The organism is Pseudomonas sp. F220 (genome assembly GCF_057813935.1).
Window position 1 is genome coordinate 1 of sequence record NZ_JBVASJ010000012.1, and the last position, 113303, is coordinate 113303.

Annotated in this window: 103 protein-coding genes, 4 tRNA genes and 4 pseudogenes (1 of these 111 running past the window's edge); 88 read left to right on the top strand and 23 right to left on the bottom strand. The window is 59.3% G+C overall.

Features of this window, described 5'->3' with window-relative positions:
• Positions 1-218: 218 nt before the first annotated feature.
• Positions 219-347 (top strand): annotated as a pseudogene (locus ACZYSM_RS12875) (paraquat-inducible protein A); the annotation flags it as partial.
• Here ACZYSM_RS12875 and ACZYSM_RS12880 read toward each other — a convergent pair.
• Positions 320-544 carry a hypothetical protein gene (locus ACZYSM_RS12880; protein ID WP_489072002.1) on the bottom strand — a complete coding sequence of 75 codons (225 nt, stop codon included), beginning with the start codon at positions 542-544 and terminating at the stop codon, positions 320-322. The pseudogene ACZYSM_RS12875 and the gene ACZYSM_RS12880 sit on opposite strands and share 28 nt — an antisense overlap.
• Before the next feature lie 305 nt (positions 545-849).
• On the opposite strand from ACZYSM_RS12880, the gene mrdA reads away from it, so the two are divergent.
• Entirely contained in the window at positions 850-2742 is a 1893-nt protein-coding gene (mrdA, locus tag ACZYSM_RS12885) for a penicillin-binding protein 2 (RefSeq protein WP_489071875.1), read from the top strand.
• Positions 2743-2768: 26 nt separating this feature from the next.
• On the opposite strand, the gene ACZYSM_RS12890 is transcribed toward mrdA, so the two are convergent.
• Entirely contained in the window at positions 2769-3737 is a 969-nt protein-coding gene (locus ACZYSM_RS12890) for a LysR family transcriptional regulator (RefSeq protein WP_489071876.1), read from the bottom strand.
• A 153-nt stretch (positions 3738-3890) separates the two neighbouring features.
• Here ACZYSM_RS12890 and ACZYSM_RS12895 point away from each other — a divergent pair, with 153 nt between their 5' ends.
• The 7 genes from ACZYSM_RS12895 to ACZYSM_RS12925 all read left to right on the top strand — a co-directional run bounded on the left by ACZYSM_RS12895 (position 3891) and on the right by ACZYSM_RS12925 (position 10827).
• Complete coding sequence (locus ACZYSM_RS12895; protein ID WP_489071877.1) at positions 3891-5192, top strand: MFS transporter; 1302 nt, start codon at positions 3891-3893, stop codon at positions 5190-5192.
• Positions 5189-5944, top strand: a complete 756-nt coding sequence (locus tag ACZYSM_RS12900; RefSeq protein WP_489071878.1) for a class II aldolase/adducin family protein — start codon at positions 5189-5191, stop codon at positions 5942-5944. The genes ACZYSM_RS12895 and ACZYSM_RS12900 overlap by 4 nt, the downstream gene beginning before the upstream one ends.
• Entirely contained in the window at positions 5941-6870 is a 930-nt protein-coding gene (locus tag ACZYSM_RS12905; RefSeq protein WP_489071879.1) for a 2-hydroxyacid dehydrogenase, read from the top strand. Before ACZYSM_RS12900 ends, ACZYSM_RS12905 begins: the two co-directional genes overlap by 4 nt.
• 185 nt (positions 6871-7055) lie before the next feature.
• Positions 7056-8429: an MFS transporter gene (locus ACZYSM_RS12910; protein WP_489071880.1), complete on the top strand. Its 1374-nt coding sequence runs from the start codon at positions 7056-7058 to the stop codon at positions 8427-8429.
• 21 nt (positions 8430-8450) lie between these two features.
• A complete protein-coding gene (locus tag ACZYSM_RS12915) occupies positions 8451-8843 on the top strand; it encodes a RidA family protein (RefSeq protein WP_489071881.1) in 393 nt (130 codons plus the stop codon).
• On the top strand, positions 8836-9468 hold the full coding sequence (locus ACZYSM_RS12920) for an RraA family protein (RefSeq protein ID WP_489071882.1): 633 nt from the start codon (positions 8836-8838) through the stop codon (positions 9466-9468). The genes ACZYSM_RS12915 and ACZYSM_RS12920 overlap by 8 nt, the downstream gene beginning before the upstream one ends.
• A gap of 48 nt (positions 9469-9516) precedes the next feature.
• Entirely contained in the window at positions 9517-10827 is a 1311-nt protein-coding gene (locus ACZYSM_RS12925) for an OprD family porin (RefSeq protein ID WP_489071883.1), read from the top strand.
• Positions 10828-10871: 44 nt separating this feature from the next.
• On the opposite strand, the gene ACZYSM_RS12930 is transcribed toward ACZYSM_RS12925, so the two are convergent.
• Positions 10872-11804, bottom strand: coding sequence for a LysR family transcriptional regulator (locus tag ACZYSM_RS12930; protein ID WP_489071884.1), 933 nt, complete (start codon positions 11802-11804; stop codon positions 10872-10874).
• A gap of 161 nt (positions 11805-11965) precedes the next feature.
• On the opposite strand from ACZYSM_RS12930, the gene ACZYSM_RS12935 reads away from it, so the two are divergent.
• The 7 genes from ACZYSM_RS12935 to qhpG all read left to right on the top strand — a co-directional run bounded on the left by ACZYSM_RS12935 (position 11966) and on the right by qhpG (position 21454).
• Positions 11966-13279 (top strand): MFS transporter, encoded by a 1314-nt coding sequence (locus tag ACZYSM_RS12935; RefSeq protein WP_489071885.1) that lies wholly within the window; start codon positions 11966-11968, stop codon positions 13277-13279.
• Positions 13280-13307: 28 nt separating this feature from the next.
• A complete protein-coding gene (locus ACZYSM_RS12940; protein WP_489071886.1) occupies positions 13308-14537 on the top strand; it encodes a Zn-dependent hydrolase in 1230 nt (409 codons plus the stop codon).
• A 10-nt stretch (positions 14538-14547) separates the two neighbouring features.
• Positions 14548-15573 (top strand): histone deacetylase family protein, encoded by a 1026-nt coding sequence (locus ACZYSM_RS12945; RefSeq protein WP_489071887.1) that lies wholly within the window; start codon positions 14548-14550, stop codon positions 15571-15573.
• Between the two features lie 299 nt (positions 15574-15872).
• On the top strand, positions 15873-17777 hold the full coding sequence (locus ACZYSM_RS12950) for a sigma-54-dependent Fis family transcriptional regulator (protein ID WP_489071888.1): 1905 nt from the start codon (positions 15873-15875) through the stop codon (positions 17775-17777).
• On the top strand, positions 17777-19495 hold the full coding sequence (locus ACZYSM_RS12955) for an ABC transporter ATP-binding protein (RefSeq protein WP_489071889.1): 1719 nt from the start codon (positions 17777-17779) through the stop codon (positions 19493-19495). The genes ACZYSM_RS12950 and ACZYSM_RS12955 overlap by 1 nt, the downstream gene beginning before the upstream one ends.
• Complete coding sequence (gene qhpE / locus ACZYSM_RS12960) at positions 19485-20162, top strand: subtilisin-like serine protease QhpE (protein ID WP_489071890.1); 678 nt, start codon at positions 19485-19487, stop codon at positions 20160-20162. The genes ACZYSM_RS12955 and qhpE overlap by 11 nt, the downstream gene beginning before the upstream one ends.
• Positions 20159-21454, top strand: coding sequence for a flavin-dependent monooxygenase QhpG (gene qhpG, locus ACZYSM_RS12965; RefSeq protein ID WP_489071891.1), 1296 nt, complete (start codon positions 20159-20161; stop codon positions 21452-21454). Before qhpE ends, qhpG begins: the two co-directional genes overlap by 4 nt.
• Positions 21455-21569: 115 nt before the next feature.
• Here the strand turns inward: qhpG and ACZYSM_RS12970 are convergent, their stop codons facing one another.
• A complete protein-coding gene (locus tag ACZYSM_RS12970; RefSeq protein ID WP_489071892.1) occupies positions 21570-23060 on the bottom strand; it encodes an aldehyde dehydrogenase family protein in 1491 nt (496 codons plus the stop codon).
• Between the two features lie 280 nt (positions 23061-23340).
• On the opposite strand from ACZYSM_RS12970, the gene ACZYSM_RS12975 reads away from it, so the two are divergent.
• The 5 genes from ACZYSM_RS12975 to peaD all read left to right on the top strand — a co-directional run bounded on the left by ACZYSM_RS12975 (position 23341) and on the right by peaD (position 29521).
• Complete coding sequence (locus ACZYSM_RS12975; protein WP_489071893.1) at positions 23341-24570, top strand: MFS transporter; 1230 nt, start codon at positions 23341-23343, stop codon at positions 24568-24570.
• A 365-nt stretch (positions 24571-24935) separates the two neighbouring features.
• Positions 24936-26516 carry a quinohemoprotein amine dehydrogenase subunit alpha gene (gene peaA / locus ACZYSM_RS12980; protein WP_489071894.1) on the top strand — a complete coding sequence of 527 codons (1581 nt, stop codon included), beginning with the start codon at positions 24936-24938 and terminating at the stop codon, positions 26514-26516.
• 92 nt (positions 26517-26608) lie between these two features.
• Positions 26609-28039, top strand: a complete 1431-nt coding sequence (gene peaB, locus ACZYSM_RS12985; RefSeq protein ID WP_489071895.1) for a quinohemoprotein amine dehydrogenase maturation protein — start codon at positions 26609-26611, stop codon at positions 28037-28039.
• Between the two features lies 1 nt (position 28040).
• Positions 28041-28364, top strand: coding sequence for a quinohemoprotein amine dehydrogenase subunit gamma (gene qhpC / locus ACZYSM_RS12990; protein ID WP_489071896.1), 324 nt, complete (start codon positions 28041-28043; stop codon positions 28362-28364).
• 38 nt (positions 28365-28402) lie between these two features.
• Positions 28403-29521, top strand: a complete 1119-nt coding sequence (peaD, locus tag ACZYSM_RS12995; protein WP_489071897.1) for a quinohemoprotein amine dehydrogenase subunit beta — start codon at positions 28403-28405, stop codon at positions 29519-29521.
• 157 nt (positions 29522-29678) lie between these two features.
• On the opposite strand, the gene ACZYSM_RS13000 is transcribed toward peaD, so the two are convergent.
• Positions 29679-30083, bottom strand: coding sequence for a GFA family protein (locus ACZYSM_RS13000; protein WP_489071898.1), 405 nt, complete (start codon positions 30081-30083; stop codon positions 29679-29681).
• Between the two features lie 129 nt (positions 30084-30212).
• Here ACZYSM_RS13000 and ACZYSM_RS13005 point away from each other — a divergent pair, with 129 nt between their 5' ends.
• The gene (locus ACZYSM_RS13005) at positions 30213-30674 is read left to right on the top strand and encodes an SRPBCC family protein (RefSeq protein ID WP_489071899.1); all 462 of its coding nucleotides are present in this window, start codon (positions 30213-30215) and stop codon (positions 30672-30674) included.
• A 283-nt stretch (positions 30675-30957) separates the two neighbouring features.
• On the opposite strand, the gene ACZYSM_RS13010 is transcribed toward ACZYSM_RS13005, so the two are convergent.
• On the bottom strand, positions 30958-32283 hold the full coding sequence (locus ACZYSM_RS13010; RefSeq protein WP_489071900.1) for an aminotransferase-like domain-containing protein: 1326 nt from the start codon (positions 32281-32283) through the stop codon (positions 30958-30960).
• A gap of 91 nt (positions 32284-32374) precedes the next feature.
• Here ACZYSM_RS13010 and ACZYSM_RS13015 point away from each other — a divergent pair, with 91 nt between their 5' ends.
• Positions 32375-33004, top strand: a complete 630-nt coding sequence (locus ACZYSM_RS13015; RefSeq protein WP_489071901.1) for a LysE family translocator — start codon at positions 32375-32377, stop codon at positions 33002-33004.
• Between the two features lie 24 nt (positions 33005-33028).
• A pseudogene (locus tag ACZYSM_RS13020) lies at positions 33029-33121 on the top strand (antibiotic biosynthesis monooxygenase); the annotation flags it as partial.
• Between the two features lie 76 nt (positions 33122-33197).
• Here the strand turns inward: ACZYSM_RS13020 and inhA are convergent.
• Positions 33198-33887, bottom strand: a complete 690-nt coding sequence (inhA, locus tag ACZYSM_RS13025) for an isonitrile hydratase (protein WP_489071902.1) — start codon at positions 33885-33887, stop codon at positions 33198-33200.
• 111 nt (positions 33888-33998) lie between these two features.
• Here inhA and ACZYSM_RS13030 point away from each other — a divergent pair, with 111 nt between their 5' ends.
• Together ACZYSM_RS13030 and ACZYSM_RS13035 are read left to right on the top strand one after the other, a co-directional pair.
• Positions 33999-34991 (top strand): GlxA family transcriptional regulator, encoded by a 993-nt coding sequence (locus ACZYSM_RS13030; protein ID WP_489071903.1) that lies wholly within the window; start codon positions 33999-34001, stop codon positions 34989-34991.
• Between the two features lie 286 nt (positions 34992-35277).
• On the top strand, positions 35278-35586 hold the full coding sequence (locus ACZYSM_RS13035; RefSeq protein ID WP_489071904.1) for a class I SAM-dependent methyltransferase: 309 nt from the start codon (positions 35278-35280) through the stop codon (positions 35584-35586).
• Between the two features lie 11 nt (positions 35587-35597).
• On the opposite strand, the gene ACZYSM_RS13040 is transcribed toward ACZYSM_RS13035, so the two are convergent.
• The 3 genes from ACZYSM_RS13040 to ACZYSM_RS13050 all read right to left on the bottom strand — a co-directional run bounded on the left by ACZYSM_RS13040 (position 35598) and on the right by ACZYSM_RS13050 (position 39114).
• On the bottom strand, positions 35598-36359 hold the full coding sequence (locus ACZYSM_RS13040) for an enoyl-CoA hydratase (protein WP_489071905.1): 762 nt from the start codon (positions 36357-36359) through the stop codon (positions 35598-35600).
• Positions 36360-36432: 73 nt separating this feature from the next.
• On the bottom strand, positions 36433-37032 hold the full coding sequence (locus ACZYSM_RS13045) for a cupin domain-containing protein (protein WP_489071999.1): 600 nt from the start codon (positions 37030-37032) through the stop codon (positions 36433-36435).
• Positions 37033-37152: 120 nt separating this feature from the next.
• Entirely contained in the window at positions 37153-39114 is a 1962-nt protein-coding gene (locus ACZYSM_RS13050) for an oxidoreductase (RefSeq protein WP_489071906.1), read from the bottom strand.
• A gap of 214 nt (positions 39115-39328) precedes the next feature.
• On the opposite strand from ACZYSM_RS13050, the gene ACZYSM_RS13055 reads away from it, so the two are divergent.
• From ACZYSM_RS13055 to ACZYSM_RS13115, 13 genes are all read left to right on the top strand, one after another.
• Positions 39329-40378 carry an ABC transporter substrate-binding protein gene (locus ACZYSM_RS13055; RefSeq protein WP_489071907.1) on the top strand — a complete coding sequence of 350 codons (1050 nt, stop codon included), beginning with the start codon at positions 39329-39331 and terminating at the stop codon, positions 40376-40378.
• A gap of 74 nt (positions 40379-40452) precedes the next feature.
• On the top strand, positions 40453-41247 hold the full coding sequence (locus tag ACZYSM_RS13060; protein ID WP_489071908.1) for a class II aldolase/adducin family protein: 795 nt from the start codon (positions 40453-40455) through the stop codon (positions 41245-41247).
• A 140-nt stretch (positions 41248-41387) separates the two neighbouring features.
• Positions 41388-42035: a TetR family transcriptional regulator C-terminal domain-containing protein gene (locus ACZYSM_RS13065; RefSeq protein WP_489071909.1), complete on the top strand. Its 648-nt coding sequence runs from the start codon at positions 41388-41390 to the stop codon at positions 42033-42035.
• A gap of 91 nt (positions 42036-42126) precedes the next feature.
• On the top strand, positions 42127-42846 hold the full coding sequence (locus tag ACZYSM_RS13070; RefSeq protein ID WP_489071910.1) for a response regulator: 720 nt from the start codon (positions 42127-42129) through the stop codon (positions 42844-42846).
• A 5-nt stretch (positions 42847-42851) separates the two neighbouring features.
• Positions 42852-43625: a substrate-binding periplasmic protein gene (locus ACZYSM_RS13075; protein WP_489071911.1), complete on the top strand. Its 774-nt coding sequence runs from the start codon at positions 42852-42854 to the stop codon at positions 43623-43625.
• On the top strand, positions 43622-45883 hold the full coding sequence (locus ACZYSM_RS13080; RefSeq protein ID WP_489071912.1) for an ATP-binding protein: 2262 nt from the start codon (positions 43622-43624) through the stop codon (positions 45881-45883). Before ACZYSM_RS13075 ends, ACZYSM_RS13080 begins: the two co-directional genes overlap by 4 nt.
• A 211-nt stretch (positions 45884-46094) precedes the next feature.
• The gene (locus tag ACZYSM_RS13085) at positions 46095-47507 is read left to right on the top strand and encodes an amino acid permease (RefSeq protein ID WP_489071913.1); all 1413 of its coding nucleotides are present in this window, start codon (positions 46095-46097) and stop codon (positions 47505-47507) included.
• A gap of 365 nt (positions 47508-47872) precedes the next feature.
• A complete protein-coding gene (locus ACZYSM_RS13090; RefSeq protein WP_489071914.1) occupies positions 47873-48664 on the top strand; it encodes an enoyl-CoA hydratase/isomerase family protein in 792 nt (263 codons plus the stop codon).
• 93 nt (positions 48665-48757) lie between these two features.
• Positions 48758-49918 (top strand): acyl-CoA dehydrogenase family protein, encoded by a 1161-nt coding sequence (locus ACZYSM_RS13095; RefSeq protein WP_489071915.1) that lies wholly within the window; start codon positions 48758-48760, stop codon positions 49916-49918.
• 18 nt (positions 49919-49936) lie between these two features.
• A complete protein-coding gene (locus tag ACZYSM_RS13100; RefSeq protein WP_489071916.1) occupies positions 49937-52036 on the top strand; it encodes an acetate--CoA ligase family protein in 2100 nt (699 codons plus the stop codon).
• Between the two features lie 10 nt (positions 52037-52046).
• Entirely contained in the window at positions 52047-53660 is a 1614-nt protein-coding gene (locus tag ACZYSM_RS13105) for a 5-guanidino-2-oxopentanoate decarboxylase (protein ID WP_489071917.1), read from the top strand.
• 24 nt (positions 53661-53684) lie between these two features.
• Complete coding sequence (locus ACZYSM_RS13110) at positions 53685-54875, top strand: pyridoxal phosphate-dependent aminotransferase (RefSeq protein ID WP_489071918.1); 1191 nt, start codon at positions 53685-53687, stop codon at positions 54873-54875.
• The gene (locus tag ACZYSM_RS13115; protein ID WP_489071919.1) at positions 54868-56283 is read left to right on the top strand and encodes an aldehyde dehydrogenase family protein; all 1416 of its coding nucleotides are present in this window, start codon (positions 54868-54870) and stop codon (positions 56281-56283) included. The genes ACZYSM_RS13110 and ACZYSM_RS13115 overlap by 8 nt, the downstream gene beginning before the upstream one ends.
• Before the next feature lie 205 nt (positions 56284-56488).
• Here the strand turns inward: ACZYSM_RS13115 and ACZYSM_RS13120 are convergent, their stop codons facing one another.
• A complete protein-coding gene (locus ACZYSM_RS13120; RefSeq protein ID WP_489071920.1) occupies positions 56489-56923 on the bottom strand; it encodes an Rrf2 family transcriptional regulator in 435 nt (144 codons plus the stop codon).
• Positions 56924-57100: 177 nt separating this feature from the next.
• On the opposite strand from ACZYSM_RS13120, the gene ACZYSM_RS13125 reads away from it, so the two are divergent.
• From ACZYSM_RS13125 to greB, 6 genes are all read left to right on the top strand, one after another.
• Positions 57101-58702, top strand: coding sequence for an ABC transporter substrate-binding protein (locus tag ACZYSM_RS13125; protein WP_489071921.1), 1602 nt, complete (start codon positions 57101-57103; stop codon positions 58700-58702).
• Between the two features lie 68 nt (positions 58703-58770).
• Positions 58771-59730 carry an ABC transporter permease gene (locus ACZYSM_RS13130; RefSeq protein ID WP_489071922.1) on the top strand — a complete coding sequence of 320 codons (960 nt, stop codon included), beginning with the start codon at positions 58771-58773 and terminating at the stop codon, positions 59728-59730.
• 3 nt (positions 59731-59733) lie between these two features.
• Entirely contained in the window at positions 59734-60561 is an 828-nt protein-coding gene (locus ACZYSM_RS13135) for an ABC transporter permease (protein ID WP_489071923.1), read from the top strand.
• A gap of 2 nt (positions 60562-60563) precedes the next feature.
• Positions 60564-62225, top strand: coding sequence for an ABC transporter ATP-binding protein (locus tag ACZYSM_RS13140; RefSeq protein WP_489071924.1), 1662 nt, complete (start codon positions 60564-60566; stop codon positions 62223-62225).
• Between the two features lie 9 nt (positions 62226-62234).
• Positions 62235-62945, top strand: coding sequence for an NAD(P)H-dependent oxidoreductase (locus ACZYSM_RS13145; protein WP_489071925.1), 711 nt, complete (start codon positions 62235-62237; stop codon positions 62943-62945).
• Between the two features lie 98 nt (positions 62946-63043).
• Positions 63044-63517, top strand: a complete 474-nt coding sequence (gene greB / locus ACZYSM_RS13150) for a transcription elongation factor GreB (RefSeq protein WP_489071926.1) — start codon at positions 63044-63046, stop codon at positions 63515-63517.
• A 43-nt stretch (positions 63518-63560) separates the two neighbouring features.
• Here greB and ACZYSM_RS13155 read toward each other — a convergent pair whose 3' ends face one another.
• Together ACZYSM_RS13155 and ACZYSM_RS13160 are read right to left on the bottom strand one after the other, a co-directional pair.
• On the bottom strand, positions 63561-66065 hold the full coding sequence (locus ACZYSM_RS13155; RefSeq protein ID WP_489071927.1) for an ABC transporter permease: 2505 nt from the start codon (positions 66063-66065) through the stop codon (positions 63561-63563).
• Positions 66065-66748, bottom strand: a complete 684-nt coding sequence (locus ACZYSM_RS13160) for an ABC transporter ATP-binding protein (protein WP_489071928.1) — start codon at positions 66746-66748, stop codon at positions 66065-66067. Before ACZYSM_RS13160 ends, ACZYSM_RS13155 begins: the two co-directional genes overlap by 1 nt.
• A gap of 10 nt (positions 66749-66758) precedes the next feature.
• On the opposite strand from ACZYSM_RS13160, the gene ACZYSM_RS13165 reads away from it, so the two are divergent.
• From ACZYSM_RS13165 to ACZYSM_RS13175, 3 genes are all read left to right on the top strand, one after another.
• Positions 66759-67364 (top strand): arylesterase, encoded by a 606-nt coding sequence (locus ACZYSM_RS13165; protein WP_489071929.1) that lies wholly within the window; start codon positions 66759-66761, stop codon positions 67362-67364.
• Positions 67365-67419: 55 nt separating this feature from the next.
• Complete coding sequence (locus ACZYSM_RS13170; RefSeq protein WP_019692935.1) at positions 67420-67713, top strand: hypothetical protein; 294 nt, start codon at positions 67420-67422, stop codon at positions 67711-67713.
• A gap of 109 nt (positions 67714-67822) precedes the next feature.
• A complete protein-coding gene (locus ACZYSM_RS13175; RefSeq protein WP_489071930.1) occupies positions 67823-68791 on the top strand; it encodes a L,D-transpeptidase family protein in 969 nt (322 codons plus the stop codon).
• Between the two features lie 121 nt (positions 68792-68912).
• Here ACZYSM_RS13175 and oprI read toward each other — a convergent pair whose 3' ends face one another.
• A complete protein-coding gene (gene oprI / locus ACZYSM_RS13180) occupies positions 68913-69164 on the bottom strand; it encodes an outer membrane lipoprotei OprI (protein ID WP_002553018.1) in 252 nt (83 codons plus the stop codon).
• A gap of 648 nt (positions 69165-69812) precedes the next feature.
• Here oprI and ACZYSM_RS13185 point away from each other — a divergent pair.
• The 3 genes and pseudogenes from ACZYSM_RS13185 (at position 69813) to ACZYSM_RS13195 (ending at position 72439) form a co-directional block, all read left to right on the top strand.
• Positions 69813-70094, top strand: a complete 282-nt coding sequence (locus tag ACZYSM_RS13185; RefSeq protein WP_093422070.1) for a GNAT family N-acetyltransferase — start codon at positions 69813-69815, stop codon at positions 70092-70094.
• A gap of 1286 nt (positions 70095-71380) precedes the next feature.
• Positions 71381-71578: pseudogene (locus tag ACZYSM_RS13190) on the top strand (HAMP domain-containing protein); the annotation flags it as partial.
• The gene (locus tag ACZYSM_RS13195) at positions 71576-72439 is read left to right on the top strand and encodes a methyl-accepting chemotaxis protein (protein ID WP_489072000.1); all 864 of its coding nucleotides are present in this window, start codon (positions 71576-71578) and stop codon (positions 72437-72439) included. The pseudogene ACZYSM_RS13190 and the gene ACZYSM_RS13195, both read left to right, overlap by 3 nt.
• A 256-nt stretch (positions 72440-72695) precedes the next feature.
• Here ACZYSM_RS13195 and ACZYSM_RS13200 read toward each other — a convergent pair whose 3' ends face one another.
• The gene (locus ACZYSM_RS13200; RefSeq protein ID WP_489071931.1) at positions 72696-73466 is read right to left on the bottom strand and encodes a hypothetical protein; all 771 of its coding nucleotides are present in this window, start codon (positions 73464-73466) and stop codon (positions 72696-72698) included.
• Positions 73467-73825: 359 nt separating this feature from the next.
• Here ACZYSM_RS13200 and ACZYSM_RS13205 point away from each other — a divergent pair.
• From ACZYSM_RS13205 to ACZYSM_RS13220, 4 genes are all read left to right on the top strand, one after another.
• Positions 73826-73901 (top strand) — tRNA-Glu (locus ACZYSM_RS13205).
• Positions 73902-73903: 2 nt separating this feature from the next.
• Positions 73904-73979 (top strand) — tRNA-Gly (locus ACZYSM_RS13210).
• Positions 73980-74083: 104 nt separating this feature from the next.
• Positions 74084-74159: transfer RNA gene (locus ACZYSM_RS13215), tRNA-Glu, on the top strand.
• Between the two features lie 3 nt (positions 74160-74162).
• Positions 74163-74238 (top strand) — tRNA-Gly (locus ACZYSM_RS13220).
• 127 nt (positions 74239-74365) lie between these two features.
• On the opposite strand, the gene ACZYSM_RS13225 is transcribed toward ACZYSM_RS13220, so the two are convergent.
• From ACZYSM_RS13225 to ACZYSM_RS13235, 3 genes are all read right to left on the bottom strand, one after another.
• The gene (locus tag ACZYSM_RS13225; protein WP_489071932.1) at positions 74366-75004 is read right to left on the bottom strand and encodes a LysE family translocator; all 639 of its coding nucleotides are present in this window, start codon (positions 75002-75004) and stop codon (positions 74366-74368) included.
• A 1-nt stretch (position 75005) separates the two neighbouring features.
• Positions 75006-75776, bottom strand: a complete 771-nt coding sequence (locus tag ACZYSM_RS13230; protein WP_489071933.1) for a 2OG-Fe(II) oxygenase — start codon at positions 75774-75776, stop codon at positions 75006-75008.
• 104 nt (positions 75777-75880) lie between these two features.
• A complete protein-coding gene (locus ACZYSM_RS13235) occupies positions 75881-76507 on the bottom strand; it encodes an alanyl-tRNA editing protein (protein ID WP_489071934.1) in 627 nt (208 codons plus the stop codon).
• Between the two features lie 91 nt (positions 76508-76598).
• Between ACZYSM_RS13235 and ACZYSM_RS13240 the strand changes: the two genes are divergently transcribed.
• Positions 76599-77597, top strand: a complete 999-nt coding sequence (locus ACZYSM_RS13240; protein ID WP_489071935.1) for a LysR family transcriptional regulator — start codon at positions 76599-76601, stop codon at positions 77595-77597.
• Between the two features lie 234 nt (positions 77598-77831).
• Here the strand turns inward: ACZYSM_RS13240 and ACZYSM_RS13245 are convergent, their stop codons facing one another.
• Both ACZYSM_RS13245 and ACZYSM_RS13250 read right to left on the bottom strand, forming a co-directional pair.
• A complete protein-coding gene (locus ACZYSM_RS13245; protein WP_489071936.1) occupies positions 77832-78230 on the bottom strand; it encodes a PA2817 family protein in 399 nt (132 codons plus the stop codon).
• Positions 78231-78322: 92 nt separating this feature from the next.
• The gene (locus ACZYSM_RS13250; protein ID WP_489071937.1) at positions 78323-80770 is read right to left on the bottom strand and encodes an acyl-CoA dehydrogenase; all 2448 of its coding nucleotides are present in this window, start codon (positions 80768-80770) and stop codon (positions 78323-78325) included.
• A gap of 248 nt (positions 80771-81018) precedes the next feature.
• Here ACZYSM_RS13250 and ACZYSM_RS13255 point away from each other — a divergent pair, with 248 nt between their 5' ends.
• The 4 genes from ACZYSM_RS13255 to ACZYSM_RS13270 all read left to right on the top strand — a co-directional run bounded on the left by ACZYSM_RS13255 (position 81019) and on the right by ACZYSM_RS13270 (position 84187).
• On the top strand, positions 81019-81678 hold the full coding sequence (locus tag ACZYSM_RS13255; protein ID WP_489071938.1) for a transglutaminase-like domain-containing protein: 660 nt from the start codon (positions 81019-81021) through the stop codon (positions 81676-81678).
• Positions 81679-81721: 43 nt separating this feature from the next.
• A complete protein-coding gene (locus ACZYSM_RS13260; RefSeq protein ID WP_489071939.1) occupies positions 81722-82345 on the top strand; it encodes a glutathione S-transferase family protein in 624 nt (207 codons plus the stop codon).
• 133 nt (positions 82346-82478) lie between these two features.
• Complete coding sequence (locus ACZYSM_RS13265; protein WP_489071940.1) at positions 82479-83411, top strand: ABC transporter ATP-binding protein; 933 nt, start codon at positions 82479-82481, stop codon at positions 83409-83411.
• The gene (locus ACZYSM_RS13270) at positions 83408-84187 is read left to right on the top strand and encodes an ABC transporter permease (RefSeq protein WP_489071941.1); all 780 of its coding nucleotides are present in this window, start codon (positions 83408-83410) and stop codon (positions 84185-84187) included. Before ACZYSM_RS13265 ends, ACZYSM_RS13270 begins: the two co-directional genes overlap by 4 nt.
• A gap of 143 nt (positions 84188-84330) precedes the next feature.
• Here the strand turns inward: ACZYSM_RS13270 and ACZYSM_RS13275 are convergent, their stop codons facing one another.
• Entirely contained in the window at positions 84331-84846 is a 516-nt protein-coding gene (locus ACZYSM_RS13275; RefSeq protein ID WP_489071942.1) for a DUF2062 domain-containing protein, read from the bottom strand.
• A gap of 135 nt (positions 84847-84981) precedes the next feature.
• Between ACZYSM_RS13275 and ACZYSM_RS13280 the strand changes: the two genes are divergently transcribed.
• The 12 genes from ACZYSM_RS13280 to ACZYSM_RS13335 all read left to right on the top strand — a co-directional run bounded on the left by ACZYSM_RS13280 (position 84982) and on the right by ACZYSM_RS13335 (position 96428).
• Positions 84982-87213 (top strand): DNA internalization-related competence protein ComEC/Rec2, encoded by a 2232-nt coding sequence (locus ACZYSM_RS13280; RefSeq protein ID WP_489071943.1) that lies wholly within the window; start codon positions 84982-84984, stop codon positions 87211-87213.
• A 98-nt stretch (positions 87214-87311) separates the two neighbouring features.
• On the top strand, positions 87312-87947 hold the full coding sequence (locus ACZYSM_RS13285) for a MotA/TolQ/ExbB proton channel family protein (RefSeq protein ID WP_419117992.1): 636 nt from the start codon (positions 87312-87314) through the stop codon (positions 87945-87947).
• The gene (locus ACZYSM_RS13290) at positions 87944-88369 is read left to right on the top strand and encodes an ExbD/TolR family protein (RefSeq protein ID WP_489071944.1); all 426 of its coding nucleotides are present in this window, start codon (positions 87944-87946) and stop codon (positions 88367-88369) included. Before ACZYSM_RS13285 ends, ACZYSM_RS13290 begins: the two co-directional genes overlap by 4 nt.
• Positions 88369-89379 carry a tetraacyldisaccharide 4'-kinase gene (gene lpxK, locus ACZYSM_RS13295; RefSeq protein ID WP_489071945.1) on the top strand — a complete coding sequence of 337 codons (1011 nt, stop codon included), beginning with the start codon at positions 88369-88371 and terminating at the stop codon, positions 89377-89379. Before ACZYSM_RS13290 ends, lpxK begins: the two co-directional genes overlap by 1 nt.
• Positions 89380-89403: 24 nt before the next feature.
• Positions 89404-89589: a Trm112 family protein gene (locus ACZYSM_RS13300; protein WP_007931663.1), complete on the top strand. Its 186-nt coding sequence runs from the start codon at positions 89404-89406 to the stop codon at positions 89587-89589.
• Positions 89586-90350: a 3-deoxy-manno-octulosonate cytidylyltransferase gene (gene kdsB, locus ACZYSM_RS13305; protein WP_489071946.1), complete on the top strand. Its 765-nt coding sequence runs from the start codon at positions 89586-89588 to the stop codon at positions 90348-90350. The genes ACZYSM_RS13300 and kdsB overlap by 4 nt, the downstream gene beginning before the upstream one ends.
• Positions 90350-90814: a low molecular weight protein-tyrosine-phosphatase gene (locus tag ACZYSM_RS13310; protein ID WP_489071947.1), complete on the top strand. Its 465-nt coding sequence runs from the start codon at positions 90350-90352 to the stop codon at positions 90812-90814. Before kdsB ends, ACZYSM_RS13310 begins: the two co-directional genes overlap by 1 nt.
• Positions 90811-91830 carry a UDP-N-acetylmuramate dehydrogenase gene (murB, locus tag ACZYSM_RS13315; RefSeq protein WP_489071948.1) on the top strand — a complete coding sequence of 340 codons (1020 nt, stop codon included), beginning with the start codon at positions 90811-90813 and terminating at the stop codon, positions 91828-91830. Before ACZYSM_RS13310 ends, murB begins: the two co-directional genes overlap by 4 nt.
• 242 nt (positions 91831-92072) lie before the next feature.
• On the top strand, positions 92073-92543 hold the full coding sequence (locus tag ACZYSM_RS13320; protein ID WP_489071949.1) for a (2Fe-2S)-binding protein: 471 nt from the start codon (positions 92073-92075) through the stop codon (positions 92541-92543).
• On the top strand, positions 92540-94855 hold the full coding sequence (locus ACZYSM_RS13325) for a xanthine dehydrogenase family protein molybdopterin-binding subunit (RefSeq protein ID WP_489071950.1): 2316 nt from the start codon (positions 92540-92542) through the stop codon (positions 94853-94855). The genes ACZYSM_RS13320 and ACZYSM_RS13325 overlap by 4 nt, the downstream gene beginning before the upstream one ends.
• Entirely contained in the window at positions 94855-95841 is a 987-nt protein-coding gene (locus ACZYSM_RS13330) for an XdhC family protein (RefSeq protein WP_489071951.1), read from the top strand. The genes ACZYSM_RS13325 and ACZYSM_RS13330 overlap by 1 nt, the downstream gene beginning before the upstream one ends.
• Positions 95838-96428 (top strand): nucleotidyltransferase family protein, encoded by a 591-nt coding sequence (locus ACZYSM_RS13335; protein ID WP_489071952.1) that lies wholly within the window; start codon positions 95838-95840, stop codon positions 96426-96428. The genes ACZYSM_RS13330 and ACZYSM_RS13335 overlap by 4 nt, the downstream gene beginning before the upstream one ends.
• Positions 96429-96661: 233 nt before the next feature.
• Here ACZYSM_RS13335 and rne read toward each other — a convergent pair whose 3' ends face one another.
• Positions 96662-99829: a ribonuclease E gene (rne, locus tag ACZYSM_RS13340; protein ID WP_489071953.1), complete on the bottom strand. Its 3168-nt coding sequence runs from the start codon at positions 99827-99829 to the stop codon at positions 96662-96664.
• A 703-nt stretch (positions 99830-100532) separates the two neighbouring features.
• Between rne and rluC the strand changes: the two genes are divergently transcribed.
• From rluC to sppA, 3 genes are read left to right on the top strand one after another with little or no spacing between them, the layout of a single operon-like run.
• Positions 100533-101489, top strand: coding sequence for a 23S rRNA pseudouridine(955/2504/2580) synthase RluC (gene rluC, locus ACZYSM_RS13345; RefSeq protein ID WP_489071954.1), 957 nt, complete (start codon positions 100533-100535; stop codon positions 101487-101489).
• Complete coding sequence (locus ACZYSM_RS13350; RefSeq protein WP_489071955.1) at positions 101479-102141, top strand: HAD-IA family hydrolase; 663 nt, start codon at positions 101479-101481, stop codon at positions 102139-102141. The genes rluC and ACZYSM_RS13350 overlap by 11 nt, the downstream gene beginning before the upstream one ends.
• A 21-nt stretch (positions 102142-102162) precedes the next feature.
• The gene (sppA, locus tag ACZYSM_RS13355) at positions 102163-103152 is read left to right on the top strand and encodes a signal peptide peptidase SppA (protein WP_489071956.1); all 990 of its coding nucleotides are present in this window, start codon (positions 102163-102165) and stop codon (positions 103150-103152) included.
• Positions 103153-103288: 136 nt separating this feature from the next.
• On the opposite strand, the gene ACZYSM_RS13360 is transcribed toward sppA, so the two are convergent.
• Positions 103289-103867: a Maf family protein gene (locus tag ACZYSM_RS13360; protein ID WP_489071957.1), complete on the bottom strand. Its 579-nt coding sequence runs from the start codon at positions 103865-103867 to the stop codon at positions 103289-103291.
• Between the two features lie 105 nt (positions 103868-103972).
• Between ACZYSM_RS13360 and ACZYSM_RS13365 the strand changes: the two genes are divergently transcribed.
• From ACZYSM_RS13365 to ACZYSM_RS13425, 13 genes and pseudogenes are all read left to right on the top strand, one after another.
• The gene (locus tag ACZYSM_RS13365) at positions 103973-104500 is read left to right on the top strand and encodes a YceD family protein (protein WP_489071958.1); all 528 of its coding nucleotides are present in this window, start codon (positions 103973-103975) and stop codon (positions 104498-104500) included.
• A 13-nt stretch (positions 104501-104513) separates the two neighbouring features.
• The gene (gene rpmF, locus ACZYSM_RS13370) at positions 104514-104696 is read left to right on the top strand and encodes a 50S ribosomal protein L32 (protein WP_150806424.1); all 183 of its coding nucleotides are present in this window, start codon (positions 104514-104516) and stop codon (positions 104694-104696) included.
• A gap of 3 nt (positions 104697-104699) precedes the next feature.
• Entirely contained in the window at positions 104700-105710 is a 1011-nt protein-coding gene (gene plsX / locus ACZYSM_RS13375) for a phosphate acyltransferase PlsX (RefSeq protein WP_489071959.1), read from the top strand.
• A 125-nt stretch (positions 105711-105835) separates the two neighbouring features.
• Positions 105836-106774 carry an ACP S-malonyltransferase gene (fabD, locus tag ACZYSM_RS13380; RefSeq protein WP_489071960.1) on the top strand — a complete coding sequence of 313 codons (939 nt, stop codon included), beginning with the start codon at positions 105836-105838 and terminating at the stop codon, positions 106772-106774.
• A gap of 16 nt (positions 106775-106790) precedes the next feature.
• Positions 106791-107534 (top strand): 3-oxoacyl-ACP reductase FabG, encoded by a 744-nt coding sequence (gene fabG, locus ACZYSM_RS13385; protein WP_489071961.1) that lies wholly within the window; start codon positions 106791-106793, stop codon positions 107532-107534.
• 192 nt (positions 107535-107726) lie between these two features.
• Positions 107727-107963: an acyl carrier protein gene (acpP, locus tag ACZYSM_RS13390; protein ID WP_004371293.1), complete on the top strand. Its 237-nt coding sequence runs from the start codon at positions 107727-107729 to the stop codon at positions 107961-107963.
• A 110-nt stretch (positions 107964-108073) separates the two neighbouring features.
• Positions 108074-109318: a beta-ketoacyl-ACP synthase II gene (gene fabF / locus ACZYSM_RS13395; protein ID WP_489071962.1), complete on the top strand. Its 1245-nt coding sequence runs from the start codon at positions 108074-108076 to the stop codon at positions 109316-109318.
• Positions 109318-110133 carry an aminodeoxychorismate lyase gene (gene pabC, locus ACZYSM_RS13400; RefSeq protein ID WP_489071963.1) on the top strand — a complete coding sequence of 272 codons (816 nt, stop codon included), beginning with the start codon at positions 109318-109320 and terminating at the stop codon, positions 110131-110133. The genes fabF and pabC overlap by 1 nt, the downstream gene beginning before the upstream one ends.
• Positions 110134-110136: 3 nt before the next feature.
• A complete protein-coding gene (mltG, locus tag ACZYSM_RS13405) occupies positions 110137-111318 on the top strand; it encodes an endolytic transglycosylase MltG (protein ID WP_489071964.1) in 1182 nt (393 codons plus the stop codon).
• A gap of 19 nt (positions 111319-111337) precedes the next feature.
• The gene (tmk, locus tag ACZYSM_RS13410) at positions 111338-111970 is read left to right on the top strand and encodes a dTMP kinase (RefSeq protein ID WP_489071965.1); all 633 of its coding nucleotides are present in this window, start codon (positions 111338-111340) and stop codon (positions 111968-111970) included.
• Complete coding sequence (locus ACZYSM_RS13415) at positions 111963-112949, top strand: DNA polymerase III subunit delta' (RefSeq protein WP_489071966.1); 987 nt, start codon at positions 111963-111965, stop codon at positions 112947-112949. The genes tmk and ACZYSM_RS13415 overlap by 8 nt, the downstream gene beginning before the upstream one ends.
• 27 nt (positions 112950-112976) lie before the next feature.
• Positions 112977-113087 (top strand): annotated as a pseudogene (locus tag ACZYSM_RS13420) (PilZ domain-containing protein); the annotation flags it as partial.
• A gap of 10 nt (positions 113088-113097) precedes the next feature.
• Positions 113098-113303, top strand: partial view of a TatD family hydrolase gene (locus ACZYSM_RS13425; protein WP_489071967.1) — the start only. The gene runs 610 nt beyond the window's last position; only the first 206 of its 816 coding nucleotides appear in the window; the start codon lies at positions 113098-113100; its stop codon lies beyond the right edge, outside the window.

Genomic DNA, 113303 nt, shown 5'->3' on the forward strand with positions numbered 1-113303 from the left:
CAGTGAAACGATGCATCGCCGATGGTAGTGTGGGGTTTCCCCATGTGAGAGTAGGTCATCGTCAAGATTAAATTCCGAAACCCCTATCTGCGTATGCAGGTAGGGGTTTTGTTTTGCCTGCAGGAAAAGTTGGCCTATTCGTCCAAACAATTTTGCACAGTTATTTTTAAGCCAGAACATTAGAATAAGCCCTACTTTTCCCCGAGCTAGAGCCTTTTATGTCAGATCCGGTTGACGCCTCTGGGGTGTCAGATTTACCGCTGGACGACTTGGTGGCGTGCCATGAGTGTGATTTGCTGATGCGCAAACCACAGCTCGCTCATGGCGAGAAAGCCCAATCGTCGCGAACCCACAGCGCGCGAAAACCGCTGGTATCGGCCAATCGCGCCAGTTCGGCAAGTTGTTTCAGGTCGGGAACGCCGAACGGACGGTCCTGTGCCACGCGCAAACGCTGGCCATCGCTGGACCAATCGTTGTCCAGTGGCAGTTCCAGGCCTATAGAAAAGTTGTTCTTGCCGAGCAGTTGTTGAAAGCGAGGGGGCATGAGAGGCTCCAGTGTCTTGCTTCAGCCAAGACGGTTAAGGACTGGCATACCCGGAGTATCGACTCGGCCCACCGCAAGAAAAATGCATGAATGGGAACAACAATCTTGATTAGAGCGCACGAGTCCGCACAGCGTGTAGGCAAAAGTAAAACTCCAACCGTCGCATTGGCCGCCAAGGACAGCCGTTCAGGGAAATCGCTCGATAATGGCCGGGGACTTTTTGGTATGGTGCAGCTCATTTTTCAAAAGGACTGATTTCACGCGCAGGGAGCGTCGTTTAACCCATTCAAAGAGTTGCTGTAGAAATGCCCGAACCGATAACGATCAAAGATCACGAAAAAGAAACACGCCTGGTCAATAAAAGGCTGATGGCCTGCGCGCTGTTTGTCGTCGCCATTTCCTGCACGCTGGTCGCCCGCATGTATTTTTTGCAGGTGGTCGAATTTGACTATCACTCGACGATCTCCGAAAACAATCGAGTGCATGTACTGCCGATCACGCCCACCAGGGGCCTGATCTACGACCGCAATGGCGTGTTACTGGCAGATAACCGCCCCAGCTTCAATTTGACCATCACCCGCGAGCGTGCAGCCGACTTGAAAGGCGAGCTGGACTCGATTGTCAGTTTGTTGCACTTGCCGCCTGAAGAGCGGGCTTTGTTCGACAAAGAGATGAAGCAGGCTCGGCATCCGTTTGTTCCCGTTACCCTGTTTTATGAGCTGACCGAAGAGCAGATCGCCGTGCTGGCGGTCAACGAGTTCCGCTTGCCAGGCATTGAGGTTCAGCCGCAGTTCGTTCGTCACTACCCGTTGGGTGTGCACTTTGCCCATTCGATCGGCTATGTCGGGCGGATCAACGAGAAAGAATCCAAGTCTCTCGATTCGGTGGAGTACCGCGGTACCCAGTCGATCGGCAAGACCGGCATCGAGCGTTTTTACGAATCCGAGCTGCATGGTCATGTGGGCTATGAAGAAGTCGAAACCAATGCTCAGGGCCGGGTGCTACGGGTGCTCAAGCACACCGACCCGATCCCGGGAAAAAGCATCGTGCTCAGTCTCGACGTTAAACTCCAGGAAGCGGCCGAGGACGCTCTTGGGGATCGACGCGGGTCGGTAGTCGCCCTCGATCCGTCGACCGGAGAGGTGCTGGCCATGGTCAGCAAGCCGAGCTTCGATCCGAATCTGTTCGTCACCGGGATCAGCTTCAAGGAGTACGCGGCACTCCACGATTCCATCGACCGGCCGCTGTTTAACCGGGTATTGCGTGGTTTGTATGCGCCGGGTTCGACCATCAAGCCGGAAGTGGCGATTGCCGGACTCGATGCTGGGGTGGTAACGCCCCAGACTCGGGTTTTCGATCCGGGCTATTACCAATTGCCGGACTTCGATCACAAATATCGCAACTGGAATCACAGCGGCGACGGCTGGGTCGACATGGACGCGGCGATCATGCGCTCCAACGACACCTATTTTTATGATCTGGCGCACAAGCTCGGTATCGACCGTCTGCACGATTATATGGCCATGTTCGGCCTTGGCGAGAAGGTCTCGCTGGACATGTTCGAAGAGTCGGCCGGTTTAATGCCCTCCCAGGCGTGGAAGCGCGCCACCCGGCGCCAGCCATGGTTCCCCGGCGAGACGGTGATCCTCGGTATTGGCCAGGGTTATATGCAAGTGACGCCGCTGCAGCTGGCCCAAGCCACCGCGCTGATTGCCAACAAAGGTGTGTGGAATCGCCCGCACCTGGCCAAGACGGTCGATGGTGTAGCACCGGTGGATGAGCATCCCATGCCGAATATTCTGCTCAAGAACCCGCGTGACTGGGAGCAAGTCAACCACGGCATGCAGATGGTCATGCACGACCCGCGCGGCATCGCTCGAGCGGCGGCTATTGGCGCGCAGTACCGAATTGCCGGCAAGAGTGGTACCGCGCAAGTGGTCGCGATCAAACAGGGCGAGCGTTACAACCGTCTGAAAACCCAGGAGCGCAATCGTGACAACGCCTTGTTCGTCGGCTTCGCCCCGGCGGAACACCCGCAGATTGTCATCGCGGTGATGATTGAAAACGGCGAGGCGGGTGGTCGCGTTGCAGGTCCCGTAGTGCGGCAGATCATGGACGCCTGGCTGCTGGATCAGGACGGTCACCTGAAGCCGCAATACGCCACGCCGAGCAAAGCCCCGGGCGATCCACACGTCTGAGGCTAGCCACACAGGCCACTAGTCCTTCACAGCACTTGCTCACGAATACTGAGCATGTGCTGGAAGCTCTCCAAAAACACGCTCTCGGCCTGACTCATTCGTTGATCGCGATTCCACAGAAGCTGAATATCGAAATCTACTACCCCGTCCTCAGGCGGTAGACGCCAGAGCAGACCCTGCTCGACATCTCGCCGCACCAGATGGATGGGCAAACAACCGATGCCGAATCCTGCGCAGATCAGGCGGTGAATTTCTTCGAAACTGGTGGAGGACGCGACGATCTTGCCAGTAAACCCATGTTGGTCGCGAAACAGCGTCAGGGGTGAAAGATTACCGCCCAGTTGATCGCTGGTGAAGCTGACGAAGTTCTCGGCGGCAAGCTGTTCCATTGTCAGATTTTCCTGTCCAAATAGCCGATGGCGTTGCCCACAAAAGTACGCATAACGCTCGCGAAACAGCACGCGCTGTTCCAGCCGTGGCTGTGCCAGGCGGCACAATCCTACGCCCACGGTCGCGGTTTTTTGCAGCAGCGAACTGATGATGTTCGAGCTGCCCATCACTTCGACTTCCAGCTCGACGTTCGGGTGGTTTACATGGAAGTCCGCCAGAAATTCATCGTAGTGCGACGACTGCACACCGCTGACAGTGAGCAGGCGAATCTTGCCCACCAGGTCGTCATGTCGACTCTCCACTACCGTGCCCAGTCGCGAAATATCTCCGTAAATATCCGCCGCAATGCGCAGCACTTCTTCCCCGGTTTCGGTCAGGTCGAAGCGTCTTCCGCTGCGCGCAATCAACACACAATCAAGTTGTTCTTCGAGACGTTTGAGCGCCTGACTCACGGCCGACTGGGTGATGTGCAAACGCGCAGCGGCGCGGCTCATGCTGCCTTCCTGACCGATCACCAGGTAGGTGCGCAAGAGGTTCCAGTCGAGGCGATCATTGAGAAACCGGCGGCCGACCCATGGGTTGGAGGTGGAGGTTGGTGAGGGCATGATTTTCTCAGTAGTAGCAGAGCTAATAGTAAAGATAAGAATATGAAAATTGACTAATCCTAGCCCGGCGGCGATAAAGCTCACAAGCGCCAAAGAGTGCAACCGGATTCAGCCTTCAGTACCTGCCCAACAATAAATACACAGGGTTCTTGCATGCACATCACCCCTCAGCCGCGACGAGCAGCGGCGGCTGCCTTTATTGGCACCACCATCGAGTTCTACGATTTCTATATTTATGCGACGGCGGCAGCGTTGGTGCTCGGGCAAGTATTCTTCCCCAGCAGCGACCCCGTGATGAGCACCCTCGCCGCGTTCGGCAGTTTTGCGGTTGGCTTCATTGCCCGGCCTATGGCCGGCATGGTGTTTGGCCATTTGGGTGATCGCCTCGGACGCAAGAAAATGCTTCTGGTGACCATGGCGCTGATGGGCCTGGCGACCGCCGGCATCGGTCTGCTGCCCAGCTATGCCAGTGCTGGAATCTGGGCTCCGATCGGTCTGATCGTGCTGCGGTTGATTCAGGGCATTTCGGTCGGTGGCGAATGGGGTGGGGCGGTGCTGATGGCCAGTGAACATGCACCGGCCAACCGCAAGACGTTCTACGCGTCCTTCGCTCAGCTCGGCAGCCCGGCGGGTTTGTTGTTGGCATTGATTGCTTTCCGCCTGGTGACGTCCCTTGATCAACAGGACTTCCTTGAGTGGGGCTGGCGTCTGCCATTTCTCGCCAGCGGTGTGCTGATGATGGTCGGCTTGATGATCCGTTCCGGGGTCCACGAGTCGCCGGAATTCGCTGCCGTACGGGACAACAACGAGACCGCCAAGTACCCGGTGATGGAAGTGATCCGCAGTTGCTGGCGGCAGATCCTGTTTGCTGCCGCGGCAGTGACTATCGGTTCGGCCGGGTTCTTCTTTACCAACACCTTCATGATTACCTACGTCACCCAGTATCAGGGCATCGCCCGCTCGACGATTCTCGACTGCCTGTTTCTGGTGACCATCATCCAGCTGTTGTCCCAACCGCTTTCGGCGTTGTTGGCCGAACGTATTGGCGAGGGCCGGTTTCTCAAACTCGTCGCTTTGCTGTGCATGGTCACGCCGTACCCGATGTTCCTGTTGGTCAGCACGCAAAACATTCTGCTGATGATCATCGGCATTGCTTTGGCGGTGGTGATCCTCTCGGCTTTGTACGCGGTCATCGCCGGTTACATGACTCAGGCATTCCCGGTGCACCTGCGCTACTCAGGCATTTCTATCGCCTACCAGTTGAGCTGCGCTCTGGCCGGCGGCACCACGCCGTTGATCGGCACGCTGTTGGCGAGCAAGTTTTCCGGACAATGGTTGCCGCTGGCGGTGTTCTTCACGCTGCTGTCGGCCGTGTCCTTGATCGGCGTTTGTGGCCTGGCTCGGTTGCGGGCTAACCCGGTCGTCATCCACGTTCCTAAAGAGGTGTATTCGTGAGCAAACCTGAACACATTAGCCCGGTTGAATGGCAGGCCCGTTGCGAACTGGCGGCGCTGTACCGGATGGTCGCGCACTTTCGCATGACCGACCTGATCGACACCCATATCACCCTGAGGGTTCCGGGGCCGGAACATCACTTTCTGATCAATCGTTACGGGGTGATTTTCGACCGTATGCGCGCCTCGGATCTGGTGCGTATCGACCAGCAGGGCCGGATTGTCGACCCGGCCTACGCCGACCATCGAGTCAACGCTGCAGGTTTCGTCATTCACTCGGCGATTCACATGGCTCGCCCGGACTTGAACTGCGTGATCCATACCCACACCGCTGCTGGCATGGCGGTCGCGGCCCAGCAGCAAGGGTTGTTGCCGATCAGCCAGCATGCGCTGAAGTTCTACGGCAAGCTGGCCTATCACACCTATGAAGGCATCGCCTTGTCGCTGGACGAGCGCGAGCGATTGATTGCCGATCTGGGGCCGCACAGAGCGATGATCCTGCGCAATCACGGGCTGTTGGTCGGCGGGTCCAGCGTAGCCCAAGCCTTCCAGGAAATTCACTTCCTGGAGCGCGCCTGCCAGGCGCAGGTCCAGGCGCTGGCCGGTGGTTCGGCGCTGCATTTCCCCTCCCCGGAAGTCTGCGCACACACGGCCGAGCAGTTCGATCGGGATGAGTCCGACAACATCATCGACCTGGCCTGGGAGGCCGCCCTGACCCTGATTGAATCCCAGCGCGAGTCTTACTGCTCATGAACACGGTGGTCCTGCTGTCTCGCGACAGCCTCTTGCTCGAGCAACTGCAAGCCGCTTTTGCCCGTTCAGCACCGCAGATAAACGCGGTGTTGATGGATGATCCGTCAGCGGCAGAGGCGCAGGTGGCGGCGTGCTGGTTTCCGCTGCCCGGCAGTCTGAGGGCGTTGAGTAATCTTCAAGTCATCCACTCCGTGGCCGCAGGTGTCGATCATCTTGAGCACGACCCGTCGTGCCCTGATCTGCCGGTGTGCCGAGTGGTCGACCCCGGCCATCGCCAAGGGATGACTGAGTATGTGCGTTGGGCGGTGATTCACTATCACCGCGGCTTTGACCAGGTGCTGCAACAGCAGCGCGAGCAGATCTGGCAACGTCCGCTACAGCGTTCGGCCAAGCAGTTCCAGGTTGGGGTCATGGGCCTTGGCTCGTTGGGTAGCGCGATTGCCAGCGATCTGGCCGCCGCCGGTTATGCGGTGCGGGGTTGGGCCCGTGGTGCCAAGGACTTGCCGGGTGTGCAGGCATTCGCCGGGGTTGAAGGCTTCGAGCCATTTCTCGATGGCGTGGAGTTGTTGATCAACTTGCTGCCGCTGACCCCTGAAACCCGCGGCATTCTTGGCAGTGCGACGTTTGCCCGACTTGCCCACGGCGCGTCGCTGGTCAACTGTGGTCGGGGCGCTCATCTGCGGATCGACGATCTTGAACAGGCGCTGGCCAGTGGTCAGTTGCGCGGCGCATTGCTTGATGTATTCGAGCGCGAACCGTTACCGCTGGCGCATAAGCTGTGGAGCATGCCGGGCGTGACGATCACCCCGCATATGGCTTCGGCGGCGTCCCATGACTGTATTGCCGAGCAAGTGGCGGAGAACGTTCGACGCCTGAATGTCGGTGAGCCGTTATTGAATACCGTGGATATGACGTTGGGCTATTGAGAAATATCGTAAGCTGAATAACTTCGCCAGCTGAGCGAAGTTGGAAGTGTGTTAACTATAAATATTGCCTTGCGAACCGGTTCGCTCTGACGAGCCGGCTATAACAACAATCCTCGCTTCAAACGTTTTACTGCCAGTTAGAACAATTAAATAACGAGTTCTGAAAGAACTCTCTGGAGACAGTTATGAGCGAAGTATCGTCTGTGGAAAAGTATTCCGCACCTCCCGAAGTTGAAATCAGTATGAAGAAAGTGGCGGTCGCCAGTGTGATCGGCACCACGGTGGAGTGGTATGACTTGTTTGTGTTCGCCACCGCTTCGGCGTTGGTGTTCAACAAAGTGTTCTTCCCGGATTTTGTCCCGCTGATCGGCACCTTGCTGGCTTTCGGCACCTTTGCTTCGGCCTACCTGGCGCGGATTGTGGGTGCGGCACTGTTCGGGCATTTCGGCGACCGTCTCGGACGCAAGTCGATGTTGCTGATTTCGCTGTTGACCATGGGCGCGGCGACCTTCGCCATTGGCCTGTTGCCCAATTACGCAGCCATCGGTATCTGGGCGCCCATTCTCTTGCTGCTGTTGCGGGTGATTCAAGGCCTGGCACTGGGCGGGGAGTGGGGGGGCGCGGTGTTAATGGCGGTGGAACATGCGCCGGCCAACAAGCGCGGTTTGTATGGTTCGTGGGTGCAAATCGGGGTTCCGGCCGGGACCATGATCGCCAACCTGGCATTCCTGGTGATTGCCGCCTGGTTGTCGCCTGAAGACCTGTTGGCCTGGGGTTGGAGGATTCCGTTCCTGGGTAGCGTGTTGTTGATCGCCGTGGGGCTGTATATCCGCCTGAACATTGCCGAAACCCCGGCCTTCAACAAGGTCAAGGAGGCCGACGTTCAGGTCAAAATGCCGGTCGCCGAAGTCTTTCGTAAATACTGGAAGCAAGTGGTGCTGGGCGGCATTGCAACCATGTCGACAGGCGCTTCGTTCAACATCATCGTCGCCTTCGGCCTGACCTATGGCACGCAGAACCTAGGGTTCAGCCGCAGCGTGATGCTCGGTGTGGTGCTGCTGTCCTGTGCGTATTGCATCGTCATGCTGCCGGTGTTCGGGGCACTGTCGGATCGGTACGGACGCAAGCCGATTATCGTCGCAGGGATCGTTGCTGAAGCCTTGGTGGCGTTTCCCTTGTTCTGGCTGATGGACACCAAGGAACTGCCGATGGTGATCGTTGGCTACCTGCTGTTGATGACCGCTTTCGCCGCCAACTACGGGCCGATTGCGACCTTCCTCGCCGAGCTGTTCGGCACTCGCGTTCGCTATTCGGGGTTGTCCATCAGCTACATGCTGTCCGGCCTGTTGGGTAGCGCGGCGACCCCGATTGTCACCACTGCGCTGCTCGCGGCCACCGGCAAAGGCTCGTCCGTGGCCTGGTACATGATCGGTGCGGCGCTGATCTCCTTGGTGGCGTTGTTGCTGTTGACCGAAACCTTCAAGAAAAACATCAGCGAAGTCCCGGCCCCGGCTGCCGACCAGCCCGCTGCCACCCCTCTGAAATCGGCTGCGGCCTGATCCCTACGGAGTTCATACAACATGCGCAGAATCCAGTCAGCACCCGGTTTCATCGGGCCGGTGGGGCCTTATTCACAAGCGGTGGTCAGCGGCCATTTGGTGTTTACTGCCGGGCAAATTCCGGCTCAGACCGGGCTCGACGACCAGCCTGCAAGCTTTGCCGAACAGGTGCGCCAGACCTTGCGCAACCTTGAGGCGATCCTGATCGAAGCCGGGTCCGGCTTCAGTCATCTGGTCAAGGTCAACGCTTACCTGACCGACCCCGCACAGTTGGAACCCTTCAACGAGGTTTACCGTGAGCTGCTCGGTCATGCACCACCGGCACGCACCACCGTGTGCGTCGCGCTGTGGGGCGTGTCGTTGGAAATCGACTGTGTGGCCGAACTGATCAAAGGAGCCCCGGAACATGGATAAGTCGCAACAGGCGCATTTGATCGAACAACTCAAAGCGGTGAGTTTCCCCACGCTTGGGCACTTTCTCGAAGACGGTTTTGCCGACTCACAGCTGCGCGCCATGGTGCCAGGTGTCAAATTGGTCGGTCGTGCCGTGACCCTGAGCCTGCGCGGTGCTGATGCCATAGCGGTGAACCAGGCGCTGGCGCTGTTGCAGCCGGGGGATGTGCTGGTCATTGAGACTGGCGGCGATCTGCGGCATGCCCCGGTTGGTGCGGTCACCAGTTGCGCGGCCCGCTGCGCCGGCGCCGTAGGGATTGTGGTGGACGGCGTGGTGACCGACTTGCTGGAGCTGCGTGAAGCCGGACTGCCGGTATTTGCTCGCGGCACCAGCCTGTTGACCACCAAGCTTCATGGTCGTGGCGATAGCCCGATCAATCAGCCTATCCACTGCGCGGGAATACAGGTGCGCCCCGGTGATCTGGTGTTGGCCGACGACAACGGCGTGCTGTTTCTCGATCTGCAAACCGCCGCGGGAGTTATCGAGCAAGCACTGGCTTCTGATCGTGCCGAACCGCAATTACTGGAACGGCTATGCGCTGGCGAATCGCTGACACACATACTAAGTGTCGCCATTCATCAGTAATAGAAAGTTGTCAGCCAAGATAATCGTTACTTTGTGGAACTCTATTTAATGAATAAGCAACCCTTGGCACTGGCCATGATTGGTAGTGCACTTTTCAGTCCGTTGAGCATGGCGGACTTTGTTAAAGACAGTAAAGCGACACTGGGTGTTCGTAACTTCTATTTCAATAACGATAATCGGGACGGGACGGCCGCTCCATCGAAAACCGAAGAGTGGGCCCAGGGCTTCATGCTCAATTATCAGTCGGGCTTTACCGACGGCCAGGTCGGTTTTGGTGTTGATGCTTTGGGGCTGCTGGGTATTCGACTCGACAGCGGTGACGGCCGGCATGTTGGCAGCTCGATGATCCCTGACAACGGTAAAGGTGCCGCTGAGCAATGGGCACGCCTGGGCGCAACGGCGAAGATGCGCTTTGCCAAGACTGAAGTGCGCTATGGCACATTGACACCGAAGCTGCCGATTCTGGTGGCCAACGATGGTCGTCTGTTGCCGCAGACCTTCGAAGGTGGGCAGATCGTGTCCAATGACTTCGAGCATCTGACTCTGACGGGTGGCCATATCGAACACGCGACCGGTCGTGGCTCCAGTGACAGCACCGGGTTGGCAGTGGCGGGCGGGACGCAGGAAAGCAATGCGTTCAATTTTGCCGGGGTCGATTACAAGGTCACCGACGCGCTGCTTGCGCAGTATTACTACGCCAATCTTGAAGACTATTACCAACAGCACTTTGGCGGTTTGGTACATGATTTGAAGTTGGGTGACTTTGGCTCGTTGAAAACCGACCTGCGCTACTTCAAGACCACCGCCGATGGGGCCAACGCATCCGCCGCCGGGCGTGGCGAAGGCTACCGGGCCAGCGGCTTCACCAAGGATGGCACTGGCAAGATCGATAACGATACCTGGAGCCTGGCCTTCACCTGGGGCATTGGCGCCCATGCGTTGATGGCGGGCTACCAGCAAGTCTCCAAGGACAGCAACTTCGTCCAGCTCAATCAGGGCGGTATACCGGACAAAGGCGCGTCGGGGTCCAGCGTGTATCTGCTGACCGATCGCTATATCCAGAACTTCACCCGTGCTGGGGAGCGAACCGGTTTCGCTCAATACACCTACGATTTCGCAGCCCTCGGCGTGCCGGGGCTCAAAGCCTCAGCCATGTACTTGTCTGGTACGGGGATTCAGACCGCAGCAGGTCCGGATCAAAAGGAGTGGGAGCGAGACTTCAGCCTCGATTACGTGATCCAGAGCGGTGCACTCAAAGGCGTGGCCCTGGGCTGGCGTAATGGCGCATCACGCAGCGAAGCCTCACGCGATCAGGACCAGAATCGTCTGGTGGTGAGCTACAGCTTGCCGTTGTTCTGAAGGCGCTGATTGCTCCTGTGTTTTGCGCGGGAGCAATCAACCGTTCATGGGGTCAGGCACAGCTGCAAGCTTTCAATAAAAATCGCCTCAGCGCGGCTCATGCGCTGCTCGCGGTTCCACAGCAGATGAATATCCACATCCGCAATGCCTTCGTGGGGCGGCAGGCGCCAGAGCAAACCGGCCTCGACATCGGCAGCCACCACATGTTCGGGCAGACAACCGATACCGAATCCGGCGATCACCAGTCGCCGGACTTCTTCCAGGCTCGGAGATGAGGCGACGATCCGTCCGCTGAAACCTTGCTGGTCACGGAAGATGGTCAGCGGCGAGAGCATGCCGCCGATCTGGTCGCTGGTGAAACTGACGAAATTCTCCTTCTGCAAATCGCCCTCGGCCACGCTTTCCTGGCCGAACATTGCGTGGTGCTTGCCGCAAAAAAACGCATAACGCTGGCGCAGGAACAGTCGCTGCTCCAGGCGTGGTTGCGGGCGGCGGTTGAGGCTCAGTCCCAGGGTTGCGGTTTTTTCCTGCAGGGCGCTGACGATGTCCGAGCTGCGCATGACGTCCACTTCCAGATCGACTCGCGGATGCTGGCGATGGAAGTCGGCGAGGAAGTCATCGAAACGTTCGGAGAAAATCCGGCTGATGATCAATAGTCTGACCTTGCCGATCACCTCATCGGCCGGTTGCTCCAGAGCGCTGCTGACTTGGGACATCTGACCGTAGATTTCTCCGGCGAGCTGGAAGATCTGCTCGCCGACCTCGGTCAAGGCGAAGCGTGGCCCGCGACGGGCGATCAATTGCCGGCCCAGTTGCTCTTCCAGCCGCTTCAGTGCCTGACTGATCGCCGGTTGAGTCAGGTGCAGGCGGGCGGCGGCGCGGCTGATGCTCAGTTCCTGGCCGATTACCCGAAAGGTGCGCAGCAGGTTCCAGTCCAGGCGGTCATTGAGCAGGCGGTGTACATCGCGGTCGGACATGACAAGGCTCTAATAATAAGCATGGCTAATAATTAGCATAATAAATAGAAAATTGACTAATTATCCCCTCAGGCCGATAAATCACCCCCAGACAGGCGCCGTCAGAGCGCCTCTATTTGCCGTTCTCTCCTGCCAAAAAAATAACCAAAGGAGCCTGACCCATGAAGCCTTCCGCTTCGCCCCAGCCTCGCCGGGCTGCGGCCGCTGCATTTATCGGCACAATGATCGAGTGGTACGACTTCTACATCTACGCCACGGCCGCGGCGCTGGTGTTTGGTGCGCTGTTCTTTCCTTCCGACGACAAACTGTTCAGCACCATGGCTGCATTTGGCACCTTCGCCGTGGGCTTTTTTGCCCGGCCGGTGGGGGGAATCATTTTCGGCCATATAGGCGACCGTATCGGCCGCAAGAAATCGCTGATCATCACGCTGCTGATGATGGGCGTGGTCACTGTCTGCATCGGCTTGCTGCCGACTTACGCGCAGATCGGCGCGGCCGCACCCGTGCTGTTGATTCTGCTGCGCATCGTCCAGGGCATCGCGGTCGGCGGTGAGTGGGGCGGGGCGGTATTGATGGCCGGCGAGCATGCACCCAAGGGCCGCCGTAACTTCTTTGCCTCCTTCGCGCAACTGGGCAGCCCGGCGGGTTTGATTTTGTCGCTGCTGGCCTTTAGCGCGGTCACCCGTTTGCCCGAAGAGGATTTGATGAACTGGGGCTGGCGTTTGCCGTTCCTGGCCAGCTCGCTGTTGCTGTTGGTGGGCCTGGCGATTCGCTTGGGCGTGAATGAGTCGCCGGAATTTCTCGCCAGCCGCGAGCAGGCCAGTAAGTCCAAACGCAAAGAGCAGGCGCCGGTGATGGAAGTCCTGCAAACCGCCTGGCGCCCGCTGTTGCTGTGCATCGGCGCCAACACGCTGGGGATCGCCGGGGTGTATTTCACCAACACTTTCATGATCGCTTACACCACCCAGCAACTGGAGTTGCCGCGCTCGCTGATTCTTGAGTGCCTATTCGTGGTGGCGATCATTCAGTTCTGCATCCAGCCGCTGGCGGCCTGGATCGCCGAGAAAGTTGGCGCGACCCGCTTCCTCTGCGCTATGGCCGTGTTGGCAATGGCCTCGCCGTACCCGATGTTTGTGCTGGTCAGCTCGGCCCAGGCGCCGCTGATCATTCTTGGTATCGCTTTGGCGGTGGTGTGCATGGCGTCGTTTTACGCGGTGATCGCCGGTTACGTCAGCGGCATGTTCGAGACCCGCGTGCGCTATACCGCGATCTCCCTTGCGTATCAGGTCTGCGGTGCGTTGGCCGGCGGCCTGACGCCGTTGATCGGTACGTTGCTGGCGCACAAATTTGCCGGCCAATGGTGGCCGATGGCGCTGTTCTACACCCTGATCGCCGCGATATCCCTGGTTTGCGTATTGATGTTGGCCCGTCGGCACGCCACGGCCCATCGCCTGGAAATGGCCCCTGGCGCTTGAGCGCCCCTCACTTTTGGAGAAATGACAGATGTTGAAAATCAACGGCGAGCGCCTGTGGGCGAGTTTGATGGCCATGGCCGAAATTGGCGCAACGGCGCGCGGCGGTAGCTGCCGTCTGGCCTTGAGCGAAGAAGACAAGGCTGGACGTGAATTGTTTGCCGGTTGGTGTCGCGAGGCCGGGATGACCTTGAGCGTGGACCCGATCGGCAATTTGTTCGCCCGCCGCGCCGGTACCGATCCAAACGCCGCCCCGGTGATGATGGGCAGCCACCTCGACACCCAGCCTGAAGGCGGGCGTTTCGACGGTGTGTATGGCGTGCTCGCCGGCCTGGAAGTGGTGCGCTGTCTCAACGACCTCGACATCAAAACCCGCAAGCCGCTGGAAGTGGCGGTGTGGACCAACGAAGAAGGCGCACGTTTCACCCCGGCGATGTTCGGCTCGGCGGTGTTTACCGGCAGTCTGGAACTGGAAGTGGCGCTGGCGGTGCGTGACGCTGACGGCATCAGCGTTGCCGAGGCCTTGCAACGCACCGGGTATGCCGGCGAGCGACCGCTGGGCGGGCCGGTGGATGCCTATTTTGAAGCCCATATCGAACAAGGTCCGATCCTTGAAGACAACGCCAAGAGCATCGGTGTGGTCAGTGGTGGTCAGGCGATTCGTTGGCTTGATGTGCGGGTCGATGGCATGGCCGCCCACGCGGGCACCACGCCGATGCCGCTGCGCAAAGATGCGCTCTACGGCGCCGCGCAGATGATTCTGGCGCTGGAAGCTCTGGCCAGCGATTTCGTCCCCGAAGGCCTGACCACCGTCGGGGAACTGAGCATTGCCAAGTCCTCGCGCAACACCATTCCCGGACTGGTGAACTTCACCGTGGACTTGCGTCATCATCGTGACGAAGCCATCGAGGCCATGGAGCAGCAAGTCCGTGCGCGTCTGCACGCCATCGCCGAAGGGCGTGGTTTGAAGGTGACCATTACCCCGCACTGGATCAGCCCGGCGACGCCGTTTGATGCCGAGTGTGTGGCGACGGTGCAGCAGGCAGTGGACGGTCTGGGCTACGCTCAGCAATCGATTGTCAGTGGCGCCGGCCATGATGCGATTCACCTGGCACGGTTCTGTCCGACGGCCATGGTGTTCATTCCCTGCGTCGGCGGCTTGAGCCATAACGAAGCCGAAGACGTATTGCCCGAAGACGTGCGTCAGGGTACTGATGTATTGCTCAACGCCGTGCTGGGTCGCGCTGGTCAGGCTGAATAAGGAGAAGATGATGCGCAGTTTTTTCCACCCCGAACAATTGCTTCACCACCCGCGCAGCTACTACTCACGCGGTCAGATGCGCACACCACAAGAAGTCCCCGAGCGGGCTCAACGTTTGGTGCAGGCGGCGCACTCTCTGGGTTTCGAGGTCGTGCAACCTGCGGATGCTGGCTTGCAACCTTTGCTGGCGGTGCATGGGGCGGCCTATCTGGAGTTTCTGCGGGAAGCCCATGAGCGCTGGAAGGAAATCCCCGAAGACTGGGGCGATGAGGTGATGTCGAACATCTTCGTCCGCGAACCCAATGCACTGCGCGGGATTCTCGCCCAGGCAGCCTGTTACCTGGCCGACGGCAGTTGCCCGGTGGGTGAACTGACCTGGCGTTCGGCCTATTGGTCGGCGCAAAGCGCAATCGCTGGGGCCCAGGCGTTGCTCGACGGCGAACCGGCAGCCTACGCTCTGTGCCGGCCACCGGGGCATCATGCGCGGGCTGAAGCGGCGGGTGGCTTTTGCTATCTCAACAATGCGGCGATTGCAGCTCAGGTATTGCGCGGCGGTTTTGAACGGGTCGCGGTGCTGGATACCGACATGCATCACGGTCAGGGCATTCAGGAAATTTTCTACGACCGCGATGATGTGCTGTATGTCTCGGTTCATGGCGATCCGACCAATTTCTATCCGGGGGTTGCCGGTTTTGCTGACGAGCGCGGCGCAGGCGCGGGGGAAGGTTTCAACCTCAACCTGCCGATGGCTCACGGCGCCAGTGAGGCGGATTTCCTGGGTCAGCTTGAGGTGGCGCTGGCGGCGGTGAAGGACTTCGACGCGCAGGTGCTGGTGTTGTCCCTGGGCTTCGACATTTATGAGCTGGACCCGCAAAGCAAAGTGGCAGTGACCCGCGAAGGTTTCGCCAAACTGGGCGAGCGCATTCGCAGCCTTGGCTTGCCGTGTTTGATCGTGCAGGAGGGCGGGTATCACCTTGAAAGCCTTGAGGACAATGCGCGGGCGTTTTTTGCGAATCCTGAGGCGTGGCAAATCTGATTCGAAGTCGTCTGACAGACCGCTTTCGTGTAGGAGCGAGCTTGCTCGCGATGGATTCAAGGGCGGCGCGTTTATTCAGAAAACACGCGTTATCGTTAACGTTCATCGCGAGCAAGCTCGCTCCTACAGTGCTCTTGTGGGAGCCGGGCTTGCCCGCGAAGAACGATGACGCCATCCGTTGATTGGAATACCGGCGCCATACGGCACTTGCCATCGTCTTGACGTTAACGTAAAGATTGCATCAGGCGCTGAAGTATCCAGGCGCAGGTTTTACTGGGCGGACCGATCCGGAGCGCTTGATGACTCTTATAAAAACAATAAACAGTGAACTGCAACATGAAGCCCGGCTCGCCCGGGAGAAACTTCACCTTGAAGGTGAAGTCCCCGATGGGGTGTTGCGGGCCGAAATCGATGCGTCATGGCGGCGCAGTCTCAGCCATGGCGTGCATTTCAATGGCAAGCATGAACTGGCCCTGGAATCGAGCGCCAGCCTTGAGCTGTTGCTGGCCAGCAATCGGCTGTTGATCGATGCCGCGATGCCGGCGATCGACTACCTGGCCGCTCGCCAAGGCAAAGAAGGGTTGATCATTCTGGCCAATTCCGACGCCACGATTCTGGCCGTCGAAGGCCGCGCCGACCGTCTCAAGGGCAGTGGACTGCAAGACATCACCCTCGGTGCCTGCTGGAGCGAAGCCGCTCGCGGCACCAATGCGCTCGGCACCGCACTGGTGGAAGCCCGGCCGACCCTGATCGACTGCGGCGAGCATTACCTCGATCGCTTGAGCGATTTCTCCTGTACCTCGGTACCGATTCATTGCCCGCAGGGCGACATACTCGGCGTGCTCGACCTGACCCGTGAAGGTCCGCTCGGGCGAGTCCATGACAGCACCGCGTTGCTGGCCATGGCGGTCAGCCAGATTGAGAGTCGGGTGTTCAACGCCAGCTATCCCGAACAAATCGTTTTGGCCTTTCACAGCCGTCGGCAGTACCTCGAATCGCCGTGGCAGGGCCTGCTGGCGGTCAGTCTGGGTGGGCAGATTCTGGCGGTCAGCGCTCAGGCTTGTCAGTTACTCAACGCCGAGCGCTCGGCATTGGTGGGGCACCGCTGCGAGGAGTTTCTTGGGGTCGACGGTCTGCAACTGTTGGCGCGCTTGCAACAGGGTGGCATTGGCAGTCTGCAAACCGCCAAGGGTGAATTTTTCTACAAAACCCTGCGTGCGCCACAGCGCTCGATCAACGTCGCCAGTACGGCACGCAGCGTCAGCAAAACTGCAAAAACTCAACCGGACTTCGACGCCCTGGCCGGCAGCAATACGCGCTATGCGCGAGCCTTGCGCATGGCCCGCCAAGGTTTGGCCAATGAACTGCCGGTGTTGTTGCTGGGCGAAACCGGCACCGGGAAAGAAGTCATCGCCCGGGCGCTACACCTGGCCGGCAGCCGCTGCGACAAACCCTTCATCGCAGTGAACTGCGCAGCGATTCCGGAAGGCCTGATCGAGTCGGAACTGTTCGGTTATCGCGAAGGAGCGTTCACCGGTTCTCGCCGTGGCGGGATGATCGGCCGTTTGCAACAGGCCCATGGCGGCACGTTGTTTCTCGATGAAATCGGCGATATGCCGTTGGCGTTGCAGGCGCGTTTGTTGCGCGTGTTGCAGGATCGAAAAGTCGCACCGCTGGGCGCTGGCGAAGAGCAGGACATTGATGTGGCGCTGATCTGCGCCACCCACCGTGACCTCAAACGACTGGTGGAGGACAAACATTTCCGCGAGGACCTGTTCTACCGCGTCAACGGCATCAGCGTGATGTTGCCGGCCCTGCGCGAACGCGAGGACTTCAGCACGTTGGTGAACAGCCTGTTGGGCAAATTGGGTGCGCCTGCGGTCAAGCTCCGCGAGGACTTGAACGCTTTGTTGGGCGGCTATCACTGGCCGGGCAACATCCGCCAATTGGAGATGGTGCTGCGTACTGCGCTGGCCATGCGCGAAGAAGGCGAGGTTGAGCTGAGCCTGGAACATCTGCCCGACAGCATGCTCGATGAGCTCAACACCAGCGACCGGCCGCAGACGGGCAGCATTCGTGAGAACGAACTGGAGCTGATCCGCCAATCCCTGGACAGCCACCAAGGCAACGTGTCGGCCGCCGCTGACGCGCTGGGTATCAGCCGCGCGACGCTGTATCGCAAACTCAAACAGTTGCGCAGCTGATGCAGCGCTTGATTGTCAGGCTGATCGACAGCCGAGACCCACAGGCGCTACAAGCTGCGCTGAAGTGGCTGTACGGTTTCGTCCGTCCCCATCGTCTGGCCATCGGCGGCCTGCTTGGGTTGTCGGTCTGCGCTTCGCTGCTGGTGCTGGTGCAACCCTGGTTGACCAAGTTGCTGATCGACGACGGCCTGCTGGCGCGCAATTTCCCCATGCTGGTGCTGATCGCCGGATTGATGATCGTCACCGGGCTGCTGGGCACGGCGCTGTCGGGGGTCAATCGATACCTGCACACGCGGCTGTCCGGGCGAATCCTGTTCGCCTTGCGCGATGACCTGTATCGGCATTTGCAGACGCTCTCGCCACGCTTTTACGGGCAGCGGCGGATCGGCGACCTGATGTCGCGCCTCGACGGCGACGTTGCGGAGATCCAGCGCTTCGCTGTCGACTCGCTGTTCTCGGCAGTTTCCAGCGTCATTGGGCTGGTCTGCTCGGTGGCGATGTTGCTGACCCTGTCCTGGAAGCTCTCGCTGCTGGCGTTGGTGCTGATCCCGCTGGACGTGCTCTGGTTGCGCTGGATGCGACGCAAGGTCGAGCGCGATGTGCGGCAGTTGCGTGAGCGCTCGGCGGACATGTCGTCGTTCATGGTCGAGACGCTGCCGGTGATGAAATTCATCCAGAGCGCCGGCCAGCAACAGCGCGAGGCGCGTCGATTGGAGACACTGGGCCAGGGTTACATGAGTCAGTTGTTGCGCCTGCAAGTGACCGAGTTTTTCACCCAGTCCGTACCCGGCACCTTGACCTCGTTGTCCCGTGCCTGTGCTTTTCTGATTGGCGGTTATTGGGTGGTGCAGGGCACCTGGCAGCTTGGCGCGTTGATTGCGTTTTCCACCTATCTGGGGATGGCGGTGGGGCCGGTGCAGAGTTTGCTCGGGCTGTACGTGGCCATTCAGCGCATGACCGTCAGTCTTGGCCGGGTCATGGAGTTGCGCGGTGAAGAACCGAGTGTCGTCACTCCGGTCGATCCGCAGCCGATGCCGACGTCTGGCGAGCTGTGTTTTCAGTCGGTTCATTTCAGTCATCCAGGGCGCCCGATGACCTTGCGCGGCATCGATGCGCGCATCCCTTATGGCTTGAAAGTCGCCCTGAGCGGCGGCTCCGGCGTCGGCAAGACGACGCTGATCGATCTGCTGCAACGCCACCACGATCCACAGTCCGGTCAGGTGTTGCTCGAGGGCATCGACTTGCGCGAGCTGGACCTGTTCGAGCTGCGACGGCGGATTGCGGTGGTCAGTCAGGACATCGTGCTGTTTCGCGGTAGCCTGGCGGACAATCTGTCTTACAGCGTGCCAGATGCCAGCCGTGAAGCAATTGCCGAAGTGGCACGTTTGGCGCAACTCGACAGCTTGATCGAATCCTTGCCCGAGGGCCTCGACAGCTCGTTGGGTGAGCGCGGTCAGCAGCTGTCGGGCGGGCAGAAACAGCGGATCGCCATCGCCCGCGCGCTGTTGCAGGATCCGTTGATTCTGGTGCTCGATGAAGCCACTTCGGCGGTTGATGAGGCCACAGAACGGGAGGTGATCGAGGCGATCGACCGACTGTTTGCCGGGCGTACGCGAATCCTGATCAGCCATCGACCGTCGACTCTGGCGGACGCTGACCTGCGCTTTGAATTGGTGGACGGTGTACTCACGTCATCGAAGGTGCTGCATGAGGCCTGAGCTACGGATCGGTGTTGTCGATAGCGGTCACTCGTTGGCGCAACGAGCGCAAGTGATCGCTGGACGGCGTTTCTATCTGTTGGACGAGGGCCTGGCTGAAGAATCATTGCGTGATGACCCACTGGGCCATGGCAGTGCGGTGATTGATGCCATCAGCCTGCGAGCACCGTTGGCGCTGTTTTGCGTCGCGCAGGTGTTCGATCAGCGCGGGGTGACCAGCGCCCTGCAGATCGCCACGGCGATTGACTGGTTGGTGGCGCAGGACGTGCGGCTGATCAACTTGAGCCTGGGTTTGCGTCAGGACCGCAGCTTGCTGCGCGAAGCCTGCGCGGTGGCGCTGGAACGCGGGGTGCTGCTGTGCGCGTCCAGCCCGGCCCAGGGTGCAGCGGTGTTTCCGGCGAGTTACCCGGGAGTATTGCGGGTCACCGGCGATGCGCGTTGCGGTGAACAGGAATGGTCATGGCTCAACAGCCAGCAGGCGGACTTCGCGGCCTGTGTTCGCGGCACTCATCCGGGGCAGTCTGGCGCGAGTCTGGGGTGTGGGGCATTGAGCGGGCATATCGCCCATTATCTGGCCGAACATGACGATGCGAGCAATCCGCAGATCATCGAATGGCTGCGCGAGAACGCCCGTTATCGTGGCCCTGAGCGGCGCGTCTGGGCATGAGCGCGATCCTCATTCTCGGCGCCGGGCCTGCCGGGGCCACAGTGGCCTTGGGTTTACGTCGGCTCGGCTATGAGGTGACGCTGGTCAGTGATTGGCGACGGTTTGCGGCGCTGGAAGGTGTTTCGGTGCGGGTTCTCGATGCTCTGCGTGGAGCGGGCCTTTCCCATGCTTTGGACGATGCGACGCTTCCTTCTCAGCGTCAGGTGTCGTGGAACGCTCAGCAGCACGCGCAAAATATCGAGTTTCTGCTGGATCGTCCGCGCTTTGATCGAGGCCTGCGCGAGGATTTGCGGCTGGCCGGTGTCGAGCTGGTCGAAGGTCGTGTGTTGTCGGTACATTCGCAGGCTTCGGGTCATCGAGTGGAAGTCGAAGGGCACGCGGAGATAGCGGCGGACTTTCTCGTGGAGTCGCGAGGGCGCCAGGCGCCGACGCTGGGTAAAGGCCTGCGTGGGCCGGAAACCGTCAGCCTGCTCAACCGTTGGCAAGGTGCGTCGGGCACCACGGCGAGCGCGGTCGAGAGTCTTGAAGATGGCTGGGCCTGGATGGCGCGACGGGCCGATGGTCAGTGTTATTGGCAGCTGACGATGGACGTGGCCAGTGCCGAGTTGCCGGGCAAAGCGCAGTTGCTCGATTACTGTCGGGGAAGGCGTCAGGCATCGGCGTTGGCGGTCGAGTTTTTCGGCCCAGCGCCGGAAATCGATCTGCAACTGCATGCCCGCAGCAGCACGGCGATCCTTTGTCCGCAGGTGTGCGGCGATAACTGGATTCGGGTTGGCGATGCGGCGATGGCGGTCGATCCGTTGTCGGGTAACGGGATCTTCCAGTCCTTGTCTTCGGCGCTGCAGGCACCGGTCGTCATCAACACTTTGCTCCAGGCACCTGAGCGTGCGGCGCTGGCGCAGCAGTTTCATCAGCAGCGAGTCGAGCAGCTGTTTCTACGTTTCGCCCGGATCGGTCGCGACTTCTATGCCGATGAGCAGCGCTGGCAGGAGCAGCCGTTCTGGCGTGCTCGTCGGCAGTGGCCCGACGCTGAGTTGGCGCACAAAGAGCCGGACTTCGCCTCGCTACGGATACAGCGCGCGTCGGTGTTGCGCGAGGGTTTGGTGGATGAGGCTGAGGTGGTAGTGACGGCGGATCAGCCGCTGGGGATCTGGCATGTGCAGGGTGTTGAACTGGCGCCGTTGCTGCGCCGTCTGCAAACCCAGCCAGCGGAACAGGCGCTGGCGGATTTGACGGCGGAGCAGGGGAGGATGGTGCGAGGGTGGTTGTTGGGGCAGGGGTATCGGCCCTAGCTGGATGTGTATTGGATGTTCTGGCCTCATCGCGGGCAAGCCTCGCTCCTACAGGATTGTGTTGTACCTGTAGGAGCGAGGCTTGCCCGCGATGGGTTCTAAAGGACGCAGCGTATTAAAGCTTGATCAACACCGACTTCAATTCGGTGTAATGCTCAATCGCCGCATAACCCATTTCTCGGCCCACGCCCGACATCTTGTAGCCGCCAAACGGCAGCGCCGGATCCAGGGCGCTGTGGCAGTTGACCCACACCGAGCCGGACTTGATTCGCGGAATCATCCGGTGCACGGCCGCCAAGTCATTGGACCAAATGCTCGCGCCCAAACCGTAGGGGCTGTCATTGGCCATGCGCAGGGCATCGGCTTCGTCGTCGAACGGAATCGCCACCAGCACCGGGCCGAAGATTTCTTCCTGCACCAGCGAGTGCTTCTGATCGACGTCGACGATCACCGTCGGCTTGACGAAAAACCCCGGTCCAAACTGCTCGCCGCCACAGGCGATGGTCGCACCGCTTTCGCGGCCCATTTCGATGTAGCGATAAACCCGTTCCTGCTGACGGGCCGAGATCAGCGGGCCCATCTGCACGCTAGGATCGAGGCCGTTGCCGAGCTTCATGGCGTTGGCGATGTCGGCGATGTCGGCCACGACATTGTCGAAGTGTTTGCGCTGCACATACAGCCGCGAACCGGCGCAGCAAACCTGACCCTGGTTGAAAAATATTGCGCTGGCGGCGCCTGCTGCGGCGCTGTTCAAGTCAGCGTCGGCCATGACGATGGTCGGTGATTTACCGCCCAACTCCAGGGTGACACGGGTCATGGAGTCCATGGCGATCTTGCCGATCTCTTTGCCCACGGCGGTGGAGCCGGTGAAGGTCAGTTTATCCACCAACGGGTTGTGGGTCAGGGCCGAGCCTGCGGTGATCCCCGTGCCGGTCACCACGTTGAACACACCTGTCGGATAGCCAGCTTCCAGCACCAGCTCCGCCAGTTTCAGCGCGGTCAGCGGTGTCTCGTCCGCCGGTTTGAGGACCACGGTGCAGCCGGTGGCCAGCGCCGGGCCAAGTTTCCAGCAGGCCAGTAGCAACGGAAAATTCCAGGCGACGATGGCCCCGACCACACCCACCGCTTCACGGCGGATAAAACTGTGAAACTGATCATCCGGCATCAGCGGCAATGAAACCTCGACGCTCGAACCTTCGATCTTGGTCGCCCAACCGGCCATGTAGCGCAGGAAATCGATGGACAGCTGCACATCCATGACCTGCGCGACCGCTGCGCTTTTGCCGTTGTTCAGGCATTCCAGCTGCGCCAGCACTTCGGCGTCGCGCTGCATCAGGTCGGCGAGTTTCCACAACAGATTCTGCCGCTCCCGAGGCCGGGTTCGGCTCCACGCTGAATCATCGAACGCCTGACGCGCCGCGAGCACCGCGCGATCAACATCGTCCGGCGTCGCCCGCGGCACCACGCACAGCACCTCGCCGCTGGCCGGATTGTGCAACGGCATGGTCTGACCGTCGGCGGCTTCGACCCATTCAGCGCCGATCAGCATGCGCGGCGCGCGTTGGATAAATGCAGTGGTTGCGGGGAGCAGGGAAGGGAGCTGCATGGCGTGACCTCTTGTTGTTCGAAAGGAAAGGTTCGACGTGAGGCAAGGTCTTTCGCAATGGCTGTGCCAATTGAGTGATGTCTTTATAACTGACTGATTTTATTGAGTTAGATTCTTTTTTCGTGGCATCGGTACACGTGAGTTCGTCGCAATATGCGACAGCGCTGAGACGCGCCTCAAGGTGGCTTTTGATGAACTCTCCACCGGCGATTTGAGTACTATGGCCTTCGTCCCGCCAGCCGGGATGTCAGGTGTCGAACACTCAACAGGGAATGTCGAAATGGGTTCGAAAAGCACGTCAGAGCAGGTCGCGATAGCCGCGCAGCCAGCAGATTCATCGGTCCGCACCTGGCTTGCGGTGATTGTTCTCGGCGTCGCCGCGTTCACCATGGTGACCACCGAGTTCGCCCCGATCGGGCTGCTGTCGCAAATCTCCCTTGATCTGGGAATCGAGCGTGCTGAAGTCGGGCTCGCGGTTTCGCTCTATGCCTGGATCGGTGCGGCCAGCGGCTTGTTGTCGGCCGTGCTGCTCAGTCGCCTTCCACGCAAGCCGTTGCTGATTGCCTTGATGTTGGTCCTCGCGGCGTCCAATGGCGCGGTAATGATGTCCGAGACCTTCCCGACGTTATTGCTGGCGCGAACCTTTGGGGCCGTGGTCCACGGTTTCTTTTGGGCAATGGTCGCGGCGACGGCAGCTCAGATCGCTCCGCCACAGCGTATGGGGCTGGCAACCTCGATTGTGTTTGGCGGGATCTCGATTGCGACCGTTCTGGGCGTGCCGCTGGTCAACCTCATCGGGCAGGCCAGTGGCTGGCGCACGGCGTTTGGAGTCATTGGGGCGCTGGGGCTGTTGACCTCGGTGCTGATGCTTGCGGTCATTTCCGACATCAAGAGCCCATCGGCGGCCAGGAGCGTGTCGCTGGGAAGAGTGTTGCGCAATCATCGCCTGCGGGGTCTTTACCTGGTCACGGCGTTCACGGCGGCGGCCCATTTCTGGGCATACACTTTTGTTGAACCTTACCTTGGACAAATACCGGGCATTCCCCCGGTGATGATCGCGGCGCTGTTGTTTGGCTTCGGGATAGCTGGATTTCTGGGCAATATCCTGACCGGAATACTCATCGATCGTTTTATGAAGCCGGTCATTGTATGGGCGCTGCTTGCGCTGTGCGTGGCGCTGACAGGGCTGGGATGGTTCGGACCCAAGGCCGGTATCACCCCTGTATTGGTCTTTCTGATCATTTGGGGCGCCGCGATCGCCGCGCTTTTTGGTGGTTTGCAGACGTGGGTGCTACGGATGGCGGGCCCGGCAGCGATACCGGCAGCGGCGATTCATACGGCCGTCCTCAACGCGGCCATCGGCGTCGGCGCCACCCTGGGCGCATGGATTCTGGACATGTCCAGCATCCGCGGGGTGATGCTGTCGGCCGGCGTGCTGGTGGTCGTGCCGCTGCTCATTATTGTGTTGCAGGGACGATTCGTCGAACCTGTTTCGGTCCAAGAGTATTAGCCGCCCCTGGAGATGTGCGTCGCTCTAAGCCTGTCGACTCAGCATCCGATCAATCACTTCCCATAGCGCTGCATCGGTAAAGTCATCCACCACCAGATGCGTCCCCGCGGCTATCACCTATGCTCGTCTCAGAGTGGAACAGTTGTCGCGAAATTAGACGCCGACAACCGCCGATCCAATCGCTATGAGGCTGTGTGTTTCAGTCAACACATTGATTAAACACACTATTTATAAGCTGGCACGCTCCGTGTATTGCTCACCTCAGACGTTTCTCTTGCCTCCGTCTGCGGTGTTCCCGCTGGCGGCAGAAACCATAAAAACAATGATCAAAAAAATAAGAAAGCACCGTGGGAGGTTCGACGTTGATGAAGAGAAAACTCCGATCTGGCATGAGCGGCGGTCTGCTGGCGATAGCCGCTTGCGTGGCCCTGCATTCTTCCCCAAGCATGGCGGCGCGTGATGCCCAGACCATCCTCAAGGAGACCTGTCAGGGCTGCCACACCCCCGAGGCTGACAACGGCCTGAGCCGCATCAGCCACCAGCGCAAGACCCCGGAAGGCTGGCTGATGAGCATCGCCCGGATGCAGACCATGCATGGCCTGCAGATCAGCGATGAGGACCGTCGTACGCTGGTCAAATACCTGGCTGACACTCAAGGCCTGGCGCCGAGCGAGACCGATGGCGTGCGTTATGCGCTGGAGCGTCGACTTAATACCGTCGAGCACTTCGACGATAAGACCAGCCAGATGTGTGGCCGCTGTCACTCCGGTGCGCGGGTCGCCTTGCAACGGCGGCCGGCTCAGGAATGGGAACGTCTGGTGAACTTCCACTTGGGGCAATGGCCGTCGCTGGAGTACCAGGCATTGGCCCGCGACCGCGACTGGTTCGATATCGCCCGCAAGGACATGGTGCCGCTGCTGGCCAAGCGCTATCCGCTGGAAAACCAGGCCTGGAATAAATGGCTGAAAACTGCGCCGAAAGCCGACTCCTTGGCAGGCGACTGGAGCTTCAGCGGCCAGTTGCCGGGCAAGGGGGAACTGGCCGGCGTAATGACCGTCAGCGCCGATGGCACCGATCAATTCAAGGTCAGCGTCAAAGGCCAATACGCCAACGGCAGCCCGTTCAATGGCGAAGGCAGCGCCATCCTCTACACCGGCTACGAGTGGCGCGGCAACGTGACCATCGATGGCGTGGTCATGCGTCAGGTGTTCGCCGCCAAGGGCAGCGAGCTGCAAGGCCGGATGTTCGAGGCCGAACATGATGAGCGCGGGCTGGACTTTATTGCGGCCAAGCAGGGCTCCAGTCGTTTGCTGGCAGTGCAGCCGGGTTACCTGAAGGCCGGCAGCGAAACCGAAATCACACTAATCGGCAGTGGACTAAAAGGCACTCCAAGCTTCGGCAAAGGTGTCGAAGTGGTCGAGGTGCTGGAGCAAAGCCCAGAGCGGCTGCGGGTCAAACTCAAGGCTGCGGCGGATGCGAAACCGGGCCTGCGAGAGGTCACGCTGGGCACCCTTAAAGGCGCCACGCTGGCGGTCTACAGCAACATAGCCGAGGTCAAGGTCGTGCCCGAGTTTTCGGTGGCGCGGATCGGCGAGGGCGGCGGTTCGACACCTAAGGTCCAGGGTCGCTTCGATGCCGAAGCCTGGGGCAAGGGCGCTGATGGCAAGCCGTATCGGATCGGTGTGTTCCCGGCGCAGTGGAAGGTCGAAGCCTTCGACGAGCGCGCCAAGGAGGACGAAGACGTCAAGTTCGCAGGCCAAATGCAGGCCGACAGCGGGGTGTTCACTCCGGGCGATGCCGGGCCCAATCCTCAACGCAAAATGTCCACCAACAACGCCGGCAACCTCAAGGTGATCGCCGCCGTGGATGACGCCGGAAAGTCATTGACCGGTGAAGGCCACATGATCGTCACCGTGCAACGCTGGAACAATCCACCCATTCCGTGATTTTAGAACGTGAGCTGGCTGACTTTACGGTTTCAGACACTTTTCGGAATGACCGCAGGCCCCGCCAAGCGGGGTTTGCACAGGAGGTTGCAATGGGCGCTATTTTGAATCTGGTCGAGCGGAATCTGCACGAAGTGCATGTCGATGCCGACCGCATGTTGTTCCACATTCCGAGCAGCTCGCTGTTTGCCAGCGATGAACTGACGGGCACGATTATCGATACTTTGCGTGGTCCAGGTTGCTCTTCAGAGGACCTGATCGAACGCCTGGCTGCGCGCTATGGCGGTGAGGAAATCACCGAGACCCTGCGCGAGCTGATTTCCCTGGAACTGGTCAGCGATGGCTCGCCATTGACCCCGGACATCGGCGTCAAACGGGTCGAGCGAACGGCGATCAATACCGTGGTGCTGAACGTCAACACCGGCTGCAATTTGAGCTGCACCTACTGCTACAAGGAAGACCTCGATAAGCCGTCGGCCGGCAAGAAAATGGACGTCGATACGGCGGTCGCTTCGGTGGAAATGCTGCTGCGCGAATCCCCGGATGAAGAGCGTTTCACCGTGGTGTTCTTCGGCGGCGAGCCACTGAGTAATCGCAAGCTGATCGAGTACATGGTCGACTATTGCGAGAAGCGGTTTTCCGAGGCCGGGAAGTTCGTTGAGTTCGTCATGACCACCAACGCCACGCTGCTTACCGAAGAAACCGTTGATTACCTGAATGCCCACCGCTTTGGTCTGTCGGTGAGCATCGACGGCCCGAAAACCGTTCACGACCGCAACCGCATCACCGTGGGCGGGCAGGGCACTTACGACGTGGTCCGGCGCAAGGCCGAGATGCTGCTGTCACGCTACAACAGCCGTCCGGTGGGCGCGCGGGTGACGCTGACCAAAGGCATCACTGACGTCGAAACCATTTGGGATCACCTGTTCAATGAACTGGGTTTTGCCGAAGTTGGTTTCGCCCCGGTGACTTCCGGCGACATCAGCACCTTCAACCTGTCCAGCGAGGAACTGATCGAAGTCTTCGCCAATATGAAAGCCCTGGGGCGGCGTTATCTGGAGGCTGCGCTGGAGCACCGCAATATTGGTTTCTCCAACCTGCATCAGCTGATCACCGACATTCACGAAGGCCACAAAAAAGCCCTGCCGTGCGGCGCGGGTCTGAAGATGCTGGCGGTGGATCACAAGGGTGAGCTGAACCTTTGCCATCGATTCACCGGTTCGTCGTTACCGACCTTTGGCAACGTTCACAGTGGAGTGAAACAGGTCGAGTTGAATGACTTCCTGTCCCAGCGCCTGGACCGCACCAACACTGGTTGCGAAGACTGTCACATCCGCAACCTGTGCTCCGGCGGCTGCTACCACGAGAGCTACGCACGCTATGGCGACCCGACTCATCCGACGTATCACTACTGCGAGTTGATGCGTGACTGGGTCGACTTCGGCATCGACGTCTATACCCGGATCATGGCCCACAACCCTGCGTTTATCAGCAGCTACATCACACCGCGCAAGGCTCACTGATATGAAACATCTCAAGGCAATCAATAACAAAGCCCAGAAGCTCGATCAGGCTGCGGCCGAAAACCGTATCGAAGAAGTGGTGGCGATGAACTCCGTCGCCGGCTGCGCCTCGACCACCGACCCCGGCTGGGAGATCGACGCCTTTGGAGGAGTGTCGTCGCTGTGCCAGCCGATGGAAGCTGACCTCTATGGCTGCTCCGACCCTTGCTGGTGGCCGGCCCAGGTGCCGGACATGATGAGCACCTATCCGGACTGGAACAAGGATGCGCAGGCCTCCAACGAGAGCTGGCGCAACCTGGGAACTGTTTTTCCGAAAGACAAATAGTTCCCGAAAAACAAATAGTCCTACAGAAGGATTCCAGCATGCTTCGCACCAATGCCTGCGGCCTTGCCGCTTCCGCCATTCTGTCTGTGTGTTCACTCGCAGCTCTGGCAGATGAAAACACGACACTCGAAACCGGTCACGAGTACATGTTGACCACCAATTACCCGAACAACCTGCACGTCATCGACCTTGCGACCGATAGCCTGTACAAGACCTGCAAACTGCCGGACGCCTTCGGCCCCGGCACTATTCAGTTGTCACCGGACCGCAAGATCGCCTACGTGCTGAACAACCACTACGCGGATGTTTACGGCGTCGAGCTGGACAGCTGCAAGCAGGTGTTCCACGCCAGCATCACCCAACAACCAGGCGAGAAAGCGCGCTCAATGTTCGCCTTCACCGTCAGCCATGACGGCAAGGAGCTTTACACCGTCGCCAACCCGACGCTGATGCGCAGCGACCGCTTTGAAGTGCAGGCGCCTCGGCTGGATGTGTATGCCACCAACGCCGGCATGAGCGCCAAACCGGTCCGCAGCTTCCCGGCGCCGCGTCAGCTCACCATCATGCAAAGCGGCGATGACGGCACGCTCTACGTGGCGGGGGCGGACGTCTACAAGGTCAACGTAAAAACCGGAAAGTTCGACGTGCTGATCCCCAGTCGTCACTGGAAACGCCCTTTGTACAGCCCACCTGATGTGCTCTACGTGTGGAATCAGCAGACGTATCGGCATGATTTTTCGCTGCTCTACACCGCTGCGAAATTCAAGGACAAAAAGGAAGACCCGGCGACCGCAGAACTCCTTTACGGCCTGTTCAGCATCGACCTGAAAACCGGCAAAACCGAAACCACCGACTTCGGCCCATTGACTGAAATCTACTTCAGCGGCATGCGCTCACCCAAAGATCCGAACCTGATGTTCGGCGTCCTCAACCGCCTGGCCAAGTACGACATCAAGCAGAAAAAACTGCTGCAGTCGGCAACCCTGGATCACTCCTACTACTGCATTTCCTTCAACAAGGACGGCAGCAAAATCTACTTGGCAGGGACCTTCAATGACGTGGCGATTTTTGATGCCGACAGCTTGAAACAAATAGGGAGTATCAAAATGCCGGGTGGGGATATGGCGATTACCACAGCGCAGATTTTTGTACGGTGAGTTGAATCAGCGGGAGGATTACGGGTGTCCTCGGTCGGCGTAGGAGCTGGCGCAGGTTCGGGCCGCGTTCGGACGATCTTTTAGCGGTTTTGAAGACCGTCGAAGATCAGGATCAAAAGATCGCAGGCTGTGATCTTTTCGGCGGGCAGCAGCGATCTCAAGATCTCTCCTGCCACTGCGGCCAACTGGCGACCCCCTCATGCTCAAGCCATGGCGCATCATGGGAGGTCCATATATGCGCCTGTGGCTTCATTCCCGGATCATCATCCAGCGTCGCGACACGAACAATCACATGAGGCTGACCCAAGCGTTCCGCCACCAAATGAGAGCCGCAGATGGAGCAGAAATGCCGCAGCTTTCCCGGCGACGATTCGAAAGATGAAAGTTTGTCCTGACCTTTCACCCAGCGAAAGTGTTCTCGCATGACACCAGCCGTGGAAGCAAAAGCAGCCGCGTGAGCTTTGCGGCAGGTGTGGCAATGACAGTGGCTGATCGGCATATCGAGGCTATTGATTTGGTATTCGATGGTTTTGCACAGGCAGCTGCCTTTGAAGGTATTCACGGATTCATCCTTGTATCTGCTGTTATGACGCAGAAGTGTGGGAACGATCACACTGTCTGAGTGGACTAATGCAACTTAAGGGTTGGCCTTCTGCGCGCACAAGCCTACTGTTCATTCAGGAGGATTCCTATGAACACATCATCAGATCACATTGAAAGAAAGGTCCTGCTCAAAGCGCCACGCTCACGAGTCTGGGCTGCGTTATCAGATGCTGAAGCCTTCGGTGACTGGTTCGGCGTGGCGCTCAAGGGGCAGCGATTCGTCGCGGGCCAGCGTACTCAAGGGAAAATCACCTATCCCGGATACGAACATCTTGTCTGGAATGTAATGGTCGAACGTGTCGAACCTGAGCAAGCGTTTTCCTTCAGTTGGCATCCCTATGCCGTGGAGCCGGGCGTCGACTATTCGGCGGAACCCACCACGCTGGTGCTGTTTGAGCTGCAAGACCTGGACGGCGGCACTCTGCTGCGGGTTGTGGAGTCTGGTTTTGACGGCATCCCGGCGGAACGTCGTCTGAAAGCCTTCCGCATGAACAGCAGGGGCTGGGATGAACAAATGAGCAATATAGAGACGTATCTTGCCGCACCCTGAGTTCGATAGGTCGCGCAACTGGTGGCTCAGGCACTGGATGCCTGAGGTCTCTGACGGTGACGGCAGTACCGTTATGGCGAAAGGCTTACACGCACTCGATGCTATGTCGTCTGTTGATGCTTCGGCTTTGGGCTTAATCTAGCCCCATCAACTGAAGCGCAGGACGCGCTCAGGATCATGGATGATCGACCATTTGCATGGAATGCAGCCGACAGGATGTCGTAATGGTCTTGAAAAACCCGCTTCGGCGGGTTTTTTGTTATCTGCTGAAAAGTCCGCGACTTCAGACCTCGACCACATCACGTAGGGTTTCCAGCGCCCGCTCCAACACCTCCATCCCGATTGATCCCATCGCCACCCGCAACGCGTGGGGCACATGGGTGGTCGTCGCAAACGGTTCCGCCGTCGTGACCATCACGCCTTTGCGCTCCAGTTCTGCAACCACACTTTCCGCGCGCAGGCCTTCCGGCAGCCTGAGCCAGAGGTAGTAAGACGAGGGGTGGGCGATGATATCGCTGTTGCGCAGTATCTGCCTCGCCAGGTCTTGTCGGCGTCTGGCGTCCTGGCGCTTCTGGTCTTCGAGGGTGTCGACCACGCCGGTTTCGATCCATCGACAACCCAGGGCCACGGTCAGCGACGGTGTACTCCAGGTCGAGACGCGGATGGCCTGTTCCAGTGCTGGGACCAGCGCCTTAGGCGCAGCGATAAAGCCCAGTCGCAGACCGGAGGCGACGCTTTTTGACAGTCCCGAGATGTACACCGTTCGATTGGGCGCGAGGGTGAACACTGGTTTGGGCGCGGGTTCGGCGAGAAAGGCGTAAGCGCCGTCTTCGATGATCAGAAGGTTGTGCTGCTCGGCCAGTTGCGCAAGGCGCAGGCGGTCAGATTCCGACATCACTGTTCCGAGTGGGTTGTGCATCGTTGGCATTGTATAAAACGCGCGGACCGGGCGGCGTTTGCACAGCGCTTCAAGGGCGTCGAGGTCGGTGTGCCCAGCGATTTGCGGCAGCGCTTCGAGGTCCAGACGATGGGCTTGGGCCAGGGCTTTCAGGCCGGGGTAGGTGAGGGCGTCCACCGCCAGAATGTCTCCCGGATTGGACAGGGCCATTAGGGTCACGGCCAGGCCTTGTTGCGCGCCATTGACGATCAACACCTGGTCTCCACCCACTCGAATATCCCGATTGCGCAGATGCCGGGCGGCGGTTTGCCGTTCGTGGGGGCGGCCACCTTGGGGGGCGGAATGCAGCAGTGCATCGAGATCGCCTGACGCGGCAATCGCCCGCAAGCCGTCACGCAGCAATTCGGCCTGGCCGGGTACTGACGGGTAATTGAACGTGAGGTCGACGGCGCCGGAGTTGAGCGGGTGCTGCTCCAGGCCCAAGCCGCGTGGCAATGAGCTGTCGCGCACAAAGGTGCCACGACCGGTCTCGCCGACCACCAACCCGCTGGCCTCCAGTTCGTTGTAGACCCGCAACGCAGTTGCCAGGGCAATTCGTTGGCTTTCCATCAGTGCGCGAACGGTCGGAAGTTGTGTCCCAGGCGATAGTTGGCCGCTGCGGATGCGTGTGGTGAACTCATCGACAATGCTTTTGTAGCGAATACGGGTCATGGTTGATGGTTTCTTTGTATCTAGAACAATTTTTTGTTTGTATCAGATTGGCGCCCTAATCTACAGCCTTTCCAAGCGCAGGGCTGTGGGCATGATTGACCTGGCAACTTTATCGATTTTCGTCGGCGCGGTGATGCTGCTGCTCATGTCGCCTGGGCCGAATATGGCGTTTGTCATCAGTCACGGCGCGACCTACGGTTGGCGCGGGGGCGTGGCGTCAGGGCTCGGTATTGGTGTGGCCGACTTGCTGCTGACGGCCCTGACCGCCACTGGAATCACCGCGATCGTTGGCAATTGGCCGCCAGCCTTCGACCTGATCCGTTATGCAGGCGTGGCGTACCTGTTGTGGCTGGTGTTCAAGGCGATGCAGCGCCCGACGGCAGACACCGCGCCTGCGGTTGTTCAGGTGCCACTGAAGACGGTGCTGGTGCGGGCGATGTTGAACAGCCTGCTCAATCCCAAGGCGCTGCTGTTTTTTATGGTGTTCCTGCCGCAATTCGTCAAACCCGAGCAGGCGCCTATTGTCCAGCAACTGGTTGTGCTTGGCGTCGTCCTGACATTGGTAAGTGGCGTCTTCCACACCCTGCTTGGGGTCTTCAGCAGCGCCGTCAGCCGTTGTTTTTCCAGCACTTCGAAGTTTGCCCGGTTGCAGTCCCTGGGCCTTGCGTTGGTGTTGCTGTTACTTGCCGTCCGGCTGGCTGTGATGTCGCGTCCAGTCTGATTCACTCCATGAAAGGAGGTCAGTATGCACATCGCCGCATTTATCTATAAACCCGGTCAAAAGGATGAGGAGTTCAATCGCCTGAGCGCGATCATCGACGACATTGCGATCGGCATTCCGGCGGTTTAGCTATGTCAGGCGGCGAAGTGCAATTGTGGCGAGGGAGCAAGCTTCCTCGCCACAATAATTAGCTTTACCAGTTTTGACTCAGCTGTTGTGCGACCCGATCGACAATCTCTCTCCGCAGCTTCAGTGATTGTGCCGAGCGCCGATTGGCTTCCTCCAACACCGCGCGCGGTGCAGTTTGCGGGCTGCCGGAATCGAACGGTGGGGCAGGGGCGTATTCGAGCTGCAACTGCACCAGTTGGGCCGCGTCTTCGCCGAACAATTCGCTGGCCAGGGTCAGGGCGAAATCAATCCCTGCGGTAATGCCGCCACCGGTCAACAAGTTTCCGTCGCGCACCACGCGCTCCCGTATTGGAATGGCGCCCAACGGGCCAAGCAGTTCGTGGTAAGCCCAGTGAGTGGTTGCGCGTTTGCCGCGTAGCAGTCCGGCGGCGCCCAGCACCAGAGCGCCGGTGCAGACCGAAGTGATGTAGCGCGCAGTGGCGGCCTGGCGTTTGATGAAGTCGAGGGTTTCGGTGTCTTCCATCAACGGTCCGACGCCGCTGCCACCGGGAATGCAGATCACGTCCAGCGCTGGGCAGTCGTCGAAACGGGTGGTCGGGATCAACACCAGGCCGGTGCTCGACGTCACAGGCTCGCGATCTTTCCAGATCAAATGCACGGTGACGTCCGGCAGCGAGGCCAGCACGTCATAAGGCCCGGTCAGGTCGAGTTGCTGAACCTGCGGAAACAACAGAAAACCGATCTGCAGTGTCATTGCGTATCCCCTTGGTCGATCACATGCACTCACCCGGCATGGGTGGACGGCTTCACTCTATCCACGTAGGATTTGGCGTATACGCCAATAAGTCCACGATTTGCGCCAATCATGCCGACCCAACCGAAAACTGTTTATGTGCTGGCCTTTACCAACGTGCAAGTGCTCGATGTGACCGGGCCGTTGCAGGTCTTCGCGTCGGCCAATGATCTGGCCCGTCAGCACGGTTTGCCGCCGCCCTACGCGCCGATGGTGATTGCTGCGCAGGCCGGGCCGGTGATGTCTTCGGCCGGGCTGGCACTGGTGGCCGCTCCGCTGCCGGCGAAGGGCGCGCCGTCCGACACGCTGATCATCGCGGGAGGCTGGGGCGTCTACGCGGCGGCCGAGGACGTTAGCCTGGTGGATTGGGTGCGCGAACAGGGGTCGGTATCGCGGCGCGTTGCTTCGGTCTGCACCGGTGCATTTCTGTTGGCCGCCAGCGGTTGGCTCGACGGTCGGCGAGTGGTCACCCACTGGACCCGCTGTGAACAGCTTGCACAGCAGCATCCGCAACTGCGGGTCGAGCCCAATCCGATCTTCATCAACGACGGCCCGGTCTGGACCTCGGCCGGGGTGACTGCCGGCATCGACCTGGCACTCGCGATGGTCGAAGCAGACCTTGGCCGCGCCATGGCTCTGGAGGTCGCGCGGCAACTGGTGGTGTTCCTCAAACGCCCGGGTGGGCAATCGCAATTCAGCGTGACCTTGTCCCTGCAAAAGGACGGCAACCGCTTCGACGAACTCCACGCCTGGATCGCCGAGAACCTGGCCATGGAACTCAACATCCCAACCCTGGCATTACAAGCGGGAATGAGCGACCGCAGCTTTGTGCGGCATTACCGGGCCGAGACGGGCCAGACTCCGGCTCGCGCGATTGAGTTGATTCGGGTGGAGACCGCGCGGCGGTTGTTGTGTGATACCGGCGTGCCGATCAAACGGGTGGCGGTGCAGTGCGGATTTGGCAGTGAAGAAACGCTGCGGCGCAGTTTTTTCAGGGCCATGGGGGTGACGCCACAGGCGTATCGCGAGCGGTTTTCAGGGGAGGACGTTAGTGTAGAAGGTTGATTCAGCTTTCCTTGAGCAATTCCAACAGCACCTTCACAGGGCGCTGTAAGGCCTGGAATGCACCACGCAAAAGCGTCACTTTCGTTCATCGAGATTCTTGACACTGCACCACCAGCTTCTCTAGGATGCTGCTCATGCGCCGATTTAAACAGCTACTTGCGGGGCGCCAGGTGACTCAACAGGTCACCGATAGAAGCTTGAAACAGGCTTCGAAATACCGCTAAAGCGCTGGTTCGGTGTTGCCTCTCACCTGCCATGCAGAATTTTGAGGCAGAGACACGACACGATGAATGCACTACGCCCCTTTATACGTCTGGCGCCGATCACGGCGGACCTCACCCAGCGCAATCCAAAAATCCTTCTCGGCGGTAAACACCAGCCAACCTTGCTGCGCTATCTCGATGGCTGGCCGCGACGTACTGGTCGTCCTTCGGCCTTTCTGATTCAGTTTGTCGAAGACGGGGAGTCACTGGCGCGCTTTGCCAGTGACAGTTTCGATTTGGCAGTGATTCAGGCACCCAGTGCCGAGCACGCGGCAGAAGTCATCAAACAACTGACGCGAATCACTCGGCAAGGGCTGATTACCCGCCGCTGAGGCTTTTGGATTCAGCCCTTCGCGGTGCTGCGTTGCAGCATGGCGTTCAGTGCAGTCTTGGCTTCGGTACTGTTCAGGCGTTCGATAAACAGCAGGTTTTCCCTGCGGATGGTTTCCTCCAGTTCCTTTAGCACTGGCTGTTTAAGCAGCCGTCTGGTCTGCAACAGGGACTCGCGAGGAAGGGCTAGCAGTCGATCGGCCATCCGCTGTGCTGCCGCCAAACATTGTTCGCCGTCGTCCAGCACTTCATTGCCCAACCCCAAGGCCACCGCTTGCGTGCCGTCCAGGCCATCACCCCACAGCAACAGCCGGGCCGCTCTGGCATGGCCGAGCATGCGTGGTAACAGCAGGCTTGCACCGAATTCGGGGCACAAACCAAGGTTCACGAAGGGCATGCGCAGCTTGGCGTTACGGGTGACCAGCACTTGATCGCAATGCAGCAGGAGGGTGGTGCCAATACCAATGGCAGCGCCACAGACCGCTGCGATTAATGGCTTGTCCAGATGGATAACCGCATCCATGAGACGGAACGCCGGGCTGTTCAGATGGGTCGGTGGATCCTGGAGAAAGTCCTGCAGGTCATTGCCACTGGTGAAGCACTGTTCGCCCCCGGTGATGATGATCACGGTGGTTTCGGGGTCTTCGGCGGCGGCAAACAGCAGGTCGGCCAGACGGGTGTACATGCTGTTGCTCAGGGCATTGAGCTTGTCCGGGCGGTTGATGGTCAGGGTCAACAGTCCGCCGCTTTGGTTGCACTTGATCAGGTCGTTCATGGGGCTGCCTTTGCTGGATTTAACTGGCCGGAACACCGTGGGTTCCGACAGCTTTTTTGTTGTTTTTGGCGCTTCAAAATGTTGGCGGGGTGATCACCCAAATTACCACCGCATCGACCTCACCTGGATTGCCATAACGGTGAGGTTCCTGGCTCGAAAAACTGAAACTGTCGCCTTCATTGAGCTGGAAGTGGCGCTCGCCGACCCACAGCTCAAAACTGCCGGAGAGCAGGTATCCGGCTTCTTCGCCTTCATGGCTATAGCTCTGCTGGCTGTAAGTGCCTGGCGGAAAGCGCGAATGCAGAATCTCCAACTGACGATTGGGGAGCGGGGTCAGCAACTGGTCAACGATGCCGTCTTCGTAATGCACGCTCATTCGGCTGTTCTTGCGGACTACGTAGCCACTGTCCTGGGGGTCAGTGTTGGCTTCGCTGGCGAAGAACCATTGGATGGTGACGCCCAGACTGCGGGCGATATTGAACAGCGCCGGAATCGAGGGGTAAGCCAGATTGCGTTCGAGCTGGCTGATATAGCCCGCTGTCAGTTCGCTCATTTCTGCCAGGGCGGCCAGGGTCATGCCCCGGCGTTTGCGTAGACCGCGAATCCGCGTACCGAGGAAGTGCGGCTCTGTTGCGCCGCTCTGTTTGAAGGGCGCGGCGCTGGCAGGCGGCATGTTGCTGCTGTTGCTCATTGCGTGCTCCGGACCGGGTTTTGGCCGAGCGCGTTGAACGCTCGAGCCTGACGATGGCACGTCAGCAAGGGTGCTGACAAAGGCCCGGAGTATAAAGCAGCCTCAAAGCTCCCAGGCAACCCTCAATCCTTCATAAATCGCTTCTTCCGCCGTGCGCGGTGCCAGGCAGTCGCCGATCCGGCGAAACTCCACCAGCCCTTGCAGCTCGGCGCCCAGTGTATCCACCGGCTGATGGCCCTGGCACAGCACCAACGTGTCGATGTCCTCGAACATGATCGGTTCACCGCTGGCGGTGTGTTGCATGTACACGGTGCTGTCATCGCAGCCGTAAAGACGGGCGTAGGGCGTGATCGGAATGCCCAGCCGGTGCAGCTCACCAGCCAGTTGATCGCGTACGTACAGCGGCAGATTTTCCCCGCAATGGGTCCCGTTGACCGCCAGTTGCACCTGATGGCCGGCGCGCACCAGACGTTCGGCGATGCCGGGGCCAATCCAGTCGCAACGCCAGTCGACGACGAGCACCGAGCGTCCGAGTTTGACCTCGTCGCGCAGCACCTGCCAGGCATCCACCACTTGCAGTTCGCCACCGCGTTCGAAAGCCGGCCAGTAGGGTTCAGCACCCGTTGCAACGATCACCAGATCCGGCCGTTCGCGCTCGACCAGCGCTCGGTCGACGCGAGTGTTGCGCACCACGCGTACGCCGGCCAATTCCATTTCCCGCTGCAAGTTGGTGCTGGCGCCGCCGAACTCACTGCGCCGAGGCAGCAGTTGTGCCAGCAGCACTTGCCCGCCGAGTTGTGAACTGGCTTCGTAGAGCGTGACCTCATGCCCTCGCTCGGCGGCCACGGCAGCCGCCTTCATCCCGGCCGGACCGCCGCCGGCGATCATGATGCGCTTGCGTTTGGCGGTCGGTTGCAGGGTGCCGAAAACCAGTTCACGGCCGGTTTCCGGGTGCTGAATGCAGGAAATCGGCAAGCCTTTGTGGAAGTGCCCGATGCACGCCTGATTGCAGGCGATGCAGGCTCGGATATCTTCGCTGCGCCCGGCGTCGGTCTTGTTCGGCATTTGCGGGTCGCAGATCAGTGCGCGGGTCATGCCGCACACATCGGCCTGACCGCGAGCGATGATCAGTTCGGCTTCCTGCGGCTGGTTGATGCGTCCAGTGACGAACAGCGGAATCGACAGGCTGGCCTTGAACGTCCCGGCTTCCTTGGCCAGATAGGCCGGTTCGATGGCCATCGGTGGCACGATATGCACAGCACCGCCCAAAGATGCCGAGGTCCCCGCGACGATGTGCACGTAATCCAGGTGCTGCTGCAGTGACTTGACCGCCGCCAGCGACTCGTCTTCCGTCAGGCCCTCGGGGTCGCGTTCGTCGGCGGAGATGCGCAAGCCGATGATGAACTGCTCGTCAGTGTTCGCGCGTACCACAGCGATGACTTCGCGCAGAAATCGCAGGCGCTGTTGCAGGTCGCCGTTGTAACCGTCGGTGCGTTGGTTGACGCGCGGGTTGATGAATTGCGCGGGCAGGTAACCATGGCTGGCGACCACTTCCACACCGTCCAGCCCGGCTTGATACAAACGCCGGGCCGCTGCGCCATAGCCAGCGACGATGTCGTCGATCATCGCCTGATCAAGCGCGCGTGGCATGACCCGGAAACGTTCGTTGGGCACCGCCGAAGGCGAGTAGGCGACGGCCAGCAAGCCATCGCTGGACTCCATGATTTCTCGCCCCGGATGGAAGATCTGTGAGAGCACCACGGTGCCATGGGCATGACAGGTTTCGGCCAGTTTTCGGTAACCCTCGATGCAGGCATCGTCGGTGGCCATCAGCACATGGGAGGTGTAGCGCGCGCTGTCATGTACCCCGGCAACTTGCAGCACGATCAGCCCCGCGCCGCCCTCGGCACGCGCCCGGTGATAGGCGATCAATTGCTCGTTGACCAGATTGTCGGTCGGCATCGACGTGTCGTGACCGCTGGACATGATGCGGTTCTTGAGGCGCTTGCCACGGATCTGCAGCGGTTCGAAGAGGTGCGCAAACGCTTGGTTTGAAGTCGGCATGGTGGGGTACTCCAGGCTAGCCGAGGCCGGTAAACAGGATTTTCGGCGTTGTTATTATTGCGCTATATAAATTTACCCTCAGTAAAAAATCAACTTGTTTTTTTAATTGTGGTTGAGTAGCTTCAATCCGCACCCACTCCTGGGGTGAACCTCACCAAAATAAAAACGGGTCACGACAGCGCTCGCTGAGTGATACCAGTACGAGGAACCACTGATGAAGTCGAATACGCTCAAGCACGGTTTTTATCCTTTGATTCTCACCCTGGCCATGGGCCTGGGTAGCGCTCAAGCAGCGCCGGACATGGTAGTCGTCGCTTATGGTGGTGCCGGTCAAAAAGCCCAGGATGTGGCTTTCTTTCAACCTTTCAGCGTGGCAGACGGCAGCAAGCTGATCCAAGGCGAATACAACGGTGAGATGGCCAGGATCAAGGTGATGGTCGACACCGGCAACGTCGATTGGGATGTGGTACAGATCGAAGGCCCGGACCTGATGCGCGGCTGCGATGAGGGCATGTACGAGCGACTCGACTGGAAGAAACTTGGACGAGAGGACCAGTTGATTCCCGATGCGGCACAAGCGTGCGGTTCCGCAGCCTTGGTGTGGAGCGTGGCGATTGCTTATGACACTGACAAACTGGCGCAGGCACCGACCTCATGGGCGGACTTTTGGGATGTAAAGAAAATCCCCGGCAAGCGCGGGCTGCGCAAACGTGCGGTGTATAACCTGGAGTTCGCCTTGTTGGCGGACGGGGTGAAAGTCGAGGACGTGTACGCGGTATTGAGCACACCCGCGGGTGTGGATCGTGCGTTCGCCAAACTGACTGAACTCAAACCCTATATCCAATGGTGGGAGGCCGGCGCGCAACCCGCGCAATGGCTGACCGCAGGAGACGTGGTCATGACCTCAACCTACAGCGGGCGCATCGCCGCCGCCGCGCAGGGCGGCAGCCATCTGGGGCTGGTCTGGCCTGGCAGCCTGTACGGCATGGACTACTGGGCAATCATCAAAGGCTCCAAACATGTCGATCAGGCCAAAAGGTTCATCGCGGTTGCCAACCAGCCCGACGCCCAAGTCAAGTACGTCGAGCAGATTCCTTACGGGCCCACCAATACGCAAGCAGCGGCGCGACTGGACCCCAAACTGGCCCAATGGGTGCCGACCTCACCGCAGAACCTGACAGGTGCACTGTCGATGAATGTGCCGTTCTGGGTCGATCACGGTGAAGAACTCGAAGAGCGTTTCAACGCCTGGGCGAGTAAGTAGGTGCAAGCGGCTGGACGCTTCGACGCGTCCAGCCCTATTGTCCGCGCGGACGATCAGCCAACGGAGCTAAAACAATGAACGAGATCGCACGCACTACGGCAGCAGCTGCCGAGCAAGCTATTACAGAGCAACGCCTGCGCCAGGAATTGGCCGCCTGTTATCGATTGATCGCACACTTTCGCATGAGTGACCTGATCTTCACCCACATATCGGTGCGCCTGCCGGGGCCTGAGCATCACTTCCTGATCAACCCGTACGGGCTGATGTTCGATGAAATAACGGCGTCCAATCTGGTCAAGATCGACCTCGATGGACGAGCGGTGGAGTCTTCGCCTTATCCGGTCAACCCGGCAGGTTTTGTGATTCATAGCGCCATTCACGCCGCCCGTGAAGATGCGCAGTGCGTGTTGCATACCCACACCAAAGCCGGTTGTGCCGTGGCGGCGTTGAAGTGTGGGTTGTTACCGGTCAATCAGATTTCCATGGAGTTCTATGGCCGGGTCGCCTATCACGACTATGAAGGCGTTGCGTTGGATCTCGACGAGCAAAAGCGCCTGGTACACGACTTGGGCGACAAGTCGGTGTTGATGTTGCGCAACCACGGTCTGCTGACTGTCGGTGAAACCGTGGGTCAAACCTTTTTGCGCATGTACTACCTGGAAAAAGCCTGCGAGATCCAACTGGCAGCGCAGGCCTGCGGTGACGTGGTGCTGCCGCCGGCGGCTGTTTGCGAACACACCGAGCGACAGTTCAATGACCCGGGACGCCCTCTGCAAGAGGGCGAGTTGAATGACCCGGATGGTATGCAGCTAGCCTGGGCTGCATTGCTGCGATTGCTGGATCGAGTGGCGCCTGATTACAGGGATTGAGTGAACGCCCAAAAAGATCGTCCGAACGCCTGGGGAATGTCGAGTGAAGACGTTGGCGGCGCTCTTGTTGTACAGTCGTTCAGCTCTGCGGCTACAAAAGGCCAGTGCAGCCCAACGACTGATCCCAGGAGATTGACCCGATGACTCAGGAAGCCCGCTTTTCCAGAATGGAGCCGGAGTTGCGCAAGGCCAATCTGATCGAGGCCACGCTGGTGTGCCTCAAGCGCCACGGCTTCCAGGGCGCCTCGATCCGCAAGATATCGGCTGAGGCGGGGGTTTCGGTTGGGCTGATCAGTCATCACTACTCGGGCAAGGATGAGCTGGTGGCCGATGCCTATATGGCGATCACTGGCCGGGTCATGAGCCTGTTACGCGAAGCCATGGAACAGGCCGCACCCAACGCGCGTGAGCGGTTGTCGGCGTTTTTTCGCGGCTCGTTCTCGGCTGAGCTGCTGGATCCACAATTGCTGGATGCCTGGCTGGCGTTCTGGGGCGCGGTAAAAACCGCCGAAGCGATCAACCTCGCCCACGAACATTCCTACGGCGAGTACCGCGCCGAATTGCGCAAGGTACTCAACGATCTGGCACAGGAAGAGGGCTGGGACGACTTCGATGCCGACCTTGCCGCCATCGGCTTGAGCGCGCTGCTCGACGGCTTATGGCTGGAGTCGGGACTCAACCCCGGCACCTTCACCCCGAATCAGGGCATCCAGATTTGCGAAGCCTGGGTCGACGGTTTGCAGGCGGGCGGTCGCCAGCGTTTCCGGCTGCAGACGGAGGGCTGTTGATCGATCGTTCAGCAATGGATACTCTCTGCCGCTGATGCAGGAAAAATTCTAATAAGAAACGCGCCTCCGGGCACAGGCAGGACTACAAGCGATGACTCCTCGGGTACTGATCGTCGACGACGATCCGCTGATTCGCGAACTCCTACACGCTTACCTCTCGCAGGAAGGCTATGAAGTGCACTGCGCCGCCACGGCGGAGCTGGCCGAAACCTTTTTGGCGTCCAATGCTGTCGACCTGGTGATGCTGGACATCCGCCTTCCGGGCAAGGATGGCCTGACCCTTACCCGCGAGCTGCGCGTGCGTTCGGAAGTCGGGATCATCCTGATTACCGGGCGCAACGACGAAATCGACCGCATCGTCGGCCTGGAATGTGGCGCCGATGACTACGTGATCAAACCTCTCAATCCGCGTGAACTGGTGTCGCGGGCGAAAAACCTGGTGCGCCGGGTTCGCCATGCGCAACTGCAGAAACCTGCCGCAGCGCTGCCTCGTCAGCAGGTCAAACAGTTCGCTGCCTGGGCGCTGGACACCGATCGTCGGCGCTTGATCGATCATGCCGGTGGCGAAACCCTGCTGACCCATGGCGAATACCAGTTGCTCAGCGTGTTTCTGCGCAACAGCGGCCATACCTTGAGTCGCGACCAGTTGATGGATCAGATCCGCAACCGTGAATGGGTGCCCAATGATCGCTCCATCGACGTATTGGTCGGGCGCTTGCGGCGCAAGCTGCATGACGATCCCGCCGAACCACAATTGATCATTACCATCCATGGCGCTGGTTATTTGTTCACCGCCAGTGTGGCTGCCTGAACGGTATGTTGCGGCTGGTCTGTCTGTTGTTGGCGTTGGCGGGCACAAGCGCTGCGGCGGCCGAGCGAATTCGCTATTGCGATTATCCGGTCTACCCGCCGATTTCCTGGAGCGATGGCAAACAGGTGCGTGGCCTTGCGCCCAGCGTGGTCAAAAGCCTGTTTGGTCACCTGGGTTACGAGGTCGACATCGTCGTGCTGGGTAACTGGAAACGCTGCTTGCTGGACGCCGCTGAGGGCCGCGTCGACGTGGTCCTGGCCTACAGCACGGCGCAGCGGGAGCAGAGCATGCGCTTCTCGACGGTGCCGGTGTTGCGCGAAGAAGTCGCGGTATTCGTCAATCGCAAGAACCCGGTGAAGTTCGAACGGCTTGAAGACCTGGGCAACTATCGCGGCGGTCTGCTGTTCGGCGAAAGCTATGGGCTGGACTTCGATCGCTTCGTCGCTCAGCACGGCAATATCGAATGGGTCTCCGACAGTCGACAGAACTTTGGCAAGTTGATTCGCGGCCGGATCGACTTCATCACCCAGGAGCGACGTACCGGGCAGCTGTTCGTTGAACACCTGCCGGGCGCCGCAGACATTGTGGCGTTGCCCAATTCGTTAAGCGTGGACTATTTGCGGGTCGCGGTGTCACGCCGTTCTGCGCTGGCCGAACGCATGCCCGATATCGACGCCGAACTGCAGCGGATGGTCGATGCCGGCGAAGTCGAACGCTGGCTGAGCGAAAGTGAAGCCACCTATCGAGACATGATCAACCTGCCGGCGGATGCGCAATGACACGCGCTAGTCCCAACGGTCTGTTGCGGCGTTTGCTGCTGTTCATCCTGCTGTTCAGCCTGTGCTTCACCATCCTGGCCAGCACCGTGCAGCTGTATTTCGAGTACCGCCGTGAAATGCGCGATATCGATTCGCGCATGGAGCTGATTCGCGCCGGTTACCTGGCAAGCCTGGAGCGCAGCCTCTGGGATCTGAACCAGGAGCAGTTGAATGTGCAACTGCGCGGGTTGGTGGATTTTTCCGATGTGGCCCGGGTGCGCTTGAGCAGCCCTGACTTCGATCTGCTGCAAGGCGAGAAGTCGCCCCTCGGGCCGTTGCGCATCGAGCGTTTCGAACTGAATTATCAGCCGCCGGCCGGCCCGTCGCGGCATCTGGGCGAGCTGGAAGTCAGTACCGATCTGGGGGCGGTGTACCACCGGTTGTACGCCACGGGGCTGACCAGTCTGCTGTGGATGAGCGTGTTCCTCTGCGGTCTGGCGGTTGCGCTGTCGGGGTTGTTCTACCGTCTGGTGACCCGGCATTTGCAGGTCATGGCCGAGTTTGCCCGGCGCATTGCCGCCGGTGACTGGCACGAGCCTTTGCGGCTGGACAAAAGCCGCACCGGTACCGAGGACGAAATCGATACTGTGGCCCACGCGCTGGATGACATGCGCCGGGCAATCCTCAGCGATATCGACCGGCGCGAAGTCGACCGTCTGGCATTGCAAGACAAGCGCGACGAACTGCAGAAAATGGTCGAGCGGCGCACCGCCAGTCTGCTGCGTGCCAAGGACGATGCCGAAGCGGCAAACCTCGCCAAGTCGCGTTTCCTGGCCACCATGAGCCATGAACTGCGCACGCCGCTCAACGGCATTCTTGGTATGGCCGAACTGCTGCGTGGCGCGGGCCTCGACGAGCGCGATGGCAAACGCCTGGAGGCATTGTATAAGGCCGGCGAAGGCTTGCTGACGATTCTCAACGAAGTGCTGTATTTCGCCCGCCTGGAAGAAGGTGAAAGCCGTCCGGAACGGGTCGACTTCTCCGTCAGGCAACTGATCGATGAGGTGCTGACACTGCTTGAGCCGAGGGCGCTGAGCACTGCCACTGAACTGCATACCCGGTTTGATCCGCAGGTCGCAGATCGTTGCCATGGCGCCGAGCAGTTTTTGCGTCAGGTGTTGAGCAACCTCCTGGCCAATGCCATCAAGTTCACCGAGGCAGGGCAGATCACGGTTGAGGTTGCGCTGCTGGCTGCGGACGATCAGCTAACTGGACAGCGCCTGCGTTTCAGCGTGACCGACAACGGCATCGGTATCGCGACGGCGGTGCAGGAAAAGATTTTCGAGCGCTTCACTCAAGCCAGCGAAGACGTGGCGCAGCGCTATGGCGGTACCGGGTTGGGATTGGCGATCAGTAAACATCTGGTGGAATTGCTTGGTGGGCGCATCGGGGTCGACAGTCAGGAGGGGCAGGGCAGTTGCTTCTGGTTCGAGCTGACCCTGCAACCGGCCTCAGGTGCTACCAATGTCACGGTCGCCAGTAGCCCTGGCCATGCGCTGAGCATTCTGGTGGTCGAAGATGTGGCGTTGAACCGCGAGGTGGTCAGCGGTTTGCTGGAGCGAGACGGGCATCAGGTCAGCCTCGTGGAAGATGCCGAGCAAGCGTTGGCGTTATGCCGCAAGCAATCCTTCGAGTTGATTCTGCTCGATGTGCACCTGCCGGGAATGAGCGGCGTCGAGCTGTGCAGGCTGATCCGCAGCACGTCTGGGCCCAATCAACACAGCCGTATTTTCGCCCTGACCGCCAGCGTGCAGCCGACCTTGGTACGCGGTTATCTGGATGCCGGTATGCAGGGCATTCTCGCCAAACCGTTGAAACTCGACAGTCTGCGCCAGGCATTGGCCGGTGAATCGCCCATGCCCGAGCCTGAGCTGGAACACGAGCTGATGGACTGGCAGTTGCTGCACACCCATCGCACCTTGCTCGGCGAACAAAAACTTCACGGCCTGCTGAAGGTGTTGCGCGACTCGATTGCTCAGCATCGCACGGCGCTAACGGAAGCCATTGAAGCGGGTGACTGCCCGGAAGTGGCGCATCTGGCCCATCGTTTGGCCGGGAGCAGCGATTCGCTGGGGTTCCGCGCCTTGGCCGATGTCTTGCGAGCCTTCGAGGAGGCCGCACTGATCAACGACACCGTGGCGATACACGCGCTGGTGCCGCAATTTCATGGGGTGTTGCAGCGCTCGCAAGGTGTGTTGGTGGACGTGTTGAACGCCTGACGTACAAATTCGTTACGACTTTTTACATCTTTGATCTTTGCGTACAACGCGAACTTACATGGCTTTCCAATAATCGGGACAACCGCGCCGGACGCGGTCTTCGAAGCTTATTGGAGATAATAATAATGAACTGCCGTAAAGCTGATCTTTCCCCGCGCGATGACCTCCTGTCATCCGCCGTGCACCTCGCCCAGTTTTAAGAGGTGCTGTCATGAGCGAATCTATCGAACGTAAAGGCATACAGCTGACCCGTGCCTTGAAAAGCCGACACATTTTCATGCTGTCGTTGGGCGGGGTCATCGGCACCGGGCTGTTCATGGGCTCGGGCCTCACGATCAACCAGGGCGGGCCAGTGGGTGCAATTCTGGCTTACCTGGTGGCCGGCTTCCTGATGTATCTGGTGATGGTCTGCCTCGGCGAGTTGTCGGTGGAGATGCCGGTTTCCGGCTCCTTCCAGACCCACGCCACCCAGTACATCGGGCCCGCCACCGGCTTTATGATTGGCTGGGTCTACTGGATGAGCTGGGCGACCACGGTCGGCCTGGAATTCACCGCCGCGGGCATGTTGATGGTGCGCTGGTTCCCGACCATCCCGATCTGGTACTGGTCTGCGCTATTTGTGGTGGTGTTGTTTGGGCTGAACGCTTTGGCGACCCGTGCCTTTGGTGAAGCGGAATACTGGTTCTCCGGCATCAAGGTAGCGGCGATCCTCGGCTTTATCATCGTTGGCGTGTTGGTGATTTTCGGCGCGATACCGCTGACCAGTGGCGCACCGGCACCGATGATGAGCAACTTGATCGGTGACTCGCTGTTTCCCAACGGCCTCTCGGCGGTGTTCGCGGTGATGATGACCGTGGTGTACGCTTTCCAGGGCTGCGAAATCATGGGCGTTGCCGCTGGCGAAACCGACCAGCCGGAGAAGAGTATTCCCAAAGCCGTGCGCAACGTGGTGTTCCGTGTACTGATCTTCTACGTGCTGGCGATTGTGGTGCTGTCGGCCATCGTGCCCTGGCAGCAGGCCGGCTTGATGGAAAGCCCGTTCGTGCAGGTGTTCGACATGGTCGGCATTCCTTACGCCGCGGACCTGATGAACTTCGTGATCCTGACCGCGATTCTCTCGGTCGGTAACTCGGGCCTGTACGCTTCGACCCGTATCCTCTGGGCGATGTCGAAAACCGGTATGGCGCCGAAAAGCCTCTCGCCATTGAGTTCTCGCGGCGTGCCGTTGCGCGCTCTGAGCATCACCCTGTGCTTTGCATTGGTCTCGCTGATGACCAGCTTCGTCGCCGCCGACACCCTGTTCATGGTGCTGATGGCCGTGAGCGGTATGTCCGGCACCGTGACCTGGATCGTGATCGCCCTGGCGCAATACAAATTCCGTCGCGCCTACATCAAGGCCGGCGGCAAGGTCAGCGATCTGAAATACCGTGCGCCGTGGTTCCCGTTCCTGCCGCTGCTGTGCATCGCCTTGTGCTGCTCGCTGTTCGTATTCCTGGCCATTGACGAGACGCAACGTCCGTCTCTGTATTGGGGTTTTGGCTTTATTGCCATCTGCTACGGCGCTTACTTCCTGACCAACCGCAAACGTCAGGCCGCTCTGGCGCAGGCCCTGCCGACGGTTTAAACCAACAAACGAAAAGCCAATGTAGGAGCGAGCTTGCTCGCGATGGACTTGAAGCTGACGCGTTTCATCAGGAAGCACGCGTTAACCTTAACGACCATCGCGAGCAAGCTCGCTCCTACATTTGGATCTCCTTGACCTCAAGACCCTCGCAAGCAGCCTCCGTAGTCAGTTGTTCAAAGATGTAACAACTTTTCCGCAACTCCTTCAGGACTCAATATTTTATCTATTTAAATCAATAACTTATTGATCGTATTGGGCTGTTACAGGCAGCTCGGTCGCAGGATTGCCGCCTTACTGAACAGTCGTTTAGTATGGGTGCCATGTCGGTCCCATCTCATGCCAAACACAACAATTCGAGGACTCGTATGACTACTCAATCTTCTCTGCTCAGTCAGGTCGAAGCAGGCGTTGCCTGGATCACCCTCAACCGTGCACCGCAGCGCAATGCGCTGGACATCCCAACGCTGAAAAGCCTTCACGCCTTGCTCGATCAATTCAACGCCGACCCGGCTGTGCGGGTCATCGTACTGACTGGCACTGGCCGCAGTTTTTGCGCCGGCGCAGACCTCGCTGAATGGGCTGAAGCGGAGTCTCGCGGTGCGCTGGAAAGCTACGGCTGGACCGAAACCGCCCACGCGATGATGAGTCGTCTGTACAGCCTCGATAAACCGACCATCGCCGCGATCAACGGCACCGCCGTCGGCGCCGGGATGGATTTGACGCTGTGCTGCGACTTGCGCCTCGCCGCGCAGTCCGCCCGGTTCAAGGCCGGTTACACCAGCATGGCGTACTCGCCGGATGCCGGTGCCAGCTGGCATTTGCCGCGCTTGATCGGTACCGAACAGGCCAAGCGTCTGTTGTTCCTTGATGAACTCTGGAGTGCCGATCGCGCCTTGGCGGCAGGTCTGGTCAGCGAAGTGTGTGCCGATGAGCAACTGCTGAGCGTGGCCGGCGAACTGGCCGCACGGCTGGCCAGCGGCCCGACCTTCGCCTTTGCCCAGACCAAGAAACTCATGCGTGAAGGCGCCCAGCGCAGTCTGCCTGAACAACTGAGCGCGGAGCTTGCCGCCGGTTTGCTCTGTGGTCGCAGTGAAGACGGCGCCGAAGCGTTGCGCGCGGCGATGGAAAAACGCGCGCCGGTCTTTGCCGGTAAATAGGGTCGACCCAATAGCGTCGACAAACGGGCGCGGCTTTCCAGCCCACGAATAAAACGTCATCGAACACTCAGTTATCGAAGAGCAGGTAGCGCAATGAATTTCCAGCTGACCCAAGAACAAGAAATGTTGGTGGATGCGGTTCGCAGTTTTGTCGCCAAGGAACTGCTGCCCCATGAAGAAGCGGTTGATCGCGCCGATGAAGTCTCTCCTGAACTGGCTGCACAGATTCGCGGCAAGGCTGTGGCGGCAGGTTTCTATGCCTTCAATATGCCGGAAGAAGTCGGCGGCGGCGGGCTCGACTACCTGTCCCAGGCGCTGATCGAACGTGAACTGTCCAAGGTGTCGTGGGCGCTGCATGTGTTTGTCGCACGCCCGTCGAAAATCCTCATGGCCTGCACCGGCCAGCAGATTCAGGACTACCTGCTGCCATGCATCCAGGGTGAAAAGATCGACTGCTTCGCACTCACCGAACCGGGCGCCGGTTCCGACGCCAATGCGATCAAGACCCGCGCCGTACGCGAGGGTGATGATTTTGTGTTGAACGGCAGCAAGCACTTCATCAGCCATGCCGGGCACGCCGATTTCGCCATTGTGTTTGCCGTGACCGATACCTACGAACACAACGGTCGCAAGCGCAACGCCGTGACCTCGTTCCTGGTCGACCGCGACACGCCGGGCATGACCATCCGCCGCGGGCCGAAATGCGTCAGCAACCGTGGTTATCACACCTACGAAATGTTCTTCGACGACTGCCGCGTACCGGCCTCCAAAGTGCTCGGCGAAGTCGGCAAGGGTTGGGACGTGGCTAACGCCTGGCTGACCGCCGGACGGGTGATGGTCGCTGCCAACTGCGTTGGTCAGGCCCAACGTGCGCTGGACGTTTCGCTGCAATGGGCGGCGGATCGCAAGCAGTTCGGTCAACCCATCGGCACCTTTCAAGGGGTGTCGTTCAAGCTGGCCGACATGGCCACGCAAATCCGCGCTGCGGAACTGATGACCCTGCACACCGCCTGGAAAATGGATCAAGGCAGCATGACCGACGGCGAAGCCGGGATGGCCAAGTTGTTCGCCAGTGAAGTGCTGGGTCGCGTGGCTGACGAAGCGGTGCAGATTTTCGGCGGCATGGGTTTGATGGACGAAGGTCCGGTGGAGCGAATCTGGCGCAACGCCCGGATCGAGCGGATCTGGGAAGGCACCTCGGAGATCCAGCGTCACATCATTTCCCGCGAGCTGCTGCGGCCGCTGCTGCGCTGATCGGGTCGGAGAACGGTTATGTCCCAACACATTCGCGACAACCTCAAACGCCTGCTCGCGCCGCGCCATCTGGCGTTTATCGGTGGCCGAAGCATGGCCCGTGCGCTCAAGCGCTGTGCTGAAGGCGGCTACCAAGGCCAGATGTGGCTGGTCAATCCGCAGCACGACAGCCTCGAAGGCGTGCCCTGTGTGCGCAGCGTCGCAGAACTGCCTTGCGGGCCGGACGCGGTATTCATTGCGACCAACCGCGAGCTGACCTTGATCTGTGTCGCCGAACTGGCGGCCAAAGGCGCAGGCGGAGCGATCTGCTACGCCTCCGGTTTTGCCGAAACCGGCGCAGAAGGTCAGGCCTTGCAAGACCAGTTGCTCAAGGCCGCCGGTGAGATGGCCTTGCTCGGCCCCAACTGCTACGGTTTGCTCGATTACCTGCACAGCTCCGCGTTGTGGCCGGTCGCCCATGGCGGCAAGACGGTCGAGAAGGGCGTGGCGGTACTGACTCAGAGCGGCAACTTCGCCTACAACCTCTCCATGAGTGACCGCTCGTTGCCGGTGGCCTACATGGCTTCAGTCGGCAACCAGGCGCAATTGGGCATCGCTGAACTGATGGATGTGTTGCTCGATGAACCGCGCGTCACGGCAATCGGCTTGCATCTGGAAGGGTTGAAGAACGTTCCAGGCTTTGCCCGCGCGGCGCACAAGGCGCTGGAGAAGGGCATTCCGATCATCGCACTGAAAACCGGTGTGTCGCAGATCGGCGCCGAATTGGCTCTCAGCCACACCAGCTCGCTGGCGGGTTCCGATGCGCTGTATGACAGCCTGTTCGATCGCCTCGGCGTGATTCGCGTCAGCGGTCCGGTGAGTTTTGTCGAAACCCTGAAAGCCGCCGCTTGCGGCAATTTACCAGCAGGCAAGAGCCTGATCGCACTGGCCTGTTCCGGTGGCGATGCGGGGCTGATTGCCGACTACGCCGAACGCAATGAGTTGAGCCTGCCCAAACTCGACGAAAGCCAGCGGGTCGAACTGGATCAAGTGCTGCCGAGCTACGCCAACCTGGTCAACCCGTTGGATTTCACCACGGCGATCTGGGGTGACCGAGAAGCGCTGGACAAGATGCTCGACAGCGCCCTGCGCACTGAAGCCGATGCCGCCGTATTGGTGCTTGATTACCCGTCAGAAGCGACCGGCGAGCGCAAGGAATGTGATCTGCTGTTGGAGCTGTACTGCTCGGCGCTGACCCGCCATGGCAAGACCGGTTTCGTCACCTCTGCTTTCCCCGAACTGCTTCCGGCCAGCGCCCGTGAACGTCTGCATGCCCGCGGCGTGGCGGCGTTGCAAGGTGTGGAAGATGGTTTGGCCGCGTGGGGCCGGATCGCCGGTTATCAGCAGAATCGTCAGGCATTGCTGGCACTCGGTGAGTCGGCATTGGTGCCGATTTGTCCACAGGCGCTGGAAGGTGAGGGGCAGTTGCTGGATGAATGGCAGTCCAAGCAGGCCTTGCGTGCCTTTGGCCTGCCGACGCCGCAAGGCCTGCTAAGTGCCCCAATCGACGCGCTGGCAGCGGCAAATTCCCTGGGTTATCCACTGGTGCTCAAGGCAGTCAGTGCCCAATTGCCACACAAGACTGAAGCCGGTGCCGTGGCGCTGAACCTGCGCGATGCGCAGGCATTGAGCGACGCGCTGGAACAGATGCGCGGGCGGATTGCCGACTACGCGCCGGGTGTGCCGTTCGATCACGTGCTACTGGAGCGCATGGCGACGCCGCCGTTGGCCGAGTTGATCGTGGGGATCAAGCGTGAAACCCACTTCGGGCTGGCGCTGGTCATCGGCGCTGGCGGGATTCTGGTGGAGCTGCTCCAGGACAGCCGCAGCCTGCTGTTGCCGACCAATGACGGGGCCATTCGCGCGGCGTTGCTGAGCCTGCGTAGCGCACCGTTGCTGCAAGGATTTCGCGGTCGCGAAGCGGCGGATCTGGACGCGCTGGTTGCCGCAATCCGTGCCGTTGCGGACTTCGCCTGTGAAAACGCCGGGCAATTGCTCGAACTTGATGTGAACCCATTGTTGGTCGGTGCCCAAGGCACGACTGCGGTCGATGCGTTGATTCGCCTCGGCCAGGCCTGAGGATATGAGCATGCAAAGCAAAACCTTGACCGGCGGCCAGACCCTGGTGCGCCTGTTGGCCAATTACGGCGTCGACACCGTGTTCGGTATTCCCGGTGTGCATACCCTGGAGCTGTATCGCGGCTTGCCTGGCAGCGGCATTCGCCATGTGCTGACCCGTCATGAGCAAGGGGCCGGTTTCATGGCCGACGGCTATGCGCGGGTCAGTGGCAAACCGGGTGTGTGCTTCATCATTACCGGCCCCGGCGTGACCAATGCCGCGACCGCTATCGGCCAGGCCTACGCCGACTCGATTCCGATGCTGGTGATTTCCAGCGTCAACCACACGGCCAGTCTGGGCAAAGGGTGGGGCTGCCTGCACGAAACCCAGGATCAGCGCGCGATGACCGCGCCGATCACGGCGTTCTCGGCGGTGGCCTCGAGTGCCGAGGATTTGCCCGAACTGATCGCCCGCGCTTACGCGGTGTTCGACAGCGAGCGTCCGCGCCCGGTGCATATTTCCGTGCCACTGGATGTACTGGCTGCGCCGGTGACGCGTGACTGGAGCAATGAAGTGGTACGCCGTCCGGGACGTGGTGTACCGGCCGCCCAGGCGCTGGATCTGGCAGTGGCGAAACTGCAGGCGGCGCGCCGCCCGATGATCATCGCCGGTGGCGGTGCGCTGAATGCGGCGCAAGCGCTTGAGGCCTTGAGCACGCGACTGGCTGCGCCGTTTTTCAGCAGCGTCGCCGGCAAGGGTTTGTTGCCGCCGGATGCGCCACTGAATGCCGGTTCGACCTTGTGCGTGGAGCCTGGCTGGAAGCTGATCGCCGAAGCCGATGTGGTGCTCGCGGTCGGCACGGAGATGGCCGACACCGACTATTGGCGTGAGCGTCTGCCGCTGAATGCCGAGCTGCTGCGGGTGGATATCGACTCGCGCAAGTTCAACGATTTTTACCCGTGCGCCGTTGCCTTGCAGGGTGATGCACAGCAAACCATGGCCGCTTTGCTGGCGCGTCTGCCCGAACCCGCACGCGATGCGAGTGCTGCCATTCAAGCAGTCGACTCGTTGCGTAAAGCGGTCAAGGCCGGGCACGGGGCTTTGCAGTCGATCCATCAGGCGATTCTCGACCGCGTCTCGGCTGAATTGCCGGACAACGCCTTTATCAGCAGCGACATGACCCAACTGGCCTACACCGGCAATTACGCCTTCAGCAGCAATGCGCCGCGCAGTTGGCTGCATCCGACGGGCTACGGCACCTTGGGTTACGGCTTGCCGGCGGGTATTGGGGCCAAGTTCGGTGCGCCGAATCGGCCCGGATTGGTGTTGGTTGGCGACGGTGGTTTTCTCTACACCGCGCAAGAGTTGGCGACGGCTGTGGAAGAGCTGGACAGCCCACTGGTGGTGCTGCTGTGGAACAACGATGCCTTGGGGCAGATCCGCGACGACATGATCGGGTTGGATATCGAGCCCATTGGCGTGCTGCCGCGCAACCCGGACTTTGCTGCTTTGGGCCGCGCCTTTGGTTGCACCGTGACGCAGCCGCAGAGCCTGGACGAACTGCAAACCGAGCTGCGTGCCGGTTTCAGCCGAAACGGCGTGACCCTGATCGAACTCAAGCACGCCTGTGCGCTGGTCGGTTAAACCCTCAATAAGGAACAAACCATCATGCGTTTTTCCGATCTGACCCAACGTATCGCCGGTGACGGCGCTGCGGCCTGGGAAATTCATTACCGTGCCCTGGCGCTTCAGGAGCAGGGCAAAGATATTCTGCTGCTCTCGGTCGGCGACCCGGATTTCGATACCCCGGTGCCGATCGTGCAAGCGGCCATCGATAGCCTGCTGGCGGGCAATACCCATTACGCCGAAGTACGCGGCAAGCGTGCCTTGCGTGAAAGCATTGCCAAACGCCATCACCAACGCAGTGGTCAGCAGGTCGATGCCGATCAGGTTGTCGTGCTGGCTGGCGCGCAATGTGCGTTGTTCAGCGTTGCGCAGTGCGTGCTCAATCCCGGTGACGAAGTGATCGTCGCCGAGCCGATGTACGTCACCTATGAAGCGGTCTTCGGTGCCTGCGGTGCGGTAGTGATTCCGGTGCCAGTGCGTTCCGAGAACGGCTTTCGGGTATTACCTGAAGACGTCGCCGCGCGCATTACACCGCGCACTCGGGCGTTGGCGCTCAACAGTCCGCACAACCCGTCTGGCGCCAGTTTGCCGCGCAAAACCTGGCAGGTGCTGGCCGAACTGTGCATCGCTCATGATCTGTGGCTGATTTCCGATGAGGTCTACAGCGAGTTGCTGTTCGAGGGTGAACATATCAGCCCGGCCAGTTTGCCGGGCATGGCCGAGCGCACCGCGACGCTCAACAGTCTGTCCAAGTCCCACGCCATGACCGGCTGGCGTGTCGGTTGGGTGGTCGCGCCGCAGTCACTCGCCGAGCATCTGGAAAACCTCGCGCTGTGCATGCTCTATGGCTCTCCGGATTTCATTCAGGACGCCGCGGTAGTCGCGCTGGAAACCCAACTGCCGGAACTGGAGTCCATGCGCCAGGCCTATCGCCTGCGCCGGGATCTGGTCTGCGAATGTTTGGCCGATTGCCCCGGCGTGCGTGCGTTGAAACCCGATGGCGGCATGTTCGTGATGGTCGACATCCGCGAAACCGGGCTCAGTGCCCAGGCATTCGCCGACCGCTTGTTGGATCGACACGGTGTGTCGGTACTGGCCGGTGAAGCGTTTGGCCCCAGCGCCGCCGGGCATATTCGCTTGGGTCTGGTGCTCGGCGCCGCACCGCTGCGTGATGCCTGCCAGCGTATCGCGCGCTGCGCCAATGAATTGATGGAGATACTGGTTGATGCGTAAATACACGGCTCTTTTTATCGACGGCGCCTGGCAGACACCTTCTGGCCAGGGCATGGCCGAGGTGATCAACCCGGCCACTGAACACGTTGCAGGCGTGGTGCCGTTGGGCGACGAGCGTGATGTCGAACGCGCGGTGGCCGCAGCACGGCAGGCCTTCGGCCCATGGTCGCGAACCTCGTCCAGTGTGCGTGCAGCTTACATCCGCGGATTGGCCGACCAGTTGCGCGCGCGGGCAGACGAGATGGCGGAGGTGATCACCGCCGAACTCGGCATGCCGGTTCAATGGTGCCGCTCGGTGCAAGTCGATGGACCGATTGCCGGGCTTGAGCAGTACATCGAAATCGCCGGGCTGATGGATGAGGTACGCGAGGTTGGTAACTCATTGGTGATCCGCGAGCCGGTCGGCGTCTGCGCGTTCATCAATCCGTGGAATTACCCGCTGCATCAGTTGATCGGCAAACTCGCGCCGGCGCTGGCCGCTGGTTGTACTGTGGTGGTCAAACCGAGTCAGGAAACCCCGCTGCATGCTTTCTTGCTGGCCGAAATGATCGAAGCCATTGGCCTGCCGGCCGGGGTGTTCAATCTGGTTAGCGGGCCGGGTTCGAAGGTCGGTGAAGCGTTGGCCAAACACCCGGACGTGGACATGGTGTCGTTCACCGGCTCCACCGGCGCTGGCGTTCGTGTGGCGCAGGCGGCAGCGCCTTCGGTCAAACGGGTCTGTCTGGAGCTGGGCGGCAAGTCGCCATTGCTGATCGGCGAAGATGCCGATCTGGCAGCAGCCGTGCGTTATGGCGTGCAGGACGTGATGATCAACTCCGGGCAGACCTGCACCGCGTTGACCCGCATGTTGCTGCCCGCCAGCCGCTATGCCGAGGCGTTGGAACTGGCCCTGGCAGAGACCCAAAGCCTGCGCATGGGCGATCCGCTCGACCCGCAGAGCTTCCTGGGTCCGATGTGCTCGGCGGCGCAGCGACGTACCGTGCGTGACTACATTCAAGTCGGTCAGCAAGAGGGCGCACGCCTGCTGTGCGGCGGCGAAACCGCCGACGAGTTCGAGCGCGGTTTTTACGTCAAGCCAACGCTGTTTGCTGATGTTGACAATCGGATGCGCATCGCCCAGGAAGAAATCTTCGGCCCGGTGCTGTGCCTGATTCCCTACACGGATGAAGCGCACGCGATACAAATGGCCAACGACTCGCCGTTCGGCCTGTCCAGCGGCGTATGGGCTGGCAGCACTGAGCGCGCACTCGGGTTGGGCCGGCAAATGCGTGCAGGGCAGTGCTTTATCAACGGCGGGGCGTTCAACTATCAGGCGCCGTTTGGCGGCTATAAACAGTCGGGCAACGGTCGCGAGTGGGGCGAAGAAGGGCTGGCCGAGTTTGTCGAAGTGAAGGCGATGCAAATGTGATACGGAAATCGAAAGACTGGTGATCAATTGTGGCGAGGGAACACGGCCTCATGTAGGAGCGAGCTTGCTCGCGATGGACGTTAACGATGACGCGTGTTTGCTGGATAAACGCGTCGCCCTTGAGTCCATCGCGAGCAAGCTCGCTCCTACAGGGGGCGCAGCGTTCGAAGCCCCCTCGCCACAGGGAATGTGCACTGCAATCGCCTCAAGCCCGGTTTTCAAGCGGTGTATCGAAGGCCACGAACAACTGGTCGGCGGTGATGGTTCCCAGATCCAGGCGCATGTTGTTTTCCAGCATTGCGAACAGCTGAGTGAAGACTTCAAACACCTTGCAATGGTCCTCCATGCCAGAAAACGGGTTGTCGATTTTCTCGGCAATCAGCGAGCTTTCCTGCACCGCGTCATAGACCTCGCGCAGGGTGATTTCATTGGCGGGTCTGGCCAGCGTCAGCCCGCCTTTAGCACCGCGCCAGGACTTGAGAATGTCGGCCTTGACCATCTGCGAAACCAGATTGCGCACCCGCGTCGGGTGGGTTTTTACCCACTTGGCAATGGTTTCGGTGCGCAGCCTCTGCGGCGCGTTGGCGGCCACGAACGACAGAATGTAAGAGGCGGTGATCAAACGGGTCGACTGGCTCATGAGGCGAAAAGGCTCCCTGTAAAAACCGGATTATTCCATCGTTGAAAATTACCCGTCCGGGCATGGAATTTACGTTGTGAAATCGCTAATGTTTTTGTTACGGTAACAATTAGGAATACTAGCAGCTTCGGTAAAACCTTCGAATCATTTTCTCTGCTATTCATCAGGGGTAATGCAATGAGCGATAACAAAAACAAAATTACTCAAGCGATTCATGACTGCAATCTTCCTCGCCGGGATTTTCTCAAACACAGCGCCGCTGCCGGGATGGTGGCTGCTGCGTTCTCCATGGGCCTGCCGTTCGGGGCCTTTGCCCAGGAAGCGACGCCCAAGCCGGGCGGTGTGCTGCGCCTTGGTCTAGCGGGTGCCAGCACCACGGACTCACTGGATCCTGGCTCCTGGAGCGACACGTTCACTTTCGTTGGCTTCTCGGCGGTGTACAACACCCTGACTGAAATTGCCGTGGATGGCAGCGCCATTCCCGAGCTCGCAGAGAGTTGGGTATCGTCGCCGGATGCGCGTATCTGGACCTTCAAATTGCGCCAGGGCGTGACGTTCCACAACGGCAAGACCATGACAGCCGAAGATGTGGTGGCGTCGATCAATCACCACCTTGGCGAGAAGTCCACATCGGCAGCCAAGACCGTATTGGGCGATGTCGCCCACGTGCGCGCGCAGGGCACCGACGCAGTGGTTTTCGAGCTGCATTCGGGTAACGCTGACTTCTCCTATGTGGTTGCCGATTACCACCTGGTGATCATGCCGAGCAAGGACGGTGTAGCCGATTGGCACGCTGGTGTCGGCACTGGCGGTTACCGCCTCAAGGCGTTCGATCCGGGTGTGCGCATGGCACTGGAACGCAGCCCCGATTACTGGAAACCGGGCAGGGCGCATTTCGCCAGTGCCGAGTTGATCGGGATTGCCGATGGTGCGGCGCGGGTCAATGCGCTGGTCACCGGACAAGTCGATGTGATCAACAAGGTCGACTTGAAAACCGTGGCGCTGCTCAAGCGCAATCCGAATCTGGTGATCGAAGAAACCAAGGGTGCGCAGCACTACACTTTCCCGATGCTGTGCGACAGCCAGGACTTCAAGAACAACGATATCCGCATGGCGATGAAGCACGCCATCAACCGCGAAACCCTGTTGGCCTCGGTGCTGCACGGTTACGGTCTGGTCGGTAACGACCATCCGATCCAGCCCGGCAGCCGCTTTATCAATACCGCGCTGGAGCAGCGCACCTATGACCCGGACAAGTCGCGTTTCTACCTGCGCAAGGCCGGCGTCGAATCGCTCAAGGTGCGCCTGCAAGCGTCCGACGCCGCCTACACCGGTGCGGTGGACGCCTCGGTACTGTTTAAAGAGCAAGCGCGCCAGGCCGGTATCGATATCGACGTCGTGCGCGAACCGGCAGACGGCTTCTTCTCCAACGTCTGGATGAAACAACCGTTCACCACCTCGTTCTGGTACAGCAGCCTGACCGCTGACCGTATGTTCAGCATCGGTTACGCCAAGGGCGCGGCCTGGAACGAAACCCACTGGGACAACGGGCGCTTCAACCAGCTGCTGAACGCCGCCCGAGGCGAGATGAACGACCCGTTGCGCCGTGAGATGTACAACGAAATGCAGGCGCTGTGCCGTGACGATGGCGGGGCGATTGTGCCGTTGTTCGCCAGCTCCGTTGCCGCGCGTTCGAACAAGGTCAGTCATGGCGGTCAAACGGCTCCTTACGGCGAACTGGATGGCCTGCGGGTTATCGAGCGCTGGTGGCAAGCCTAAACATCTGATCGTTGATTGCCGGCCTGTGCGCAGGTCGGCGACCCCAGCGCCAACTCGAGGATCCTGCGTTGAATAGTATTTTCAAGCTGCTGTTGCAGCGCTTGGCTTTGGGGCTGTTATCACTGTTTGCGGTGTCGGTGATTATTTTCCTGGCGGTCGGCATGCTGCCGGGCGATATCGCCCAGGCCATGCTCGGCCAGTCAGCGACGCCCGAAACCGTGGCGGCTTTCCGTACTCAGTTGGGGCTGGACTTACCGCCCTTTACCCGCTTCGTTCAATGGATCTGGCACCTGCTGCAAGGTGATCTTGGCGTCTCGCTGGCTAACCAGCGGCCGATAGCCGAACTGATCGGCGCGCGGCTGGGCAACACGCTGAGTCTGGCGGCGCTGGCTGCACTGGTCTCGGTGCCGTTGGCCCTGGTGCTGGGGATGCTGGCGGCGCTATATCGCAACACCTGGTTCGACCGTCTGCTGAACACCTCGGCGCTGAGCGCGGTGTCTTTCCCGGAGTTCTTCGTTGCCTACATCCTGATTCTGGTGTTCGCGGTGAAGCTCAACTGGTTCCCGAGCATTTCCAATCTGGCGCCGGACGCGTCCTTCGGCACGGTGCTGGAACGTTCGGTCCTGCCGGTGGCGACGCTGAGTCTTGTGGTGATTGCACAGATGATGCGCATGACCCGCGCTTCGCTGATCAACCTGCTGGCCAGCCCGTACATCGAAATGGCGCGGCTCAAGGGCATCAGCCAGTCGCGGATCATCTTGCGCCATGCCTTGCCCAATGCGCTGGCGCCCATCGTCAATGTGGTGGCGTTGAACCTTGCGTATCTGGTGGTCGGCGTGGTGGTGGTCGAGGTGGTGTTCGTCTATCCCGGTCTCGGCCAATTGCTGGTGGACTCGGTGGCCAAACGCGACATTCCAGTGGTGCAGGCGTGCAGCCTGATCTTTGCCGCGACCTACATTCTGCTCAATACCACGGCCGATGTGCTGTCCATCGCCAGCAACCCACGCCTGATGCATCCGAAGGGGTAGAACATGAGCCTGCTCAAAGAACTGGCCCGGGCACCGCTGAGTGCGAAATTCGGGATTCTGGTGATCATTATTTACATTCTGGTGGCGCTGTTCGCCCCGGTACTGGCGCCTTATGGCGAAACCGAAGTGGTCGGCGACGGCTTTGCGGCCTGGAGCGGACAATTCCTGCTGGGCACCGATAACCTCGGTCGGGACATGTTCAGTCGTTTGGTCTACGGCGCCCGCAACACTTTGGGCATCGCCTTTCTCACCACCGTACTGGCGTTTCTGCTCGGCGGTTTGAGCGGGCTGATCGCCGCGATCAAGGGTGGGTGGGTCGATCAGGGATTGTCACGGGTAGTCGACATCTTGATGGCCATTCCGCAACTGATCTTCGCCTTGCTGATTCTCAGTGTGGTCGGCACCACCGCCACCTCGCTGGTGCTGGTGATCGCGCTGCTGGATGCCACCCGAGTGTTTCGTCTGTCACGGGCGGTGGCCATGAACGTCGTGGTTCAGGACTTCGTCGAAGCCGCGCGCCTGCGTGGCGAAGGCTTGTGGTGGCTGGTGACCCGTGAAGTGTTGCCCAACGCCGCCGCGCCGTTGATTGCCGAATTCGGCCTGCGTTTCTGTTTCGTCTTTCTGTTTATCAGTGCGCTGTCGTTCCTGGGTTTGGGCATTCAGCCGCCGACTGCCGATTGGGGCAGCATGGTCCGTGACAACGCGGTGCTGATCACTTTCGGCGACATCAGCCCATTGTTGCCAGCTCTGGCGGTGGCGTTGATCACCGTAAGCGTCAACTTCGTTGTCGACTGGATGCTGCACAAATCCAGCGGCCTCAAGGAGTGCTGAACATGAACACGCCAACCCTCAACAACGACAAGCCGCTGCTGGAAATCCGCGACCTGCATATCGAAGGTCATTACGAAGACGCCTGGCATCCACTGATCAAAGGCATCGACCTGACGTTGCAGCGCGGCGAGGTGCTGGGCCTGATCGGTGAGTCCGGCGCCGGCAAGTCAACCCTTGGCCTGGCAGCCATGGGTTATGCCCGTGACGGCTGCAAGATTACCGGCGGCTCGGTGCGCTTCGACGGCATGGAGTTGCTGCAGGCCAAACCCGAAACACTGCGCAAACTGCGTGGGCTGCGCATCGCTTATGTGGCGCAAAGCGCCGCGGCATCGTTCAACCCAGCGCATCGTTTGATCGATCAGCACGTAGAAACGGCGGTCAAGAATGGTGGCATCAGCCGCGCTCAGGCTGAAGCCGAGGCGGTAGAACTCTATCGAGTGCTGAGCCTGCCCAATCCCGAGCAGATCGGCCAGCGTTATCCCCATCAGGTGTCCGGCGGGCAACTGCAACGGGTCATGACCGCCATGGCCATGGCGTGCCATCCCGACTTGATCATTTTCGACGAACCGACCACCGCACTCGACGTGACCACCCAGATCGAAGTGCTGGCGGCGATTCGCGACGCGGTGGCGCAATTCGGCAGCGCGGCCATCTACATCAGCCATGATCTGGCAGTCGTTGCGCAAATGGCCGACCGGATCATGGTCCTGCGTCACGGCAAACTGGTGGAAGAAGCCGAGACCCGCAAGATGCTGCGCGACCCGCAAGAGGATTACACCAAATCACTCTGGGCGGTGCGTAGCTTTCGCACCGAACCCAAGCCGTGTCCGCAACAGGAAGTTCCGTTACTGGAGCTGCGCAAGGCCTGCGCCAGCTACGGCCATCAGCCGGTTTTGCACGATGTTTCGTTGAGCCTGTATCGCGGACAGACGCTAGCCGTCATCGGCGAGTCCGGCAGCGGCAAGAGTTCGACGGCGCGGCTGATTACCGGCCTGCTGCCGCCGACTTCCGGTCAGGTGCTGTATGGCGGCGAGGCTTTGCCGGCGGACTTCCGTCAGCGCAGCAAGGAACAGTTGCGGCGGGTTCAGATGATCTACCAGATTCCGGACACCGCCTTGAATCCACGCCAGCGCATTGTCGACATCATCGGTCGGCCGCTGACGTTTTACCTCGGCCTGAAGGGCAAGGCCATGCGTGCGCGGGTCGCCGAGTTGCTGGAGATGATTGAGCTGGACCCTGCCACCTTCATGGAGCGTCAGCCCCGCGAATTGTCCGGCGGGCAGAAGCAACGCATCTGTATTGCCCGGGCGCTGGCGGCCGATCCGCAGTTGATCATTTGCGACGAAGTGACCTCCGCGCTGGATCAGCTGGTGGCCGAAGGGGTTCTGAAATTGCTCAACCGTATCCAGCAGCAGCTTGGCGTCGCTTACCTGTTCATTACTCACGATGTCGCCACTGTGCGTGCAATTGCCGATGAAGTGGTGGTGATGCAGCGCGGACGGGTAGTCGACCACGGCACCCGCAGCGCGATCTTCACACCGCCTCATCAGGACTACACCGGACTGCTGTTTTCGTCCGAACCGGAAATGGATCCCGACTGGCTGGATCACCTGCTCGCCCAGCGCGCTGGCCAGCCTTCGCCGTCCAAGCTTGAAAACGTCTAAGGAATTCCCATGAATGTATTGATCGTCCACGCTCATCCCGAGCCCAACTCCTTTAGCGCAGCCTTGCGCGACCAGGCGGTAGAAACCCTGAAAGCCCAAGGGCATCAGGTACAGGTCAGTGATTTGTATGCAATGAACTGGAACCCGGTGGCCAGCGCCGATGACTTCTCCTCGCGGGAGAATCCGGACTATCTGGTCTATGCGCTGGAGCAACGTCTGGGCGTTAAAAGCCAGTCGCTGGCGGCAGATATCCAGCAGGAACTGGACAAGCTGCTGTGGGCCGACCTGCTGATTCTGAACTTCCCGATTTTCTGGTTCTCGGCGCCAGCGATGCTTAAAGGCTGGATCGACCGGGTATTGGTTTCCGGCGTCTGCTATGGCGGCAAACGTTTCTACGATCAGGGCGGGCTCAGTGGCAAGAAAGCACTGGTGACGGTGACGCTGGGCGGCCGTGAACACATGTTTGGCGACGGTGCGATTCATGGACCGCTGCAAGACATGCTGCGCCCGATCCTGCGTGGCACGTTGGCTTACGTTGGCTTTGACGTGCTGGAGCCGTTCGTGGCCTGGCATGTGCCGTACATCAGTGACGAGGCGCGCAAGGACTTCCTGCGTAGCTATCAGCAACGCCTGGAAAACATCGCCGACGACCAACCCATCGAGTTCCCGCGTCTGTCGCAGTTCGATGAGGCGCTTTACCCGTTGGTCGAGAAGGCTTGAGCGGGTAATCAGGACGAAGAAATTGCTGCGAGCCTTGGGTTTGCAGCGAACTTCTGAGTGGTAAGCTGGCCGCCGCGCCAGGAAAAGCGAGCAGACCATTGAGCACGAAAATAATCACGAAGGAGGGTCATGAGGCCCTGAAAAAGGAGCTGGATTACCTTTGGCGAGAGAAACGCCCGGACACCACCCGAAAAGTCACTTGGGCGGCTTCCTTGGGTGATAGAAGCGAGAACGCAGACTATCAATACAACAAGAAGCTGCTCAGGGAGATAGACCGCCGCGTACGTTACATCCGCAAGCGCCTGGAAGATATGCGGGTTGTGGAGTACTCACCGGAGCAGGAGGGGCGGGTATTTTTCGGTGCCTGGGTCGAGATTGAAAATGAAGCCGGTGAAACCAAGCGTTTTCGAATAGTCGGCTACGACGAGATTTACGAACGCATGGATTACATCTCCATCGATTCGCCGATGGCCCGTGCGTTGCTGAAGAAAGAAGTCGGAGACGACGTGGTCGTTCCTACTCCCAATGGCGACATGGAGTGGTGGATAAATAAAATCGAATACGTCAAATAGATTGCCGCACGGGCCGGCGCTCATGGAGCCCGACCCGAGCTAATCAACCCTCGCGCAGGACAGTCAGAGGGCTGGCGTTCAAGGCCCGTCGTGTGCCGAACACTCCGGCGCCACCCACCAGTAGCGCGCCGATCACCGGCAATAGCAGCAGCCACGGATGTGGATGCCAGACCAGATCGAATGTATAGCGGTAAAGCACCAGGCTCACCAACTCCGAACCCAATGCGGCCAACAGACCGCTGACTGCGCCCAACAAGCCGAACTCAATACGCCGTGCCTTGACCAGCAGTTGCCGCTCCGCGCCTAGGGCACGTAGCAGTGCGCCTTGGCGAATGCGTTCATCCAGCGTTGCCTGTAAACCGGAAAACAGCACCGCCATCCCCGCCGCCAGGACAAATAACAGCACGTACTCCACCGCCAGCGTGACCTGGGCGAGGATGCTGCGCAGCTGCGCGAGCAACGCTTCGACCTGAAGAATGGTCACTGCCGGGAAGGCCCGCGAAAGGTCGATGATCTGTTGGTCGTGACCGGCGGCCAGATAGAAGCTGGTCAGGTAGGTCGCCGGCAGGTCCTTCAAGGTCCCCGGCTGGAAGATCATGAAGAAGTTCGGCTGAAAGTTATCCCAGTTGATCGTACGCAGGCTGGTGACCTGCGCTTCGCGATTGACCCCGCCCACGGTGAAGATCAGATGGTCGCCTAGTTTGAGCTTCAGGCTTTCAGCCACTTTGGCCTCGACCGAAACACCCGGTATGTCACCGGAAGGCTGTTCAGACCACCACGAGCCCTGTGTAAGGACGTTGCCTGGTGGCAAGTTGGCAGCCCAGGTCAGGCTAAGATCGCGCTGGATGGCCCGATCACCTTCGGAATCCTTGCTGGCGATTGCCCGCACCGGTTCGCCATTGATGCTGATCAGCCTTCCCGGCACCACCGGATACAGCGGCGCCGATTGTGCGGATAGCTCAATCAAACGGCTGGTGAAAGCCTCTTTGTCGGCGGGCAGGATATTCAGTGCGAAATAGTTGGGGGCGTCTTTGGGCAGCTGGTTTTTCCAGGTGTCCAACAGTTCGCCGCGCAGCAGTGCGATCAGCGCCATCGATAGCAGAATCAAGCCGAAGGCCAGCGATTGACCCGCAGCTGCCAGCGGATGGCGCAGCAACTGGCCCAATCCCAGACGCCACGGCAGGGAGGCACGCGCCAGCAATCGGCGCAGGCTCTGCAACACCAGCAACAACAGGCCACCGAGCACCAGCGCGGCAATCACGCCGCCGCCGAGCAGGGCGAAGGTCAGCACCAGGTCCAGGCTCAAGCGCCACATGATCAGCGCAAGGGCGGCCAATGCCGCGCCATAGACCATCCAGGTGCTTGAGGGGATGGGCAGCATGTCCCGGCGCAACACTCGCAGTGGTGGAACACGCCCCAGGGCGGCCAATGGCGGCAGAGCGAACCCGGCCAAGGCCACCAGCCCGGTGCCGATCCCGGCGATCGCCGGCAGCAGACCGCCAGGTGGTACATCGGTCGGCAGCAGGTCGTGCAACAGATAAAACAAACCGAGCTGGGCAAACCAGCCGAGCAGGGCACCGCTGAGGCTGGCCAAGAGGCCGAGTACGGTCAACTGCACGCTGAACAACAGCATGGTTTCCCGGCGTGACAAACCCAGGCAGCGCAGCAATGCGCTGGCGTCGAAGCGCCGGATGGCGAAGCGGGTAGCGCTAAGTGCGACCGCCACGCCGGAAAGTAACACCGCCACCAGGCTGGCCATGTTCAAGTAACGCTCGGCCTTGCCCAGGGCGCCGCCGATTTGCCGGTTGCCATCGCGCGCGTCCTGCAATCGCTGGTTGGCGGCCAGGCCGGGCTTGATCAACTGTCGGTAGCTTTCCAGGGCGGGCGCTGTGCCGCGCCAGAGTTCACGGTAGCTGACCCGGCTACCGGGCTGCACCACGCCAGTGGCCTCAAGGTCTGCCAGATTGATCAGAACCCTGGGCGTCAGGCTGTAGAAATTGCCGGCGCGATCCGGTTCGTAGGTCAGCACCCGGGTCAGGCGCAGGGTTTTCATGCCGACATCGATGCTGTCGCCGATCTTCAGATTCAGCGCGGGCAACAGGCGGGCCTCGACCCAGGCTTCACCGGGTTTTGGGCCACCACCGGCTTCTTCCGGTGCGTAAGGAGCGACGGCGCTTTTAAGCTCGCCGCGTAATGGATACGCATCGTCGGCGGCTTTGATACTGGAAAGCTGAATACCGTTATCGGTGGCGATGACGCTGGAGAACTCAACCACTTGGGCATGTTTGAGGCCAAGCTCGGTGCCGCTTTGAATCTGTTCCGGTCGTGCTGGCGAGCTGCCCTCAAGCAGTAAGTCGGCCCCCAGAAATTCGGTCGCACGCAACAGCATGGCGCCGTTCAGGCGAGCACCGAAATAGCCGATGGCGGTGCTTGCCGCCACGGCGACCAGCAAGGCGAAGAACAGCACCCGTAGTTCGCCTGCGCGGGCATCGCGCAGTAATTGACGGATGGCGAGGCTGAACAGGCGCAACAGCGGCAGGCGTGCCATCAAGGCTCCAGTGGGGCGACCAGCAGGCCGGCTTCAAGGCGGATCAGACGCCGGCAGCGATGCGCCAGGCGTTCGTCGTGAGTCACCAGCACCAGGGTCGTGCCGCTTTCTTTATTGAGTTCGAAGAGCAAATCGCTAATGCGCTCGCCGGTGTGGCTGTCGAGGTTGCCGGTAGGTTCATCGGCGAACAGCACAGTGGGCTGCGCAGCAAACGCGCGGGCAATCGCCACCCGTTGCTGTTCCCCGCCGGAGAGCTGGCGGGGCGAGTGACTCAGGCGCTGGCCCAGGCCAACCCGTTCGAGCAGCTCCCTGGCGCGCTCGCGGGCGTCCTTGCGGCCGTCCAGCTCCAGCGGCAGCATGACGTTTTCCAGAGCGTTGAGGCTGTCGAGCAACTGAAAGGACTGGAAGACAAAGCCGACATGCTCGGCCCTGATCCGTGCGCGTTGATCTTCGTCCAGCGTGCTCAGGGCTCGACCGGCGAGCACGACTTCACCGCTGCTGGGCAGATCGAGACCGGCCAGCAGGCCGAGCAGGGTGGATTTGCCGGAACCGGAGGCGCCGACGATGGCCAGGCTGTCGCCCTTGTTCAATTCCAGGTTGAGTTCGTGCAGGATGGTCAGTTCACCTTCCGCGCTGGGAACCACTTTGCTAAGGTTCCGCGCAGTGAGAATGCTTGCGCCCATGGAGAGTCCGATGCGTGTGTGGTTTTTAAGTGCTGGCCTGGCCTTGATGTGCATGGCCCAGAACGCAGCGGCGGGTACTGTCCTGATCGTTGGCGATAGTATCAGCGCGGCTTTCGGCCTGGATACCCGCTTGGGCTGGGTGTCCTTGCTGGAGCAGAGGCTCAAGAGCGAAGGTTTTGCCGATAAAGTGGTCAATGCGTCCATCAGCGGTGACACCAGTGCTGGCGGCCAGGCGCGCCTGCCAGCGCTGCTTGCAGAGCATAAACCTGAGTTGGTCATCCTCGAGTTGGGTGGCAATGACGGCCTGCGCGGTCAGCTGCCAGCTCAATTGCAACAAAATCTTGCGTCGATGATCGACAGCTCCCGTGCCAGCGGTGCCAAAGTGCTCTTGTTGGGCATGCAGTTGCCACCCAATTATGGCGTGCGTTACACCAAGGCCTTTGCCGAGGTTTACAGCAATCTCGCCGAGGAGAAAAAGATCCCTTTGGTACCGTTTTTTCTCAAGGGGGTGGGCGGGATTCCCGAGCTGATGCAGCCCGATGGCATTCACCCGGCGGCGGTGGCTCAGGGCAAGTTGCTGGAAAATGTCTGGCCGACGCTAAAACCGCTGCTTTGACACTTTTCTACAGGCAGTCTTTCGGCTAAGGTGGCGCCCCGATTTGGAGCCCCCGATGCCGCGTCCCGCCTGGTCCTTGTTTGCCTATCAACTGATCGAGCCTGATGAACAGCTGGATCTGTTCGCCTGCCAGGAAGTCCGGGTGCATCTGGTTACGCGTCAACTGGAGCTGGGCGGCTCGGCCGACCGTACGCTGTGCGGTACCTTGTTACCGGCTCAGCCGCGCTGGTCGAGCGTCGACCGGACGGTTTTCCAGGATCAGCGCCTGTGTTCATTATGTCGGGCAATTCTCGAATCACAGAAACGTGGCACGTCGCCGATCTGGCCGGAATTGCGCTTCGAGCTTTAACCAGGATTTTCTACGCCTGCAACACCGGTCCGCCGAGCTGCCCCCCGCAGCCGTGGGCGGCGGTGTACAATCTTTCTTTTACTCGTTGATCATGCGAAGGATTTTCCGGATGTTGCCGCGTTTTCCCGCCGTCACCCGCTGCCTGTCTCTTGCCGCCTTGTGTGTGGCGGGCCCCGTTGCAGCATTGGAGCTACCGTTACCGCCGCCTGGTGAAGATATCGTCGGACAGGTGCAAGTGGTCAAGGCCAAGTATGAAGATACTTTCGCCGATCTGGGCACGACCTACGACCTGGGCTATCTGGAGATGGTTGCGGCTAACCCGGGTGTCGATCCATGGTTGCCGGGCGCGGGCACTGAGGTCGTGCTGCCGACGCGCTTCATTCTGCCGCCGGGCCCGCGTGAAGGCATTGTGATCAACCTGGCTGAATATCGCCTGTACTACTACCCCAAAGGCCGGAATGTGGTTTACACCTTCCCGCTGGGTATCGGTCGTGAAGGCTGGGGCTCGCCGATTGCCCACACCAGCATTGTCGCGAAAACCCCGAACCCGACCTGGACACCTCCAGCCTCGATCAAGGCCGAGCACGCCGCTGATGGCGACCCCTTGCCGAACGTGGTGCCAGCAGGCCCGGATAACCCGCTGGGGCCGTTCAAATTCACTCTCGGGACTCCGGGCTATCTGATCCACGGATCGAACAAGAAATTTGGCATTGGCATGCGTACCAGCCATGGCTGCTTCCGGATGTTCAACAATAACGTTCTGGAAATGGCCGGCATGGTGCCGGTGGGCACGTCGGTACGCATTCTCAACGATCCGTACAAATTCGGTATGAGCGGCGGAAAAGTCTATCTTGAAGCGCATACGCCGCTGGATGACAACGGTAATCCGTCCGTAGTCGACAAGCACACTGCGGTGATCAACGCCTTGCTCAAGCGTGAAGACCTGGCGAAAAACTTGCGTATGAACTGGGATGTGGTGCGTGACGTGGTCGCTGCTGAAGATGGTTTGCCGGTAGAAATCGCCGTACCGAACAATGCGCCGTTGGTGTCCGACGCAGCGATTGATCTGCAACAGTAATCGCTCTAAAAAAACCGCCGGGGCTTCACAGCTTCGGCGGTTTTTTATTGCCGTCAGAAAATCCGGGCAATAAAAAGCCGATCCAAGAATGGATCGGCTTGATAACAATCCCGAAGGATTATTACTTGCGGCTAGCTTTGTCCAGCATGCGCAGAGCACGCTCGTTAGCTTCGTCAGCAGTCTGTTGTGCTTTTTGAGCAGCAGCCAGAGCTTCATCAGCTTTACGATACGCTTCGTCTGCACGAGCTTGGGAGCGAGCTGCTGCGTCTTCAGTAGCAGTCAGACGTGCTTCGGTTTCTTTGGATACGCTGCTGCAACCAGTAGCCAGAACTGCGGCCAGAGCCAGAGCAGAGAATTTCAGAACGTTGTTCATCGTGTTCCCCTTCAAGGACTTTCTATTAAAGAGCTATCTCTTCAGAGTGAGGAAATAGCCGGCGTACATACTACCCATTACTTGTAGTAAGTAAACTCACGTTGCGCAAGAAGTAAAAAATATTCTAGGCCTTGAATATTTTTCGAGCAACTATTCATGAGACTGTATAAAAAGTATGCAGCTGTGAGGCCCGGGCTGAGTGAGCTGCTTGATAGTGGGGCATGAGTGCAATTTTTGGTGCCCGGGGCTGTTTTGGAGTGCAGGGGGAAGTAGGTCTATATTGATCGGTCTACACTTGTGTTCAGAATTTGCGGATCGGCTCACGTATCTTTGTCCATGTTGTGGTGACTTTAAGGCAGGGCGCTCGTCTTAAGTCTCAACATCCGGCAATGCACAGGCTATCGACCAGGGGGTGTTCGGTCGGGCCATCTCTACGTGACACAGAGCTGCGCCAGCGGGAGCTACGCGATGACAAGCGCGCCTTGAGCATTTACGGCAATGGCGCCTACTATTTGAAACGTGCTCAGCTGTGCGAGATCGGTAAGCTTTTCTCGGTGTCCAGACAGGCACGGGGTGGCGTAGTTGTTCCTTCGCCGGAAAAACATCGGTAAGGTAGGGGTCAGAATCCAAGACCCGCGAGGAGTAGTGATGAGCGAGGCGTTGTCCATCCACCATGACCAGGCTGGTCATCAGTTCGAGACCAATGTGGACGGTCATCGTGCCTACCTGACCTATATGGACCTGGGTAAGCAAACCCTGGACATCTATCGGACGTTCGTGCCCAACGCACTGCGTGGCCGAGGTATAGCTGCCGCTTTGACCGAACAGGCGCTCGAGTACGCAGAGCAAATGGGCTACACAGTGATTCCGTCGTGCTCCTATGTGGAGCGCTACATGGAGCGCCACCAACGGCACGCTGCGAAACTCTGATCAGGTACGCCTACAAAACCCGGGCTTGCCTTGCAATGCTGTTTACTCAAACGGTGCAGCTTGCGATTCACTGGATGCCGGGTCTTTGACCTTTTAAGCGCCTCGGGCCTCACTGGCCCGGGGCGTTTTGCTGTGGAAAACGTTCTGCACTTCGGCCCCAGGATAAGACCCGATGGTATGAAGATGTCGCGATGGGGTGGAGCCGCTTCACCAGCCGCTCTGTCGGATCGACCTAAACCATCCTGAAAACGACCTGAACGTAGCTTTTTGCCATTATTCAGACGCCAGAGACTTGTGCTCAAGGGCGGCCCATTGCGAATCTGCACAAATAGATAATGGCCTTTGTGCCATTCGGCATTGGAAGGGGACTAAGCGCAATGATTACGGCCGTTCAAGGACGTTTTGCCAACCTCGGTATGGCGAAAAAGCTGGGTGTCGGATTTTTTCTGGTATTGCTCCTTACGGCCTTGGTGGCGGCTATAGGCGTGTGGTCCCTACAGGAAATCAGTCATCGTTTCGATGGCCTCAAGCAAATGTCATCGCTCAACAGTAGCCTGCTTAAAGTGCGCTTGCTGGAGCAGAACTATGCCCTGCATGGCGACCCGAAAACCGTCGATGCCTTGCATGAAGGCGTTGACGGCCTTATCACGCTGGCGACGCAACTCAAGGCGCAGTCGGCGGCTAACGTGCCGGTGATGAACGACGTCGAACAGGCACTTGGGGCTTATCGCAAGGCCTTCGATGAGTTCGTCGAGCTAACCCAGTCCAAGGATCTTGCGCTGGAAATGGCCAGTTGGTCGGTTTCCAGCGTCGCCAACAACCTCGACGTGCTCCAGGCGGGTCTTGCCGATGATGGTTCCTATACGCTGAAGGAGTCCCAGGGTAAGGAGGGTGCAGAGTTTATCGAGCAAGCCAATCAGGTCAGTCAGGTATCCAGGTTGATGTTGCAGGCGATGAATGAAGCCCGCGTGCGTCTGGATCAGAGCCGCAAGGGTGAGGATGAGAGTGGGGAGCAAGGCAAGATCGAACAGGCTGACCAGGCGCTGACCCAGGCCGAGCAGCTCAAGGCAACAGTCAAGGACGCGGGGTATCAGACGGTCCTCAACGAAGTGGCCGGACATATCGCCAGTTTCAGCGAAAAGCTTACCGAATACACCGGTTTGCTGGCGCAGGAGAAAAAGGTCTCCCTGCAACTGCATGAGCGCGCCGCGCAAGTGGTTGATCGGGTCGATCAGGCCTATGCGGCCGAAGATCAGTCGATGCAGGTGCAGCTTAAAAAGAACTCAATGTTGATTGTTGGCTCGTCGGCATTGGCGCTGCTTGTCGGGTTGATCGCTGCGTGGGTGATTACCCGTCTGATTGTTGCACCACTGCGTAGCGTGATCCATGTCGCCCAACAGATAGCGGCGGGGGATCTCAGTGCGACGGTGGAGGTAACGCGCCGTGACGAAATCGGTCAACTGATGCTGGCGATGCAGCAGATGGGCGCTGGGCTCAGTGGCATCGTCAGTGGCTTGCAGGCCGGTATCGAGCAGTTGGCGAGTTCGGCTCAGTCGCTGTCGACGGTGACTGAGCAGACTAATCTCGAAGTCAGCAGCCAGAAAGAAGAAACCGAGCAGGTCGCCACGGCGATGAACCAGATGACTGCTACCGTGCATGACGTGGCGCGCAACGCCGAAGAGGCAGCCCAGGCTGCACAGAGGGCCGACGATAAGGTTGAAAGCGGTCAGAAGGTGGTCCGCCAGAGCATGCAGCGTATAGAGCAGCTCGCGGACTCGGCCACCTCGGCCAGCACCAGCATTGAAAGCCTCAGTGCGGAAATACAAAACATCGGCACGGTGCTCGGCGTGATCAAAAGCGTGGCCGAGCAAACCAATCTGTTGGCACTCAATGCGGCCATCGAAGCGGCGCGCGCCGGAGAGCAGGGCAGGGGCTTTGCGGTGGTTGCCGACGAGGTGCGGGCATTGGCCAGGCGTACTCAGCAATCCACTGAGGAAATCGAACGGCTGGTGAGCGCTTTGCGTTCGGCCGCAGATTCTTCGGTACAGCAAATTCAGAGCAGTGGTGAGTTGGTCAAACTGGCCGTCAGCGATGCGTTGCAGACCGAAAGCGCTCTGGGCAGCATTGCTGCCGCGGTATCGTTGATTCAGCAGATGAACCAGCAAATCGCCGCTGCCGCCGAACAGCAAAGTTCGGTGGCCGAAGAGATTAATCGCAGCGTCACCAGCATTCGCGCCAGTGCCGATCAGTCGTCATTGGCGATGCAGGGCAATGCAGCGTCCAGCATCGAGCTGGCGCAGTTGGGGGCAGAGCTGAAGGGGATGGTCGGGCACTTCCGGTTGTAGGGCGCGAGCTTCGATGCCGTCAGCGAGGTATGGGGTGCCTGCCAAAAGGTCGTCTGAACGTAGCCCGAACCTGCGGCAGCTCCTACGGGGTTTGTGTAGGCCTGCAAATTAGCGGGTGTACCCGGTCGGCGTTGGCGCTGCCGAAGGCTGCGATCTTGGCGATCTCACTCGCGAAGGCGCTCGCTCGGTTAACCTGATGTTGGTTAGGCAAGTCGACGCTTGCCGCACGAGTTGCTCATGCGGCAAGCAGCATCTCTTAGTCGTAAATCGCTTTCTTCTTCCAGTCAGCGTCGGCTTCTACCGTCTTCAGGCCTTCGGTCAACTCATTGACTTCATCTTCTGCCGGCTGAATGTTGGTCAGTACCATTGAGTTTGCGCGTGCCAGGAGTTTCTCCAGGTACTTGAGCTGCTCGTTGTAAACCACCGGTTCCGGTTGCTTACGCAGGTACTGCACGCCACGTTCGAACGCCAGGCGCGCCTGACCAGGCTGGTTCTGTTGCAGGGCATGCTGCCCCAGGTTGTTGAAGAACTCGATATGCAGCAGCACCAGGATATGGCGAATCTCTCTGATCCAGTGCTTGGCCTCATTGGTTGGCAGAAAGCCATCCTGTGCAGCCCGAGTAATCTGGCCGTGCAACGCCTCTAATAGAAAACGTACATCCTTGGCCTTGGCTTCGGTCTGGATCGGTGCCGGCGGGTTGTTGACCGGAATCGATTCACCTTGGGCGACCAGTGTGTTGAGTTCGGCTATCCGCGCCTTTATAGAAGCGTCGGATTTGTTCAGGCTCAGCAGGCGCTGAGTGACATTGAGTTCCAGCCGGGTCAACAGCAGTTTGAGTGCCGGTGTCATCAATTGGCCGGGGAAGGTCTCGGTGATTTCGCCGCAGCGGCGCAGGCGATCGTTGAGTTCGACCTTGGTGCGCGCTTTTTCCAGCTTATTGTTTTCCACCACATGGTTCATGTAGCCAATGGCGATCAGTATTGCGATCCCGGCTACTACTAGCAGGGTGATCATGAGTGGTGTCACCGTTAAGACCTCTTTATAGGGTTTGCGTGCGAGTGTAGTGGCTTAGTATTTGAGCGCATAGGGCTGCGCGACGAGTTGAAACGCGTTGTCGCGTCGCTATTCAAAGGTGGCGATTGGATGGATGCACATTGCCATCATTTGCTGCGTTGGACTATAACGTCTTGTCGGGTGCCAGAATATAGGCGCCAAAGCCTGGGCGGGGGAAATGCCGAAACGGTCCCCGAAACCATAGCGAAGTCATTGATTTAAATATATTTATATCAAGGGGTTGACGACTTCCCAATCCATACATAGAATGCGCGCCACTTACAGCGTAAAGCACACAGCAAAGCGCAGTAAGTAGTGAATGTTGTACGTGTGTCCCCTTCGTCTAGTGGCCTAGGACACCGCCCTTTCACGGCGGTAACAGGGGTTCGAGTCCCCTAGGGGACGCCATTGCGGGAATAGCTCAGTTGGTAGAGCACGACCTTGCCAAGGTCGGGGTCGCGAGTTCGAGTCTCGTTTCCCGCTCCAATTTTAAACAGCCTTGCTTTCGGGCAGGGTTGAGTGAAACCAGAACCAAGTCTTCGGATGCGGGTCTGGGCACTGGAACACACACCATGTGTTCCGGGCAGCGTGTCCCCTTCGTCTAGTGGCCTAGGACACCGCCCTTTCACGGCGGTAACAGGGGTTCGAGTCCCCTAGGGGACGCCATTTGCGGGAATAGCTCAGTTGGTAGAGCACGACCTTGCCAAGGTCGGGGTCGCGAGTTCGAGTCTCGTTTCCCGCTCCATTTCACGAAAACGCCGCTCTCTGAGCGGCGTTTTTGTTTGTGCGTTATGTGTGATCCAGTGTGAACTCGACACTGTAAAAAAGGCCCGCCAGTCATGCTGAGCGGGCCTTTTGCATTGTGAGTCAAATCACATCGACAGGATCAATCGCCCAGCGAACAAAATCAGGATCACGCCCATGGTCCGTTCGAACCAGTGGCCCATGCGCATGAACAGCAGTCGCACGCGGGCGCTGGAAAAGAACAGCGCGACGATGACGAACCACGCGGCATTCACAAAACACATCCAGACCCCGTAAAGCGCTTGAATCTTCAATGGCGTCGAAGCGCTGATGACCGTCGTGAAAATCGCCAGGAAGAACAGTGTGGCCTTGGGGTTGGTGGCATTGGTCAGGAATCCGGTCATGAACGCTTTGGGCAAGGTCTGACGTTCCATTTGCTCCGGCGTAGCGTGACCACCTTCAACAGCGGTTTTCGGTTTACTGCGCAGCAGGCTCACGCCGAGATACAGGATGTAGGCGCCGCCGACGACCTTGGCGACGCTCAGCAACCATGGTGTGGTGTGCATCAGCGCGCCAACCCCGAGCAAGGTGTAAAGCACATGCACCGAAATGCCTGCGCCGATACCGATGGCTGTGCACAACCCGACCACCCGACCATAGCGCACGCTCTGGCGGATAGTGACTGCGAAGTCCGGTCCAGGGGCGACCACTGCCAGAAAGTGGATCGTAGCCAGTGCGAGAAATTCGCCTAGGTAGTTCGAAAGCATTTCAACTCCAGTAAGTAAGGGGCGAGGCATTGCCCCGATAGCCGACAAAAAAAGACAGGCTCAATCGCGGGTCGGCCACACCCGGGGTGACCGAGTGCATGCGCCGGGAATTGAACATGATGAAGTCGCCCGGTTCAGGGAGGATTTCCAGCGAGGGAGGGCCGAGCAGGGCCGGGTCGATACCGTAGCTATCGCCGCGCATTTCATCGAATTGATCGGGTGAAATGTCGTCGTCCCACATTTGCAGTGCGCCGCCTTCGGACGGCATGTTCAGGTAGACGTTGCAGGCAAACTGCGCCTCCAGGCTGCGCGCCTGAAAGCTGTCGGGAGCATCCTTGGCGAAAATGTCGTGGTGGGCGAGAAAGCACACGCCAGGTTTGACCACTCGCGACAGGCCGACGTACATCTTGCGACCGTAGAGGTTTTCCAGGTGCGCGCCGGCCGGCCAGGACTCATCCAGCATGCAGCGCAGGGTGTCGACCGGTGAGGGGTAAGGTGCGCAGCGAGTGCGCAGTTCTGCGATGTTTGATATCGCACGTTCAAAGTAATCTTCAATCAGCAGTGGTTGGTTTTCTGCCTCGTAAAAGGCCATGCCGATGCGGCCGATGCTGGGCGCGTTGATATAGCCCTCAAAGCCGGGAGCGAGAATCTTGTCGCCAATCCGGATCGCCAGTGGCTCAGGGAGAAACCCCCTCACACGAATGGCCAGCACTTCTTCATTGGCGAGTTTTTTTATGCACGTCTCATCGAGACGCTCGACGTCAAGCATCATGTCTAAGGTCCATCTATAAGATATGTCGTTGAGCCCGCAAAGGCGGGCTGCGCCTGCTTCAGGCGATAAATCGCATCGTGTCTGGAGCGACATCGCCGAATAGATCAGTCCACGCTGTAGTGAACCGAAAGCGTTCCCTTCTTCTGTGAGAGAGAAGCGATCTTGACCGTGCCTAATTCCTGTAGGCGACGTACATGGGTGCCGCCGCAGCCGTAAGCGGGCAACTCGCCGAAACCGATTTCGCGTGTGCCCTCGCGCAGGGAAATCAGCCGCGGCAGGTCATCGGCAATCCATTGATCCAGGACGTTCTGGAGGGTGTCGACATCAAAGTCCTGCGGACGTTCTCCCGGCTTGAAGGTAACCCGTCCTTCGCCGGGCCAGTGATGGGCTTTGATCGGGGTCCAGCCGAGCGTTTCAGCAAAGTGGCCGATCAAGTGGCCAGCCGAATGCATTCGGGTGTTGAACCGGCGGCGCTGTTCATCCACTCGTACTTGCACCATCCCCAGCTTTACCGGGTGGTTCACGTAATGGACGATTCGGTCGGGCTCCTGGGTGACGCGCACTACCTGGCTTTCGCCAATCCAGCCGGTATCAAACGGTTGCCCACCGCCTTGGGGGTGAAAGAGCGTTGCGCGCAGGACCACGGCAAATTCGTTCTCATAGGGCGTGCAATCCAGGACTTCCACATTGGCTTTGAGGTCATCACTATGGAAAAAGAGGCGAAGCGTCATATTCCATACTCTTATTAGAATTTCTATTTTTTATTATATGGATGCGGGAATTGCGTGATAATCCATTCAAACATCAAAGGACTGTTGCGCTGTGAGCATAAATCTTCCACTTCCTTTGCTGGGTGAAATGGCGATTTTCGTCAAGGTTGTCGAGACCGGCAGTTTCTCGGAAGCGGCACGGCAACTGGGTTCGTCGCCTTCTGCGGTGAGTCGCAGCATCTCGCGACTGGAAAAAGCCTTGGCCACCCGACTGCTGCAACGCACCACGCGCAAGTTACGGCTCAGCGACGGCGGCGAAGAGGTCTTCAAGCGCTGTCAGGAGATGGTCAGTGCGGCCAGGTCGGTGATGGAAATCAGTGGCCAGTACACCCATGAGGCCGAGGGTCTGGTACGAGTGAGTGTGCCCAAGGCAGTGGGGCGGTTTGTGATTCATCCGCACATGCCGGAGTTCTTGCGTCGCTATCCGAAGGTCGATGTGGAGTTGTTGCTCGAAGACCGCAACGTGGACTTGATCGACGATAACGTGGACCTCGCCATTCGTATCACTGATCGACCTCCCGCCGGGCTGGTCGGGCGCCAGTTGCTGACCATCGATCACTTGCTGTGTGCGACGCCGCAGTACCTGGCCGAGCATGGGACGCCCACTCATCCTCATGATCTGCTCAATCACAGTTGCATTTATTTGGGCGAGACGCCGAGTGATGCACGCTGGAAGTTCAAGCAGGGAACCAAAGCGGTGACCGTGGGTGTGCGCGGACGTTACGCGGCTAACCACACTGGCGTGCGACTGGGGGCGGTGCTTCAGCATATCGGGATTGGTAGCTTGCCGTACTTCACCGCCCGTTATGCGCTGGAGCAGGGGCTGATCGTGCAGGTGCTGCCGGACTGGACGTTCCTCGCTTCGTATCACGGCGGCGCCTGGCTGCTGCATTCGCCGACGCGCTATTTGCCGCCGAAGCTGCGGGTGTTGATCGACTATCTGGTGGAGTGCCTGGAAAAGGAACCGACGCTGAGCAAGCCGGGCAGGTTGAGTGTTTCCAGTAAAGCTGCACTGGCGTACGAGCTCCCGGAGAGTGACGGGTTGCTTTGAAAACACAAGATCAAAAGATCGCAACCTATCGGCAGCTCCTACGAGGATATGCATGCACCTGGGAATTGCGGGTGTACCCGGTCGGTGTAGGAGCTGGCGCAGCCTGCGATCTTTTCGCCGGCACCCAAGATCAAAAGATCGTCCGAACGCGGTCTTCCTCGCGCAGCATTTCTTGAGCAAATAAAAAGGCCCGTCGGTTTAACCGAGCGGGCCTTTTGCGTTACTGATCGTGGATCAGTGCTTGCTGTCCTGATTCGACATCGACAGCAGCTGTTTTTCCTGGTTCCAGTCGAACGGTTCGTCGTTCTGTTCAGCTTCATAACGACGATCTTCGAGGGCTTGGTACAGGCTGATCTCGTCGTCGGGCATGAAGTGCAGACAGTCGCCAGCGAAGTACCACAGCAGATCGCGTGGCACCAGGTGGGCAATCTGCGGATAACGTGCGATGACCTGGCAGATAATGTCCTGCCCCAGGTACTGGCTTTCGATTGGGTCGACCGGCAGTTGCAGCATCAGTTCGTCGAAGCGCTCGAGGAAAAGTTCATGGCTTTCTTCCGGCACTTGTTCGGCTTCACCCAAGGCGACCAGGATGCTGCGCAAGTGTGCGAGCAGGGCGAGAGTGTGGTCGAGCATAACGGGAGTCCTCTAGAACTAAAGCAAAACGGGCGCGAGAGTATATAACTCCGGCACCCGCTTTTCATAATTGAACAGCTATACGGACTGGCTTAGCGGGTTTTACCCTCGCTCAGCGTGAGTTCGTCTTTGGCAAAGTCATCGACGTCGATGACCTTGCGCCGCGCTGCTTCTGCTTCACGCAAGGTCTGGGCTTCAACCGGTTGCAAGACGCCAGCCTCCAGTGCGGCATCGATGGCATGTTCGCCGGCAACAGGTTTGACCTGGCCGCTTTTCAGCGCCGTATGGAGTTTTTTCTGCAGCGGTTGGGCGGCGCTCAGCAGGGTGCAGGCGTGCTGCAGGGCGCCGACCGGATCCTCTGTCGATTGCGGGCGATAGCAGCCCCCCAGTAACTCCTCGAGGGTCGGATCGCCTTTGGCGCGGCCGATGACGGCAGCGACTTCAGCCTCCAGCTTATCTGACGGCCCTTTGTGCCGACGACCGAGCGGGAATACCACCACCCGCAGCAGACAGCCGAGTACCTTGCTCGGGAAGTTAGTGAGCAGTTCGTCCAATGCGCGTTCGGACTGGCCGAGGCTTTCTTCCATGGCCCAGGCGAACAGTGGATGCAGATGCTCCGGTGAGTCGAGGTCGTGATAACGCTTGAGTGCAGCGGAGGCCAGATACATGTTGCTCAGCAAATCACCGAGGCGCGCGGACAGGCGTTCGCGGCGTTTCAGTTCGCCGCCCAGCAGCATCATGCTGAGGTCGGCGAGCATGGCGAAGGCCGCGGCCTGACGGTTGAGGGCACGGAAGTAGCCTTGGCTGAGTTTGTCCCCTGGCGTGCGCTCGAAATGCCCAAGACCAAGGTTCAACACCAAAGTGCTGGCGGCGTTGCTTACGGCAAAACCGATGTGCTTGAGCAGCAGACCGTCGAATTCGATCAGCGCCTGTTGTTGGTCTTCGCGGCCGGCGAGGGCCATTTCCTGGAGTACGAACGGATGGCAGCGAATCGCGCCCTGACCGAAGATCATCAGGTTGCGTGAGAGGATGTTCGCGCCTTCGACCGTGATGCAGATCGGTGCACTTTGCCAACTGCGGCCGAGGTAGTTGTTCGGACCCATGATGATGGCCTTGCCGCCATGGACGTCCATGGCGTGGCTGATGCACTCGCGGCCGCGTTCGGTCAGGTGGTATTTGAGAATCGCCGAGAGCACCGAGGGTTTCTCGCCGAGGTCTACCGCATTGGCGGTGAGCATCCGCGCGGCGTCCATCAGCCAGGCATTGCCGCCGATTCGGGCCATTGCTTCCTGAATCCCTTCGAAGGCTGACAGCGGTACGTTGAATTGCTCGCGAACCTGCGCGTATTGGCCGGTCACCAGGCTAGTGAACTTGGCTGCACCAGTGCCGACGGCCGGCAGCGAAATAGAGCGCCCGACCGACAGGCAATTCATTAGCATCATCCAGCCTTTGCCGAGCATCTCCTGGCCGCCGATGAGGAATTCCAGTGGCACGAATACATCCTTGCCGGCGTTCGGGCCGTTCATGAACGCGGCGCCCAGCGGCAGGTGGCGGCGGCCGATTTCCACACCGGCAGTGTCGGTCGGAATCAACGCGAGGCTGATGCCCAGGTCTTCTTCGTCACCGAGCAAATGCTCAGGGTCATAAGCCTTGAAGGCCAGGCCGAGCAAGGTGGCAACCGGGCCGAGGGTGATGTAGCGCTTTTCCCAGTTCAGGCGCAGGCCGAGGGTTTCTTTACCTTCCCATTCACCTTTGCAAATGACCCCGGTGTCCGGCATTGCTCCTGCATCGGAACCCGCCAATGGGCCGGTCAGAGCAAAGCAGGGGATATCGTCGCCGCGGGCCAGCCGGGGCAGGTAATGGTTGCGTTGTTCGTCGGTGCCGTAATGCAGCAAGAGTTCGGCCGGACCGAGGGAGTTGGGCACCATCACGGTGGATGCCAGGTCGCCGCTGCGGGTTGCCAGTTTCATCGCCACTTGAGAGTGGGCGTAGGCCGAGAAGCCTTTACCGCCGAACTCCTTGGGAATGATCAGGGCAAAAAAGCCGTGCTGTTTAATGTGATCCCACGCTTCTGGCGGCAGGTCCATCGATTGGCCAATCTGCCAGTCACTGACCATGGCGCAAAGCTCATCGGTCGGGCCATCGATGAACGCCTGTTCCTCTTCGCTCAGTTGCGCTTTCGGATAGGCCAGCAGTTTGTTCCAGTCCGGGCGACCGCTGAACAGTTCGCCATCCCACCAGACCGTGCCGGCATCAATGGCGTCGCGTTCGGTTTGCGACATTGGCGGCAAGGTCTTTTGAAACCAGCTGAACAGCGGTGCAGTGAAAAATTTGCGTCGCAGGTCCGGCAACAGCAGGGGCGCGGCCACTGCCACGAGCATCACCCAGAAAATCAGTAACAGCCAGCCTGGTGCATGGCTGAAGGCGCCCATCGCCAGCAGATAGACGGCGACCACGCCCAAAGCGGGCAGAGGCGCGGTGCGGCGATGCGCCAGATAGGCAATCCCGACCACCAGAACCAGTATCCACAACAGCAGCATATTTAATCCTCCGTGAAACCAAGGGCAAAACCACCCATAGAGCTTAGACGGCATCCGCGAAACAGGGTGGTAAGAGCGATGTGTTTGAAAACGTGGGAAGCATTGGGTGAAATTCGTGAGTTAACTCAATTGCGGACGGTTGAAATCTTCCGCAAATGGGGCGGCAAGCGCTGATGTTTGGCCGAAACGTCGTTATCTCTGTACCAGGGCTGTCGCTAGACTCGTGGCTTCCCCAGGAGATTGTTCTCATGCACGAGTATCTGAGTCCCGGCCGCTTCATCGATAGTGACCACCCCGCGGTGGTGGAGTTCGCCGAAAAACATCGCGGCGGCAGTCGTGACCCACTCGAACAGGCGATCAATCTCTATTACGCGGTGCGCGAGGCCGTGCGCTACAACCCTTACACGTTCAGCCGTGATCCTGAAACCTTGCGCGGCAGTTACGCGCTGGCGACGGGTGAAAGCTATTGCGTACCCAAGGCCACTTTACTGGCCGGATGCGCCCGGCATTGTGGGATCGCCGCGCGGATCGGTCTGGCGGATGTGCGCAATCACCTGTCTACCCCGCGTTTGATCGAGCTACTCAAAAGCGATGTGTTCGCCATGCACGGCTACACCGAGCTGTATTTGCATGGGCGTTGGGTCAAGGCTACGCCGGCGTTCAACCAGAAGCTGTGTGAGCTATTCGATGTGGCGCCGCTTGAGTTCGACGGGGTCAACGACAGCGTGTTCCACCCGTTCAATCGCCAGGGGCAGCAGTCGATGGAGTACCTGGTGGATCACGGGCCGTTCGCGGATGTGCCTGAAGCGTTTTTCTTCGAGCATCTGGAAAAATGCTATCCGCATTTGTTCAGCGATCAGCTGCCAGTCCTGTTGGGTGATATGCAGACCGATTTGAGTCGGGCCTGATCCGGCGTAGACTGCCCCGGCATTCATCCATCAAGGGGCGGTCATGCTGAAAATTTGGGGTCGGAAAAATTCGTCGAATGTCAGAAAAGCACTCTGGTGCGCCGAAGAGCTCGGTCTGACCTACGAGGCAGTGGACGCGGGCGGTGCCTTTGGTGTGGTCGATACACCTGAATACCGTGCCATGAACCCCAATGGCCGAATTCCGCTGATCGAAGACGACGGCTTCGTACTCTGGGAGTCCAACACCATCGTGCGTTATCTGTGCGCTAAGCATGCCGCCGATTCGGCCTGGTACCCGGCGGATATACAGGCGCGGGCCACTGCCGAAAAATGGATGGACTGGACCACCTCGACCTTTGCCGAACCGTTCCGTCATCTGTTCTGGGGTGTGTTGCGCACCCCGGCGGATCAGCAAGATTGGGTCAAGATCGATGCCGCACAAAAAACCTGTGCCGAGTTGCTTTCGATGGTCGATCAGGCACTGGCCGAGCATCCTTATCTGTCCGGTGATGAAATCGGCATGGGCGATATTCCGCTGGGCAGCTTTATTTATGCCTGGTTTGAGATGCCCGTCGACCGCCCGCAAATGCGCCATCTAGAGGCCTGGTATGAGCGCTTGAAGCAACGACCGGCTTATCAGAAAGCCGTGATGACTGCGTTGACTTAATACTGACTATCAATACAGGTGACTGTACTTGTGCGGCGTCGACAAGCACCATTGGTCTTGTGCGCCGCCGTTGTATTGCGTGCGGTCCGCCCTTATTTGTAACTTTCTTCCCTTCTTGGTGCGTAAATCCGATATGAGTTCCGCTCTGTCCATCCGGCAGCTAACCAAAACCTACGGCAACGGTTTCCAGGCCCTGAGTGGTATCGATCTGGATGTCGCCGAAGGTGATTTTTTCGCCTTGCTCGGCCCGAACGGCGCCGGCAAATCCACCACCATCGGCATTCTCTCGACCCTGGTGAACAAGACCAGCGGCACGGTGAGTATCTTTGGTCATGACCTCGATCGCGAACCCGCCGCGCTCAAGCGCTGCATTGGCGTGGTGCCGCAAGAGTTCAACTTCAACCAGTTCGAAAAGACCTTCGACATTGTCGTGACTCAGGCTGGCTACTACGGTATCCCGCCGAAAATCGCCAAGGAGCGGGCCGAGCAATACCTGACCCAGCTTGGTCTGTGGGACAAACGTGATGTGCCGTCGCGTTCGCTGTCCGGTGGCATGAAGCGCCGGCTGATGATCGCCCGCGCACTGGTGCATGAACCGCGCCTGTTGATCCTCGACGAACCGACTGCCGGGGTGGATATCGAGCTGCGTCGTTCGATGTGGACCTTCCTCACCGAGTTGAACCAGAAAGGCATCACCATCATCCTCACCACCCATTACCTGGAAGAGGCTGAGCAGCTGTGCCGCAACATCGGCATCATCGACCATGGCACGATTGTCGAGAACACCAGCATGCGGCAGTTGCTTAGCCAACTGCATGTCGAGACCTTTCTGCTCGATCTGAAAAGCGACATGAAAGTTGCGCCGCAGCTGATCGGTTATCCGAACCGCCTGGTCGATAGCCACACCCTGGAAGTTCAGGTCGATAAAGCGGTTGGCATCACCGCTCTGTTTAGCCAATTGGCCGCACAGAACGTTGAGGTGCTGAGCTTGCGTAATAAAACCAATCGCCTTGAGGAGTTGTTCGTGTCCCTGGTGGAGAAAAATCTGTCGAAGGTGGCGGTATGAGTTCTGAGCTGCAACCCAACCTCGTTGCACTCAATACCATCGTCTACCGTGAAGTCCGGCGCTTTACCCGAATCTGGCCGCAGACCCTGCTACCGCCGGCGATCACCATGGTTTTGTACTTTGTGATCTTTGGCAACCTGATCGGTCGGCAGATCGGTGATATGGGTGGTTTCACCTATATGGAGTACATCGTGCCTGGGCTGATCATGATGTCGGTGATCACCAACTCCTACGGCAACGTGGTCTCGAGTTTCTTCGGCAGCAAGTTCCAGCGCTCTATCGAAGAGCTGATGGTCTCGCCGGTTTCGCCGCATACCATTCTGATTGGCTACACCTTGGGCGGCGTGTTGCGCGGGCTGATGGTCGGGGTGATCGTGACGTTGCTATCGCTGTTCTTCACCGATCTGCAAGTGCATCACTTGGGTGTGACCATTCTGGTGGTGGTGCTGACAGCGACGATTTTCTCGCTGTTGGGTTTCATCAACGCCGTGTTTGCACGTAACTTCGACGATATCTCGATTATCCCGACATTCGTGCTGACGCCGCTGACCTACCTGGGCGGGGTGTTCTACTCGATCACCTTGTTGCCGCCGTTCTGGCAGACCGTGTCGCTGGCCAACCCGGTGCTGCATATGGTCAACGCTTTCCGCTACGGCATCCTCGGGGTGTCGGATATCAAGATCAGCGTGGCCATCACCTTTATGCTGGTCGCGACGGTAGTGCTGTATTTCGGATGCGCCCGTCTGCTGGTCAGCGGGCGCGGTATGCGCACGTAGGAGCTGCCGCAGGTTCGGGCCGCGTTCGGACGATCTTTTGATCTGCGCGTTCGCCCGGTCACGCATTGTCCGCCGAAAAGATCGCAGGCTTCGCCAGCACCTACAAATCAAATACGGCACCCGAGGGTGCCGTTTTTGCATTTTTACAGGCGACTTTTTTTGCGCCGCTTCCATTGCCGGCTGACCCACCAGCGCCAGTAGAGCATCGTCAGGCAATAGCCGAGGGCGCCCAGCACCAGGCCGGCGACTAACGAGCCGAGAAGGAAGGGTTGCCATAGGGTCGACAGCTCCCCGCTGATCCATTCCCATGTCAACTCGTCAGGCAGGCTTCTGGCTGGCACATTCATCAGCCAGGCACCTATCTGGTAGGTGCAGAAAAATACTGCGGGCATGGTAATCGGGTTGGTCAACCAGACCAGGCTGACGGCAATCGGCAAGTTGCCGCGCACCGAGATCGCCAGAAAGGCCGCCAATAGCATTTGCAACGGAATCGGCATGAACGCGGCAAACAGCCCAACGGCCATCGCGCGTGCTACCGAGTGGCGATTGAGGTGCCAAAGGTTCGGGTCATGCAGCAGCGTGCCGAGAAAGCGTAAGGATTTGTGTTCCCTGATGCTGGTCGGGTCTGGCATGTAACGTTTGAATAGGCGCCGGGGCATAGGGCTTCTCGGTCGGTTCAAGCGGCAAGTATGCCCGGATTCTACGGATGGCAAATTCAGACTTTGTGACAATTAATAAAGCTGCCCCCGCGCGACTCGGCTATTCCGAGAGAATGAACTTTCAAGGACGGGCTTATGCGCACAGGGATGTTTGCGCTCGCGTTGGGTCTGTTGACCCTGCGCTTCTTGCCGGCGCTGCCGCCGAGCTGGTTATTGCTGCTGTTGCCAGTGCTGGGATTGATGCTTTTACCGTTTCGGACTTATCCACTGGCATTTTTTCTGTTCGGCTTCAGTTGGGCGTGTGCGGGCGCGCAGTGGGCTTTGAATGATCGTCTGGCGCTCAGTCTCGACGGACAAACACGCTGGGTCGAAGGACGCGTGGTGGGCTTGCCGCAAAACGCCGAGGGTGTGGTGCGTTTCGAACTTGAGGGCGCGCAGTCTCGGCGGACTCAATTGCCAAAGTCGATGCGGTTGGCCTGGTACGGCGGGCCGGCGGTCAACAGCGGCGAACGCTGGCGTCTGGCGGTCAAGCTCAAGCGCCCCGGCGGCTTGCTCAATCCCCATGCGTTCGATTACGACGCCTGGTTGCTGGCGCAACGAATCGGCGCCACTGGCACCGTCAAGGACGGGCAGTTGCTCAGAAGTGCCCAGTGGGCATGGCGCGACGACATCAGGCAGCGACTATTGAACGTCGATGCACAGGGCCGGGCAGGTGCGTTGGCAGCCTTGGTGCTGGGCGACGGCGCCGGGCTGACACCCACCGATTGGCGGGTTCTGCAAGATACCGGCACTGTGCATTTGCTGGTGATTTCCGGGCAACACATTGGTCTGCTGGCCGGGTCGATTTATATGCTGATCGCCGGGCTGGCACGGTATGGGGTATGGCCGAGGCGTTTGCCCTGGTTGCCGTGGGCCTGCGCGTTGGCCTTTTGCGCGGCGTTGGGTTACGGCCTGCTGGCCGGGTTCGAAGTGCCGGTACGCAGAGCGTGCGTGATGATCGGTCTGGTCCTGCTCTGGCGGCTGCGGTTTCGGCATTTGGGTGCCTGGTGGCCACTGTTGCTGGCGTTGAACGCCGTCCTGTTACTTGAGCCGCTGGCGAGCTTGCAGCCGGGATTTTGGCTATCGTTTGCGGCGGTGGCGGTGTTGATATTCACCTTCAGCGGACGGTTGGGCGCCTGGAGTGGATGGCAGACCTGGACCCGTGCCCAATGGTTGATCGCTATTGGTTTGTGTCCTTTGCTGCTGATTCTTGGCTTGCCCATCAGCATCAGCGGGCCGCTGGCCAATTTAGTCGCCGTGCCTTGGATTAGCCTGGTGGTGTTGCCTCCGGCCTTGCTGGGAACCTTGCTCCTGCCGCTGCCGTATATCGGTGAGGGGCTGCTGTGGCTGGCTGGCGGCCTGATCGACTGGCTGTTTCAAGGACTGGCGCTAGTGGCGGGCTATGTGCCTGCGTGGGTGCCCGCGGCGATTCCTCTTTGGGTCTGGGGGATAAGCGTTCTTGGTGCTTTTCTACTGTTATTGCCCAAAGGATTGCCGTTGCGGCTTTTGGGTTGGCCGATGCTGCTGTTGATGGTTTTTGTGCCGCACAAAACAGTATCCCAAGGCCAGGCCGAAATCTGGCAGCTGGATGTCGGGCAGGGGTTAGCCATCATCGTGCGTACTCGTCATCACACTTTGTTGTATGACGCCGGGCCGCGTTTCGGTGATTTCGATCTCGGAGAGCGGGTGGTGCTGCCGTCGCTGCACAAGCTGGGCGTGCGAGAGCTGGACCTGATGCTGCTCAGCCACGCCGACGCCGATCATGCCGGTGGTGCTCGTTCGGTTCTGCGAGGGCTGCCGGTGGCACGCGTGGTGAGTGGCGACCCGGCTGCTTTACCTGACGAGCTGCAAGCGCAGTCGTGCGAGAGTGGCAAGAAATGGGAATGGGATGGGGTGAGTTTCGAACTCTGGCAATGGCCATCCGCCACCGACAGCAATCAGAAATCCTGCGTGTTGCAGGTTCAGGCCAATGGTGAACGCCTGCTATTGACCGGTGATATTGACGCCCAGGCCGAGCGCGCATTGCTGGACAGTCCTTTGGCCGTTGCCACTGACTGGCTACAGGCGCCGCACCATGGCAGTCGCAGCTCGTCCTCCATGGCGTTTCTCAACGCTCTGTCGCCTACAGCGGTGCTGATCTCGCGCGGGCGCGGCAATTCGTTCGGTCATCCCCACCCGCAAGTGATGGCGCGTTACCGCAAGCTGGACATGATTGCTTATGACAGTGCAGAGCAAGGCGCCCTGCGCGTGCAGTTGGGCGCCTTCAAGCTGCCTGAGGCAATGCGCCAGCAACGACGCTTCTGGCGCGATCCGGTCGGGAGCAAATAACCGTGGGTTATTAAACCCGGACGACAGGCAACATCACGGTCTTCGGTGCGTCGAGGCCCTATGTTAGAGTGGCGCACTTTTTCGAGGGGACTGTCACTGTGTGGGAATTGGTCAAATCCGGCGGCTGGATGATGCTGCCGATCATTCTGAGTTCCATCGCTGCGCTGGCCATCGTTGCCGAGCGTTTGTGGACCCTGCGAGCCAGCCGCGTTACTCCCGATCATTTGCTCGGACAGGTCTGGCTCTGGATCAAGGACAAACAACTCAACAAAGAAAAACTCAAGGAACTGCGCGCCAACTCCCCATTGGGCGAGATCATGGCCGCGGGCCTGGCCAACTCAAAACATGGCCGCGAGATCATGAAAGAGTGCATCGAAGAAGCCGCTGCGCGGGTGATTCATGAACTCGAACGCTACCTCAACGCACTGGGTACCATCGCCGCCATGGCGCCATTGTTGGGGCTGTTGGGCACGGTATTGGGCATGATCGATATTTTCAGCTCGTTCATGGGCTCGGGTATGACCACCAACGCCGCGGTGCTGGCCGGTGGCATCTCCAAAGCATTGATCACCACGGCATCAGGCTTGATTGTTGGTATTCCATCGGTGTTCTTCCACCGTTTCCTGCAACGCCGCGTGGATGAGCTGGTGGTGGGCATGGAGCAGGAGGCGATCAAACTGGTCGAAGTGGTGCAGGGCGACCGTGATGTCGATCTGGTCGAGGGCAAAGCGTGAAATTCCGCCGCAAACAACGGGAAAACGTCGACATCAACCTCGTGTCGTTGATCGATGTGGTGTTTGTCCTGCTGCTGTTTTTTGTTGTGACCACCACCTTTACCCGTGAAACCCAGTTGCGGGTCGATCTGCCGGAAGCCGTCAGCGGTTCGCCGGCTGAAGACGCGGCCAAGCAACTGGACATCGCCATCAGCGCTGATGGTGTGTTCACGGTGAATAACCAATTGCTGCCCAAAAACGATCTGGCAAGCCTGATGGAGGCGCTGCAGAAAGAGTCCGCAGGCGACACCAAGCTGCCTTTGTCGATCAGCGCTGACGGCAAAACCCAGCATCAAGCCGTGATCACCGCCATGGATGCCGCCGGCAAGCTCGGTTTCAGCCATTTGCGCATGACCACCGTCGAGGCGCCGCCGGCTCACTGATGGCACTTTCCGATCGTCTGCTCGCCGCCTGGTATGCCGGCCATCCCGCGCTGAAGTTGCTGCAGCCGCTGGAGTGGTTGTATCGACGTGTGGTGCTGCGCAAGCGCAAACGCTTTCTGGCCGGTGAGGGCGACATCTACCAATCGCCGGTGCCGCTGGTTGTGGTCGGCAATATCACGGTGGGCGGTACCGGCAAGACGCCGCTGATTCTTTGGTTGATCAAACATTGCCAGCGCAGCGGCCTGCGGGTGGGCGTGGTCAGCCGCGGTTATGGCGCCAAGCCACCGCAACTGCCATGGCGGGTCGAGGCCGAGCACAGTGCTGAAGTCGCCGGCGATGAGCCGCTACTGATCGTCCAGCGCAGCGGCGTGCCGCTGATGATCGACCCGGATCGCAGTCGCGCCGTGCAGGCATTACTGGCCGCTGAGCCTCTGGATCTGATTCTTTCTGACGACGGCATGCAGCATTACCGCATGGCCCGTGACCTTGAACTGGTGCTGATCGATGCTGCACGCGGTTTGGGCAACGGTCGCTGCCTGCCCGCCGGGCCGTTGCGCGAGCCGATCGAGCGCCTGCAGAGCGTCGATGCATTGCTCTACAACGGCGCTGCGGAGGATCGCGACGATGGCTTCGCCTTCAGGCTTGAGCCCACCACACTGGTCAATCTGCTGACTGGGGAACGCCGCTCGCTGGACCACTTCCCGGCAGGACAGGCCGTGCACGCAGTGGCCGGTATCGGCAATCCACAACGTTTCTTCAATACTCTTGAAACGCTACACTGGCGGCCAGTCCCGCATGCTTTTGCCGACCACGCAGAGTACAGCGCAGCGGCCTTGAATTTCATGCCGTCATTGCCGCTGGTCATGACCGAGAAGGATGCGGTGAAGTGCCGTGCTTTCGCGGCAGCCGACTGGTGGTATCTGGCGGTCGACGCAGTGCCGTCTCCGGCGTTCGTTGCTTGGTTCGATACGCAGATGATGCGCTTGTTGCCTGCTCGTCTTTTGCCTTAAAACGCTTTTATCCAGGGAATTCTCATGGACACCAAATTGCTCGACATCCTTGCCTGCCCGATCTGCAAAGGTCCGCTAAAGCTCAGTGCCGATAAAACCGAGCTGATCAGCAAAGGCGCCGGTCTGGCTTATCCGATTCGTGATGGCATTCCAGTAATGCTTGAAAGTGAAGCCCGCACCCTCAGCACTGACGAGCGACTGGATAAATGACCACAATCTTCACCGTCGTCATTCCGTCCCGTTACGCCTCCACACGTCTGCCCGGTAAGCCGCTGCAAATGATCGCCGGCAAGCCGATGATCCAGCACGTCTGGGAACAGGCCTGCAAGAGCAGCGCCCAGCGGGTGGTGGTGGCCACCGATGATGCACGCATCATCGAAGCCTGCAAGGCGTTCGGTGCCGAAGTGGTGTTGACCCGCGAGGATCACAACTCTGGTACCGATCGCTTGGCCGAAGTCGCCACGAAGCTCGGCCTGGCCGCGGACGCCATTGTGGTCAACGTGCAGGGTGATGAGCCCATGATTCCCCCGGCGGTGATCGATCAGGTTGCGGCCAATCTGGCCGCCCATCCCGAAGCGCGTATGTCGACGCTGGCCGAACCGATCGAAGACGTTGAAACCCTGTTCAACACCAATGTGGTCAAAGTAGTCAGCGACCTCAATGGCCTGGCGCTGACGTTTAGTCGTGCCACCTTGCCTTGGGCACGGGATGACTTCGCCAAGAGCCGCGAGCATTTGCCGGCCGGTGTGCCTTACCGCCGACATATCGGGATCTACGCTTACCGTGTCGGTTTCCTCCATGACTTCATCAGTTGGGGGCCATGCTGGCTGGAAAACACGGAGTGTCTGGAGCAGTTGCGTGCACTCTGGCATGGCGTGCGGATTCACGTCGCCGATGCTCTGGAAGCACTACCGGCGGGTGTTGATACCGCTGAAGATCTCGAGCGCGTTCGGCGCCTGCTGGAGGTTTGATGCGGGTTCTGTTTGTCTGCCTGGGGAACATTTGCCGTTCGCCCACGGCCGAAGGCGTGCTGCGCCACAAGTTGCGTGAGGCGGGGCTGGCGGATCAGGTTGAAGTCGCCTCCGCCGGCACCGGCGAATGGCATATCGGCAAGGCGCCGGACAAGCGCAGCCAAGCCGCCGCCAAGCTGCGTGGCTACGACTTGTCTGCTCAGCGTGCCCAGCAGGTGACCCGCGCCGACTTTGCTACCTATGATCTGATTCTGGCGATGGATCAGAGCAATCTGCGCAACCTCAAGGCTATGCAGCCGGCCAAGGGCAAGGCTGAGCTGGACCTGTTTCTGCGTCGCTATGAGTCTTGCGTGGATGAAGTGCCGGACCCTTATTACGACGGCGATCAGGGTTTCGAGCAGGTGCTGGACTTGATCGAGCGCGCCAGCGATTTGCTGGTGATCGAATTGAAGGGACGGTTATGACCTTGCAACTGCAAACGCAGGTTTCCCTCAAACCGTTCAATACGTTTGGTGTTGATGTCCGTGCGCAGGTGTTTGCCGAAGCTCGTAGCGACGCAGATGTCCGCCAAGGGTTGGCTTATGCGGCTGAACACGCATTGCCTCTGCTGGTGATTGGCGGTGGTAGCAACCTGTTGCTCACGGCTGATGTTCAGGCGTTGGTGCTGCGCATGGTCACGCGAGGCATTCGCCTGTTGAGTGACGACGGCAGCCAGGTTGTCGTTGAGGCTGAGGCGGGTGAAACCTGGCACCCGTTTGTGCAATGGACCCTGAAGCAGGGCTTCTCCGGTCTGGAGAACCTCAGCCTGATCCCTGGCACGGTCGGTGCCGCGCCGATGCAGAACATTGGTGCCTACGGTGTCGAGATCAAAGACGTGTTCGCCGGGTTGACCGCGCTGGACCGTCAGACTGGCGAGCTGCGGGATTTCACTCTGGCTGAGTGTAACTTCGCCTACCGCGACAGCGTGTTCAAGCATGAGGCTGGTCGCTGGGTGATTCTGCGGGTGCGCTTCGCCTTGAGTCGCGCCGAGCATCTGCACCTGGAATACGGCCCGGTTCGCCAACGTTTGACTGAACAGGGCATAGGCCATCCGACCGCCAGCGACGTCAGCCAGGCCATTTGCAGTATTCGCAGCGAGAAACTACCTGATCCAGCGGTGCTCGGTAATGCGGGCAGCTTTTTCAAAAATCCTTTGGTGGCGGCGGCTTTGGTTGCCGAGCTTAAAGGCGAGTACCCCGACCTGGTGGCTTATCCACAAGCTGATGGGCAAATGAAACTGGCGGCTGGCTGGTTGATCGAGCGTGCTGGCTGGAAGGGTTTTCGAGAGGCGGATGCCGGTGTTCATCGGCTGCAGGCTCTGGTGCTGGTCAATTACGGCGCGGCGACCGGGCTGGAGCTTTTGCACCTCGCGCAACGAATCCAGAAAGACATTGCCGAGCGCTTCAAGGTTCAACTGGAAATGGAGCCCAATCAGTATTGAGCTACGCTTGAAATCTGAATCCAGAGCCCTGCATACCTTTCGTGTATGCAGGTTTTTTTTGTTAATGCTGCTTTAACTTAGCCTCCTAACGATGTATCTCTTTGTTCAAAGCAAGGCCCGATGAAAGCCCAGTCGTTTTCATAAGAGAGCCGATTAGCCTGAGTCGATCTGCTTGTGTCTAACCGCTGCGTCAGGCGGCAGATTGCTCGACCCCATAACCAGGATTATAGGCGGGCGTGTCCATGATTACCCTGAAGCTAAATGGTCAAGACCACCCACTGGATGTCACGGAAGATATGCCGCTGCTGTGGGCTATTCGCGACGTGGCGGGTTACCGCGGCACCAAATTTGGCTGCGGCATGGGCCTGTGCGGCGCCTGCACCATCCATATCGACGGCTCACCGGCGCGTAGCTGCATCACGCCAATCGGCTCGGTAGTGGGTCAGAACGTCAGCACCATCGACAATCTCCACAGTGATCCGGTCGGGCAAGTGGTTCAGCAAGCGTGGCTGGAGACGGCAGTCGCCCAGTGTGGTTTCTGTCAGGGCGGGCAGATCATGTCTGCCACGGCCTTGCTCAAGGTCAATCCGAATCCCAGCGACGAACAGATCGAGGAGGCAATGGTCGGCAATATTTGCCGTTGCGGCACCTATAACCGGATCAAAATCGCCATCCGGCAGGCCGCCACCCATTTGCAGGAGGCCAAGGCATGAGCCCGTTGCCGAATGATTTTGTCCTGAGCAACCTCAGCCGCCGTGGCTTCCTTAAAGGCGTCGGTGCTACGGGCGCATTGGTTTTGGCAGCGAGTTGGGGCTGGCAGAGCGCGTTTGCCGAAGAGAAAAAATTCGGTGCCGATGGCATGCCCAATGGCTGGATCGATGATCCCAAGGTCTACGTCAGCATTGCCGCCGATGGCAGTGTGACGGTGGTCTGCAACCGCTCGGAAATGGGCCAGGGCGTACGCACCAGCCTGAGCATGGTGGTCGCTGATGAACTGGACGCCGATTGGGCGTTGGTGAAAGTCCAGCAAGCGCCGGGCGATGAAATGCGCTTCGGCAACCAGGACACCGACGGTTCGCGCAGCATGCGTCATTGGTATGAGCCAATGCGCCGCTGCGGTGCCGCAGCCCGAACCATGCTTGAACACGCCGCGGCCGATCAATGGAAAGTGCCTGTGGCCGAGTGCCGTGCGCAATTGCACAAAGTGATTCACCAGCCCAGTGGTCGTGAGCTGGGCTACGGCGCGCTGGCGGCCGCTGCCGGCTCGTTGGCGGTGCCGGCGCGGGACAGTTTGCGGCTCAAGCAACCTTCAGAGTTTCGTTACATTGGCAAAGAGGCCACCCGAGCCATCGACGGTGCAGACATCGTCAATGGTCGTGCAATTTATGGCGCCGACGTGCATTTCGACGGCATGCTGTTTGCCACTGTGGCGCGACCACAGGTCTACGGCGGCAAGGTCAAATCCTTCGATGACCGAGCGGCGATGAAAGTCCCGGGCATGATCAAGGTCATGCAGATCGAGAGTCGTCCGCTGCCGTCCGAATTCCAGCCTTTGGGCGGTGTTGCGGTGATTGCCAGCAACACGTGGGCGGCAATCAAGGGCCGCGAGGCGCTGAAGATCGAGTGGGATGACGGCGTCAACGCCGGTTACGACTCGATTGCCTATCGCAAGGAACTGGAAGCTGCAGCGCTGAAACCGGGCAAAGTGGTGCGTAGCACCGGCAATATCGATGAGGCAATGAACAGCGCTGACAGCAGCCTGGAAGCGGCTTACTACCTGCCGCATTTGGCGCAGGCACCGATGGAGCCGATGGTCGCCATCGCGCGCTTCAACAACGGCCACTGCGAGGCTTGGGCGCCGAGTCAGGCTCCGCAAGTGACGCGTGAGCGCATCGCTGAACGCCTGGGCATCCCTTTCGAAAAAGTCACGGTCAACGTCACCCTGCTCGGAGGCGGCTTCGGTCGAAAATCCAAACCCGACTTCATCCTCGAAGCGGCGATCCTGGCCAAGGCTTTTCCGGGCAAAGCGGTGCGGGTGCAATGGACACGGGAAGACGACATTCACTGTTCCTATTTTCATACCGTATCGGCCGAGTATCTCAAGGCCAGCCTGAACAAGGACGGCATGCCGTCCGGTTGGCTGCACCGCACCGTGGCGCCGAGCATCACAGCGCTGTTCGCCCCGGGCATGAATCACGAAGGCGCGTTCGAACTGGGCATGGGCTTTACCAACATGGCCTACGCCATTCCCAATGTGCGCCTGGAAAACCCCGAAGCGGCCGCCCATACCCGGGTTGGCTGGTATCGCTCGGTGTCGAACATTCCTCACGGTTTTGCCATCCAGAGTTTTGTCGACGAACTGGCGCATCAGGCTGGGCAGGATCCGCTCAAGTACCAACTCAAGTTGCTCGGCCCGGATCGTCAGATCAATCCGCGTACCTTGAGCGAAGAGTGGAACTACGGCGAATCCCCAGAGGTTTATCCGATTGATACCGCGCGTTTGCGTGGCGTCCTGGAAACCGCGGCCAAGGCAGCCGGTTGGGGGCGTCAATTGCCTAAAGGGCGTGGTCTTGGCCTGGCGGTGCATTACAGCTTCGTCACTTACGTGGCGGCGGTGATCGAGGTCGAAGTCAAAGATGATGGCACGCTGATCGTCCATAAGGCCGACATCGCGGTGGATTGCGGTCCGCAAATCAACCCTGAGCGGATTCGTTCGCAGTTCGAAGGCGCCTGTGTGATGGGGTTGGGCAACGCCATGCTGGGAGAGATCAGCTTTAAGGGCGGCAAGGTTCAGCAGGACAATTTCCACATGTACGAGGTGGCGCGCATGAACCTCGCACCGAAGGAAGTCGCTGTGCATCTGGTTACGCCTGCGGGCAATGTGCCGTTGGGTGGCGTCGGTGAGCCGGGCGTGCCACCGATCGCTCCGGCGTTGTGCAACGCGATCTTCGCGGCTACCGGCAAGCGCATCCGCAGTCTGCCGGTTCGCTACCAGTTGCAAGGCTGGCAGCAGGAGAAAGCCTGATGGACAGCGTCGATCTGAATGTCTTGCGCAGCGTGCTGGAATGGCGCCGTGCCGGGCAGCGAGTAGTGCTCTACAGCGTGGTCCAGACGTGGGGCAGTGCGCCGCGCCCCCCTGGTGCCATGCTGGCCTTGCGTGAGGATGGCGTGGTGATCGGCTCGGTCTCCGGTGGTTGCATCGAGGACGACTTGATCGCCCGCTTGCACGACGGCCGTTTGCCCACGGACGGGCCGTCAGTGCAGTTGGTGACTTACGGCGTCACCCGCGAGGAGGCCGCGCGTTTTGGCTTGCCGTGCGGTGGCACCTTACGGCTGACCGAAGAGCGGGTCGGCGATCCGGCCTGGGTGGCTGAGTTGCTGGCGCGTTGCGAGGCCCATGAAATTGTCGCGCGGGAGTTGAATCTGGCCACCGGCGAGGTCGTTCTCTTCGCGGCGAGCAAGACCGATGTCTTGAGCTTTGACGGCACAATCTTGCGTGCGATTTATGGTCCGCGTTGGCGGCTGTTGTTGATCGGCGCTGGTCAGCTGTCCCGTTATGTCGCAGAGATGGCGCGGCTGCTGGATTTCGAAGTGCTGATCTGTGATCCACGCAAGGAGTTCGTCTATGGCTGGGAAGAGCAGCATGGCCGCTTTGTACCGGGTATGCCGGATGACGCGGTGTTGAGTATCGAAGCCGACGAACGAACGGCGATTGTCGCCTTGACCCATGATCCACGTCTGGACGATATGGCGCTGCTCACGGCGCTCAACTCCCGAGCGTTTTATGTCGGCGCGCTGGGGTCTCGGGTCAATAGCCAGAAGCGTCGGGAAAACCTCGCTGAGCTTGGGCTGACCCAACAAGCCATCGACCGCTTGCATGGCCCTATCGGTTTGCATATTGGCAGTCATACGCCAGCGGAAATTGCCTTGTCAGTGATGTCGGAGATTGTCGCGATCAAAAACGGCATTGATTTGTTGCAGAAGAAACCGTTGGGCGAGGTGGTGGCTTGAGCGGCTCGGTATGCGCCATCGTGCTTGCCGCAGGGCAGGGCAGCCGCTACCGGCAAGTTGCGGGTGCCGAACAGGATAAGTTGCTGGCGTTGTGCAAGGGCCGTGACGGTGTCGTTCGACCAGTGATTGAACAGGTGTTGTTGAGTCTGCCTGCCAGTCTGAGTGAGCGACTGCTGGTGACAACAGCTGATCGACTCGAAGTGATCCGGCTGGCGCAGGTTTATGGCTGCCAGGTATTGCTGCTGGACTCTGCTGGCATGGGCGACAGTATCGCGGCAGCCGTTGCGGCCAGTCCCGTTTCGAGTGGCTGGTTGGTGGTGCTGGGGGATATGCCTTTTATCTTGTCGGCAAGCATTGAGCGGGTGTTGAAGGAGGGGCAGGACGACGTCATCAGCGTTCCGGTGTTCGACGCTGAATATGGTCATCCGGTGCGCTTTGGGCGCTCGTTTGGGCCGGCGTTGATGAGATTGTCCGGTGATCGCGGGGCTAAGCCGCTGTTTGCCTCGGCCAAGGTACTGGAAGTGCCGGTGGAGGATCCTGGTGTGTTGTGGGATGTTGATGTGCCTGCAGCGTTGGTTTTTGATTAGCTGTTGCTTGTCTGTCGCCTAGCGGGATGCTCCCGAAAAGATCGTCCAAACGCGGCCCGAACCTGCGGTAGCGCCTACAAAGGCGGTGTTCACCTCCGAGGTTGTGTATAGATGTGGTCAGCGTAGGAGCTGCCGCAGGTTCGGGCCGCGTTCGGACGATCTTTTGATCTTGCATCGAACATAAAAAAGCCCCGCCTGCGTTAGCAAGCGGGGCTTTTTAACAGCCTTTAGAATCAGGCGAGTGGTTTAGGCTCGTGCTCTTCTTCCAGGACTTTAGGGTTTTTCTCTACCACTTCTTCGACGGAACGCAGGTTTTCGTCGATGGTCGGGGCAGTTTCAACGACTGCTTGCTCAGGAGCGCTTTCAGCGACTGGAGCGGGTGCAGCGTGCTCAACCACATGCGCCACAACCGGAGCGTGCTCGGCAACTACTGCTGCCACTGGAGCCAGTTTGGCTTCTTGCAGCAGACGCTCGGCTTCACGCTTGCGACGACGCACTTCACGTGGATCGTTCGGCGCACGACCACTTTCGGTCAGGGCGCTTGCGGGTGCGGGTGCGGCTGCGACAACCGGCTCGACCACTTCGGCAACCACTGGCGCTTCAACCGGAGCAGCAACCACTGGCTCGGCGATAACCACTTCAGCGACGGGCGCTGGAGTATCAACGACTACCGCTTCAGCGATGCGTTCGAACGCAGTTGGAGCGTCATAAGTCGGCTCAAAGGCCTTTTCAGCAACCGGAGCTTCGAACACAGGTTCTGCGGCGGCTGGCTGTTCAGCAACAACGGCTTGCTCGGCAACAACTTCAACTTCAGGCTGTACTTCGCGAACCGGAGCAACTTCAACGGCAGGAGCGGCAGGTGCTTCAACCGGAGTAGTTGCTTCAACCACTGGCGCTTCAGTCGAAGCAGTTTCCAGAGAGGCGGCAGTAGCGCGTTCTGCTTGCTGGTGAGCCTGGGCTTCAGCAGGGGCGCTGATCACAGCGCTGGCAACAGCCGCAGTAACGGCCAGACCGGCAGCCAGATCGGCGCCGCTCGGCTCTTCGCTGCCTTCTTCGGTTTCTTCCGAGCCTTCGATCACATTGCCGTTGGCATCACGTTGACGCTCACGGCGGTTGCTGCGACGACGCTGGCCACGGGAGCGGCGGCGTGGACGATCGCCTTCGGCGTTGTCCTGACCGTCATCCTGCAGTTGCTCTTCGTTTGGCAGTAGCTCTTCTTCGCTAACGGCCACAGCAGCCTGTTCGGTGCGTGGTTGACGCTCTTCACGCGGTGGGCGCGGTTGACGCTCTTCACGTGGCGCACGGGCAGGGCGCTCTTCCCCAGCAGCGGCTGGAGCTGCATCCAGAGGCTCGCGCAGTTCGCGAACCGGGCGATCTTCACGAGCTTCGCGTGGTTTGCGATCTTCACGCGGAGCACGTGGTGCGCGTTCTTCACGCGGAGCGCGCGGTGCACGTTCTTCACGAGCCGCTACGGCCGGTACTTCTTCACGGGCTTCGCGGGGGGCGCGCTCTTCACGAGGTGCACGTTCTTCACGAGGTGCACGTTCTTCGCGCGGCTTGCGCTCTTCGTCGCGGCGACCGTTACGGTTGCGGGTCTGCTGGCGACCGGTGCGGCGCTCTTCGTTGCGCGGCTGACGCTCGGTCGCTGGCTTTTCAACCACGACGGGTGCAGCAGGCTCTTCTTTAGTAGCGAACAGGCTGACCAGCGACTTCACCAGACCTTTGAACAGGCTTGGCTCCGGAACTACGACTGGAGCAGGGGCAACAGGCGCTACGACTTCAGTCGGCACTGGAGCATTGGCGCGTGCCGGAGCAGTTTTCACTGCGGCTTCCTGACGAACCAGAGTGCGGGTCGCGGCGGCCGGTTGAACTTCTTCTACTTCAGCCGTGGCGGCAGCGATTTCGTAGCTGGACAGATTAACGTGAGCTTCCGGGCTGTCATCGCGCAGACGCTGAACTTCGAAGTGCGGAGTTTCGAGGTGATCGTTCGGCAGAATGACGATGCGCGCGCGGGTGCGCAGTTCGATCTTGGTGATCGAGTTGCGTTTTTCATTGAGCAGGAACGCGGCGACCGGGATCGGCACTTGGGCACGAACTTCGGCGGTGCGGTCTTTCAGGGCTTCTTCTTCGATCAGGCGCAGAATCGCCAGCGACAGCGATTCAACATCACGGATGATGCCGGTGCCGTCGCAGCGTGGGCAAACGATGCCGCTGCTTTCGCCGAGGGATGGACGCAGACGCTGACGGGACATTTCCAGCAGGCCGAAGCGCGAGATACGACCGACTTGTACGCGAGCGCGGTCGGCTTCCAGGCATTCGCGGACTTTCTCTTCCACGGCGCGCTGGTTCTTGGCCGGGGTCATGTCGATGAAGTCGATGACGATCAGGCCGCCGATGTCACGCAAGCGCAACTGACGGGCGATTTCTTCGGCTGCTTCGAGGTTGGTCTGCAGAGCGGTTTCTTCGATGTCGCTGCCTTTAGTGGCGCGCGCCGAGTTGATGTCGATGGACACCAGGGCCTCGGTTGGATCAATGACGATGGAGCCGCCGGAAGGCAGTTCAACGACGCGCTGGAAGGCGGTCTCGATCTGACTTTCGATCTGGAAACGGTTGAACAGCGGAACGCTGTCTTCGTACAGCTTGATTTTGCTGGCGTACTGCGGCATCACCTGGCGAATGAAGGTCAGGGCTTCGTCCTGGGCTTCGACGCTGTCGATCAGCACTTCGCCGATGTCCTGGCGCAGATAATCGCGGATGGCGCGGATGATCACGTTGCTTTCCTGATAGATCAGGAAGGGCGCAGAGCGATCCAGCGAGGCTTCTTTGATGGCGGTCCAGAGTTGCAGCAGGTAATCGAGGTCCCACTGCATTTCTTCGCTGCTGCGGCCCAGGCCGGCAGTGCGCACGATCAGACCCATATCGGCTGGAGCAACCAGACCGTTAAGGGCTTCACGCAGTTCGTTACGCTCTTCACCTTCGATGCGACGGGAGATACCGCCGGCACGTGGGTTGTTCGGCATCAGAACCAGATAACGACCGGCCAGGCTGATGAAGGTGGTCAGGGCTGCGCCCTTGTTGCCACGTTCTTCTTTTTCGACCTGAACGATGACTTCCTGGCCTTCGCTCAGGACGTCCTTGATGTTGACGCGGCCTTCGGGGGCTTTCTTGAAGTATTCGCGGGAGATTTCTTTGAGGGGCAGGAAGCCGTGGCGCTCAGAGCCGAAATCGACAAAGGCAGCCTCAAGGCTTGGTTCGATGCGAGTAATCCGGCCTTTATAGATGTTGGCCTTTTTCTGCTCGCGAGCACCGGATTCGATGTCCAGGTCATAGAGGCGCTGGCCATCTACCAGTGCAACACGCAACTCTTCGGGTTGAGTTGCGTTAATCAGCATTCTTTTCATGTAGTACCGTCGGTTTCCGGGCTGCCGGAAACGGCGTTCGGCACACACGACTTCTCACGGTCGGTGTCAGGTGCGTCAGGAGTGGTTGGACACTCCAGTGTCTAGCGAGGTTCGACCAATTGGGCCGGAGTCGCGACTTACGCGTCCTGCTTGCTGTGGCTACTTAAGCACTCAGTCAGGAGGAGGAATCAACCGGCGACTGTGGACGAGATGAAGCGTCTAAATATAAGCCTAGTGCTACACAGTCCGACGGTTGTGCATCTCCACCCTACACGTATCCCTGATAATTCGGGTGCTGCCGCGCGCAGAATCCGCAGCGGGTTGGCATTTACCGTGAGCTCCAAAAGGGGGAGGTCACGCATCATGGCTAATTTAGGCGTTGTTTCCGAAGCCTTCGCTCAGGCTCATTCGAGATCGACTGCACTTTGTGAACTGGCCGTAAATATCGGCATAAAAGGCGAGTAATTACTCTGCTGTTTACGCTCGCTTCAGGCCTCATGTCACCTGCGCTTGTTACAATCGCGAACCTACCATAATTGTAGCGAAAGCCCCGTAGGACGGCCTCGCGTCCTGATGAATTGCGTTGGTCAGGGCCGGTGGTTGACCGTTAGTCCGCTGTCCAGGCCGCTTTTGGCGGCGTTCGCGACTATAGCAGCAATCATTAAGTGCTTCAAATCCATAAAAAATTGTTATCATTCACAGCATGACGACTACTGCCCCCCCGACCCCCAGCGTCCAGCTGCTTGAGGTCTCGCCGGAATATGCCGGCCAACGTATTGATAACTTCTTGCTTGCCCGACTCAAAGGCGTGCCCAAGACCTTGATTTACCGCATTTTGCGTAAAGGCGAAGTGCGCGTGAACAAAGGTCGGATCAAGCCCGAGTACAAGCTGCAGGCGGGCGATATTGTCCGTGTGCCGCCTGTACGCGTGCCTGAGCGCGACGAGCCGGTGCCTTTGGCTCAGGGTTTGTTGCAGCGCCTTGAAGCGTCGATTGTCTTTGAAGACAAGGCGCTGATTGTGATCAACAAGCCAGCCGGGATTGCCGTCCACGGCGGCAGTGGTCTGAACTACGGGGTCATCGAAGCCTTCCGTCAGTTGCGGCCTGATACCAAAGAACTGGAGCTGGTCCATCGTCTGGATCGGGACACTTCCGGCCTGCTGATGATCGCCAAAAAACGCAGCATGTTGCGCCATCTGCACGCCGCGTTGCGTGGCGATGGTGTCGATAAGCGCTACATGGCGCTGGTTCGCGGCAACTGGGCGTCGTCGATCAAGCAGGTTCGTGCGCCGTTGCTCAAGAGCAACCTGCGCTCCGGCGAGCGCATGGTTGAAGTCAATGAAGAGGGCAAGGAGGCGTTGACAGTCTTCAAAGTGCTGCGCCGCTTTGGTGAGTTCGCCACGATGGTCGAGGCCAAGCCCGTCACCGGCCGGACGCACCAGATCCGCGTGCATACCCTGCATGCCGGGCACTGCATTGCTGGTGATACCAAGTACGGCGATGAAGGCTTCAGTAAAGAAATTCGCGAGTTGGGCGGCAAACGCCTGTTCCTTCACGCCTACATGTTGACCGTGCCGTTGCCTGATGGCGGCGAACTCAAGCTGCAAGCGCCGGTGGATGAGATGTGGGCCAAGACCGTGGAGCGTCTGAGTGCTAGCTGATTACAAGCTGCTGATCTTTGATTGGGATGGCACCCTGGCCGACTCCATCGGGCGGATTGTCGAGGCGATGCAGGTAGCGGCTGCGCGAGCAGATTTGCCGCCGCGAGACGACTTTTCGGTCAAGGGCATCATCGGTCTGGGTTTGCCGGAGGCGATTCGCACCTTGTACCCGGAGATCGGCGACGCTGACCTGGTTGCGTTTCGCCAGCGCTATGCGGATCACTACATTGCGCTTGAGGCTGAGCCTTCGCCGTTATTTTCCGGTGTGGTTGAGTCTCTCGAAGCTTTTCGTTCCGAGGGCTATCGCCTGGCGGTGGCCACCGGCAAAGCCCGTCGAGGGTTGGATCGAGTGCTGAAGTCTCATGGCTGGGAAGATTATTTTGATATCACCCGCGCCGCCGATGAAACCGCAAGCAAGCCGCATCCGCTGATGCTGGAGCAGATACTCGCTCATTGCGAAGTCGGTCCCGAGCAGGCGTTGATGGTGGGCGACTCTTCGTTCGATCTGTTGATGGCGCGCAATGCCGGGATGGATTCGGTTGCGGTCAGCTATGGTGCTCAAACGATGGATGCCCTGCGTGTGTTTGAGCCGCGTCTGGCCATTGATCATTTTTCTGAGTTGCACGCCTGGCTGAGCCAGCGGGCCAATTAAGTTTTTGCTGGGGTAAATGGCATGGCTGATGAGTGGAAAGCGCCGAGCAAGGCAAGTGCTGAAGGCGGTGACGACAAAAGCTGGAAGCTGCTTGAAAAGACCCTTTTGGCCAGTGTGCAAGAGCAACGGCGCTCGCGGCGTTGGGGGATTTTTTTCAAGCTGATGACGTTTGTTTATCTGTTTGCGGCGTTGGCATTGTTCACGCCGCTGATGGATATGGAGAAAAGTGCAACCCGCGGGTCTGGCTACACGGCTCTGATTGATGTGACCGGCATGATTGCCGACAAAGAGCCTGCCAGTGCTGACAATATTGTCGGCAGCTTGCGGGCCGCTTTCGAAGACTCGAAGGTCAAGGGCGTGGTGCTGCGGATCAATAGCCCGGGCGGCAGTCCGGTGCAGTCGGGTTATGTCTATGACGAGATTCGTCGTTTGCGCGGTCTGCATCCTGATACCAAGGTTTATGCGGTGATCTCGGATCTGGGGGCTTCTGGTGCGTATTACATCGCCAGTGCTGCGGATCAGATCTACGCCGACAAGGCCAGTCTGGTTGGCTCCATTGGTGTGACGGCGGCGGGTTATGGCTTTGTTGGAACGATGGAGAAGCTTGGTGTTGAACGTCGGACTTATACCTCTGGCGAGCACAAGTCGTTCCTCGATCCGTTCCAGCCGCAAAAGCCGGAAGAAACCGAATTTTGGCAGGGTGTGCTGGATACGACCCATCGCCAGTTCATTGCCAGCGTCAAGCAGGGTCGTGGCGACCGTCTCAAGGATAAGGAGCATCCTGAGTTGTTCTCCGGTCTGGTGTGGTCAGGTGAGCAGGCGCTGCAGCTGGGCTTGATCGATGGCCTGGGGAGTGCGAGTTCGGTGGCGCGGGATGTGATCGGCGAAAAAGAACTGGTCGATTTCACGATTCAGGAGTCGACACTTGATCGCTTCTCGAAAAAGCTCGGCGCCAGCGTTGCGGAGCAATTGGCAATGTGGATGGGCTTTCAAGGGCCGGCATTGCGCTGATCGTCTATTCGTACAAAAAAACCGGCCTTCATGGCCGGTTTTTTTTAGATCAAAAGATCGCAGGCTCCGGCAGCTCCTACAGGGAGTTGCATGCGTGCTTTTGTAGGAGCCGGCGTAGCCTGCGATCTTTTGATGTTTAGGGGATTTGCACGCCCTCGGCGAGCAGCATGTCCACCAGGCGGATTAGCGGCAGGCCGACCAGGCTGGTGGCGTCCGGACCTTCGGTGCTTTGGAATAGGGTCACCCCCAAGCCTTCTGCCTTGAAGCTGCCAGCGCAGTCGTAGGGCTGCTCGGCGAGCAAGTAACGCTCGATGCGCGCCTGATCAAGTGTGCGCATGTGTACGGTGAAAGGGGTGCAGTCGACTTGGCAGTGGCCGGTCTGGCTGTTGATAAGCGCCAGGCCGGTCAGGAAGGTCACGCTGGCACCGCTGGCGGCCAGGAGTTGTTCCCGGGCCTTTTCGAAGGTGTGTGGCTTGCCGATGATCTGGCCATCGAGCACGGCGACCTGGTCGGAGCCGATGATCAGGTGGGCGGGGTGGCTACTGGCCAAGGCCAGGGCTTTCTCTTTGGCCAGGCGTTTGACCAGGTCGATGGCGAGCTCGCCAGGGCAGTGGCTTTCGTCGATATCCGGTGAGCTGCAGGTAAATGCAAGTTGCAAGCGGGCCAGCAATTCACGACGATAGACCGAGCTTGAAGCAAGTAATAAAGGCAGCATACGGCTCTCCTGAAGATAGCCCGGAATTCTAGCGAGGCTTGCAAGTGACGGACAGGGTTGAATTTCCTTTGACATGGCTGGGGGCATCCCTATAATGCTGCGCCTATGTTGAATGACCCGATTCCACCTCACGTTGACCCGCGCAAATTGGCTGATCGTGGCACCACCCTTCAAGGTGAACTGCTGCTGGCCAATTTGGAGAGACTCTGCGACCCGCTTTCCGATACTGTCGGTACGGTGCAGGCTAAATTTGTTTTTGAACGAGATGAGCGTAAATCTGTGGTTATCCACAGTTTTATCGATGTCGAGGTCAAAATGGTTTGCCAGCGTTGTCTTGAGCTGGTCACCCTGCCGATCCACAGCGAATGCAGTTATGCTGTGGTGAAAGAGGGTGCGAATACCCAGTCGTTGCCGAAAGGTTATGACGTGCTGGAACTGGGCGAAGATCCTTTGGATCTGCAGTCACTGATCGAGGAGGAGCTTTTGCTCGCCTTGCCCATTGTGCCTGCTCATCATCCGGAAGAATGCCAGCAGCCGGCGGGTCTCGATGAGCCCGAACCGAGCGAGGACGAGGTAACGCGGTCCAACCCGTTCAGTGTATTGGCGCAGTTAAAGCGTGACCCAAACGTTTAGGAGTTAATCAATTATGGCTGTTCAGCAGAACAAAAAATCCCGCTCTGCCCGTGACATGCGTCGTTCCCACGATGCTCTTTCGGCTAGCACCCTGTCTGTAGAAAAAACCACCGGTGAAGTTCACCTGCGTCACCACGTATCGCCAGAAGGCGTATACCGTGGCCGTAAAGTGATCGAGCAGGGCGCTGACGAGTAATCCTTGTCCGCTCAAGTCATCGCGATTGACGCAATGGGCGGGGACTTCGGTCCCCGCAGCATTGTTCAGGCCAGCCTTGCTTGTCTGTCTGCTACACCTTCGCTGTACCTGACCCTCGTCGGTCAACCCTCCCTTTTAGAAGAATTGATTGCCAGTCAGCCGGCTGTGGATCGTGCGCGCTTGAATATCGTGCCAGCCACGGAAGTGATTGCTATGGACGAAAAACCGTCGCAAGCCTTGCGCGGCAAGCCGGACTCCTCGATGCGCGTGGCGCTTGAGTTGTTGCGAGATGGCAAGGTTCAGGCATGCGTCAGTGCCGGCAATACGGGTGCGCTGATGGCGTTGTCACGTTATGTGCTGAAAACCCTGCCGGGCATTGATCGACCTGCGATGGTTGCAGCCATTCCGACCCAGCGCGGTTATTGCCAGTTGCTCGATCTGGGGGCTAACGTCGATTGCAGTGCCGAGCATCTTCTGCAATTTGCCGTTATGGGGTCGGTTGCGGCTGAAACGTTGGGTATTGTTCGTCCAAGGGTGGCATTGCTGAATATCGGCACCGAAGACATCAAGGGTAATCAGCAGGTCAAGCTGGCGGCGAGTTTGCTTCAAAATGCTCGCGGCCTGAACTACATCGGCTTTGTCGAGGGTGATGGGTTGTACCGTGGTGAGGCGGACGTCGTGGTTTGCGACGGTTTTGTCGGGAATATCCTGCTTAAGTCCAGCGAAGGTCTGGCGACCATGATCGCGGCGCGGATTGAAGCGTTGTTCAAGCAAAGTCTGGTATCGCGGGTGGTTGGTGCCTTGGCACTACCGTTGATGCGGCGCTTGCAGGCTGATCTGGCGCCTGCGCGGCACAACGGTGCGAGCTTTCTCGGCTTGCAGGGCATCGTCGTGAAAAGCCATGGCTCGGCCGGGGTGCAGGGGTTCCAAAGTGCGATTCAGCGGGCCTTGATCGAGATTCAGGAAAACCTGCCGGAGCGCTTGCACGGTCGTCTCGAGGATCTGTTGCTTTAGGCGTTTTCGTTCGAAAATGCTTAAATGTGACCGCTCAATTCAAACAGTCATCCAACTGTCAGTTTCTTGTGTCCCTTATAGGGGACGTCAATTCTCCGACGACAAGATCATTAGGGGCTTGTTACATGTCTGCATCCCTCGCATTCGTCTTTCCAGGACAGGGTTCGCAGTCCCTCGGCATGCTGGCCGAGTTGGGCGCGCAATACCCGTTGATCCTTGAAACATTTAAAGAAGCTTCCGATGCTCTGGGTTATGACCTGTGGGCGCTGACCCAGCAAGGGCCGGAAGAGCAACTCAATCAAACCGATAAAACCCAGCCGGCCATTCTGACTGCGTCCGTCGCTTTGTGGCGTCTGTGGTTGGCTGAGGGCGGTGCTCGTCCGGCCTACGTCGCGGGCCATAGCCTGGGCGAATACAGCGCGCTGGTCGCTGCTGGCAGTCTGAGTCTGGGTGACGCCGTTAAGCTGGTAGAGCGTCGCGGTCAGTTGATGCAAGAGGCCGTACCGGCCGGGCAGGGCGGCATGGCCGCGATTCTCGGTCTGGAAGATGCCGATGTGCTGGCGGCCTGTGCGCAAGCGGCGCAAGGTGAAGTGGTCAGTGCGGTCAACTTCAACTCGCCGGGCCAGGTGGTCATTGCCGGTGCCAGGGCCGCTGTCGAACGCGCCATCGAAGGTTGCAAGGCGCGTGGTGCCAAGCGAGCGATGCCGTTGCCGGTCAGCGTCCCATCCCATTGCGAATTGATGCGTCCGGCTGCCGAGCGTTTTGCCGAGTCGATCACTGCGATCAACTGGCAGGCTCCGCAAATCCCGTTGGTGCAGAACGTCAGCGCCAGTGTTGCGACGGATCTTGAGACGCTCAAGCGTGATCTGCTCGAGCAGCTCTACAAGCCAGTACGTTGGGTCGAGTCTGTCCAGTGTCTGGCTGCCAATGGCGCCACCCAGCTGGTCGAGTGCGGTCCTGGCAAAGTATTGGCTGGCCTGAACAAGCGCTGCGCCGAAGGCGTGTCGACCTCTAATCTGAATACCCCAGATGCTTTCGCTGCCGCTCGTGCAGCGCTGGCTTGAATTAGGAGAAGCCTGCATGAGTCTGCAAGGTAAAGTTGCACTGGTTACTGGCGCTAGCCGCGGTATTGGTCAAGCCATCGCTCTTGAGTTGGGTCGTCTGGGCGCCGTAGTCATTGGCACTGCAACTTCTGCTTCGGGCGCTGAGCGTATCGCTGCGACCCTGAAAGAAAACGGTATTCAAGGCACTGGCCTGGAACTCAATGTCACCAGCGACGAATCCGTGGCTGCTGTACTGGCGAGCATTCAGGCGCAGTTCGGTGCGCCGGCGATCTTGGTCAATAATGCCGGTATCACCCGCGATAATCTGATGATGCGCATGAAAGACGACGAGTGGCATGACGTTGTCGATACCAATTTGAACAGTCTGTTCCGCCTCTCCAAGGGTGTTCTGCGTGGCATGACCAAGGCTCGTTGGGGTCGAATTATCAGTATTGGTTCGGTTGTGGGTGCCATGGGCAACGCAGGCCAAGTAAACTACGCAGCCGCCAAGGCAGGTCTGGAAGGCTTCAGTCGTGCTCTGGCGCGTGAGGTCGGCTCGCGGTCGATTACGGTAAATTCGGTGGCTCCAGGGTTCATCGATACTGATATGACCCGCGAATTGCCTGAGGCACAGCGTGAAGCCTTGCTGACGCAAATTCCGCTGGGCCGTCTGGGGCAAGCTCAAGAGATCGCGCAAGTGGTCGCTTTTCTGGCTTCGGACGGTGCGGCTTACGTTACTGGGGCTACAATCCCGGTGAACGGCGGGATGTACATGAGTTAAATGTGACGGATTGCTTCAAAAAAATGTCATACGAGCGGTCTAAAATCCGTTATAAAGCTGCAATCTATTTATAGGCAGAGGGTCGATAGGGTTCGAGGAGTGAAGCTTTCAGTTGAAAAACTGAAAAGCCTTTCTATACACTTACCCACTGGCCAGCTGCCTGAATTTGTCCATTAGGAGTGAAAACAAGGTATGAGCACCATCGAAGAGCGCGTCAAGAAAATCGTTGCTGAGCAACTGGGCGTTAAAGAAGAAGAAGTGACCAACAGCGCTTCCTTCGTAGAAGACCTGGGTGCCGACTCCCTTGACACCGTTGAGCTGGTGATGGCTCTGGAAGAGGAATTCGAGACCGAAATCCCTGACGAAGAAGCTGAAAAGATCACTACCGTTCAAGCTGCTATCGACTACGTTACTAGCCATCAGGCTTAATAGTCTGTAGTCGTCGCTTGCTGTCATGGAAAAACCGCACTGCCATCATGGCGTGCGGTTTTTTCTTTAGGCCTGATACAAAGTGTCGTCATTAGAAAAAGGAGAGTGCTGTGTCGCGTAGACGCGTCGTAGTCACCGGTATGGGTATGTTGTCGCCACTGGGCACGGATGTACCGAGCAGCTGGCAGGGTATTCTGGCTGGCCGTAGTGGCATTGGTCTGATCGAACACACCGACCTTTCTGCTTATTCCACCCGTTTTGGCGGCTCGGTAAAGGGCTTCAATGTCGAGGAGTACCTGTCGGTCAAAGAAGCTCGCAAACTTGACCTGTTTATTCAGTACGGTCTGGCTGCTGGATTTCAGGCGGTACGAAACTCCGGCCTGGAAGTGACCGATGCCAACCGTGAGCGCATCGGCGTGGCCATCGGTTCGGGTATTGGCGGTCTGACCAATATCGAAGAAACCAGCCGCACGCTGCATGAGCAAGGCCCGAGGCGGATTTCGCCGTTCTTCGTGCCTGGCTCGATCATCAATATGATTTCCGGCTTCCTGTCTATCCATCTGGGTACCCAGGGGCCTAACTACGCCATTTCGACTGCCTGTACCACTGGTACGCATTGCATCGGTATGGCGGCGCGCAACATTGCTTACGGCGAAGCCGATGTGATGATTGCCGGCGGTGCCGAGATGGCTGCTTGCGGCCTCGGTATGGGCGGCTTCGGTGCCGCCCGCGCGTTGTCAACGCGCAACGACGAGCCGACCCGCGCCAGCCGTCCATGGGACAAGGGTCGTGACGGCTTCGTCCTCTCCGACGGTGCTGGTGCCCTGGTGCTCGAAGAGCTGGAGCACGCCAAAGCTCGCGGTGCGACCATTTATGCCGAGTTGATCGGTTTTGGCATGAGCGGCGACGCTTATCACATGACGTCGCCGCCAGCCGATGGCGCGGGCGCAGCGCGCTGCATTACCAATGCTATGCGTGATGCCAAGCTGAACATCGATCAAGTGCAGTACGTCAATGCCCACGGCACATCGACTTCGGCCGGCGACCTCGCGGAAGCCCAGGCGCTCAAGACCGTCTTCGGTGAGCACGCCTACAAGATGGCAGTCAGTTCGACCAAGTCTATGACCGGGCATCTGTTGGGTGCGGCGGGTGCCGTTGAGGCTATCTTCAGTGTGCTGGCGATCAACGGCCAAGTCGCTCCGCCGACCATCAACCTGGATGAGCCGGATGAAGGCTGTGACCTTGATTTCGTGCCGCATACCGCGCGTGACATGAATATCGATGTGGTGCTGTCCAACTCGTTCGGGTTTGGTGGTACCAACGGTTCCCTGGTGTTCCGCCGGTTCGCCGGTTGATGCAAAGCTGGGTCGACGGTCAGCCGGCTGATGCTCTGTCGCTCAAAGATCGCGGCCTGGCCTACGGCGACGGTCTGTTCGAGACTATTGCCGTCACGGCCGGACAGCCGTTGCTGCTCGATCGGCATCTGCAGCGTCTGGCTGATGGCTGTTCGCGTCTGGCTATTGTTGCGGATCAATCATTGATCCGCAGCGAGCTGCTGGCTTATGCCGCAGCCATGGGCGAGGGCGTGCTTAAGCTGATCCTCACCCGTGGCGATAGCCTGCGCGGCTACGCTGCCGATCCGGTGGCTCAAGCTCGACGGATTCTGCAAGGCAATCCGCCAGCTGCTTATCCATCTGCCCACGGGCAGCGCGGTATTCGCCTTTTTTCCTGCGCTACGCGACTTTGCGAGCAGCCCTTGCTCGCAGGGCTCAAGCATCTGAATCGTCTGGAACAGGTCATTGCCCGTGCCGAGTGGCAGGATACCAAGCATGCCGAAGGCTTGATGCTGGACGTCTCCGGACGCGTGATCGAAGGGGTATTCAGTAATCTGTTCCTGGTGCGTGATGGCGTCTTGCTGACGGCTGATTTGAGTCGCTGCGGCGTCGCTGGCGTGATGCGAGCTGAATTATTGTTTCAAGCCAAGTCGCTGGGTATCCCCACAGAAATTACCGAGATCAGTCTCGATCAGCTGCAACAGGCCGACGAAGTCTTCGTCTGCAACAGCGTGTACGGCGTTTGGCCGGTACGCGCTTATGCTGCGCTGAGCTGGCCGGTTGGGCCACTCACCCGTAAACTGCAAGGCATTGCCCGCGCGCTACTGGATGCTTGATTCGTGAGACGTAAATTCTTGCTGCTGCTGGAAACCGGACTGGTTCTGGCAGGACTGTTGCTGGGCGCTTCGGCCTGGAAGCTGAACTCGGCACTGGAGCAGCCGCTCAACCTGAAACAAGAAGAATTGCTTGAAGTGCCGCCCGGTTCGACACCGAGTGGAACGTTCACTCGCCTGCAGACCGACGGTGTCCTGCAGGACGCCTTTTGGCTGCGTCTGTACTGGCGCTTGAATCTCGACGGACAACCGCTGCACGGCGGTGAATACCGCATGACACCGGGCATGACTGCTCAAGGTCTGATCGGCCTGTGGCAGCGTGGTGAAGTGGTGCAGTACAGCCTGACCCTGGTCGAGGGCTGGAATTTCCGTCAGGTGCGCGCAGCCTTGGCCAAGCAAGAAAAACTTGAACAGACCCTCGCCGGCTTGAGTGATAGCGAAGTGATGGGCAAGCTCGGTCATGCCGGCGTGTTCCCGGAGGGGCGTTTTTTTCCGGATACCTACCGTTTTGTCCGAGGCATGAGCGATGCGGACTTGCTGGAAAAAGCCTACGAGCGTCTGGACGATGTTCTCGCCAAAGAATGGAGCAAGCGCTCGGCTGACGCACCGTACACTGAGCCCTATCAAGCGCTGATCATGGCTTCGCTGGTGGAGAAGGAAACCGGCGTGCCGCAGGAGCGTGGGCAGATTGCCGGGGTCTTCGTGCGGCGCATGCAGATCGGCATGTTGCTGCAAACCGATCCCACGGTGATCTACGGTTTGGGCGAGCGCTACAACGGCAAGTTGACCCGCGCGCATTTGCGTGAGGCGACGCCTTACAACACTTACATGATCGCCGGGCTGCCACCGACTCCGATTGCGATGGTGGGGCGCGAAGCGATCCATGCGGCACTGAATCCGGTGCCAGGCAGCAGTTTGTATTTCGTGGCGCGTGGCGATGGCAGTCATGTGTTCTCCGATGACCTGGATGCGCACAATAATGCGGTGCGCGAGTTCCAGCTCAAGCGGCGTGCGGACTATAGATCCAGCCCTGCGCCGATAACGACTCCGGTGGCGCCAGAGGCTTCGAGCCCTGCGCCTGACGTGCCTGTTGAAAGCGCTCCGCAGGCTGCTCCCGAATTGACTCCGGAACAACCGATCCCGGCGGTGCCGGCACCCGACGCGACCGAGCCGCATAGCCCGCAATGACTCTGATTAAGGACTGCCTGTGACTGGCCTGTTTATTACCCTGGAAGGCCCGGAAGGCGCCGGCAAAAGCACCAACCGCGAGTACCTGGCTGAGCGTCTGCGCGCCGAAGGTATCGAGGTGTTGCTGACCCGTGAGCCGGGCGGTACACCATTGGCCGAGCGGATTCGTGAAGTACTGCTGACGCCTGGCGATGAAGTGATGAACGCCGATACCGAGCTGCTGCTGGTTTTCGCCGCGCGTGCCCAGCATCTGGCCGAGGTGATTCGCCCGGCGCTGGCCAAGGGGGTGGTGGTGTTGTGTGACCGCTTCACCGATTCCACCTACGCCTACCAGGGTGGTGGTCGCGGTTTGTCGCTGGAGCGCATCGCAACGCTGGAGACCTTCGTTCAGGGTGATCTGCGTCCGGACCTGACTCTGGTGTTCGATCTGCCGGTCGAGGTCGGTCTGGCCCGTGCCAGTGCACGTGGACGGCTGGACCGTTTCGAACTTGAAGGTCGGGCGTTCTTCGACGCGGTCCGCAGTGCCTACCTGAAGCGCGCCGAGGCTGATCCGAAGCGTTATCGTCTGGTGGATGCCGCACAGCCGTTGGCGCAGGTTCAGCAGTCACTGGATGCCTTGCTGCCACAATTGCTGGGGCTTTACCGTGGCTGAGGCCTTCCCGTGGCAGGACAACCTCTGGCAGCAACTGGCGGGTCGCGCACAGCACGCCCACGCCTACTTGCTGCATGGTCCGGTGGGTATCGGTAAGCGAGCGCTGGCTGAACGCTTGATGGCCCGATTGCTCTGTCAGAAGCCGCAAGGGCTGGACGCGTGCGGGCAATGCAAATCCTGCATGTTGCTCAAAGCCGGCAGCCATCCGGATAACTACGTGCTGGAGCCGGAAGAAGCGGACAAGGCGATCAAGGTCGACCAGGTTCGTGAACTGGTCGGCTTCGTGGTGCAGACCGCGCAGATGGGCGGGCGCAAAGTGGTGTTGATCGAGCCGGCTGAGTCGATGAACAACAATGCCGCCAACGCCTTGCTGAAAAGCCTCGAAGAACCTTCCGGCGATACCGTTTTGCTGTTGGTCAGCCATCAGCCAAGCCGGTTGTTGCCGACCGTCAAGAGTCGCTGTGTGCAGCAGGCCTGTCCGCTGCCGAGCGAAGCGATGAGTCTGGAGTGGTTGGCTAAAGCCTTGCCAGAGTGCGCTGAAGAAGAGCGTGTTGAGCTGCTGATGCTGGCCGCCGGTTCGCCGTTGGCCGCGGTTACCTTGCAGGCGCAAGGTGTGCGTGAGCAGCGCGCGTTGGTGGTAGAGGGCGTGAAAAAATTGCTCAAGCAGCAGCAATCGCCGACTCAGTTGGCTGAGGGCTGGAATGCCATACCGCTGCTGTTACTGTTCGACTGGTTCTGCGACTGGTCGAGTTTGATCCTGCGTTACCAGCTCACGCAGGACGAGGCGGGTCTGGGTTCGCCCGATATGCGCAAAGTGGTGCAATACCTGGCGCAGAAATCTTCGCAGGAGAAGGTCCTGAATATCCAGGACTGGATTCTCGCCCAGCGCCAGAAGGTATTGAGCAAAGCCAACCTCAATCGCGTGCTGTTGCTCGAGGCGTTGCTGGTGCAGTGGGCAGGTTTGCCTGCCCAGAATTGATCGTCCGAGCCTGAAATCAAGTATTCAGCAGCGGGTGTTGGCGTGCAGTTCTATGATGGTGACAACACCGTTCGAAACAGAATCGAAACCCACATGGCCGGAGCCCTGAAGTCCGACCGTCCCGCTCATACGATGTAGTTGCAGCCTTATGCTCGTAGATTCCCATTGTCACCTTGATCGCCTCGACCTTGCCGAACATGCCGGCTCTCTTGATGCGGCCCTCGAAGCGGCTCGTCAGCGCGGCGTCGGTCATTTTCTCTGTATTGGCGTGAGCGTCGAAAACGCCGCTGACGTCAAAGCGCTGGCCGAGCGCTATGCCGATGTCGACTGCTCGGTCGGTGTCCATCCGCTCGA

What these genes read in the sequence shown, in the direction of transcription:
- ACZYSM_RS12880 (WP_489072002.1), bottom strand. Translation starts at nt 544, where the DNA reads ATGCCCCCTCGCTTTCAACAACTGCTCGGCAAGAACAACTTTTCTATA.
- mrdA (WP_489071875.1), top strand. Translation starts at nt 850, where the DNA reads ATGCCCGAACCGATAACGATCAAAGATCACGAAAAAGAAACACGCCTG.
- ACZYSM_RS12890 (WP_489071876.1), bottom strand. Translation starts at nt 3,737, where the DNA reads ATGCCCTCACCAACCTCCACCTCCAACCCATGGGTCGGCCGCCGGTTT.
- ACZYSM_RS12895 (WP_489071877.1), top strand. Translation starts at nt 3,891, where the DNA reads ATGCACATCACCCCTCAGCCGCGACGAGCAGCGGCGGCTGCCTTTATT.
- ACZYSM_RS12905 (WP_489071879.1), top strand. Translation starts at nt 5,941, where the DNA reads ATGAACACGGTGGTCCTGCTGTCTCGCGACAGCCTCTTGCTCGAGCAA.
- ACZYSM_RS12910 (WP_489071880.1), top strand. Translation starts at nt 7,056, where the DNA reads ATGAGCGAAGTATCGTCTGTGGAAAAGTATTCCGCACCTCCCGAAGTT.
- ACZYSM_RS12915 (WP_489071881.1), top strand. Translation starts at nt 8,451, where the DNA reads ATGCGCAGAATCCAGTCAGCACCCGGTTTCATCGGGCCGGTGGGGCCT.
- ACZYSM_RS12920 (WP_489071882.1), top strand. Translation starts at nt 8,836, where the DNA reads ATGGATAAGTCGCAACAGGCGCATTTGATCGAACAACTCAAAGCGGTG.
- ACZYSM_RS12925 (WP_489071883.1), top strand. Translation starts at nt 9,517, where the DNA reads ATGAATAAGCAACCCTTGGCACTGGCCATGATTGGTAGTGCACTTTTC.
- ACZYSM_RS12930 (WP_489071884.1), bottom strand. Translation starts at nt 11,804, where the DNA reads ATGTCCGACCGCGATGTACACCGCCTGCTCAATGACCGCCTGGACTGG.
- ACZYSM_RS12935 (WP_489071885.1), top strand. Translation starts at nt 11,966, where the DNA reads ATGAAGCCTTCCGCTTCGCCCCAGCCTCGCCGGGCTGCGGCCGCTGCA.
- ACZYSM_RS12940 (WP_489071886.1), top strand. Translation starts at nt 13,308, where the DNA reads ATGTTGAAAATCAACGGCGAGCGCCTGTGGGCGAGTTTGATGGCCATG.
- ACZYSM_RS12945 (WP_489071887.1), top strand. Translation starts at nt 14,548, where the DNA reads ATGCGCAGTTTTTTCCACCCCGAACAATTGCTTCACCACCCGCGCAGC.
- ACZYSM_RS12950 (WP_489071888.1), top strand. Translation starts at nt 15,873, where the DNA reads ATGACTCTTATAAAAACAATAAACAGTGAACTGCAACATGAAGCCCGG.
- ACZYSM_RS12955 (WP_489071889.1), top strand. Translation starts at nt 17,777, where the DNA reads ATGCAGCGCTTGATTGTCAGGCTGATCGACAGCCGAGACCCACAGGCG.
- qhpE (WP_489071890.1), top strand. Translation starts at nt 19,485, where the DNA reads ATGAGGCCTGAGCTACGGATCGGTGTTGTCGATAGCGGTCACTCGTTG.
- qhpG (WP_489071891.1), top strand. Translation starts at nt 20,159, where the DNA reads ATGAGCGCGATCCTCATTCTCGGCGCCGGGCCTGCCGGGGCCACAGTG.
- ACZYSM_RS12970 (WP_489071892.1), bottom strand. Translation starts at nt 23,060, where the DNA reads ATGCAGCTCCCTTCCCTGCTCCCCGCAACCACTGCATTTATCCAACGC.
- ACZYSM_RS12975 (WP_489071893.1), top strand. Translation starts at nt 23,341, where the DNA reads ATGGGTTCGAAAAGCACGTCAGAGCAGGTCGCGATAGCCGCGCAGCCA.
- peaA (WP_489071894.1), top strand. Translation starts at nt 24,936, where the DNA reads ATGAAGAGAAAACTCCGATCTGGCATGAGCGGCGGTCTGCTGGCGATA.
- peaB (WP_489071895.1), top strand. Translation starts at nt 26,609, where the DNA reads ATGGGCGCTATTTTGAATCTGGTCGAGCGGAATCTGCACGAAGTGCAT.
- qhpC (WP_489071896.1), top strand. Translation starts at nt 28,041, where the DNA reads ATGAAACATCTCAAGGCAATCAATAACAAAGCCCAGAAGCTCGATCAG.
- peaD (WP_489071897.1), top strand. Translation starts at nt 28,403, where the DNA reads ATGCTTCGCACCAATGCCTGCGGCCTTGCCGCTTCCGCCATTCTGTCT.
- ACZYSM_RS13005 (WP_489071899.1), top strand. Translation starts at nt 30,213, where the DNA reads ATGAACACATCATCAGATCACATTGAAAGAAAGGTCCTGCTCAAAGCG.
- ACZYSM_RS13010 (WP_489071900.1), bottom strand. Translation starts at nt 32,283, where the DNA reads ATGACCCGTATTCGCTACAAAAGCATTGTCGATGAGTTCACCACACGC.
- ACZYSM_RS13015 (WP_489071901.1), top strand. Translation starts at nt 32,375, where the DNA reads ATGATTGACCTGGCAACTTTATCGATTTTCGTCGGCGCGGTGATGCTG.
- inhA (WP_489071902.1), bottom strand. Translation starts at nt 33,887, where the DNA reads ATGACACTGCAGATCGGTTTTCTGTTGTTTCCGCAGGTTCAGCAACTC.
- ACZYSM_RS13030 (WP_489071903.1), top strand. Translation starts at nt 33,999, where the DNA reads ATGCCGACCCAACCGAAAACTGTTTATGTGCTGGCCTTTACCAACGTG.
- ACZYSM_RS13035 (WP_489071904.1), top strand. Translation starts at nt 35,278, where the DNA reads ATGAATGCACTACGCCCCTTTATACGTCTGGCGCCGATCACGGCGGAC.
- ACZYSM_RS13040 (WP_489071905.1), bottom strand. Translation starts at nt 36,359, where the DNA reads ATGAACGACCTGATCAAGTGCAACCAAAGCGGCGGACTGTTGACCCTG.
- ACZYSM_RS13045 (WP_489071999.1), bottom strand. Translation starts at nt 37,032, where the DNA reads ATGCCGCCTGCCAGCGCCGCGCCCTTCAAACAGAGCGGCGCAACAGAG.
- ACZYSM_RS13050 (WP_489071906.1), bottom strand. Translation starts at nt 39,114, where the DNA reads ATGCCGACTTCAAACCAAGCGTTTGCGCACCTCTTCGAACCGCTGCAG.
- ACZYSM_RS13055 (WP_489071907.1), top strand. Translation starts at nt 39,329, where the DNA reads ATGAAGTCGAATACGCTCAAGCACGGTTTTTATCCTTTGATTCTCACC.
- ACZYSM_RS13060 (WP_489071908.1), top strand. Translation starts at nt 40,453, where the DNA reads ATGAACGAGATCGCACGCACTACGGCAGCAGCTGCCGAGCAAGCTATT.
- ACZYSM_RS13065 (WP_489071909.1), top strand. Translation starts at nt 41,388, where the DNA reads ATGACTCAGGAAGCCCGCTTTTCCAGAATGGAGCCGGAGTTGCGCAAG.
- ACZYSM_RS13070 (WP_489071910.1), top strand. Translation starts at nt 42,127, where the DNA reads ATGACTCCTCGGGTACTGATCGTCGACGACGATCCGCTGATTCGCGAA.
- ACZYSM_RS13075 (WP_489071911.1), top strand. Translation starts at nt 42,852, where the DNA reads ATGTTGCGGCTGGTCTGTCTGTTGTTGGCGTTGGCGGGCACAAGCGCT.
- ACZYSM_RS13080 (WP_489071912.1), top strand. Translation starts at nt 43,622, where the DNA reads ATGACACGCGCTAGTCCCAACGGTCTGTTGCGGCGTTTGCTGCTGTTC.
- ACZYSM_RS13085 (WP_489071913.1), top strand. Translation starts at nt 46,095, where the DNA reads ATGAGCGAATCTATCGAACGTAAAGGCATACAGCTGACCCGTGCCTTG.
- ACZYSM_RS13090 (WP_489071914.1), top strand. Translation starts at nt 47,873, where the DNA reads ATGACTACTCAATCTTCTCTGCTCAGTCAGGTCGAAGCAGGCGTTGCC.
- ACZYSM_RS13095 (WP_489071915.1), top strand. Translation starts at nt 48,758, where the DNA reads ATGAATTTCCAGCTGACCCAAGAACAAGAAATGTTGGTGGATGCGGTT.
- ACZYSM_RS13100 (WP_489071916.1), top strand. Translation starts at nt 49,937, where the DNA reads ATGTCCCAACACATTCGCGACAACCTCAAACGCCTGCTCGCGCCGCGC.
- ACZYSM_RS13105 (WP_489071917.1), top strand. Translation starts at nt 52,047, where the DNA reads ATGCAAAGCAAAACCTTGACCGGCGGCCAGACCCTGGTGCGCCTGTTG.
- ACZYSM_RS13110 (WP_489071918.1), top strand. Translation starts at nt 53,685, where the DNA reads ATGCGTTTTTCCGATCTGACCCAACGTATCGCCGGTGACGGCGCTGCG.
- ACZYSM_RS13115 (WP_489071919.1), top strand. Translation starts at nt 54,868, where the DNA reads ATGCGTAAATACACGGCTCTTTTTATCGACGGCGCCTGGCAGACACCT.
- ACZYSM_RS13120 (WP_489071920.1), bottom strand. Translation starts at nt 56,923, where the DNA reads ATGAGCCAGTCGACCCGTTTGATCACCGCCTCTTACATTCTGTCGTTC.
- ACZYSM_RS13125 (WP_489071921.1), top strand. Translation starts at nt 57,101, where the DNA reads ATGAGCGATAACAAAAACAAAATTACTCAAGCGATTCATGACTGCAAT.
- ACZYSM_RS13135 (WP_489071923.1), top strand. Translation starts at nt 59,734, where the DNA reads ATGAGCCTGCTCAAAGAACTGGCCCGGGCACCGCTGAGTGCGAAATTC.
- ACZYSM_RS13140 (WP_489071924.1), top strand. Translation starts at nt 60,564, where the DNA reads ATGAACACGCCAACCCTCAACAACGACAAGCCGCTGCTGGAAATCCGC.
- ACZYSM_RS13145 (WP_489071925.1), top strand. Translation starts at nt 62,235, where the DNA reads ATGAATGTATTGATCGTCCACGCTCATCCCGAGCCCAACTCCTTTAGC.
- ACZYSM_RS13155 (WP_489071927.1), bottom strand. Translation starts at nt 66,065, where the DNA reads ATGGCACGCCTGCCGCTGTTGCGCCTGTTCAGCCTCGCCATCCGTCAA.
- ACZYSM_RS13160 (WP_489071928.1), bottom strand. Translation starts at nt 66,748, where the DNA reads ATGGGCGCAAGCATTCTCACTGCGCGGAACCTTAGCAAAGTGGTTCCC.
- ACZYSM_RS13165 (WP_489071929.1), top strand. Translation starts at nt 66,759, where the DNA reads ATGCGTGTGTGGTTTTTAAGTGCTGGCCTGGCCTTGATGTGCATGGCC.
- ACZYSM_RS13170 (WP_019692935.1), top strand. Translation starts at nt 67,420, where the DNA reads ATGCCGCGTCCCGCCTGGTCCTTGTTTGCCTATCAACTGATCGAGCCT.
- ACZYSM_RS13175 (WP_489071930.1), top strand. Translation starts at nt 67,823, where the DNA reads ATGTTGCCGCGTTTTCCCGCCGTCACCCGCTGCCTGTCTCTTGCCGCC.
- oprI (WP_002553018.1), bottom strand. Translation starts at nt 69,164, where the DNA reads ATGAACAACGTTCTGAAATTCTCTGCTCTGGCTCTGGCCGCAGTTCTG.
- ACZYSM_RS13185 (WP_093422070.1), top strand. Translation starts at nt 69,813, where the DNA reads ATGAGCGAGGCGTTGTCCATCCACCATGACCAGGCTGGTCATCAGTTC.
- ACZYSM_RS13195 (WP_489072000.1), top strand. Translation starts at nt 71,576, where the DNA reads ATGGGCGCTGGGCTCAGTGGCATCGTCAGTGGCTTGCAGGCCGGTATC.
- ACZYSM_RS13225 (WP_489071932.1), bottom strand. Translation starts at nt 75,004, where the DNA reads ATGCTTTCGAACTACCTAGGCGAATTTCTCGCACTGGCTACGATCCAC.
- ACZYSM_RS13230 (WP_489071933.1), bottom strand. Translation starts at nt 75,776, where the DNA reads ATGATGCTTGACGTCGAGCGTCTCGATGAGACGTGCATAAAAAAACTC.
- ACZYSM_RS13235 (WP_489071934.1), bottom strand. Translation starts at nt 76,507, where the DNA reads ATGACGCTTCGCCTCTTTTTCCATAGTGATGACCTCAAAGCCAATGTG.
- ACZYSM_RS13245 (WP_489071936.1), bottom strand. Translation starts at nt 78,230, where the DNA reads ATGCTCGACCACACTCTCGCCCTGCTCGCACACTTGCGCAGCATCCTG.
- ACZYSM_RS13250 (WP_489071937.1), bottom strand. Translation starts at nt 80,770, where the DNA reads ATGCTGCTGTTGTGGATACTGGTTCTGGTGGTCGGGATTGCCTATCTG.
- ACZYSM_RS13255 (WP_489071938.1), top strand. Translation starts at nt 81,019, where the DNA reads ATGCACGAGTATCTGAGTCCCGGCCGCTTCATCGATAGTGACCACCCC.
- ACZYSM_RS13260 (WP_489071939.1), top strand. Translation starts at nt 81,722, where the DNA reads ATGCTGAAAATTTGGGGTCGGAAAAATTCGTCGAATGTCAGAAAAGCA.
- ACZYSM_RS13265 (WP_489071940.1), top strand. Translation starts at nt 82,479, where the DNA reads ATGAGTTCCGCTCTGTCCATCCGGCAGCTAACCAAAACCTACGGCAAC.
- ACZYSM_RS13270 (WP_489071941.1), top strand. Translation starts at nt 83,408, where the DNA reads ATGAGTTCTGAGCTGCAACCCAACCTCGTTGCACTCAATACCATCGTC.
- ACZYSM_RS13275 (WP_489071942.1), bottom strand. Translation starts at nt 84,846, where the DNA reads ATGCCCCGGCGCCTATTCAAACGTTACATGCCAGACCCGACCAGCATC.
- ACZYSM_RS13280 (WP_489071943.1), top strand. Translation starts at nt 84,982, where the DNA reads ATGCGCACAGGGATGTTTGCGCTCGCGTTGGGTCTGTTGACCCTGCGC.
- lpxK (WP_489071945.1), top strand. Translation starts at nt 88,369, where the DNA reads ATGGCACTTTCCGATCGTCTGCTCGCCGCCTGGTATGCCGGCCATCCC.
- ACZYSM_RS13300 (WP_007931663.1), top strand. Translation starts at nt 89,404, where the DNA reads ATGGACACCAAATTGCTCGACATCCTTGCCTGCCCGATCTGCAAAGGT.
- kdsB (WP_489071946.1), top strand. Translation starts at nt 89,586, where the DNA reads ATGACCACAATCTTCACCGTCGTCATTCCGTCCCGTTACGCCTCCACA.
- ACZYSM_RS13310 (WP_489071947.1), top strand. Translation starts at nt 90,350, where the DNA reads ATGCGGGTTCTGTTTGTCTGCCTGGGGAACATTTGCCGTTCGCCCACG.
- murB (WP_489071948.1), top strand. Translation starts at nt 90,811, where the DNA reads ATGACCTTGCAACTGCAAACGCAGGTTTCCCTCAAACCGTTCAATACG.
- ACZYSM_RS13320 (WP_489071949.1), top strand. Translation starts at nt 92,073, where the DNA reads ATGATTACCCTGAAGCTAAATGGTCAAGACCACCCACTGGATGTCACG.
- ACZYSM_RS13325 (WP_489071950.1), top strand. Translation starts at nt 92,540, where the DNA reads ATGAGCCCGTTGCCGAATGATTTTGTCCTGAGCAACCTCAGCCGCCGT.
- ACZYSM_RS13330 (WP_489071951.1), top strand. Translation starts at nt 94,855, where the DNA reads ATGGACAGCGTCGATCTGAATGTCTTGCGCAGCGTGCTGGAATGGCGC.
- rne (WP_489071953.1), bottom strand. Translation starts at nt 99,829, where the DNA reads ATGAAAAGAATGCTGATTAACGCAACTCAACCCGAAGAGTTGCGTGTT.
- rluC (WP_489071954.1), top strand. Translation starts at nt 100,533, where the DNA reads ATGACGACTACTGCCCCCCCGACCCCCAGCGTCCAGCTGCTTGAGGTC.
- sppA (WP_489071956.1), top strand. Translation starts at nt 102,163, where the DNA reads ATGGCTGATGAGTGGAAAGCGCCGAGCAAGGCAAGTGCTGAAGGCGGT.
- ACZYSM_RS13360 (WP_489071957.1), bottom strand. Translation starts at nt 103,867, where the DNA reads ATGCTGCCTTTATTACTTGCTTCAAGCTCGGTCTATCGTCGTGAATTG.
- ACZYSM_RS13365 (WP_489071958.1), top strand. Translation starts at nt 103,973, where the DNA reads ATGTTGAATGACCCGATTCCACCTCACGTTGACCCGCGCAAATTGGCT.
- rpmF (WP_150806424.1), top strand. Translation starts at nt 104,514, where the DNA reads ATGGCTGTTCAGCAGAACAAAAAATCCCGCTCTGCCCGTGACATGCGT.
- fabD (WP_489071960.1), top strand. Translation starts at nt 105,836, where the DNA reads ATGTCTGCATCCCTCGCATTCGTCTTTCCAGGACAGGGTTCGCAGTCC.
- fabG (WP_489071961.1), top strand. Translation starts at nt 106,791, where the DNA reads ATGAGTCTGCAAGGTAAAGTTGCACTGGTTACTGGCGCTAGCCGCGGT.
- acpP (WP_004371293.1), top strand. Translation starts at nt 107,727, where the DNA reads ATGAGCACCATCGAAGAGCGCGTCAAGAAAATCGTTGCTGAGCAACTG.
- pabC (WP_489071963.1), top strand. Translation starts at nt 109,318, where the DNA reads ATGCAAAGCTGGGTCGACGGTCAGCCGGCTGATGCTCTGTCGCTCAAA.